Consider the following 115,343-nt stretch of genomic DNA (forward strand, 5'->3'; position numbering starts at 1 on the left):
CGAGCATTTTCAAGTAATCCAATTTTTGGATTACCCCATTGATGTCACCGCGCCCATCGCCGTCACTATCTTTAAACACCCCGATTTCCAGGTTGTAAATAATGCTGTTTTTATACCAGAAATTTTCCTTGATTTTCCTCGGTGCAACTTTGTCCTGGCCAACTGCCACGTAGGGAAGGAAGACAAAGAGGAGGTGGATAACGGTCTTGTTCATCGATTGTATGCATTTAAATGGTTATTCCATGGCATGGACCCGCTCATTGCTGCCGCAGTTAGCGCAGGTTGATTCCGTGTTCGGGAGCTCCTGCCCGCAGCGATTGCACACGAGGATGTCACTTTGGCGGCAGATTTGCGCGATAAATTCGGTATCGATCCCGGGGAGAATGCCCAATCCAGGGTGGACATCGGTATTGCGGATCAGCGTGAACGAGCCGTCCGCTTCGAAATACAGCCTCTTTACCTCACCTAAATGCCGGATACCATTGCTCCTGAGTTGGGAGAATGCCTTTTCCTGAGTAATGCCGTTCACCTGCATGGTATGAAGGGCCAGCTTGCTGTCGACGACGATGATGGACAGGTTGCCTTGTGTAATCGATTCGAGTCGCTGGTTGCGGGTCGCGAGTGTTGCCATGATTTGTTGGATTAAAATGACAACGGCTGCAATCACTACTGCGGCGAGTATACTACGATCGGGCGCCTGCAACGGTACCCCGATAGCGGCGGCAAGCGATACCATGGCGATCATTTCATTCCTGCTCAGCTGGGAAGCCATTCGTTTACCCATGAACCGCATCGAAACCATCAGAATAATGTAAATAACCGCGATCCGGAGCACCGCTTCCCAGTAAAATCCGCCGGGGACGTCACCGATAAACATACGCTGCCAGTCGCCGAAGTAAATGTCTTCCTTTTTCATGAGGCAGTGTCGACGGGTTGGTTGGATCTGGTTATACTGGCGGAACCCCATTGCCTGGCACCGCATGCGGAACATTGCTGCGCACGGTCGTGGTCGTCGGGGACATGGCCGCAGTTGGCACATGCAATGCTGTTTTCCAGCGGAATTTGCTGGAAATCGGATATCGATTCGTCATCGGGGGGGAATAGTATCAGGCCCGGCCTGGGCTCCGCCGCCTCAAAAATACTGAACAACCCACAGGCTTCGAGATAAACGCGGTCGACATCGCCCAGGTTGAAAATGTGCTCATTGCGGATGGCCGCAAAGAGCTGCTGGCGTGAAACCTTTGTTTTTTCCAGCTCGTCCATCTGCATGACGCCGTTTTTGACCAGGATGCTCATTTTACCCTGGGTTACTTGCTCAAAGCGCTTGCTTTTATATTCGAAGAAATAGATGGCTCGCTGGAACAGCAGTGCGCATATCAGGATCATCGTACAAAGTAGTAGGCCGCTTTGGGGCGTTTGCATTCCCGGCGACACAATCGCACCGAGCGTAATCATCACGGCCAGCTCCGATATTGTCAGCTGGGCGCCCATTCGTTTGCCCATCAACCTTACGACAATAAGTAGCGCAACGTACATTATAAATGTTCGGAGGAGAACTTCGACCTGGAAAATTACCGGGGTTTCCCCAAAAAGGATCCGGTACCAGTCACCGGGGATAAGATCCTGCTTTTTCATCGCAAGGTCAGATAGGTGTGGGGATGGCTTGAAAAATTACTGATAGGAGACCCGGTAAACGACGCCGTTGGTATCATCGGAAAACAGCAGCGATCCGTCCTTATGCACGGTAAGCCCCACAAGCCGTCCGAAATGTGCCCGGTTGTTATCGACGATGAATCCGCTGACAAAATCCTCAAAACGCACCGGTTTGCCATTTTCAAAATGCATGCGTACGATCTGATAACCCACCGGTGAACTGCGGTTCCAGGATCCGCGCATGGCTATGAATGCGTCGTTGCGGTAGTCTTGCGGGAATTGGGTTCCAGTGTAGAAAGTCATCGCCATTGGTGCCGAATGCGCCTGATAAGTGAGCGTGGGCAATGTGGTTTTTTGCAGATATTGCTGGTAGGTGGTATCACCTTTTGGCCGGTCGCCGGGGTTGTATTTGCCTTCGCCGTAAATGTAGGGCCAGCCGTAATCTGCGCCTTGTTTTATCTGGTTAACTTCCTCCTTCTGCTCATCGTCGCCAAGCCAGTCGATGCCGTGGTCCAGTCCCCAGAGCTCGCTTGTTTCGGGATGCCAGCCAAATCCAATCGTGTTGCGCAGGCCTTTGGCGAATACTTTCCGGTTTGAGCCGTCCTCTTCGGCCCTGAGCAACGTGGCATTTTCGGGATTGGGTTCGGGGCAGGAGTTGCACGTGCTGCCTACGCTGATATACATCTTCTTGTCGGGCCCGAATGCGAGCGTGCGGTTGGGATGCTGTCCGCCGTCGGGCAGGTCGCTGATGAGCATACGCGGCTGGCCTAGGGTTCCGTCGCCATTAATGTCGGCTACAAATACTTCTCTCACAGCTGCCAGGTACATTTTACCGTTGTAAATGTAAAGCCCATGCACTTGCTTGATATTCGCTACCGTCTTTTTATCGTCGGCAATGCCGTCGCTATCCGTGTCTGTGAGCATCATTACAATGCCCGCTTCCCGGTCCGAGGCGTAAACGTGGCCGTTTTCACCGGTAACGAGGATGCGGGGTTTTCCCAGGCCTTCGGCAAATTTATTTACCTTAAAACCGGACGGTACCTTAAGTTGGGCCACATTCGCGTCCGAGGCTGGTTGTAATGCAGGGTAAAACACAAAACCTTCGATCTGAGCAGAAGTAGCTTCTTTGTCTGTTTCCGGAATGAATGCATCCCAGAAGTCGTTGTCATCGTCGCAACCGGCGGTCACGCCCGCGAAAAGCACACAAAGTAGTGCCGGTTTTCGGAAGTAATGAGGTATTTTCATATTGAGTATGTAGTTTTCAGTTTGTTGATTCGATTTAGACGGAGCCTGGGAGCATTATTCCGATTGACTCTCCGGTTCGTATTCCCAATTTGCTACGTCGCCTTCGGAATAGAAGTACTGTCCTTCCCGGGGCATTTCCATTTCTGTAATTTCCTGAAAACCCTTGTCTTTGTTGTAAATACCCCTGCGCCGGATGCCTTGCAGGTCGGTGAAAATGACTTGTGACGCGTCGGGTGGGTAGGCATTAGTACCACTGTCTTTGTTTTCCATGATTTTCTCGATTTTTAGACCGGGCCGCCTATACAAATACTGTTCCGCAGGTAGCGCACTCCACGTAGCGGATGACGTTACGGGGACTGCTTGTGTTAACACGTGCCCATTCGCGGGCATCACTAGGATGGTTTATGTAAAATTTTCAGCAACCATCATCGCGGAAACTTATGGCACGGTTTTGGGGCCCACTGCGCCTGACTTTTTAAAACCCGGCTCAAATGGAACGCTTACCGCCTAAGGCAGGACGATCGGGCATGATTAAATCCAAGTTTTACATATCTCAAAATCAGATTATTATGAAAATCGATTTTCACAGAAGACAGTTTTTGCAGCAGGCGGCGTTGACAATGCCGGCGCTCGGATTGATCGGCCTCGACGAGCTGGCAGCGCAAGTCGCTGGTAATCCAGAGGGCGGCGCTCCGTTCCCACAGGACAAGAAACTGGGTGTTGCATTGCTGGGCTTGGGAAAATACAGCGAAGAGCAACTGGCTCCAGCATTGGAAAAAACACAGCGGTGCCGCCTCGCCGGGATCATTACGGGCACTCCGGAGAAAGTCGGGAAGTGGAAGGAGAAGTATAAGATTCCCGATAAGAACATCTACAACTATCAGAATATGGATTCGATCAGGGATAATCCTGATATCGACATTATTTACGTAGTAACACCTAACTCGCTGCATGCTACCTACACCATTCGCGCTGCAAAAGCCGGCAAGCATGTGATCTGCGAAAAACCGATGGCCACCAATGTCAAGGATTGTGAGGCAATGATCTCGGCGTGCAAGGCGGCCGGCAAAATGCTGTCCATCGGCTATCGCCTTCATTTCGAACCACATCACCGCACTTTTATGGAGTTTGGGAAAAAGCAGATGTACGGCCCGGTGCAAAAGATCGTCGCCGAGAACAGTCAGGAAATGGAAAAAGGCGTATGGCGCCTGGACCGGGAGAGGTCCGGTGGCGGGCCGTTGATGGATCTTGGCATTTATTGTGTACAAGGTGCCGTCTATTCTGCCGGTGCCAATCCGATCCGGGTATCGGCGAAGGAGGGTCCGAAAACCGACGTCGATAAGTTTGCCGAAGTAGAGCAATCGATCGATTTCCAGCTCGACTTCCCGGGCGGTGCAATGGCTAATTGCAGGACGGCTTATGTCGGCAAGGGAAACCGGCTGCGTGTTGAGGGGAAGACTGGCTGGTACGAACTGGAACCGGCATACGAATATGCGGGGATCAAAGGAAAGACCTCGCAAGGACCCATGGGAATCGAGAATGTCAACCAGCAGGCATTGCAGATGGACGATTTTGCCGACTGCGTATTGAATAAAAAGCCGACACGCGTGCCCGGAGAAATGGGGCTCAGGGACGTGAAAATACTGATGGCTGTTTACGAAGCCGCCCGCACGGCCAAGCCTGTGGACCTGAAATTATAATTGCGGCAAGCCCGGATGTTGTTTCCGAATAGAAAGCAGTTAACAAAGTCTTGGGGCGGAATATCGCACTTCCGCCCCATTGCATCTAAGTGTTTTCCTTGATTATTCCCAGGTTCGTCAGCATTTTGAGGTCGCAGTGAATTCGAATGACGGCCCGATGGTGTATCCCGCCTTCCCGGGGAACGGCGTTGCGCATAGTTTTTCGGCGGTCAGTTTCAGGTCGTACATGACACCGATGGTGTTATCGAGCCATGTCGGCTGGCCGTTGAATGTATCATGCAAGCCCGACAACAGCGAATAATAACTTGCATTGAACTGGTTCATGCGGTTCAATACTTCACTGCCTGCCGGTAACATACTCGTTTTGGTATTTGGAAAAAGAGGATAGACGTCGTCTGGTGTAAAAGGAATGTCCGGCCCGGAGAATGAGTAGCCCTTGGGTGCCGACGGGTCTTTCAGCAATCTTTTCCCTTTATACAATTCTTCAAAACGATAGTAATGCGCCAGCTCATCCTGCTGGTCGAGGGGGGAGGTGGAGGTGCCTTCCCCTTGCTCGATGATGATGTTGATCGCGTCGATCGCGTGCTGTTTGGTATAGATAGGGAATAGCTCTTGGGCGGGAAAAAAGGCCGACGTTACCTGGTAATCTTTATGACCGGGCAGATCATTCGGAGCAAGTTCGTCGATCTTTTGCTGTATGGCCTGGTAAAACTGGCCGATCGTACTGAATGTCGGCAACTTTTTGATATCGAGCGATTTAAAAACGATTGCATTCTCGGGCTCCTCGATTTCCATGAACACATTTTTGACTACCCCTTGCGAATACTTTTCCAATCCGACGATCAGCCCGTTGCCGATGCCCATAGGGAGCGGTCCGGGGTATTCGGGTACAAATTGGCTGTTGTTGATGTCGGGCGTTCCGCCGAGTGCATTCAGGATGTTCGCGGCGATCGTCATATGGAGCATTTCCTCGATCACGATCGAATGGATGATCTGCCGCTGTACCAGGTTGGTGCCCGGTTTGAGCGAGAACATCGCGGTGAGATACGGCGGAATGGTGGAATGTTCCAGTTCGATGGCTTTTTGAAGCAATGGATAAAGCTCTTCCAGCACATTGGCTGTCAACGCCTTTTCGATATATTTTGGATCTATCTTTAACATTGTGAGGATATTTTAACCGTAAATCACAGATTTTCAAACAAATTCTCGGTGGCCCGAAATCCCGGAAACGACCCGTTCTTCGCCTTCACGGCTTCGCGGTATTTCACCTGCTTGTCGGTAAGCTCGGTGCCCGGCTCTACCGGGTTAGCGGAGGTAACCTCCCGCGCCTGGGTTTTCAAGATGGTCCTTTGGGCGATTTGCGGATTGTTAAGCCAGTTCAGTATCGTTTGGCGTTTGGTCTTCGACAGGTCGCGCGTCACGGGCATATGCATGGTGTCATTGATATCCCGCGAGAATGCAAAAATCAGGATGTTCTTTTTCTCAGCCAGCGCTTCCGGATCGGCGAGGTTCACGACATATCTGCTCATGATGGGGTACAAATTGCTGTATTGGATCATTATATCCGAAATATCATCCCAAACCGGATCGGTTATCTCCTGGAAATAATCACGCAGGTGAACCACCACGCTTTCCGTTCCAAAGGCTGCGTCGACGGTACTAGTCTGATAAGTCAGCGAATAAATTTGCCCATCGATATAAACCCGCGGACTATCAATGGCATTACCAGTCAGCCGCATTTGTGCTTTCCCGTCGTTTCCTGTCTTGATCTGCCCGTTGAAAGTGAGGCCATTGACCGGGAAATTGTTTCCATATACTTCCGAAATCGGATTCTTTGGGCCGACCGGCGTATCGGGAGTGGGAGGGTCGAGGGTAACGGATATGGCAGTGTTGGGCAGCGGTTTCCCCCATTGATAAGCATAATAATCGATGTCCACCGATTGCCCGTCGTCCAGGCGTTGTACAAAATTGTCGGCCCGTGTCACCAACCCGTCGATAGCCTCGCGTGCGATGATGGCATATTGTCCCGGTTTCGTTGTTGATGGGGTGATTAATAGGAGTTGACTGTTGCTGAGGGCGGTCATCGTGTCGTCGGGCAAATTGCTGAACGAAACAATGCCCGCAGTCTTGTTAAGCCAGCCCGGATCGGACTGATAGTTCAATGCCCCGATTTCAATCAGATCATTTGGAGCGATATAAGAAACGGGAGTTTGAGCTGTCGCCACGCCGGTCTGCGGGACTTTGCTCACTGCAAGGCGCAGATCTTGCTTGTAATGGATAGTCCCGATTGAATCCGACACCGGAAAGCTTGCGCCAAAATCGACGCTCACGCGCCTGTTATCCTGTTCTACCAAAAAGTTGGAAACGCCGAAATACGTTCCCGGAATGTTGGGCGTATAATTGATGCCGTACAGGCGACGGGTAGCTGCAAACGTCGTCGGCTCACCTTCAAAATAAGGCCCGATCGAACCCATGATCCTGCCAAGCGAAAACCGGCCGTCGTTGTGCGCGTAATAGTATCCGAATGGGTTCATGTTAATAGTCAGCGTGTTGTTCTGAGTCGTTGCCCGCAACGTTTTCAGGAAAGTCGATTTTTCAGCCAGGTCGCCCCATACCACATCCGTGATCACCGACGTCCAGGTCGCGCCCAGCGGTTGGCCATTGCTTTTCCCGCCGTCGAGCTGGCGCATTTGTATGTCACGGAAACTGGTTGTGGCCACATTGCCTTTGAATAGCAGGTCGCCGTTGCCATTACAGATACGCAACTGAACGCACCACAGGGCAGAGTACGTCTGGGCATCGGGATCGAGGTCGACCATCTTACCGGTCGGTCTTCCCTCGGCACCCTGAATGGCCTGTCCGATGATGATGTCGTTGGCAGGGTCGCTCTGCGTGGTGCCGTCCGGAAGAAAGATCTGTGTGACGGAACAATTCTGAAAATCGAAAACGGCACCGCCTTCCGGGTTCCACCAGCCATTGTTAGTGCCTTTGCCGGGTTCCTGGAAGTTGGGTTTGAAAGTGGTGTTGTTGTAATGGGCCGGGTCGTTGTTCACCGTGCTGACGTCGGACAGGAAATCGCCGGTAAAGACGAGTCTGGGAGCATGTAAATAAGACATAAATGCTTGAAGTTATTGTGAGGATAAGATTTCTTAGGCGGCTGTATTCCAGATGATGAAATGTTGCAGCCATACTTCATTGTACTTCTTGTAAATCCACAGCATTCTGCCCGTCTCCGACGCCTTTTCGCCCGTCGTCTTGTTGGTGGTGTTCTGATGGTAAATAGCCCATTCGTAGGCCAGGTCGTCTCTGATCTCGATTTCCTGGGATTCGTAGGAGATCTGGATGATGAAGGTATCGAACCAGGAGCGCAGGAATTCGACGCCGCCTGCTTTGGTGGTAATAACCGGTGAACCGGGAGCGATGACCGTGATGTCATCGGCGAGGATCGCGGCCATCATATCCAGGTTACCGGTGTTCTCCGCTTCCTGGACAATGAGCCGTAGCTTTTCGATCAGCTCTTTGTCGTTTGTTGGGTCCATGGTGATAAAGGTTGTTTGACGGAGGAAGTAACCGAACCCTTATCTTTACTTACTTATTTGCGTTGCCTGTCGAATTAGTTATTAAGTGGTAACGATTTTACCCTCACGCCGCAGGAACAGGTCGGGCACGTTTAGCAGAAATCATGAATGAAAGTGGTTCAGCGCCGGTGACCACGCTGAGAATTACAACAGTTCTGGATGTGCCCGACCAGGGCTGTGGCGATGGTACAACCGCTATTCCCGCCGCGAAGCTGGGTGCGTATGGTCCTGGGCGGATATTTTTTGCATTACGTTTACTAACAACCGGACATATTTGATGCGCCTGCAATTGATTCCGGTTAATTTTATATCATGCACTCTGCCTTTATATAATCTTTGTTCTTTGTGTGCAAATAAAACATTATCATGGGGATTGCCCGTAAACTTTTTCGTAGTAAAAAATAAACCTGAAAGACTTTTTTAGGAGCCAATTCAAAATTGGACCTGCGTAACCCTTTTAAAATCATCATGTAATGAAATCAACTATTGCGATCGTTGACGACCATACATTAATGGCCACAGCATTATCCGGCCTTGTGCGGCAGTACCAGGACTACGAAGTGCTTTACGATGTTCAGAGCGGTAGGGATTTGATGCATCGTTTGCGACAAAACATGATTCCGGAAATTATTCTTCTGGATGTTAATATGCCAGAAATGACAGGCTTTGAAGTGGCCTTGTGGTTGAAGGATAATCATCCCGGTATCAGAGTAATCGCTTTGTCAATGAATGACAAGGAAGAGGCTATCGTGAAAATGTTGAGAAACGGTGCCTGTGGTTATCTTTTAAAAGGTTGCAAAGCCCACGAGCTCAAAACCGCGCTCGATATGGTAGTAAGTAAGGGATTTTATTACAGCGAATTCATGACGAGCCAGCTGATCAGGAGTTTAAGTATGCCGGTCACAGAGGATGTCGCCACCAGATTGGGACTGACACAACGCGAAAAAGATTTTATTCAGCTCGCCTGCGGTGATCTGACCTATATCGAAATCGCTGATAAGTTATGCGTCAGTCCACGCACGGTGGATGGTTACCGGGAGGCTGTTTTTCAGAAGATGGAGGTGAAAAGCAGAACGGGGATGGTCATTGCGGCTATCAGGCTAAAGATCATCAGTATATGAGGTATTGCCACAATGCTTCACGGGTGTTTTTACGGTACATCAAACGGGAGAATGCTCATAGTTTGAAAAGACATCGCAGTATAGTTTTGTCCCAGTAAGCCACTTAAACTTTTATCAATTATGCCATTTTTAGTTACTTCCTCCATCGAGAAAGCTGGTAACGTGGTAGTGCCGTCGGCACTGCTCCGGTCGCCCGACCTCCAATATTTAGTCCAAGCCGCGGCGGATCCGGCTGTGGCGGTTGCATTGGCGCCTGGCCCGGGCATTAAATGGGAAGATGTTCAGCGATATCGCAAGAACTTCGAAGACCGGGTTGCGGATGTCTTTAAGACTAATGGGCTCGATCACTCTGGCGATCTGCGACCGATCGAACTTGATCCGGACGTTTTGGATACATTGGTTGACAGTGCAACTGACGGTCATTACCTGGTTGCCCATTATTATTGCGATGGGCCCCCACTTTACGAGAACCTGAATGTTGCATTGTGTATCAAAAGAAGAAGGGCCGGCAGTGAGCCGGATGATGATATAATCAACAGCCATGTGATAGATACGCATGGCAACCCTCTCGCCAATTTTCCGAAAAAAATAGAAAACTATAAAAACAGGCGCGATGAAATAATTAATAGTGGTAAAACCCATGCATTTGATTTTGATAAAGAAGGTCGGGGGCATCTTATCAATACAGATCTGCGGTTTGTAATCACTCTTTTGAAACAGTCAAGAGATAAACTATACCTGTATTTTATCCTGGATAACCAGGCGCCTGGTGAGAATTCCACATTAAGCGTGGTGCTTGCCGACCAGCTACTCGACTTTTCAAATCCGAATCCGGTTGATGTTATCGTATACGATCACGGTACCCAATGCTGTCCACTGAAATAGTATTTACTGTACAAAAATTGTATTTGTTTTTTCTATTCGTTTGCCTTGTGATCGGTCTCTATTCATATAGACATCTGTCGCAAGGCTTGCGTTATATAGTATTTCTGGTTGGAGTAAGTCTGATTGCAGAGAGTATCGGACTCTATATGTTATATCAGAGGACAGACAATAAAATTGTTTTTGTCGTATATCAGATATTTGAATACATATTACTGTCAGCTTATTTTATGTCCATTATTTCGAATGGGCTCGTAAAAAAAGTCATTATAATCAGTTGCGTATTCATCACATCTCTTAATTTGATACTTGAATATTTGTTCCTTGTTTTTAAGCTATTGTTTCCTATTTATAAGTATGATTTAGCGCCAACTAACAATCGCATGTTCTTATTGGCAGCTTTGATGTTGATAGCATGGAGTAGCACCTATCTTTTACAGTTATTCCGAGACATTTCTAATGACAGTGTAGGACACAATGCGCACTTCTGGATCTGCGCAGGAATTGTCTTTTTTTATGCCGGAGTATTCTTTCACATGGGGCTTATCCAGTTGATCGCGGAAAATAATAAGCCAGCGGCTAGGGTGCTGACAATTTTAATGATTCTCCTAAATTGCATGCTATATGGACTGATGACTTTCGGACTAACATGCAACCTGAGAAAACGGAAATTATTGTAGTTGCTGTGGCCGGAACAGTTCTGGTACTGCTGCTTATCGGTTTTCTGTCGGGGTTGTTCTTTATTTTTCAACGACGCATCCTTCATCATAATCAGGAAAAAGCCGCTTTGCATGCAAAGTATGCTCAGGAAATTCTTCAAACGCAGCTCGAAATCCAGAATGCGACCCTGCAACAGATATCCCAGGAACTTCATGATAACATTGGCCAACTGCTTTCGGTGGCTAGGATTAATCTGAATATATTGGAAAACTTCCAGAATCTGGGAGAAGCAGAGCCCTACATTGTTCAGACCAATGAACTTGTCGCGCAACTGATCCAGGATGTAAGGGCACTTACCCGAAGCTTCGATGGGGACTTTGTGAAGACTTTCGGGCTCGTCGAAAATATCACACATGAACTGGCACGCGTAGGCAAAACCAAAAGATTTTTAACGGAATTCGACGTTACAGGCCATTCGGGCACACTGAGATATGAAGACGAGCTGGTTGTCTTCAGAATTTTTCAGGAAGTGTTGAACAATTGCATAAAACACTCCCGGGCATCAAAAATTCAGGTAGTTGCTGCGTATGCGTCTGATATTTTTGAGCTCAGTGTTTCCGATGACGGGCAGGGATTCGATATCAATAGGGTCGGGACGTCCTTTGGGCAATCGGGTGCGGGTTTGCGGAATATCAGGCGACGTGCCGAACTGATCGGAGGGGAGCTGGTAGTTCAGTCGTCCTTCGGATCAGGAACAAATGTGCACCTGACCGTTCCCAACCGCGTTGGTTCGGAGATGACTGATTTAAGTAAAAAGAGCTAAAAATCCGCTTCGATTATAATGGACAACTGGAAAGCGATTGTGTATCTTCTGGCTTTCGGGCAAGGGTTTATTCTCAGCCTTTCGCTGATGGTGAGAGGCGGCCGTCGTGAGAGCTTATTCCTGGGCCTGATCCTGCTGGTACTTTGTCAGGAACTGCTGAATGCCTGGGGTATGCAGGTACATTACCACAGTCGGCCGGATGCTATCCCTTTCTGGAATGCGCAGAGCTATCTGCTGCTTCCGCTTTCGCTATGGTTTTTTGTCAGGTTTACCACAGAGCCGGGTTATGTTTTTAAATGGAAATACAGTCTGTTCTTCTTGCCGATCCCGGTGGAGGTGGCTGTGCGCTGTGTCTGGCAAGCGTATCGGCATATCTCCCACGAGCCGATCCCTTCCTTGCTTGATAATCCGGTATGGTTCTTTTTGACAGAAATATTACCGATAATAGGCATGGTGGGTGTATTGGGCATGTATGGGTATAAGTTACACGGCTTTCATTTGCTTTGGAAAAGGCATCGCGTGAGCTTTGATATCCGGGCTTGCTTTCGGCTTTACGGGCTGTTTTCGTTCCTCGTTTTACTGACAATCCTCTGGATAGCAGGCGTCATATTCGCATGGCCGGTTTTTTCGGGTATCGAGGTGCTGCTCACAATATGTCTGTTTGGGTTGGGCTACATCGGATATATCGATCCCGAGTTTTTTACGTTGCCCGCATTGCCCAGGGAAAAGCCAATAGAGAAACCCGATTTTGCGCGTTACGACGATGATGCCGAGTGGCAGCGGTTGCAGGATGTTTTCGCGAAAGAACAACTGTATATTCAGTCAGGACTGACGCTGGATGATGTGACGACCCGGTTGCAGTTACCGCCACGGTACATTTCATATCTGATCAATACCTATTCGGATACCAATTTCAATGGCTTCGTAAATGGCTTCAGAGTGGAGGAAGTCATACGAAAACTGGCTGATCCTCAGGAGCAGCACAAAACCATCCTCGCGCTTGCATTCGAAGCGGGGTTCAGCTCCAAATCTACTTTTAACCAGGTGTTCAGACAGCACAAGGGTAAGTCGCCGTCGCAGTTTATACTGGTGCATAAATAGCGGCTTTCCGGGGCAAGCGAGGATGAAAAGCAAAAATGCAAGTCCGGAAACATGATTCTGGACGTCCGGAAATGTGTTCCGGGGCGATCGGTATGCCTGCGGCGGCTTGTTTTGCTGCATAACCATTCAATGCATTTCAAGTTATGCTTAAACCGATCTTGTTTCTGTTAGCCATGTTATGGGCGCCCTGCGCATTTTGTAAAACTCCCAAAGACCAGGAAGGGCGTGGCCCCGGCCGTCCTTTCAATGTAAAAATCAATACCAATGTAGAGCTCCTTGGCTTCATCTATTTCGTGGGCTACGAGGGCGCTCAATCTGAAACTGCTTCTTATTCCGAGAAGGACCGCAAGCGCTATGCGTATGGGATCGACCTTTACCATCGGTACAAATCCTTTGAGGGTAGCAAGCATCTCGCGGTTGCAGTCGGTTTCGCCCAGGATATCTGGCTCGACTATTTTATCAATCTGCTGGTACAGCTGGAAGACGTTCCAAATGCAAAATTGCGGGATCAGATCGACCCGGCCTATTACCTTCGTTTTTCGCCCAAAGGCGAAGTAGTGGAGGCAAAAAGGAATGCTTCCGCATTTATCGCAGCCATGAATGGGCTTTATAACGAGGTCGATTTTGGTTCTTATCTGAGTCAAAGTAAGGATCTCTATGCAAATGCAATACATCAGGTCACGGCAGGGCTACCCGACGACCGTTTCCTGCCTGCCATGGAAGCATTTTACCAGCAGCATTTTGATAGTTATAATCTGGTACCCAGCCTCACGATCCCAGCCGGCATGGGTTTTGGCGCAAAGCACACCTCGCTCGGGCAGACACACGCCTATCATATTTTCGGCACATTCGGCATTCAGCAATGGACCGATACTGCCCGACTCGACATGGGATTTGCCGATCAAAAGCATCTATTGGAACTAAGCACGCACGAATTCGGGCATTCTTTTGCCAATCCCTGCGTGGACCGCCTGCCCAAAGAATTGATGCACGAAACGCAGCCGCTCTACGAACCTGTCAGGGAGGAGATGACGCGCCAGGCTTATACCAGTTGGAAAAGTTGTCTGTATGAGCATTTCGTAAGAGCAGGGGAAGTGATTATCGCGCGTAACCTGGGGCATGATGAGGACGCCGAACGGATCCGCGAATACTATATTTCTGGTCGTAAGTTCATTTATCTGGACATTTTGATTGACGAACTCAGTAAGTACAACTTGTCGGGAAAAGGGAGCTATCAACAGGCCGTTAAGGAGGCTATGCTGCGCTTGCGGGAGCGCATAAAGCCCTGAGGAGCATGTTTATTGACTGCGATACAGCGGCTTGAAAAATAATATCACAAAAGCAAACAAAAGTAGCGGAACCCGGATTTGCTAGAAGGTAATTTTGTCAGATACTCATGTTGCAAAACCTTCTAAGCTAATAATTATGCAAAAGAAAATTTTATTAAATCTTTCTATTTGTAAGTGCGCTCTTTGGTTGCTGTTACTGGTGTGTCTGGGACAGACAGATGCTTTTGCCCAGCAATCCAGGAAAATCTCCGGAAAAGTGACGGACGAGAAAAACGAGCCGCTGCCGGGGGTGAATGTACAGCTGAAAGGCACTACCACAGGTTCCAGTACGGATGTCGACGGAAGTTACTCGATCAATGTCGGCGGCGAGGACACCCGGCTGATCTTCTCTTTTATCGGGTACAAAAGCCAGGAAGTGACGATCGGGAATGGCTCGGTGGTGGACGTGAAACTGGTGGCCGATATTTCGGTTTTGAACGAAGTAGTGGTGGTGGGTTACGGTACGCAATCGCGGGAGACGGTGACGACTTCGATTGCGAAACTCGACACGCGTGTAATGCAGAACGTTACCTATGCCAACCCGGCGTCGGCATTGCAGGGGACAATTCCAGGCCTGCGCGTGCAGAGCACATCCGGGCAGCCCGGCGACCGCCCGCGTGTGATCCTTCGCGGGGGAACGTCGATCAACAACCCGAATGGCTCCTCGCCGTTATATGTCGTCGACGGCGTGATCCGGAGCGATATGGACCATATTAACCCGGCGGATATCGAGTCGGTGCAGGTTTTGAAGGATGCGGCTTCTACGTCCATTTACGGTGCCAGGGCCTCCAATGGAGTTATTATTGTGGAGACCAAATCGGGCAAATCGGGTCGGATGCAGGTTTCCTACAACTATAACCTCACTACCTCCAAAGTAGCAAAGTTGTATGAACTGGCTGACGCAAAGGATTTTATCAAATTCATGCGTCTGGGTATCGCGGCCAGTGGGGTGAAAGCGCCCAGTACGCTGGCATTTCTGACGCAGGCCAATGCAGGCGGTACAGGTAACGATCTCACCAACAAGACCGCCTTCACAACCATGTACCTCAATGGCGATAACGAGCACCTGCTCGACCTTCCTGCCGACCAATGGGGTGCCAGATGGGAAACCACTCCCGACCCGCTCGATCCGGGTAAGACGTTGATTTTCAAAGGCACCGATTTTCAGAAAACGATTTTCAGAAGGGCTTATACGCACGATCACAATCTCTCGGTATCCGGCGGTTCCGAAAAAGTCCGGTACAGCATGGGCCTGGGTTACCTGAATGCACAGGGTATATCCATTAATACAGATTATCAACGTGTAACGCTGAATATGAACGGCGATATGCAGGTGACCAAGAACCTGAATTTTTTCAGCCGGATTAATTATGCGAATGTCGAGGATAATCAGGTGCCGGATGTGGGCATTGTTTTCAAAAACAATATCAACACCGCACAAACTTCGAAATATCAGTTTGAGGACGGCTCGCTCGCTCCGGGAAGGCTTTTTACAAATGGTAACCCGGCCTATTACATTAGTCGCTACGACGCCAAGCGCCGCCGCGACAATTATATGTTTGTGGTGGGAGGGAAATGGGAGATCGTGCCGGGGCTGACGTTCCGCCCGCAGGTGTCGCTCATTAATAACAACTTTGCGCGCCGGAGCTTCCTGAAATCTTACCTGGATGGTCCGTTGGTGCTCAACCAGAACCGAGAGGCGACATTTGGTGAAACCAATCTCGTGCAGCGGCAGGCCGATGCGGTTTTCAACTATGTTAAATCGATCGGTAACCAGCATCATTTCGAAGGGACAATAGGTTATTCCTATTTCAAGACCCTGAACCGCGACGTGACGGCCGTGGGACGCAATTCCGCCACCGACATTATCCCTACCCTGAATGCTTCGGCTACACCCTGGAGTGTGACAGGCTCAGAATCGGAGCAGTTGTTGTACGGCTATTTCGGACGGATCAACTATAATTTTGATCAGAAATACCTTTTGAGCATCAACGCGCGCTACGACGGCGCTTCCAACCTCGGTGCGGAATACAAATGGGGCTTTTTCCCCGGCGTGTCGCTGGGCTGGAACCTGCACCGCGAGAATTTCTGGAAGGGCATGCCAGCGGCGGTCAATAGCCTGAAACTACGTGGAAGTTATGGGGTGAATGGAAATATCAGCGGCCTTGGTAATTACCAGGCGCAGGGCGCTTACGATGTCGGTAGCCGGTATTTTGGAGATGCGGCGATCTACAACTCGGCCCTCGCCAACCCGGCGTTGCAGTGGGAACGCTCCAAAACGCTCAACTTCGGATTTGACCTCGGCTTGCTCAACAACCGTATTTCCGGCGTCTTTGACATTTACCGCCGTGTGACGGACAACCTGCTCACCGATCTCGCACTACCCCGTACGACCGGCTTTACCAGCATTCTCACCAATCTGGGGAGTTTGGAAAACAAAGGCTTGGAGTTTGAACTGAATGCTTCGATCCTTTCCGCGCAATCAGAATTTCAGTGGACGGCATCGTTGAATGCGAGTTATGTCAAAATTAAAATCCTGGAACTGCCCGACAATGGCATCGAAAACAACCGCATCGGTGGGGTGAATATATGGGATCCCGAAACCGGCGCATATGCATGGAAAGGCGGCTTGCAGGAAAAGGGCCAGATAGGAGATATGTTTGCCTACAAACAACTGGGCATTTACGCCACGGATGAGGCCGCAGCCGCTGGTCCGAAAGACATGCTTGTGGTGGGCACCGACAAAACCAAGCACGGTGGCGACGTGAACTGGCTCGATTCGGACGGCAACGGCATCATCGACGACAAGGACCGCATTTACATGGGTAATCCTTATCCGACCTGGACAGGTGGTTTTACCAATCGATTGAATTACAAAGGTTTCGGGTTGACGATCCGGATGGATTACACTACCGGCCATATGATCTACAACGAAACCAAAGCACGCGTGCTCGGCAACTTCTCCGGCCAGAATGCCATTTCAAAGGCTGTCACGCGTTCGTGGCAGAAACAGGGCGATGTTACCGACATTCCGCGCTATTACTGGGCGGACCAGAACCAGCAGTCGAACCTGTACCGCGGGAACTCGCATTACTACGAAAAGGGCGATTTCCTTTGTCTGCGCGAGATTTCGCTCGGCTATAATTTCCCGCAATCGCCCCTAAGTAAAGCGAAAATCGCTGCGTTGCGGGTCCACGTAACGGCCAATAACTTGAAATACTTCACCAAATTCACCGGGCTCAACCCCGAGGAGGGCGGTACCGACAATGGCCGTTACCCGAACCCGCGCAATTTCATTTTCGGTGTGCAGATCACCCCGGCATTTTAAGAAAAACCAACCTTCAAACCGGCATTCTATATGAAACCCATCACGCGAAAACTGATAGGCACCCTGATGGCCATAGCCATGTTTTCGGCCTGTACGGACGATCTGACCCTGAAACCGATCAGCCAGATCACCAATACTTCTTTCTGGACATCGCCCGAAGAGGCGCGCGGCGCGCTCAACGGTATGTATGTACGTATGCGGACGCAGGCGGCGACCAATTTCTTCATCTGGGGCGAGGCCCGGAGCGAAATCTGGGTGCAAAACTTCGGTTTCGATCCATCTATCAACTTTTACCCATTCACCAATGCCCTGAGCCGTGTGAACCCCGGTCCCGACTGGACGGCCATGTACTCGGTGGTGCACGACGCGAACCTCATACTCAAATACGTGCCGACGATCGCCTTTACCGCCGAAGCCGAAAAGAACGAAATTCTGGCTCAGGCTTATGCCATGCGCGCATTCACCTATTTTATGATGACCAAAACCTGGGGTGACCTCATTCTGATCGATCAGCCGACAGAAGGCTTCGACCCAGCGACCATCTACAAGGAGCGCAGTCCGCAAACAGAAGTGTTTGCCATGATTAAAAAGGACATTGAAAGTGCATTAGCGCTTTTCCCGACCAACACCATCCCGACCGGCCGGGTAAGATGGTCTAAGCCCGCACTGAATGCATTCAAAGCAGATGTGTTTCTATGGACAGCCAAAAAGCTCAATGGCGGTGCTGCCGATTTCAATACTGCATTGACTGCCATTGCGGAAGTGGAGAAAAGTGATGTCCAATTGCTGAGTGATTTCAGTCAGGTTTTTGCTTTTGGAAATAAGGGAAACAAAGAGGTGATCCTCGCCGTGCGTTTCGCAGAGGGCGAATCTACCGGACGCTCGGTATTCGGAGGGGTAACCGCGCTGGCAGCACCGACGGCACCTTTTACGCCCCAAAGCGTGATTGACAAGCTTTTGCCGTATTCGGGCAAGGATGGCTACTGGCAAATGTCGCGGGAGGTAACGAAGCAGTTCAATGACGATGATATCCGCAAGAATGCGACGTTCATTGAGGTGAATCAAACCAAAGATGGTGTGACCAGTTTCCTGTACAACATCGACCAGAAATGGCCCGGCCTCATTACCGGCGGCGTGCGCGTGATGTATGACGACCTGATCCTTTACCGCTACGCCGATGTAATCCTCATGAAAGCCGAAGCGCAGAATGGGCTCGGACAAGACCCGTCGGAGGCTATGAATTTGATCCGCAAACGTGCTTATGGTACCAAATTCGCCGCACACACCTTTGTAAACGGCACTAAGGCGGCCAATGACGAGGCCATTTTGCAAGAGCGGTTATTTGAACTGACGCAGGAAGGGAAGCGCTGGTGGGATTTGGTACGATTTGGAAAAGCATTGGAAAAAGTGCCTTTGCTGAAAGGCAAGACCGAAAACGATTTGCTATTCCCGCTGGGTGAGACGATATTAAGTCTTGAACCTTTGGTTAAACAAAATCCGGGTTATTGATGCTGAAAAATAGCTGTAAAATGATCGCCTGTATGGCCGCAGCAGCGCTAATAAGCGGCTTCGACGGCCCGGGCGACAAGCCAACCATTGCCCTGGGCGACCGACGGGAGATCTTCGCCGACCAATTTCTGATCCGCGAAATGAAAGGCGCGCGCCTCGTGATGCACCCGCCAAGAGACGAAGGCGCCGTCATGCATTTCGACCAGCCCTGGGAAAGCAATGCGCCTGCTTACATCACGATTCTCCATGACGGTGATATTTACCGCGCCTATTACCGCGGGGGCCACCAGCGAGCCGAAGGCAAAAAGGAAGACAACACCTGCTACGCCGAATCAAAGGATGGTATCCATTGGGAAAAGCCTAAGCTAGGCCTCATAGAGGCTAACAACTCCAAAGAAAACAACATCATCCTGGAAGAGGCCCCCTTAACCCACAATTTCAGCCCCTTCATAGACAAAAACCCGCAGGCGAAGCCTAACGAAAGGCTAAAAGCCTTCGGAGGCACCAACAAAAGCGGTCTGGTGCCGTTCGCTTCAGCGGATGGAAAGCATTGGAGAAAGATGCAGGAAAAAAGTGTAATTAATGATGGGCTGCTGGATTCTCAGAATGTGTCCTTCTGGTCTGAAAGCGAGCAGCTGTATGTTTGCTACTTCCGGTCCTGGACGGGCGGGAACGATCGGGGTTACCGCTCGGTGAGCCGCTCCACTTCCCCGGATTTTATCCATTGGTCCAAACCCGTCGAAATGACTTACGGCAGCCGGCCTTATGAGCACATTTACACGCAGCAAACGAGCCCGTATTTTCGTGCGCCGCATATTTATGTGGCTATCGGCTCGCGGTTTGTGCCGCACCGCCAGATTGCCACGCTCGATCAGTTGAATGAATTGAAAGTCGATCCGGGCCAGCACAAGGGCCTTTCGGAACCTTTCATCATGACCTCGCGCGGTGGTAATGTGTACGACCGTACGTTCATGGAGGCATTTATCCGCCCGGCTATGGGGCTCAACCATTGGTCGGCACGGACAAACTATCCTTCGCTGAACATTGTGCCGGTGGGCAATAGTGAAATGTCGCTGTATGTCAACCAGGATTATGCGCAACCAACCGGTCATTTGCGGCGGTATTCGATGCGCGTCGATGGTTTCAGCAGTATTAATGCACCCTATAAAGGAGGGTCGGTGAGAACAAAGACATTTACGTTCACCGGCAAAGCACTGGAAATCAATTATTCCACGTCGGCCATCGGGGAAATACGCATAGCATTGACGGACGAAAATGGCGAAGACCTGCCAGGCTACTCACTTCTTGATTCGGAGGAACTGGTCGGCAATGAAATAGCCCGCACCGTTACCTGGAATGGACGTACCGACCTTTCCGCAATGGCGGGGAAGCCGGTGCAGCTGCACATTTACCTCAAAGACGCCGATTTGTATTCCATTCGGTTTAAGTAATGGATGTATTTAATTGATTTTGACATGAATAGATTTCTTCAAATAGGTTTCATGCTCACGTTGCCCTTACTTGTCGCGGCGGTTGGAAAGCTTGAAATGCAATACAGACCTGCATCGGTAAAGATTGGGAGTCAGGAATGGTCGGCCGAAAATCTGGACGTGACTAAATTCCGGAACGGTGAGTCCGTCATGGAAGCGAATACTGCCGGAGCGTGGGAAAAAGCTTGTATAGAAGGCAAACCTGCCTGGTGCTATTATGGGCAGGATGCTGTGAAAGCGAAGGGTTTAGGTAAATTATACAACTTCTGGGCTGTCGTCGACAAGCGCAAGCTCGCACCCGAGGGCTGGCACGTGCCCACCGATGCTGAATGGCAGAAGCTGGCCGATGAACTCGGTGGTTCGGACCTTGCGGGCAAGACTCTAAAAGCAACCAAAGGCTGGAAAAATAATGGCAATGGCGATAATCAAGCCCGGTTTTCGGCGCTTCCAGGTGGCTACCGCAGCCACGAAGGTCCGGCTTATTATGGCGGGCCATTCTTCGAAGCGGGCGCGGCCGGTTACTGGTGGAGCACCACGCGTTACCTGGTTGACAACAGCTACTGCCGTATGCTTTCTTTTAGAAATAACCGGTTGGAAAAGAAGAGTTTTGTCATGACCTCCGGCCTTTCGGTGCGGCTGGTGAAGGATTGATTTGTATTAAACAGACCCTTATGAGACGTAAGCCGCAATTAATCGTATTCGTCATTGGTTTCATGATCCATTCCCTCAGCCAGGCGCAACAGCCATTGGAACTGGGCGATCGAAGGGAGGTTTTTGTCGACCATTACCTGATCGACCGCTTGCAGAACGTAAACCTGCAACTCCATCATCCGCATAACGAAGGACCCGTCCTCCAATTCGATAAACCATGGGAAGGTAATTTCAGCGGGTATTGCACCATTATCCGGGACAGCGACTTGCTGAGGGCTTATTACCGCGGTGTCCGGAATGCCGGTACCGATGGTAATGATACCGAAGTAACCTGCTATGCGGAGTCGAAAGACGGGACACATTGGACGAAGCCCGATTTGGGCATTAACACCGTCGACGGTTCTAAAAACAACAATACGATTCTGGCGCACGAGCCGCCGGTGACGCATAATTTCAGCCCGTTTCTGGACAAGAACCCGAAAGTGAAACCCGTCGAACGCTTCAAGGCACTGGGCGGCACGAAAAAGAGCGGGTTAATGGCCTATGCATCGTCGGATGGTATTCATTGGAAGAAAATGGCCGCCGAGAGCGTCTTCACAAAAGGCTTGTTCGACTCACAGAATGTATCGTTCTGGTCGGAAAGCGAAGGGAAATATGTCTGCTATTTCCGCACCTGGACAGGCGACGGTTTCAATGGATACCGGTCGGTAAGCCGCACAACTTCGGATGATTTCATCCATTGGTCGGAGCCGGTACCGATGACTTTCGGGGATACGCCGATGGAACATTTGTACACCCAGCAAACCAGCCCATATTACCGTGCGCCGCACATTTACCTTGCGATCGGCGCCCGTTTTATGCCAAACCGGCAAGTCGTGTCCGATGACGATGCCAAACGTTTGAATGTCAATCCGAAATATTACAACGACTGCTCCGATGCCATACTGATGTCGAGTCGCGGCGGGAGCGTTTACGACCGTACTTTTATGGATTCGTTTATCCGGCCGGGGATAGGGCTGGCCAACTGGGTTTCGCGCTCCAATTACCCGGCATTAAATGTGGTGCAGACGAGCGATACTGAAATGTCGGTCTTCGTGAACGAGGAGTATGCGCAGTCTACGGCGCATTTGAAACGCTATTCAATGCGGATCGACGGATTTGCTTCGCTCACAGCACCTTACAAGGGCGGTGAGATGATAACCAAGCCATTTACATTCACGGGTAAGGAATTGGAAATCAACTATTCCACCTCCGCGGCGGGCGAGTTGAAAGTCGAATTGCAGGATGCAACGGGCAAGGCGATTCCGGGTTTTACGCTGGGCGAATGCCCCGCTATTATCGGCAACGAAATCCGCCGCATGGTAACGTGGAAAGGCGGTAGCGATGTGTCGAAATGGGCGTCGAAACCCGTCCGGTTACGGATCACGATCAAAGACGGAGATCTGTATTCGCTGAAATTCAATTGATTTAGTTTTATCTTTATTCTGAAAGATTGTATTAGTTAATCCCAAGAAAGTAGAGGATCGGGTGTCTGGCAAAATATAATTTTGTAAAAGCCTCATTTTACTAAACCCATCAATGACTGCATGCTAGCAAATGCGACTGATCCTAAACCCAAACTTTTTTCCTACGCCTGGCTGGTTGTAATGATGCTATGCGTAGTCGGCGGGCTCAACTACCTCGACCGCATGATGATCACCACCATGCGGTCGTCCATTATCGAAGCCATTCCGATGAGTGAGGCGCAGTTTGGGCTGCTGACGTCGATATTTCTATGGATCTACGGTCTGCTGAGCCCGATCGCCGGTTACCTGGCCGACCGTTTCAATCGGAGCCGCGTTATTATCGGAAGCCTTTTCGTGTGGTCGATAGTGACCTGGCTTACCTCCCAGGCGACGACTTTCGAAGAGCTGCTCATCACCCGGGCATTAATGGGCATCAGCGAAGCTTGTTACATTCCTGCTGCATTGGCGTTGATCGTCGACTATCACCGCGGCCCGACACGCTCCAAGGCTGTGGGTATTCATATGGCTGGTGTGTATATTGGTCAGAGTCTGGGCTTTATCGGGGGCTGGCTGGCCGAGAGCCGCACCTGGAATTTCGCGTTCGTTGTTTTTGGCATGATCGGCGTTGTGTATGCACTCGTTCTCTCATTTTCGCTCAGGGATGCGCCTGCACAGCCACGCGAGGCAGATAATCGGGAGGTAATCGGTTTTGGCGATGCGATCAGAAATCTGTTCCGTCAGCCGGCCTATCTGATGGCGCTGGCCGCCTGGGGACTTTTGGGGGTGGTGAGTTGGATGATCAACGGCTGGCTGCCAACCTACTATAAGGAGCATTTCAATCTGAGCCAGACACAGGCAGGCGTTTATGCGACAACTTACTTTTTTATACCGATGCTCCTCGGAGTGCTTTCCGGAGGCGCCATGGCAGACCTTTGGAATAAAACCAACAAACGCGCCCGCATTTTGCTGCCTGCGTTGGGCCTCGTGATCGCCACACCGGCCATTTTTGTGGCCAGCAACACCGATGTCTTGTGGGTAGCTGTGGCGGCGTTCATGATCTTCGCGTTTGCCCGTCCCTTTCTCGACGCCAACATGATGCCGATCCTCTGCATGGTCGCCGACCAGCGTTACCTGGCTACGGGTTACGGTATCCTGAATTTGTTCAGTTGCATGGTCGGTGGGATCGGTATTTACGCGGGGGGCGCACTGCGCGATGCGAACGTGGACCTGAATGCGATGTTCCAGGTGGCGGCTGTCACGATGCTTTTCTGCGCCTGGCTACTCTACCGAATCAGACCTAAAACCGAAGCGGAGCCGGTGAGTACACTGGAATCCGCTGATCAGCCATAGATGCCTTAATTTTTCCTGAACCTCTCTTATTCATTTTGTTATGAAGAAAATTTGCATGGCTATTTTCTCCGTGATAGTGAGCGCCTCCGTGCAGGCAAATGCAGCAGATGAGCTGAAAGCCGCGGGCCAGACTTTCGCAATTATGCCCAAAGCAGGCACACCGGCGGGGCATACCAAAACCGGTAACAAGATCGAAGTCGTACACGGGGATTTGAAAACAACGGTTATCCTGCTGGAAGAAGGTAATAACAGGCTTTGCTTTCTTACTTCGGCATTAAGTGTTGAAGCCGGGCCGTTGCGTAATGCCTGTGTTAATATTCTTTCCCAGACTCTGAAAATCGCTCCTGAGGCAGTGGTGACGTCGTCGTCCCACAACCATACCATACCCTGGTTGCATGTAGATAGCACCAAAATCCCCGAAGCGGGCAGTCCGCAAGTGCTCAATTGGGAACTGGGGCAGGATTTTATGAAAAAACTGCGGAAAGCTGCGGCGCAAATCGCCGGAAGCATGGAGCCGGTGACCGTGGAATGGGGCGTTGCCGAAGAAAATCGCATTACCTACAATCGCCGCGGCCGCAGGCTGAATGGTAAAACCTATTTCATGCGTGAGGAAGACCGGATGCTGGTTGGAGAAGGTTACCGCGGTCTGATCGACCCCGAAGCGATGGTGGTAGTTTTTAAAAGCAAGACCGACAAGCCGGTCGCTGCATTTTCTTTCTTTACGGGTCATCCCGTGGCGGCTTACAATCCTGAGAAAATGATGAGCTACGGCCAGTTCCCGCAGGTTGCTTCCGACAAATTGTCCCAGTATCTCGGTGGCTCGCCGGTGGCCTTTGTACAGGGCTGCGGCGGGGATATCAATGCCAAACATATGCTTACGGGTACCTTCGAGCAAGCTAAGGTGCTTGGCGAACAGCTCGGTGAGACCTTTATCATCGCTGCGAAATCGCTCCGTAAGTCCAAACGCATCGGGCTGGAATGGAGCCGTGAGCCCGTCGGGGTTCCATTGGCACCGCTTCCGGGTCAGGCGAGTCTGCAAAAGGACCTGGATTCCATCGATGACTTTGTAAAAAGAGGGGATGCCGGGGATGAAAATACGTACGAATGCGTGGGCATGAACTTCCCGAAAGCCCTCACACCGCCTTACCGGGCCCGGCTCGTGCAATCGGTGCGGCCCTGGTATGTGTGGGCGCTCGACCAGCATCAGACCAACAACCTCAGAAACGTGCCCACCGAGCTGCCGATCAGCATCGTGGTGGCCCGTTTCGGCGACGTTGGTTTTGTGGGACTGCCGTATGAGCCTTTTGTGAAAACGGGCCTCAAAATCAAGCAGGAAGCTGCGTTGCCCTGCGTGCTCACCGGCGGTTACACCGACGGCGCCTACGGCTATATCCCCGACGCCACCGCCTGCGACGACCGTGAATACCAAGCCGGCTACTTCCGCTACCGGGGTAACGTACCGCCCTATAAAGCGCCAGGCGGCGACGCCTGCTCGGTGGTCGCGATTAATAAATTGGCCCAATTTGCAAAGTGAATGCTGGCAACGAGACCGATAACGTTGGACGCAACATCACATCACGGATCCCTTTTGTTGGCTGAAGCCAACGGGAATAGATCAAAATTTCCCCGCGATTTTAACCAGGCGGACGGCAAAACGTAACCAACCCCAGCTCCGCCAGGAGCGGTCATCCTTAACCCCGGGTTTCAACCCTGGGCACCCCAAAAACGGTACAGATATGCACAACGCTCCCGAAATGAGAAACTGCCAGCTTGGCCCCGACGCCGAGATCGAGCCAAACGTGATGCTGGGCTACCAGTACCCGGGCTGGCGCAAGCCTTTGGTACTGGGCAACCGCGCGCGCATCCACACCGGCACGGTCATCTATGCCGACACCGTCATCGGCGATCGTTTCACCTGCGGGCATAATGTGCTCGTACGCGCAGAATGCGAGATCGGCGACCGTGTGGTGATTCTCCACGGCACGACGCTCGAAGGGCGGTTGACAATCGGTAAGGGCGTCAAGATTATGGCCCACGTGTACCTCCCCAGCCGTACTGTGATCGGTAGCATGGTCTTCATCGGTCCGGGTGTCACCTTCCTGAATGCCATGCTGCCCATGCGAGAAGCTGGTGTTGCCGGCGTAACCATCGGCAACCATGTCGTGATCGGCGGCGGTGTAACGATCGGGCCGGGAGTGACGATCAGCGATAATGTGTTTGTCGGCGCAGGAGCGGTGGTCATGCAGGATATTCCGGCTAATTCGCTTGCTTATGGCGTCCCTGCGCAGTTTCGCCCGCTTCCCGAAAAGTTTGAAAAAGGAAACGATCCGAAACAGATTTTCGAGGGGCTGGATCTTTGGGATAACCGGCCGGGCGACGGCTCGTGGAAGGCGGAGTACTACGGAGATGACGTTCTGTTATAAGCATTTATTTGAAATTCAATAGATTACAAATCATGAGTAAATTAAAATCAAGGCTGCTGGCTGCTATTGTTTTCTTGTCGAGCGCGGCTTCGGCGAGTGCTGAGATGCCGGGTGATAGTGTTCCGGGTGTTAAAAAAGTCCGGGATGTCATTATTTACGAAGACAAGCAGTACTACGCCACATTCCCTTCGGTCGTCAAAAAGAAGGATGGTGAGATCCTCGTCGCATTCCGGCGGGCTCCCGAGCGCCGGGGTTTTGGCGAAAAAGCCAGCAGCCATGTCGATCCAAATAGTTACCTGGTTATGGTTAAGTCCAAAGATGGTGTCAATTGGACAAAAGAACCGGACCTCTTGTACGCTCATTCGCTCGGTGGATCGCAGGACCCGTGCATGCTGCAATTGCGCGACGGTACGTTGCTTTGCGCAAGTTACGGATGGGCGTTTCTAAGGCCCGACGGATTGGAGAAACTGAAACAGCCTTACTTCATGATTGGTGAAGCCGTATTCCTCGGCGGCTACATGATGCGCTCGACCGATGGGGCCAAAACCTGGAAAGGCCCCATTTATCCACCTCATATCCAGCCGGAAATCAACCTCGATGTGTATGGAAAACCGGTTCCCGCCTACAACCGCGGAGCGATGTACGAGGGCAAGGACGGACGCGTTTTCTGGGTCGTGGCGGCCAGTGAATCGAACAAACCTAAAAAGACGACCAATCACCTGCTCATTTCGGAGGATAAAGGCGTTACCTGGAAATACGCCAGCGTTGTCGCCAGCGATGAAAAAGCGTCGTTCAACGAAACCTCCATTTACGAAACTCCAAAAGGCGACCTGGTTGCATTTCTTCGCAGCGCGGAGTTGGACGATCAGGCATGCATGGCCCGCTCCACCGACGGCGGCAAAAGTTTTGGGAAATGGGAGAAAATGGGTTTTCAAGGTCATCCGCTGCAAGCCATGCGCCTGCTCGACAAGCGGGTACTGCTCGTTTACGGCTACCGGCATAAGCTATTCGGTATCCGCGCGCGAATTCTCAATGCCGAATGCACCGATTTCGCCACTGCGAAGGAGATTGTCCTGCGGGAGGATGGCGGTGGCTATGACATAGGCTACCCCTGGGCCGTTCAGTTGAGCGACAAACAGGTGCTGGTGACCTATTATTTCAATATAGATAATGGCACAAGACACATCGCCGGGACCATTCTTGAAATAGGTAAGTAACTGATATTTAAATAATTAGCATGAAGAATCTGTTTAGTCTCGAAGGTAAGCAAATCTGGGTTTTTGGTGGCGCAGGATACTTGGGGCAATCGGTTGTGATGGCTTTGTATGACTTGGGTGCTCAGGTGCTATGTGTTGACCTGGGTGAAAGGGCGGCGGAATTTGTGGCAGAGGCGGGACTGGAAGGGAAAGTGACACCGGCCAGCGCGGATATAGCCGATATTCCGGCGTGCGAGCAGCAGGTTAATCAATGGATTGATCAACAGGGCGTTCCTGACGGACTGGTTAACCTCACCGCATTCACCACCGCTAAAACGATGGATGGATTGGATGAGGTGGATTTCGACCGGATCAACCATGGAAACCTCACTGCCACCTGGGCGCTTGCCCGTCAGGTGGGCAATGCGATGGTTGCGCAGGGCCGGGGTAGTATTGTGCTGTTTTCCAGCATGTACGGCTCGGTAGCGCCGGATCCGAAGGTTTATGAAGCGCCGATGAACAAGAATCCTATCGAATATGGCGTCGGTAAGGCGGGAATCATTCAGATGACCCGCTACCTGGCTGTGCATTATGGGCAGGCGCAGGTTCGTTGCAACTGCATTTCGCCGGGGCCGTTTCCCAATCCTCAGGTTCAGCAAAATTATCCCGACTTCATCGCCCGTCTTTCCGCGAAATCGCCGCTTGGCCGCATTGGCCGGTCGCCGGAAATTGCCGGAGCGGTCGCGTTCCTGTTGTCTGATGCTTCCAGTTACGTTACCGGGCATAACCTGGCCGTCGATGGTGGCTGGACGAGCTGGTAAGTTTAATGTCTATGCGACTCATTTTCATTTTATTAGTCATGTTTAGTTCAATTGAATGTCCTGCGCAGCAAGCGGCGCAGGCGGAGCCTTATCTTGCCTTGCTGCGTAAAGTCCTGCACGAGCAAGAGGAATGGGTAAAAGTGCACGCGGCTGAATACCTGATTTGGGCAGGCCACGCGGAAGGTGTAAAAGCCGAATTTCTCAATGAAGAAGAGCATCATGGAAACAAGCCGCAATACCGCGTCGGAATCTGGCGGGTCTTGGCTCAATTGGCTGAGAATGAATCTGAAAAGTTAGTTTGGTTAAACAAAATGAAAGCCGCTTTTCTCGATCCGAATGGTCCCGATCGCATCCATGCCGCCGAAACGCTGGCCAAATTGCGGATTTCACCCTTAGCGGAAGCGCCGGACGTTACCAGCGAGGCGCTCAAAAGTGACGTTCCCGCATTGGCATTATACACGCTTTGGGCAACGGCCTTTGATTCACCCAACCAGTTGGAGAAGGTAAAAATGGAATTGATAAAAAATTTAACACCGTTATCAGACTCGGAAGCGCCGATTAAATCCATTTCCGCCTATGCGCTCCGTCAACTTGGCGGCTTGAATAACCGGCAGTGGCAACAGCTTGCCGCCGCCGCATTGCATGAGCAGGAAAGCTTATCCGCGAAAGTGTTTATGCTAAGTGCCGCCTGGCTAACAGCAGCAGATTCGAGCGACATCAAGTTGGTGCCTATCAAATCGGGATTGTTGAAATATCATTCGGCCAAAACCAAAGGGGAACGCTCGGAAATGGCGATGGCGCTTGCCGGGAAAGGCGGTACAGAGGATTTGCAGGTTTTAACGGATTTGTTTGAAAATAAACAACCATTAGCGGATGCGGCGGCTGATTATGATGTAATGGCTGCCGCGGCATTTGCGATATTGGAGATCAACAAGCGAGCCAATTAGTATTCAATGCGCTCTGCTTCAATCAATGTTTGGAGGTTCAAAATGATAGGTTCGGGAGCATGCTGCATGACAATAACGTCGCGGTTCCAATCGAAAATGACCGAATCTTCGTTTTTCCGGATCACCATCACTTTTTTGTGTTTTGTCATAACCCAAACGACCGTGTCTGTCCCATGATCGATCAATACCGATGACTTGGAAAAAATATAGTCAAGGTCGTGATCCGTGTCGATCCTAACGTCGACTTCGATGGCTACTTCCGGTGCTGCCGTGAAATATTGATTGTTGAGACTAACCTCCTCTTTGCGGAAAATACCCAGGTCGATTGACAGGTTATTTTGAGGCCCGAGGTGCAGACCGGCTTCATTCGTAGCCAGCCAGTAACGCGCATTATCCAGCTTCGACTTGATGAAAAAGCCGAGAGCCATGATCAACACGGATTGCAAGGCGCTGCTGCCCATTATTTCTTCTGCTTTTATAGTGCCGGCTATCACGTCTTTATAGCCTTTATAGTAATATGCTTCTCCCGCGATCACTTCACGAATGAGGCTGCCAGGAACATTTTCCTCCGTTTTTTTCGACAAACCTGCTAACAAAACAGTCATAACGTTCGCTTTGATGCTCTTCTAAATTAACAGATTTCCAGCCGCATTCCCAAATCTGAAAGATAGTATCGGAATCACCCATAAAAGTAATAGCAGACCAATTGGGGAGCCGCTACTTTTGGGTTACATTACATTCAGGTTTTACACTTAATCGTGGATATACATTGAGCATGCGAAAGAGCCGGGTGCTGCGCAAATTGCGGGCGGGCGAAATTGTCAGTTGTTTCAAAATGAATCTTTCAGAGCCGCGCGTGGCCGAGATTGCCGGTATAGGCGGCTTTGACTGCGTTTGGGCCGATCAGGAGCATATCGGGCTCGATTGGTCGGTGCTGGCCGGATGTGTCTGGGCCTCTAAATCGCAGGATACCGACTTGCTCGTGCGTGTGCCTCGCGGCAGTTACAGCGATTATGTTCGGCCGTTGGAAATGGATGCGACAGGCATTATGGTACCGCATATCATGGGACTGGATGATGCCCGGCAGGTCATTGAAATGACCCGCTTTCATCCCATTGGCCGCCGACCGATAGATGGCGGCAATGCCGATGGTGCCTACACGGCCATGGATTTCAATGCTTATCTCGAAGAAGCCAATCGCGAGCGGTTTGTCATTTTACAAATCGAAGACCCGGAGCCGCTGGACGACCTGGAAGCGATTGCCGCATTAGATGGCTATGATATGCTTTTCTTTGGTCCCGGTGATTTCAGTCAGGGTATAGGTGCGCCGGGGCAGTGGGATCATCCCAAATTGCTCGAAACACGGATACGGGTGGTCGAGGTCGCGCGAAAGCATGGGAAGTTTGCAGGAACGGTGGGGGGGCCGGGTAATTTGTCGGACCTGGTTTCGATGGGTTATCAGTTCGTGAGCGTAGGGGCTGATGTGGTGGGGCTTACCAAATATTGCCGGGAACTGGTCAGCGCATTTGGCGCATCTACTGCCGGGAACTCCACTTCCTATCTCGAAAATCAGACTACGTCGGCGAAATGAGGCAGAAAGCGTTGGGACGTACCGGTTTACAGGTGTCTGAAATTGCTTTTGGGGGCGTGGAGATCGGGGTGCCTTATGGCATCGGCGTCCAGGGCCGCGAGGATATGCTTTCCGAGCATGAGGCGATTAGTTTGCTGCATGAGGCATTGGAAAAAGACATCAATTTCTTCGATACTGCGCGGCTTTACGGCGAAAGCGAGTCGATCATGGGCAAAGCTTTTGCCTCGAAACGCAAGGACATTGTGCTGGCGACCAAATGCAGGCACCTCCGCAATTCAAGTGGCGCCCTTCCGCCGGATTCCGCACTAAAATTTTTTATCCAAACCTCACTGGAAGAAAGCCTGAAAGAGCTGCAAACCGATTATATCGACGTTTACATGCTGCATTACGCCGACCTCGAAATTCTGGAAAATGAGGTGATCGCAGAGACTTTTCAGGAGTTAAAAAAACAGGGAGTGATCCGTGCCACCGGGGTGTCGACATACCTGGCTACGGAAACCGCATTAGCCATTTCAAAAGGTCATTGGGATGTGATCCAGCTTCCGTTTAATCTGATGGATCAGCGGCATGCGGCCTGTTTTGAGGATGCCAAGGCAAATGGCGTAGGCATTGTGGCGCGATCGGTGCTGATGAAGGGTTTGCTAAGCGATCGTGGCAAGAACCTGCACCCGGAACTCGCTGATGTGGAGCGACATATCCATAATTACCACACGTTACTGAGCCAGGATTTTCCCAACCTGCCTACATTGGCAACCCGTTTTGCCTTGTCGTTTGACAGCATTGCCTCCGTGCTCGTCGGTATCGACAAGCCCGAATACCTTGATCAGGCGCTGGCGACCGCGGGTGGCCATGATATGGATCCGAAAACATTACAAATCGCCACCCAAATGGCCTATCCCGAGCCGGAGTTTCTGAACCTGCCGCATTGGGACCGGATGGGCTGGCTGAGATAAACCTGAACCGCATGCAAAGAATTGGAATCATCGGCATGAGCCCCGGCAATGCGCATCCTTATTCGTGGTCGGCCATTATCAATGGCGTTTTCGACGGGGACGAGATCAGCCGGGTCGGTTACCCGGCCGTAACCGCTTACCTCGAAGCCAACCGCGACACGCTGGGCATTCCCGGCGCGCGGGTCACGCATGTGTGGGCGCAGGAGGTCGAAATTGCCGCAAGTATCGCAAAAGGTGCTGGTATTGAGCATGTTTGTGCAAGTCTGGAATCGATGATCGGTGAGGTGGATGCCGTGATCCTGGCCCGTGACGATCCCGAACACCACCGAGAAATGGCCCGGCCGTTTATAGAGGCGGGCGTACCGATTTTTATCGATAAACCATTGACTTACTCGCGCGAAGATCTGGCTTGGTTCGCCGAGCAGTACCGGGCCGGAAAGTTCCTGATGTCGTGCTCCTCCATGCGTTATGCCAACGAATGCCGCATTGCCCGGCAGGAGATCAAATCCTTTGGAAAGCTGGAACTGGTGACGGCCGTGGGGAAGAAGGATTGGAAAAAATATGGCGTGCATTTGCTCGAAGGCATTTTCGCAATCCTGGGTGATCCAATACCGCATGCTGTGCGGCATATCGGTCGTGCAGATAAGGAAATTATTCAACTCCGCATGGAGGATGGCCTCGACATTATGCTTCATCTGTTTATGGACATTTCCGGCACATTTCAAATATCGATTTTTGGTCAAAACGGCTGGAAGCTGATTGATATCCGCAATTCCTATTCCATGTTCCGGGACAACATCATCGAATTCGTGCGCTCGCTGGAAGAAGGCAAGCCGCGACTGGCATTTGAAAAAACCGAGCGGATTATGCAGGTGATTATCAGCGCGAAGGAGAGCTTTGAGCGGGGGGGAGTGGAGGTGGTGGTTTGAGTGGCGTGCCTGCGGCGAACGAGGGGCCTGCGGCCGACCATAGACCATGGACCATGCGCGATGTAGGGGCGGGACGGGCAAATTTAGAATTTATTGAGTATCAATTTTAACGAGATCGGCGGTCAACAATCGAGGCATTCGATGGTCGATGGTCCATCGTCGATGGTCAAAAACGCCTCACCAAACACCAACTCCTATGCACGTCAAACAACTACTAAGCCTGAAAAACAAAGTTATCCTCGTTACCGGTGGGTCGGGGAATTATGGGAAATGCATTGTGGAGGGGCTCGGGGAGGCCGATGCGACGGTGATTACAACGTCGCGGGAGCTTGCTTCGGCGGAGCGTACGGCGGCATTCTTCCGTGAGCGTGGGCTGGATGTGCATGCGATGGAGGCGGATCAGGGTGTGCATGAGTCGGTGATGGCGCTGAAGGCCGGCGTGCTGGAAAAGTTCGGGCGGCTGGATGGCTTCGTAAACAATGCGGTGTCGCGACCTATGAAAGGTTATAATGCCCCGCTGAGCCAATTCGAGGAATCAATGCAGGTGAATGCGACCGGAATGGTGGATTTGGTGCGTGAAATGACCGATTTGATCGTGCAGAGCGGAGGTGGAAGTGTAATCAATATTGCTTCAATGATGGGCATGTTTGGCCCGGATTCGTCCAATTATGAGGGTGCCGTGGGGATGGGCGATCTGCCGCCGGACTATTTCTTTCACAACGCCGGTCTGATCAACCTTACGCGCTACATGGCGCAGATGAATGCGGGCAAAAATGTCCGGTTTAATTGCATTAGTCCGGGCGGATTGTTCAACAATCAGCCCGAGGTTTTTTTGAACAATTACTGCAAAAAAGTGCCCCTTCGCCGGATGGCTAATCAGGATGATATCAAAGGCCTGGTGGTACTGCTGGCTTCGGATGCGGGAGCCTATATCAATGGCGAAAACATCCTGATGGATGGTGGGCTGAATGCCTGAAAAGCGGGATAAAAAATAGTATCAGTAATCCAGTTAAAAGTAGGAGAACGGGAGGATAGGTGATAAGTACTTTTGTGAAGATGGTATTTTTTAGAATTATATTTTGTTTTCATGAAAAAAATAGTACATCCCGATCGTGATCCTGATTTTGCCACCGGCGCGTACTCCGACGGCGTGGCTGTGGACGGCCTCCTGTTTGTAAGTGGCCAGGCGTCGGTCGATTTCAAAACGTCGCAGTTCGTGCTCGGTACGATCGAAGAGGAAACGGCGCGGACGCTGGACAATATCGCGGCGATCATCCGCGCGGCGGGCGGTACAATGGAAAATGTCGTTAAATGCACTGCGCACCTGGCGGATATCAACGACTTCGACCGGTACAATGCCGTTTACGCTTCCTATTTCCCCGGCATCAAGCCTGCCCGCACGACAGTCCAGTCGGTGCTGGCTGAAAATATCAAAGTCGAGATAGACTGCATTGTCAAACTGCCCGCCTGATGAACGAACCTTCGACATTGGCGCCGGTGGGCGTGGTGGGGCTTGGCCTGATGGGCAGCAGCATTGTTGCCGCCTTGCTGGTCGCCGGGCATCCGGTGCGGGCCATCGCGCCCATTGCGCCGGAAGCTGGCGAAGCCCCGGAACGCATCGCGGGCCAGTTGCGCCAATGCCACGACGCAGGACTGATCGTTTCGACCGAACCGTACCTGGATGCCCTGAGCATTTCGCAAGATTACGGAATGCTGGCAGGTTGCGTGCTGGTAATCGAATGCGTAATCGAAAAGCCGGAAATCAAATCGGCAGTATATGCCAAAATCACGGCTGCCGTCGAGGCCGAGTGCATTATCGGCAGTAATACCTCGGCGATCCCTATCAGCGAATTGCAAAAGTTTGTCGATAACCCGGCGCGGTTTCTGGGCATCCATTGGGCTGAGCCGGCATTTATGACCCGCTTCCTCGAAATCACCTGTGGCGAGCAAACCGACCCGCTTTTTGCCGACAGCGTTTTTGAAATGGCAAATCGATGGGGTAAGGAACCGACTTTGCTGAAAAAGGATATTCGCGGCTTTATTACCAACCGGCTGATGTATGCCGTTTACCGCGAAATATTCCACCAGATCGAAAGCGGACAGGCGACCCGCGAGGACGTGGATAAGGCATTTCGTTACGACGCAGGCTCGTGGATGACGCTCATGGGCATTTTCCGGCGAATGGATTATGTTGGGCTCAAAGATTTTGAAACCATGCTCACCCGCATTTTCCCCCAACTTAGCAGCAGCGCCGAAGTGCCCGCGGTGATGCAGCAAATGGTCCGGGAAGGTGCGAGGGGTGTTCATAACGATCGTGGCCTATTTTCCTACGAACCTGGCGAAGGCCGCCAATGGGACGAAGCATTTGCCCGGTTCAATCACGAAATACATCGGTTGGCTGCCGAATATTCAGCCGAAAAAGTAAAAGCCTATCTGCAATGAAAACTTACCAGAAATCCGCCGAACTGCTCGAAAGGGCCAAAAAAGTGCTCGCCAGCGGCGTTTCTTCCGAATTCAGGAAATACAACCACCCGCATGCGCTCTTTTACACCCACGGACGCGGGAGCCGCATTTATGATGTGGATGGCAACGAATATCTTGATTTTACCCTCAGTCAGGGGCCGCTTATCCTCGGCCATTCGCACCCGGAAGTACTGCGGGCCGTGGCCGAATATTCACAGGATGGTCAGCTCTTTGCAGGGCAGCACATCCGGGAGATCGAGTTGGCTGAAAAGCTGAACCAGTTGATCCCCTCCGCCGAAATGATGCGGTTTTGTCTGGATGGCTCCGAGGCGGTGCAAACGGCCTTCCGCGTGGCACGTGCCAGAACGGGTAAAAACAAATTCCTGCGTTTTGAAGGACATTACCATGGCTGGATGGACAATGTTTGCTGGGCGATCAGCACGCCGTCCGAAGAAGCACTGGGCAGCCGCGAGCATCCGAATGTGTTCCCATGGACGCAAGGTTTGCCAGAGGGTGTTGAAAATGAATTTATTGTCCTGCCCTGGAACGACCTGGAATTGGTACGGAAGACCATCAGCGAACGCGGTCACGAAATTGCCGCGATCATTACCGAGCCTGTAATGTGCAATAATGGCTGCATTGAGCCGCAGCCCGGCTTTTTACAGGGTTTAAGGGATTTGTGCAGCGCCAATAACATCGCACTGATTTTCGATGAAGTGATTACCGGCTTTCGCCTCTCGCTGGGCGGGGCGCAACAGTATTTTGGCATCACTCCCGACCTTTCCATTTTTGCGAAGGCAATTGCCAGCGGCTATGCGATCAGCGCCATCGTAGGCAAATACGAATGGATGCAGCTGATCGAACAGGCCAAAGTGATCCATGCCGGCACGATGAATGCGGGTAACCCGACCGTCGCGGCGGCATTGGCTACGATTGCTGTTTTGGAGAAAGAGCAACCACACGAACGGCTGTTCCGGCTGGGAAGCAAGCTAATGGCCGGTTTGCAGCAAGCGGCTGCTAACAGCGGACATGCATTGCTGGTTGAAGGGCCGGGGCCGATGTTTGCCATTAGTTTTACGAAAATTGAAAAGACAAATGATTACCGGGATACCCTGGCTGCTGACAAGGCAAAACTAGGCAAATTCGTCGCCGCGATGCACGACGAAGGAGTGCGGGTGATTGGCCGCGGATTGTGGTATATCAGCGCGGTACACACCGACGAGGACATTGAAATCGCCATTGCCACCGCCGAAAAGGTATTGAAACAAATCTGAAACGAGGCTCAGCCGATGAAAGAAAGCGGACAAAGCAGTGAACCGGCGCTGGTGCTGGGGGCACATCCTATTGCGGACAGTATACAAGGCTGCCTAAGTCAGGCAGGGCAAACCGTCCTGACGGATTTGAATGCGGATCAGGCCGCGGATGTACGGCTGGCTATATTGGTAACGGAAGAGGATGCGGACCTGAAAAGGCAGTGGATCAGGGAAATAGAGGCTAAGGTTTCTGGCGAGACGTTGATTGCCGTCAATACCGAAACCATTGGGCTGGATGTTTTGCAGGCAAATGCATTATACCCCGAACGTATCATCGGCCTGAACTGGACGGAGCCTGCGGACACGACCTTGTTCCTGGAAATCATCGCGAACGACATGACGGACGCAACCCATGTAGCCTATCTCGAAGAAATCGCCCAAACCAGTTGGAACAAAGATCCTTACGTGATCCACGGAAATACGGGCATACGCATGCGGCTGTTGGCTGCGCTCATACGCGAGGCGTTTTACCTGGTGCAAAATGGTTATGCCAATGTCGAAGACATCGACAGGGCCTGCCGGAACGATGCCGGTTATTATCTTCCCTTTGCCGGAAATCTCCGGTATATGGATCTGATGGGCACTTATGCATATGGAATGGTGATGAAAGATCTCAACAGCGAGCTCGCTACTGATACGAAGTTGCCTGGCTTTTTTACAGAAATGGTTAGAAGGGGAGAATGGGGGATGGAGGAAGGAGGAAAGGGGTTTTACCAGTATGACGATGGCGAAGTGGAACGGTGGCGTGAGTTAATGGGCAAATTCAGCCTTGAAATCCGGGAGCTGATCGGGAAATACAACTTTGGGAACAGCGCTGAGGAAGTGATTTTGCAATTTAAAAACGGATCGGGCCTGCTATGAGATTGATATTTGATGCGCACCTGGACCTGGCGATGAATGCCATTGAATGGAACCGGGACCTCACGCGCCCGCTGGACGAAATCCGGCAGCGCGAGATGCATATGAAGGACAAAAACGATCGCGGAAAGGGTATAGTATGCCTGCCGGAGCTGAGAAAGGGCAACATAGGCATTGTGGTGGCGACGCAACTGGCCCGGTACACGCCATTCGGCAGTGCACTGACAGGCTGGAATTCACCGCAGCAAGCCTGGGCGATGACGCAGGCGCAGCTCGCCTGGTATCGCGAAATGGAAGCATTGGGCGAGATGGTGCAAATTGTCGATTTGCAGGGCTTGGAAGCGCATTTGAGACTTTGGAATAATCCTTTGCAAGAAGGCGAAAAACTTCCGGTTGGCTACATTCTGAGCCTGGAAGGTGCCGATTCGCTGGTGGATGTGCCGTATCTGCACCACGCCTACGATTACGGTCTGCGGGCGGTAGGGCTTTCGCATTTTGGGCCGGGGCGGTATGCGCCAGGTACCAAAATGGAAGGGCCGCTGATGCCATCGGGTTTTGAGCTGATGCGGGAAATGTCGAAGCTCGGCATGATCCTGGATACCACGCATCTGACGGATGAAGGTTTCGATCAGGTGATGGATTTTTATGATGGGCCTATCTGGTCGAGCCACCATAATGTGCGCAAGATCGTGCCTAACCAGCGGCAATTAACTGATGAACAGATCAAAAGGCTTATCGATCGTGGCGCGGTGATCGGCGGGATGCTCGATTGCTGGGCCATGGATATACGATTTATCGACATGGTTTCGGATCCCTGGCAGTTGGATATCCGCCTGGCGCACCTGGTGGATCATTGGGACCACATTTGTCAGATTGCCGGGAACAGTCGACACATTGCTATCGGTAGCGATTTGGACGGCATTTTCGGCACCGAGCAGTCGCCCTGGGACCTCAATTCCATTGCCGACCTGCAAAAGTTCGAAGCCATCCTGACCGATCGTGGTTATAAAGACGAGGATATCGACAACATTTTCAGCCAAAACTGGCTCCGTTTCCTGCGCAATACCTGGAAATGAGTTTAGTATATTGTTTTAATTAAAGTAAATGTCAACTTTAAAGACCTCGTTTCTGGCTGGTGCAGCCCGCGTCAAAACCACGCCGCCGCTGGGCACGCGTATCAACGGCGATTTTATCACGCATTACGCGACCTACATTCATGATGATCTATATGCCAAAGCATTGGCGCTCCGTAGCGGCGAAACGACGGTCGTGTTGGTGATGGTGGATATTTGCGTGATGCCCAAGGAGTTTGTTGATGGTGCGAAAGCGCTCATTACCTCACGCACAGGCATTCCTCACACGCACCTGCTTGTAGCGAGCACGCATACGCACGCGGCGGGATCGGTGGCGGATGTGCATTTGGGCAGTATTGATCCGGCTTATGAAAAAATGTTACCGGGACGGATTGCGGCGGCGGTGGATGCTGCTTTGGAAAACCTCCGTCCTGCGCGCATTGCATTCGGCTCTTTGATGGCACCGGAGCATGTACTATGCCGGCGGTATGCGATGAAACCGGGTTACACACCATTGAATCCGGTGACGGGCGGTGTCGACAAGGTGAAAACCAACCCCTTTGGTGGCGAAGCGTATATTGACGACGGCATAGCAACCACCGACCCCGAGCTGGGCTATCTGGCCGTTCAGGGGGTGGATGGTCGCTGGATCAGCATGCTGGGTAATTATTCACTGCATTATGTGGGAGATTGGGAAAACGGAACTATTTCCGCCGATTATTTCGGTTACTTCTCCGAAAGGCTGCGCGAACAACTCGGAGCGGGCGATGATTTTGTAGGTATGATGAGCAACGGCACGAGCGGGGATGTTAATATCTGGGATTTTCTGGATAGTGAACGATATCCGAAGGCGCATTTTGAAAAAAGCCAATTCATCGGCCACGACTTGGCCGATCGGCTGGTCGACAGCCTGAAAGTGTTGGAATGGCAGTCGGAACCGGCGTTGGAGGCGGTTTTTGAGCTTTTGTCCTGTGAGGTTGTGAAACCTTCGCAAGAGGAGTTGGATGCGGCGGCAAAAGTAATTGCGACCGCCCGTTTTGAAACGATCGAATACCATGCGGAGGGATTAAAACAGATTTACGCCCGCGAGCAATTGTTGCTCCATGAAATGCCCGCTACCCGCGAATGCCCGGCGCAAGCGATCCGTATCGGAAATGGCGTTATTGGCGGGCTGGGTGGGGAGTTTTTTTCGGAGACCGGTCTTTATTTGAAGTCGCAAGCACGTATTGACAACTATTTTACCATCACCATGGCCAATGGCAATGCCGGTTATGTGCCACCCGCGCATGAAGTGGAACTGGGCGGCTATGAGAGCTGGCGCTGCCGGTACAGTTGCCTCGCTGCCGGATCGGAAGCGGTGATCCGTGAGGCGTTGCTGCAAATGGTGATGCGTTTAGCTTACTAATACTATATTTCAAGAAACCGCCCGGCGGTTACCGGATGATGAGCGTCTTCCGGTAATCGCTGGGCGTCATGTTTTTGAGCTTTTTGAACTGCCGGTTAAAATTTGCAAGATTATTAAATCCGCATTCGTAGGCTACTTCCACTACATTGCGATCGTGCAGGGAAAGCAGCTTGCAGGCGTGGCCAATGCGCACAGTGGTGAGGTATTCCACGAACGTTACCCTGAACTGCTCCTTGAAAAAGTTACAAAACGCCGTAACGCCCATATTCCCCACCGACGCGATCTCGGCAAGGCTGATGTCCTTGTCGAAATTCTGCATAATATAGCCGGTAACCTTTTTGAAGCGATCCGAAGAGTCGTAATGGAAGTTCTGCACGAAACGCGGACTGGCCAAAAGGTCGAATTCCGTGGTGTTGGACATGATATCGAATATCAGCATCAGCGACGATAGGCGTTGGAGGCCATTCTGGGCGGGCATTTGCCGGATGAGCGCATTGATCCTGTCCCTCGTTTCTCCGCGTAAGGCCATACCTCTGTCGGCGAGTTTGAGAATTTTTTTAAAGTCGTCTATTTCCGGAATAGTCATAAAATCCTCCCCCAGGAAATCGTCCGTGAAATGGACCACCAGGGCGTCGGCCTTTTCGGGCGCACGGCGTTCCAGATAGATCGGATCGTTGACCCACACATGAGGCAGCAGCGAGCCCATAAACACCAGGTCATCTTCCTCGAAGTAGCCGATATGATCGCCTACCATGCGTCTGCCGGTGCTTTTGTTTATCATAACAAATTCGTAATGAGCATGATAATGCCATGGTGCGGGGAAGAAGTCGCCCCTCTCGCGAAACACAATGAAGGACTTGTCGACGTCCTGTGGCAGGTGAAATTCAACAGCTTTCATAATGGTGGGTTTTGGAATGTATTTGTAAACTAATACAATTTTTCAAAACCCACTACTTTGTGAAAGATAGTATCAGTATTGAGCAAAAAAGTAGCATTGTGCTACTGGTAAACAGAAAAATGACGGAATGAAAATTCAATCCGCCATTAAAAACTACAATGAAATTATTATGAAAGCAATTCGTCCCGATTAATCAGGAAGTGATGTAAGCGCTCTCTTTTATGCAGGGACAAGCCGGGTGCTTATACCAATTCTGTTCCAGACATTGATCGTGATGATCGCGAGGATCAACTGCGCCAGATACTCGGGCTCGAAAAATCGCTCAGCTTGCGCGTATGTTTCATCTTTTACGTGGTTGCCGATCAGCGTTACTTCTTCGGTCAGCGCCAGAATGGCCCGTTCTTCGTTCGAAAAGAAAGGGGCATCGCGCCAGGCATTGAGTGCGTAGATGCGCTGCTCACTTTCCCCGGCCTTGCGCGCTTCCTTGGTGTGCATGTCGATACAGAATGCGCAGCCGTTGATCTGGGACGCCAGGATCTTGATCAAATCCTTGTGCGTTCGGGTCAGCGGGGTGCTTTCAATGAATTTTTTTAGTCCTAGCACTGCTTTGTATCCGGCTGGTTCGGCCTTGTCGATGTGGATTCTCGTTTGCATGCGATTGTATTTAAATTGATTAGTAATTGATTATGGAATGAATACTGTGGTCGCGTTCCAGATGCCGGTCGATAAACGTCCTGATTTCTCTTTTCGAATTGTCAATGGCGCTTGTCAGTTCGTCGGACGGTGTGGACGCGCCGTTGATGGAGATGACGTGTATGTCTTTAATTCCCATGATGTTGAACACGGTTTTTAAATAAGTGCTCTGGAAATTCATATGCTCGTTGTATTCGCCCGGCTCGTAACCGGCAGCTCCCCTGGCAAGCAGCAGGACCAGCGTTTTGTTTTGCAATAGGCCGGTATAGGGATGCGTTTTGTCGGCCGGGTTGGGCTTCCAGGTTTCGTGGATTCGCATCACCTGGTCGATATAGGCTTTCAGCGGGCTCGGGATCGACCAGTTGTACATCGGGGCTCCGATCACGATCACGTCGGCTTCTTTTAATTCGGATACGAAAATATCGCTGGTTCCGAGTGCGAGAACATCTGCTTCCGTCCTCGACGCCGCGGGTTTGAAGGCGGCCGAAATCCATTCGCCTGTCATATGGGGCACGTTGATCGTTCCTAGTTCCCTGAATGCGATGACGGAGTCGGGCTGGCGTTCTTTCCAGTTTTCGACAAACGTGGCAGTCATTTCCCGGCTGTGGGAGCGCTGCATTCTGGCACTGGCGTTGATGACTAATAACTTCTTCATTTTCCTTCTTTTTTCTTCAAAATTACGCCTCGCTTGGGCTATATTTGAGGCCCAGTTTTGACAAAACAGATAGCCCAGATGTTGCCTTACAAAACACTCATCCAGATTGACCGACATGCGTCCGTCGCACTGTACGTTCAGTTATGTAATGCATTTATTATATTGATTACCAAAGGTGTATTGCAGCCGGAGGACATGCTTCCTAGCTCGCGCGTTCTTGCCGGTCTGATCGGCGTTAACCGGAACACCATTAAACTGGCCTATGAAGAACTGGTAAGCCAGGGCTGGGCCGAGGCCGTTGAGCGCAAGGGGATATTTGTGAATTCAAAACTCCCGATCTCGTCGAAAAAGGTGCTTGCGGGCGTGCCTCAGGACGGAGGCACGCGTAATGCGTTCATATGGACCAACAGGTTCCGGAACGCCATGCCCAGTAAAGACCTTCAAAAAGCAGGACTGGCGATCGACGACGGTTTTCCGGATGTGCGCCTGGCGCCGATTGACCAGTTGATGCGGGAATACAGAAGCATGTCCCGGAAATTTTATGGTAAAAACTTCCTACGATACGGAAGCTCGGCCGGATCGGAACGGCTTCGGATTGCCATTGCCAATTACCTATCGATTACAAGAGGGTTGACGGTATCCCCTGAAAATATCCTTATAACAAAAGGAAGCCAGATGGGCATTTATCTCGCAGCGCATTTGCTGCTGAGCCCCGGCGATCCCATTGCAGCCGGGATGTCCAATTATGCACTGGCGGACGAAACTTTCCGGCATGCCGGCGCAAACATTCTCAGGGTGCCGGTGGATGCATTGGGAATGGATATCGACTTTTTGGAAAAAAACCTTGAAAAGACAAAGATCAGGGCAGTTTATACCATTCCGCACCATCACCTGCCCACCACGGTCACGCTTAGCAGCGAGCGCCGGTTGAAATTGCTGAACCTTGCCAAAACACACCGTTTCGCCATTATTGAGGACGATTATGATTTTGACTTTCATTACGAAAACAAACCTTACCTGCCCCTGGCGAGCATCGATCACAACCAGAATGTGATCTACATCGGGTCTATTTCCAAAACCTTCGCGCCTGCGTTGCGTATAGGGTTTATGGTGGGGCCTCCCGAATTTATGAAAGCCGCTTCGTCGCTGAGGGAGCTGATCGACCGTCAGGGCGATACGCTGATGGAGGAGGCGTTTTCGGTACTGTTCGACAACGGGGAGGTAGACAGGCATTTCCGGAAATCGCTTAAAATCTACAAAGACCGCCGGGACTTGTTCTGTGAAATACTGGCCTCCGATTTTAGGGATAAAATTACTTTCGATGTGCCCGAAGGAGGGTTGGGCATCTGGGCAAATTTTGCTCCGGATATCGATTTGCACAAAGTGTCTTTTCAGGCCCGCAAAAAGGGATTATATATCGATGATGGTGATTTTTACAAAAACGAAAGCTTTTCGACCAATGCATTGAGAATGGGCTTTGCATCGCTGAACGAAACGGAAATGAGGCAGGCATTGAAAATTTTGGAGGGTGTTTTGTCAAATGCCGGTTAAAATTCCTGCGAATCCCGGCTTGAAATCTGTGCCGGACTTTGGGCCATTGATTATCTCATTCCTGGTACATTCCGGGTCTTTTCCGACCATCTACTTTTGTGGGAAAACAAAGTATATGAAAGAGCTATTTGAAATCAGGATTGTAAAAACGGAGCTTGAAATTGCCCAATGCTGGGATGTGGCTCTTTTGCTGAGGCCGCATCTGGAAAAAGAAAAGTGGGTGCCGATGATCATGGAAATGATGCAGAATGAAAAATTCTTTATCGCAGGTGTATTCGATCATGGCCGGTTTGTAGCCTTTGCAGGTTGCCGGTTTATGACGTCGTTGCATACCGGAAACATTATTTACGTCGATGACCTTTGCACGCTGGACGAGTACCGCGGAAAAGGGCTGGCATCCAGGTTGCTGGAACACGTCAGGGAAATTGCGAAACTGAATAACCAGGACGCGCTGGTGCTCGACACGGATTTTACGAATAACACGGCCCAGAAAGTGTATCTGAAAAGCGGCTTTAAGCTGGCTGCGCTGCATTTGGCAAGTGCACTGAAATGAGCCGCTGACAATGCCGGTGGCTGGTGTTGAAAGATTGTATCAGAAACCGCTATAATAGTAATTGCACTTGGGTGTTACGGACTTGTATTTTTGGAATACCAAAATTTAACAGGTTTACATTCATGGCAACAATTATAAAACCGGGCAAAAGCGCCGCCGAACAGCAGGAGGCCGACGAAAAAGTAAAGGCCGTTGTGAGCGAAGTCATCAAGGACATTGAATTGAATGGCGACGAGGCTGTCCGGAAATACTCCGAAAAATTCGACAACTGGTCGCCCGAATCGTTCCGGTTAAGCGCGGAACAGATCGGGGAGATCATCGCTGGCGTTCCGCAACAAGTCATCGACGACATCGCTTTTGCCCAAAAGCAAATCCGCTTTTTTGCGCAAAAGCAGCGCGAGTCGATCCGGGACATCGAAGTGGAAACCATTCCGGGCGTGATTTTAGGACACAAGAATATCCCGGTCAACAGCGCGGGTTGTTACATTCCCGGCGGGCGGTATCCGATGGTGGCGTCGGCGCATATGAGCATTCTGACGGCCAAAGTGGCCGGTGTGAAGCGCGTGATCGGATGTACGCCGCCGATCAAAGGCCAAATGCCCGCTGCTACCATTGCAGCGATGCATATGGCCGGGGCAGATGAAATTTATCTGCTCGGGGGAATGCAGGCGATGGTGGCCATGGCATTGGGTACCGAAACGATCGAACCGGTGGATATGATCGTCGGCCCCGGTAATGCCTATGTGGCCGAGGCAAAACGGCAATTGTACGGCAGGGTCGGCATCGACCTGTTTGCAGGACCCACGGAAATCCTGGTCATCGCCGACGAGACCGCCGATGCCGAAATGGTGGCTTGCGACCTGCTGGGCCAGGCCGAACACGGGCCAACTTCGCCGGGCGCATTGATCACGACATCTGAAAAGCTGGCTTATGAAACGCTGGTGGAAATCGAAAGGCAGCTCGAAACACTGCCTACCGCCGACATTGCCGGCATTGCCTGGCGGGATAATGGTTCGATCATCCTGGTAGAGGACGAGGAAGAGGCCCTTGTGGAGGCAGACAAGCTCGCATACGAGCACGTGGAGGTGCTTACGCGCGATCCCGATTATTTTCTCCAGAACATGACCAACTACGGGGCATTATTTCTCGGCCCTGAAACCAATGTGGCATATGGTGACAAGGTGATCGGTACCAACCATACGCTTCCGACCCACGGAGCTGCACGGTATACCGGCGGCTTGTGGGTCGGGAAGTTTCTGAAAAACTGTACTTATCAGCGCTGCACGCCGGAAGCGAGCGTCATTATCGGTGAATACGGCATGCGTTTGTGCGAAATAGAGGGATTTATGGGGCACAAAGAGCAGGCGGCGTTGCGGGTAAGACGCTACAAGAACGCCGCTACTCCGCAAGTTTGACGTTTTTGATCTTCATCGGCAGCCAAACCTGCATCGGGCTCCGTTCGCGGTTCGCCCAGGTGTAATAGGGGATAGCCGTGACCGTCTGTGGTTCTGTTCTAACATTCAGCCCATCCGGCGCGGCTTTCACCACTTGCAGGTTGGCCTGAATAGCTACTACTTGCTCGCTCAGCACCTGGCTTGTTTTGGTTGTGAACGAAGCATTCGCGGGAACGAGCAGGTTCCATACCTCACCCGCATTATCGGTGCCTTCTACACAATAGACAATAGGCCCGCGTTGCAACGCAATGCGATCTTCATCCGCCTTGACTTGCTTACGGGCCTTGATCTGACGTATTTCCATGGGTAGTTTCACTTCAATTTCATCGCCATTCTGCCAGGTGCGATCGATGACGGCGTAACCTTTATCAGTCTGATAGGTAACCGGTTTGCCGTTTAGTAGTATTTCAATTTTCGCACTGGCATTGGCCGCGAAGTTGTACAACCCTCCCGGGACAGGCGTATCGGTCACCCAGCCGGGAATACGGACATTCAAAGCGTATTTTACCTTTTGCGCTGGCGTTACTTTAATTTTTACATTCCCGTCCCAGGGATAATTGGTCTCCATTTTCAGCGGCACCGCGGTTTTCCCCATCTGGAAACGGGTATTGCTGCTTACAAAAAGGTTAACCCAGACCTTATTCTCCGATTTTCCATAAATGTAATCCCCGACCGACGCTACCAGCCTCGCAATATTGGAAGGGCAACAAGCCGTCCCGAACCATGCGCTGCGGGCATTGTTACCGGTTGATGAAAGCGGGTTTCCGTAGAAAAACCGGTCGCCGCTGAGGCTTAGGCCGTCGAGCGCACCGTTGTAAAGGCTGCGTTCGAGGACATCGATATACTTGGCGTCTCCGGTGAGCGCATTCATCCGCTGGTTCCAGAATACCATACCTACCGAGGCGCAGGTTTCGCTGTATGCATTGCCATTGGGCAGGTCGTAATCATCGGTGAAGCCTTCATTATGGCCTGATGAACCGATTCCGCCGGTGAGATACATATTTCGGTACACCACATCTTCCCAAACGGCCGTCATCGCATTCAGGTACCCGGGGTCCTGCGTCACGGAGGCGACGTCCGCCGCGCCGGTGTACTGGTACATCGCCCGCACGGCGTGGCCGGTGATTTCTTTCTGCTGTTTCACGGGTACATCGTCCTGGCAGTATTTGGGATCCTTCCATTCGTCCCAGATCTTGCCTTTGCCGTAACCGTGGCCTCGTTGTTCGAGGAACCAGTCGGCCAGTTTCAGATAGCGGTCCTCTTTGGTTTGGTGATACAATTTCATCAAAGCCAGCTCGATTTCCTGGTGGCCCGATACCCACGGACGGTTCGCGACGCGGAAAGTGGAATCGATGTGATCGGCGAGGCGAATGGCCACATCCAGGAATTTACGTTTGCCGGTGGTGTTGTAATAGGCAACCGCCGCTTCGATCAAATGTCCGGCGCAGTAATCCTCGTGCCTTTCCATGTCGGTCCAGCGCTGGTTGAGGTCAGTCAAAGTGTAATAGGTGTTCAAATATCCGTCCGGAAGCTGCGCGGCGGCGATCTTGTCTATCCATTCGTCGGCTTTCTTTTCCAATGCGGCATCGGGGCGGTTTTTGAGCGAGTAGGCCATGGCTTCAATGGCTTTATACACGTCACTGTCGTCGTAGTAAATGCCCTCGTGTTTTTCACCCTGCTTGCGGGCTACCTTCTCGAAATTCCGGATGCGGCCCGATTTTTCTTCCGTTTGGATAATGCACGCATTGAGCGTCGCCGTAGCGACCTTTTCCTGTTTGGGTTTCCAGAAATGATCGGTAATGGTCACTTCCGAAAATCGGACGGGCTGAATGCGCTGCTGGGCTTGCGTCGGCATTCCCTGAAAACACCACGCTAGCGCGGCGATCACATATATTTTGGCGGTTAGCTGCATGTTAAGTTCTGTTTTAATCTAAAATCTTACTTCTTCTTATGGATAACCGGGAATTGAGAAATGCGCAGATTGGTGCATCCGTAAGGGATCAGCACAATATCTTCTTCCTTGTCTTCGGTTTCAAGCTGGTAGGTCAGGCTGTATGGGATCGGGCCGGCCATTTCATTATACAATCCCCAGGAAGGAATGCGCCGGGCTTTGGTTTTGATCTGTAACGGCGAGTTCTCAGGATTCCAGGGATAATTCGAGACCGGTTTTACTGCTTCCCATTTGTATTGCTCTTCCAGTTTGTTATCCGGTGTTTGTATCAAACCATAATTCCATGGTGTGGTCGGGCGTAATTCGGTGTAGGACGAGCCATAGTCGATCGGATCTTTCTCGTTTTTAACGAGTTTGGAAGTCTCACCCACTTTCAATGCATAGGTAATTGGCCCGCGCTCAACAGAAATCGAGTTTTCGACCCAGGTGTTTTTGAAAATATGCATGGGCAATGCAAGTTCCACCACATCTCCCTTTTCCCATTCCCGAGTCAGTTTCACGATCTGGTCGCCTTCCGGTTCCAGCCAAAGTTTACCGTTCACCTTAACAGTGCCTTTTTTACACCAGGCCGGTATTCTCAAATGGAATGGGAATACTGTTTTCGCAGATGGGATTATGGTGAATTTGATGGTTTCTTCAAAGGGATAGGAGGTTTCTTCTTTTACGGCCACATTCACTCCGCCAGCGAGTTTGATATTGGCTTCGCTGGCTGAATAGGTTAATGCGGCGATGCCCTTATCGGCAGTGGCGTACCAGAGGTTTTGTACAAACTTCGGCCAGCCCTGGTGCATATTGGAAGTACAGCAGGGATAGCCGGTGAGCAAGCCCATACAAACGTCCGTGCCGCCGTGGTTTACGTCGAAGTTGCGGTGGTGGCGGGTCATCATCACCTGGTTGGCCTGCTGGAAATACTGGCGGGTCATGAAATCGTCGGAAGCTTGTGTCGGCAATGCATTGAACGTGATTTTTTCGAGCATATCGGCATAGCTTACATCGCCGGTGATTTCGAGAATGCTTTCGAGAGAGAACATCATTTCAACAGCCGAACAGAGCTCTGAGCCCTGGGTAGGATCGTTGCCGTGCAGCGCTTCGTCACCGCCGTAGAGCCCATGTGCCATGCCATTGAATTTACGGATGTCGGCGAAGCCTTTTTTGGTGGCGTCGAGGTATTTCTGCTCGGGATGGTGCTGAAAGTAGATCAGCGGGGCCTTAATGCCCTGCGCGAGGTTCACGCAGTGAATGCTGCCGCGGGTCGAGAGCAGGTCGGTATTGAGGAATGCATTGGTATAATCGAATGTCTGCAAGTGGATGAGGTTGCCCAGGTCGAGCAGGAATTTGTCGCCGGTGATATTGTAGAGCCAGTACACGACGGCCAGGTTATCGGCACCGCGGTACCTTGCCCAGAAAGTCCAGTTATCGAGCGGTTTCGACGGGAGTTCTTTCAGCTGGTATTTGAAGTAATTGGTCATTAACGTCACAACCCGCTGGTCGCCGGTGGCCGAGTAATATTGTTTTAATATTTTGAGCATCACCATTTTAGGCCACCAGTCGCGGCTGTTGTCGCGTTGGACACCCGGTTCGCGGCCGTAGTCTTTCGAAGGGCCGAAATAGCCGTCGGGTTGCTGGCTGCTGAGGGCCCATTCCACCCAGGGTTTGGTTTTAGCGATGAGCTCCTTGTCGTCGAGGATATAAGCAAGTGGGAGCAGGCCGTCGATCCAGTAGGGGCCGCGTTCCCATTGGTCGCCGTCGCCGCCCAGCCAGCCATTACGTTTGCCCATTACGAGCGGGTATAGCTCGTCGAGCTTGCCGGTGGAGCCGTTTTTCTGGCGAACGAGCATTTCTTTGAGCCATCCCTGCGGTTTGATGGCGCCTAACGGGAGCTCGCTGTACGGGTTGGAGCGGAGTGGGGCTTTGCTGGGGGTGTAGGTTGCTTCCTTGCCGGGTTGCGCATTGGCCTGGAAGCAAAGGGTTAGGGAAAGGGAGAATAGGAGTTTTTTCATCTAACGGTTTTAGTTTTTTTTTAGCTACGAAGGCACCGCGGCGGCGGGCCGCTAATTAACACGAATTATTAAATGGAGATAGTTAGTTTCCGGATCTCAGCCGAAGAGGCCCGCTCGATACCGTCAACCAATATGCGTAATCCAACACCTTTGCCGTATTTTTTGCCGGTTTTATCGTAAAGGACGGTGATGGTTTTGCCGTGGTAGGATACGTTGTCGAGGCAGAAGTAGTCCCAGGTGTTATCGGGGATTAGGGGGTTGATCACCAGTTGATTGCTATTCTGGGGTCTGATACCGATCAGACCGGAAATGATATGGTCGGCAAAGGCGGAGTGGTTGTAGTCTTTGCCGCGCTCGCGACCGCCTTTGCTTTTGGACCAGGTGCCGTTTTCCATGGTCGAGAGGCGGGTCCTGGATATCCAGTCACCGGTGTAGGGATTGAGGTTTTCGTCGATCCAGGGTACGAGCCGGCCGTCTTCGCGGATGCGCTGTTGCGAACGGCTGTAAGTGGTCAGTAGATTCCAGAAGTCAGTTTTGGTCATAATTTGCTGTTTATAGTTGTTGAGCAGGTTGGCCAGGGATGTCAGGGTAATTGTGGTGGAAAACGGCCAACTCGGGCCGTTCCATTGGCATTCGTGCCCTTCGTAGGCAATGCGGAAGCCGGAATGCCGCTGCTCGGTGGTGGTAGGGCCATAGGGAGCCCGGAAGCCCTGCGGGTCGGTGAGCTGGGCCCAGGCGATGGCGTGCTTTTCGTCGGGAATGGAAAAATACCAGGGTGTGAAACCGTGCAGCTCGCGGACGTCGGCTTTCCTAAGTTTCGGCAAGCCGCGGGGTATTACCTTGAAAAACTTCGCCTCATTGTCCCAAAGCCGCGTGAGGATCTGGTTCCTGATGTAAGCTGCTTTTTTGTTGAATTCGGTTTCGATACCGGCGCTCTTCGCCATTCGGCCCATGTCGGCGATGGCTTTCGCATTGCCGTACATATAGCTGTTGATGGTGGCGCGGTAGCCCTCGTCTTTCTGCCCATAGGCACCGGACACCGAAATTTCCATGCCGTCGCGGTTGTCGGTTTGCCAAAACATACCGGTCGAATCCAACCGCATTTTTTCCCATTCGCGGTAGTCGTTCACGAGGTCGGGGAGGAGGTTTACCAGGAATGCGGTGTCGGGATGCACCTGCGTGAATGCGCGGATGGCGTCTGCCGCCCAGGACGAATAGGCGCGCGGACTGGCGCCACCCCGGAACCAGAACCGGGCATATTGTTTCAAATAGCTGGTATCGCGCAGCCAGCGGCCTTCGTAAAAATGGTGGCCCGCCGGGCAGTTGATCGAGTTGTATTTACCCGCCCAGGAAACATCCGGCAAAAACTCGGTAACAATGTAGCCCGCCGGAGTCTGTTTCAAATGTTTCCGGTAAGTCCACCAGCGGAAATAGTAGGTCTGTTCAAGCTGTTTGTCGGGACATTCGAAGAGCGGGATGTTTTTGGATAAAAAATTCCAGGCTTTTTCATTTGGAATGAGTTGTTTGTAAATCTCCTCATCCGCTTCGTTGAATGCCACGATATAAGGTTTGAACTGGTCGGGTTGCAGTATCGACCTTTGCCCGCTGGCATTGCCTGCGCAAAAGCCTGTTGCGACTACCAGCATGCAGATTATTCTTGCTATCATATTTAAAACTAACCTATTTGCCTGGCTTTTTTGCCCGCAGGTCTTTTGAAGTGGCTACGGCGATGACGCGGCCCTGGTCGCCCACCGCATTGTAGAAATGGTAGACCACGCCGTTCCATTTGATCACCCAGGGCTTATGGGCGTAGGTTTTGTCGTAGGGTTCGCTGGGGGCAATCAGGTCGGCACCGTCCCAGTCGGTCCAGTTGAGCAAGTCGTAGGAGCAGGCGAATCGCTCGAAAGCACCCGGTTTCCAGAATGCACCGAAATAGAACATCACATACACGTCCCCGATTTTAGCGATCTGCGCGTCGCCGCAAATGCCCGTGTTGCGGGTGATCAGCGGCCTGTCGCCTTGCCGCTTCCAGTGCTCCATATCGTCGGAAACGGCCATAGCAATGCTTTCAAAACCGTTGCCTTTCGCGTCCTTCTTTTCACCTTTAGCATTGTAATACATCACAAACGGATGCCCGGTTTTGTGGGCTTGGTCACGGATGATCAGGCTTTTGTAGATCGTTTGGTCGTCGTACCAGCGCGCATCTTTGTCTACGGCAGAAAGCACCGGCGCGGGTAACCGGTTCGCTTCCGTCGATTTTGTCAGATCGCCGCTGTTGGCGATGCCGATCCCCAGCCGCCCGGCTTCGTAGCCTTTTTCGGAGCCGCCGAGGTAGGAGAGCCAGTATTTGTTCCCGAACTTCTCTGCCTCGTAAGAGCCGCCCCATTCCGTATCGATCAATGCCCCATAACCCGCTTTTTGGGTGGCATCCCAGGTATTTTCGGTGAATGACATGATCTTGCCCAGATGCGTCCATTGGAGTAGGTTGTCGCTTTTGGCCAGCCAGGTTTCGTAGCCCTTGCCGTCGAAGATGATGTAAGTCATGTACCAAGCGCCGTTTTGACGGAACACCGTCGGGCTATCGACCATCCGGCCGCTGTCGGGCTGGGGAATGACCACGCCGTATTTATAGGGTGTTTTGACTTCTTCGAATAGGTCTTGCATGACCTATTGCGGGACTTTGGCCGGAACCTTACCGGCGGGCTGCGCAAAGCCCAGGCCCGCGGTCATTAACCAAACATAACCAATCAGCAATTGCTTCATATTCCTAGTTGTAATCCGGGTTTTGCAAGAGTTTTGGGTTTGAATTTATGGCGATTTGCGGGATCGGGAACACCGCCCTGAAAGCGCCGGCGGGTTTGTGCGATAGCCAGCTTTTGGAAGTATAAACCCCGAACCGGATCATATCCCGGCGACGGAACCCTTCCCAGGCAAATTCCCAGCCCAACTCGTCGAGCATGCGGCCGTATTGGATCGCCGTTGAATTGCCGGGATCAACAACCTTGTAATTTTCGACATAACCATATTGGTAACTGCTGCCTTTTTGCAGGTCCGCACCGGTAACGGTCGCTTTGGCGGGTTTGGCTGCGAAAGCCCTGGCGCGAACCTGTGACACCACCGTGGCGGCATCGTTGGCTTTGCCGGTGCGCAGGAGACATTCCGCTTTCATCATCAACACCTGCGAATAACGGAATACTGGGAAATCGTTGCCCAGGCTGCCCTGTGCCTGTGTTTTTACTTCAAATTTATTCATCCGGTATCCCTCGGCCTCGCCGGTATACAGGCCATCGGGGAGCTCGTTGTTGAGCACCACATTCTTGCCGGCCTGGTCGTAAGAGCCTTTGAGCGGCGTTACGCCATCGGCTGCGAACTGCGGGCCGATCATCCAGGTCGCTTTCAGGCGCTGGTCATCGGCGTCGTAGGTATTGATAAACTGCGGCACACCCTTCGCCGAGCCCGCGCCCCAGGGCGTTGCCAGCATATTGACCTTGTTTTTCAGCGAAGCATGCCACGAAAACATATGCGCGCTGAACCCGCCGGCCAGGTTTTCTTCAAAAGGGATTGCGAACACGATCTCGGATGAATTTTGGTTCTCGGTCACAAAAGGCGCTGAGAGGCTGGTTTCTAACTGGTATTTGCCGGAAGCAATCACATCATTGCATTGTGCCAGGCATTCTTCCCATTTGGTCTCTCCGGCATAAACGCCGGCATTGAGGTACACATTCGCGAGGAGCGTTTTGGCAGCCCATTTGTTGAATCGTGCGTACAAGAGGGTGTTTTTTTCTTCGCTCAGGCTGGGAATAGATTCGGTCAATTCCTTGACAATGAACTGGTAAATTTCCTTCCGACCGGTTTTGGCAAGCAGCTCGTCGGAGCGGTCGGTGATGAGCGGCACCTCGCCGAAATTGTCGCATAGCATCCAGTAAAAAAATGCCCGGACCGCCCGCATTTCGGAGATCAGTGATTCTTTGGTGACACCTGCCGGAATGGTGATTTTGTCGTTCGACAACTGGTCGATGAGCCGGTTGGCATTGATCACACCGGAATAGAACGTGTTCCACATGCTGTTGATCTGCGGGTTTTCCGAGTTCCAGGTATGCAAGTGCATGCGTTTGTAAATGCCGCCATCGTCCCATCCCGAAGCGTTCGCGGGCATTACAATGCCGTCGGCGGTGGATTCCTGCGCCATGTACCAGTGCGTGTGTGAGATGAGGTTGCGCATGTTGGCATAGGCTACGCTCATCGCCTGGTAGGCATTCGAATAGTTGTAGGTATCCTCCGTTACTTCGGAGTAGATTTTCTCGGTCAGATCGTTGTTGCAGGAACTCGCGGCTGCCAGCAAAAGCATTGTGCCGATATAGGATTTCAAGGTTTTCATCGTATTTGGGCCTTTTGAAATAATCATAACTGGTTAAAAAAATCAGAATGTCAGCATGGCTCCGGCGGTGAAGCTGGTGGTGGCGGGGTAGCGGTTCTTGTCGTCGACCCCGGGCGCCAGGCCTCCAATGCCTACTTCCGGGTCAATGCCTTTGTAGCCGGTAATGGTGTAGAGGTTGGCCACTGAGAGGTAAATGCGCGCATGTTTGAAGTTTTTGTTTTTCATGCGGAGATTATAGCCCGCCGTAATGTTGTCGATCTTCCAGTAATTGCCGTTTTCGATATAGTAGCTCACATAGTTCAGCGACTGGTCGTCGGCCAGCGGGCGTTTGCCGTAGATCGGGTCGTAGGCATTTGCGCGCAGGTTACCGCGGGTAAGCATTACCGGCGCACTCCAGAACATTTCGGTCATGTTGAGGATCTGGAAGCCGAATGCGCCGCGCATGGTGACGTTCAGGTCAAAGTTCTTGTAGGTCAATGTGTTGTTCCAGTTCAGATAACGTTTCGGTAAACCGTTTCCGATGATCTGCTTGTCGTCGGCCTGCTGCTGGGCGATAGGCTTGGGTTCGCCATTTTTGCCCTCGATAATCCAGTGGCCGGTTTCATCGATATCGATGGTTTTGAAACCCCAGAAATTCCCGATCGGTTGGCCTACCTGCACGCGGTGGGTGGTTTGCTGGATGGGCTCGCCGGTATTGCCGGTATCGAAGTAGCCGCTGGCTAATGCAAACTTGTCGTTCGACAATGTAAGGATCTTGTTCGCATTGGTCGAGAAATTGACGGAAGTGGTCCATCTGAAAGCGGCAGTTTGCAGCGGGATCGCATTCACCTGAATTTCTATTCCCTTATTTTCCATCGAGGCCGCATTGGCCGTAATGGTGCTGTACAAATAGGGCGGGGTAGGGACCGGGAAGTTCGCGATCAGGTCGCGGGTGGTGCGACGGTAGAGGTCGATCGAACCGGAGAGGCGCTCATTGAGGAAGCCATAATCTATACCCAGGTTGACCTCTTCCTTGCGTTCCCAGCGGAGATCGGGGTTGGCATTGTTGGAAGGGTTAATAGCCTGCACCCACTGCCCATTGATGAGCACATTGGTGTTAAAATTGATTTTATTCAAAGAAATATAAGAGCTGCCCGGCTCGGTACCGGTTACGCCATAGCCTGCCCTTAGTTTCATGTTTGAAACAACATTGGAATTATCTAAAAAAGCCTCCCTTTTCAAATTCCAGCCTACCGAGAATGCCGGAAAACTACCCCATTTGTGGTTAGCCCCGAAGCGTGAAGATCCTTCATGCCGCAGACTCGCCGAGAGCAGGTATTTGTTCATAAAGCTGTAATTGACCCTGAAAAAATAGCTGATCAGCTTGTTCTCTGACTGGACCGATGATTCGGGCGCCTGGCCGCGGCGGAGCGCCAGACCAGCCCCAATGTTGTTGTACGAGAAATTGTCGGTCGGGAAATCCCAGTTTTGCATCCAGTATTCCTCGGTATTGTATTTCCGCCAGGTGTGGCCGGCCAGGAGCACGAAGTTGTGATCCTGGATAGATTTGTTGTAGTTGGCGGTAAATTCGAAGAGGTCGTCCTGTGAGCGTGTCGCACCGCGTGAGGCAAATCCGTTGCGGCCATTGCGGCTGGTCGAGTAATGGTTTTTGGTTTCATAATAACCCCTCGTGCTGTTGAACATATCCCGCGCGAACAATGCCTTGATTTCCAATCCTTCCACCGGCGCAAGCGAAATGGTGCCGTAGGTCCGGAGGTTGTTGTTACGGTTCTGTCCTTGCGATTCTTCGATGAGCGCTAACGGGTTCATATAGTCGGTTTTATCGGTGCGCTCTGTCCATTTGCCGTTTTCGTCTTTTAAAGGTTCTGTCGGGTTAAATGTAAGGGCGTTCCGGTAAACCAGGCCTGAGTAGGGACCGCCGTCGACCGAGAAGTATTTTTGCTGATAACCGCTCAGGTTTGCATTGAATTTTAACAATCCATTGAACATCGTGTGATTGACCTCAATACGCGGGAATACCGTCGTGTTATCGGATTTCTTCATGATCCCGTTCAGCCGGCGGTATTCCATGCTGACGATGTAATTGGTACTGCGGGACCCGCCGCGAAGGCTGACATTATGCACTTGCGACAATGGTTTCTGGGTTACCTGGCTCAGCCAGTCGGTATTGTGGCCGTAATCGATGGCACCGGGTTTTCCCTGGGCCGCCAGCGCACGATACTGGTCCACATTCATGAAATCCAGCTTGCGGGTTTGTCTTTGGGTGGTAAAATAGGAGTTCACTTCCAGCGTAGCAGGTGTTTCTCCTTTTACTTTCCGCGTCGTGATCAGGATTACGCCGTTCGTTCCGCGTGTTCCGTAAATGGCGGCGGCCGAGCCGTCTTTCAACACATCAATAGACTCGATATCTTCCGGTGCGACGGTATTCAGGCCACCGGGTACGCCGTCGATCAGCACGAGGGGTTCCGAGCTGGCATTAATGGTTGCATTACCTCTCAGCGAGATCTGCGCAATGGCGGTAGGATCGCCGCTGGGCGTGATCACGCTCAACCCGGCTACTTTACCGCGAATAAGCTGCGCAGCGTCCTGCACGGGCCCTTTCACGAAATCCTCCGACTTGACACTCGCAATGGCACTCGTAATTTGCTCCCGTTTTTGGGTTCCATAACCCACTACCACCACTTCTTCGAGGCTTTTCAGGTCGGGCGCCAGGGCAATGTCGATGGTCGACTGGTTGCCGATGGTTACCTCTTTATTCTGATAACCCACGTAGGAAAAAACCAGTATGGCATCCGATTTCAGGTCGTCGCCGATGGTAATGCTGTATTTGCCGTCGACGTCGGTGGTGCTTCCGCGGGTCGTCCCTTTGATAAGCACGCTCACGCCGGGCAGGAGCTCGCCGCCATCGCCTTTCACGACGCCTGCCACCGTTCGGTCGGCCGTTCTGCTGATCAGTTGCACGCTCGCATTGGGCTGTTGGATCGTGGTTATCAACGCCTGCTGGGCAGCCGGAAGCGCTTCCTCTGCTTTGATCTGAATGTCTTGCAGAACACCTGTTTTGGATTCGTCGGACGTTGTCAGGATGAGGTAAGTCTGTTTGCTGACTTTTTTATACCGAAGCCCGGACGGTGTGAGGATATTGTTGAGCTTGTTTTCGATCGTCTGTCCCGACTGGATCTGCGCAGGAGCGACAAAAATGCCTTCCAGTAACTTCTCTTCGAACAAAATGTCCACTTTGTATTGTCTTTTTACCTGCATGAGCGCATCGCGCAGGGCTATCCTGCTTCCCGGAATAGAGGTGGGTGTGACACTGCTTTTGGCGCGGTTTTGGGCCATCAACTGGGCTTTCAGCGGCGACACATCCAACAGGCATCCCACCATTAAGGTTACCAGCACTTTAATGTGTAATAGTTTCGGCATGATTATGAACGGTTTTAGATAAAATACTAGGGATTGGAATTGAGGATAAACGTTTCCGGCCCTTCGCCGGTGGGTGCCGAATGGCTTACCCGTGCATTGAGGACATCGGAAAGGACTTTCAGCACATGGGCCGGGTCGCTGGCATTGAAGGTGCCTCCAATGGTGCGTTTGGCGAGCATCGAGTCGGTGACGACAACGTTGACGCCGAAATGCTCGCTGATTTGATAGGCGATTTCGGAAACCGGTGTGTTTTCGAACATAAACAGGCGCTGTTTCCACGCCTGGTGCGCCGACAAACTCTCGCTATGGCTCAGAGTGAGGCGTCCGTGGGTTGACATCGTGGCAATGTCACCCGGCTTCATCAACACCGGCTTCGGGTTGGTTTCTTTGAGCGACCGCAGCTGGACGCTTCCCTGGCTTAATACCACTTTGGAACCACGGTCGCGGCTGTACACGATGAATTCTGTTCCTAAAACCCTGACTTCCAGCTTGTCTGGTGTACGTACGATAAACTTGCTGTGATCGACGGTATGTTTCACCGCAAACTCGGCCTCACCTGTCAGAAGCACTTCCCGCGTGCCGCTTCCAAACCCGAAACGTGGAATACTGAGCAGCGAATTGGCATTCAACGTCACCCGGCTGCTGTCGGGCAATACCAGCGTGCGGATCTCTCCGTAACCTGTTTCATACTGTTTATAAAGCCAGAAATCCGACAGCAGCCAGGCGCTCAGGACCAGCACCACGGACGCGGCGGCTACCCATTTAGCGATCAAAGATCGCCTTCCCAACCACTCGGAAGCAATTCCACCCGGCGATGCAATAGGCTGGTTCATGCCTGTATTATTCTGAACGGTATACAATGAACGTCGAAAGGCCTGTTCCACATCCGGTGTGAACTGCGGGTTTTCGGTTTCCCATTCTTCCAGCCATTGGAAATACAGCTCGCGGTTGGCAAGGTTTTCCAGCCATTCCTGGATTAAAATATTCTGCATCTGGGTGGTTTTTCCTTCGAAGAAGTTTTGAACCACCTGTTTAGAAAGAAATGATTTCTTCATGTTTGTTCGATTCATAGCAGGTTCTGACGGCTGGGACCATCAAATGAATAGGAGTAGAATTTGAACCAGGGAAAGCAAGCCGTGATCTTGTAATGCCTTTCGAAGAATAGCTAAACCTTTGGTGATATGTCCTTCCACGGTTTTAATAGAAATGCCTAACTCTTCGGCAATGGCGGCATTCCGTTTTCCTTCGAACCGGCTCATCAGGAACACCTTTTGGTTTTGAGGCGAGAGCGACCGGATCACCTGTTCAATTTTCAGGACCAGCTCCTGGAATTGCAACTCCTGCTGGGGCGAACTGGCAGCCGCGGCCACGGACAGCTCGCTTAGTTCTTCGGTCACCGTCTCTTTGCCAAAATTCTTGCGCATATAATGAAACGCCGCGTGCCTGACCGTCGTGAACAGGTATGACCGGTACGAGGTGTTGACAGCCGTATGCAATTGTTTGGACCAAAACTGGCTGAATACCTCTACTACTATATCCTCCGCTACATCCCTCGCATACACAAACCGTACGGCATGACTACATAATTGCTTGTAATACCGTTTAAAAAGCAACTCATAACCACGCGTTGGGTCCGTTTCGAACGCCTGTCTGATAAACAATTCCGAATCGACGAAGTCTGTGGGCATCTTTTTGATATCCGGGAAGCCGGAAACCAGGCCGGCCGGTTCGTTTATACCCGTTTTGCTGTCTACGGAGTGCTTTTGATTCATACAGATAATGTAAGTAGGTTATTCATAAGAGTATTTCCGGCCAGCCTTACCCTCGCTCGTTTTGTGAAATTTTTATTTTTTTTTGGTTTTTGGGAAGGTGGGGTGTTGGGGAGGGCTGACCGCCGATCGCTGACCGCTGACCGCCGAAGGGGGGCGACCATGGACGATGGACCATAGACCATGGAAAGGAGTTGACCTTTGACGGCCGAAGGGGGAGCGACTATGGACTATGGACCATAGACCATGGCACGGGAGTTGACCGTCGACCGCTAACCGATTCGATACGGTCCCGGTGGGCTACCTATTGCAAAAGCTATTTCAAACATATTGTGGCGGCGTTCGGGGATGTGGACCCGGTGAACCGTGCAATGAGGCTCAATAACAAGCTGGATGGAATGGTTACCGGCGTGTATGAGGACCTTCCGCAAAATACGCAGTTTGCCCCCGTCAATTCCTGGCACCTTTTGCGATTTGGGAGATCGATCCGGTGGTGTCGCTGAGGTCGGAATAACGCATTAGTTTCAGTCAAAAATCTTGTCGAGCTCAATAATGTGCAACCCCGGCGAGAGCGTTTTGGGGGCTTGTGCCAGTTTTTCCGCAAGCAGGGACGTGGGTAATGGCCGGTGTTTTCTCAAAATCCCGATTCCATTCAGGACACGGAGCACACCCGCGATGACTCGTTCACTCGACCGGTCGGTGTCTTTGCGCAGCAGCATTCCGGGCTTGAAAATGATGTATTGGTCAAATGCCAGGCTGGCTATATGTTCTTCCAGTTGGCCTTTCATTTTGGAATAAAAAATATTGCTCGTAGCGGAAGCGCCGTAGGCCGATACCAATACGGCCCGCGGTATGCCGTTCTTTTTGGCGATCTCAGCGAATTGTGCCGGAATCTCGTAATCGATATGCCATTGCTTTTTCTTAGAACCGGCTGCTTTCAGCGTCGTGCCCAGGCAGGAGAACCACACATCGCCCCGGATGGAGCCGGATACACTTTCGAGATTGTCGAAATCGACGATCAGTTCGGTCAGCTTGGGATGGACAATGCCACCCGTTCGCCGCACCAGCACAACCACTTCCGTATAGTCGGGGTCTTGTAGCAACAGCTGTACAAGGTCTTTTCCAGTGGCCCCGGTGGCTCCGATGATCAGCGCTTTCATTGGTGTCGTTGTTTTTTGTTTACAAATTATACAAACAGAACGTGTAAACAACACTGTTAACACCACGAATCGGGGCCGCCGGGTGGATTTCTATGAAGAAAAGCGATAAGTGGCATCAAACGCCTTTAAAAAGCAAAGAGGAACCCGATACTCAGTGCCTGGGCAAACTGCACGCGACTGCTCTGGTCTTGATCGTAGACGATGATCGCACCCAGGTTTACATTCACGTACTTGTTGATTTTCGCAGTAAGCTGGGCGTCGAGGCGGTTGTCAATCTCGAGCGGATGCCGGATGCTTGAAAACATCAGGTAACGGAATTTCAGGTTTACATCTCTGGCAATATCCTTATCAAAGTTCGCCACGAGCTGGAAAAGGGCCGCTTCGGTGCGTACGCGTTTTCCGATTGGGACGCCGTAGTTTTTCTGGTCGGGCGTGTTCAGGTAAAGGTCGCGGTCGGCTACAATGGTCTGGCGCAATGCGCCGGGCGCGAGGTCGACAAAGAAATAGGGCGCGGGGCGGTACTCGATACCGATCGCCTCGGTGAGATAGGCAGGTGAGAAAAGGCCCGAAACCTTTTTCTTAGCACCGACCGAGTCCGGATTGCTATTGTAGTCATAACCCGCCGCAAACTGCGACAGGAAGTTGAAGTTGGCAAAGAAGCTCCATTTCGATGAAACCTCCCTGTTGTATTTGGTATCAAAAAAAATGCGGTCGACATTCTTGCGGCTTTGCTGCCCCTTGTTGCGCACGATACCGTATTGCGACTGGAAGTCGTTGCGCCAGGAATCTTTCCCGATTTTCTTTTCATTTAATGCATTAAAAAATACGCCTAATGCAACAGAATTAACTCCTCCGCCCGTCCAGTTGTTGCTGAAAGAGCCTTGGTTGAGGTTCGCGCCGAATTCGATTTTATGCCAGGCTGTGTCTTTGGATGTTTTCAGGCGAATGGCATTAATGGCATTGGTGAGGTCGACTTTGTTTTGGGAAAATACCGCAGAAATTGATAATAAGGCTGAGAAAAAACTGGCAGGGATTACCTTCCACATAGGCATACTATTCAAAAAAATGGTTTTCAAAATTGCGCGAATATATTCCCGCCGTTTTTTTTAAACCAAGTTTTTGCGTCTTACTGTATAAAAAAGATTGTCGATTTTCTCCGACAATCAGAAACTCCACCCGGCATTTTTGCGAAGTATTTGATAGTTAGTCTAATTGCAATTATCTTTGTAACTAAGATATTTATCAAATAAGATAACAACATGAACCAGGAACTGCTCGATCGTGTAAGGCGCCTAAGTCAGGCGTATGCTTATACTTCCATTCAAATGCATGAAGCGGTGGGCCGCAGGGCCGGGCTTTCGGGGACGGACCACAAATACCTCGGATTTCTGTTGCAGAAAGGCGCCATGACGGCCGGCGAACTTTCGACGCTGACGGGCCTGACAACCGGCGCGGTTACCGGGCTTATTGATCGTTTCGAAAAGAAAGAGCTCGTAAAAAGGCGCTTTGCCGAAAACGACCGGCGCAAAGTGCTGGTGGAGCCGGATACCGACAAGATCATGGGGGTGCTGCAACCACTTTACAAAGACTACCGGAACCGTTCGCAGGCGTTGCTCGCATCATTTTCAGAAGAGGATATCAAGGTCATTGAAACTTACTTTTCGAGAGCGATAGAAATCATGAAAAGCGAAACCGATCAACTCAACGAAAAATAGCTGTGAGATGAAAAAGAGGGGTGGTTATGTAAATTATTTTGAGGAAATAACCGGCTCGATGGTTGGGGCGGTCGGAGGCAAGGGAGCGAACCTCGGCGAGCTCTCCGGAATGGAAGGGGTACGAGTCCCGGACTGGGAGGTCCCGGACTGGCGAGTCCCGGACTGGTTTTGCGTTAATACGGAGGCTTTCAAAAGAATTCTCGCAGAATCACCAGTCACCACCAAGTTACTGGATCAGCTATCGCATTTAACGATCAATGATCGCGAAGAAATTGTAAAGATCGGTGCTGAAATTCGCCGGGCGATCGAAGCGGTCGTCATTCCTGACGAAATCCGTGAAGAAATCGCAGGGGCTATTGCCAAATCAGGAGAAGCAAATGCTTATGCGATCCGATCGAGCGCCACTGCCGAGGATCTGCCGACCGCCTCTTTTGCGGGCCAGCAGGATACTCATTTGAATATCATCGGGAAGGAGGCCATTATGGCGCACATCCGGCAATGCTGGGCGTCGCTCTTTACCGACCGGGCGATCATTTACCGTATTCAGAATGGTGTCGATCATCGGAAAGTCTACCTGGCTGTCGTCGTTCAGCAGATGGTTTTGTCGCAGGCGTCGGGCATTTTGTTTACCGCCGATCCGATCACCGGCAACAGGAAGGTGACCTCGATCGATGCCGGTTTTGGCCTCGGCGAGGCTTTGGTGTCCGGCCTGGTGAACGCCGATAATTATAAAGTCCAGCAGGGCAGGATCACGGATCGGAGGATATCCGCGAAAAAACTGGTTATCAAGGTTGTGAGAAATGGCGGTACGGCACAACACCATGTCGATCCCGACCGGCAAAACGACCCGGTGCTGACGGATGGGCAGATTTTGGTACTCGAACGGATCGGACGAAAGATCGAGGCGCATTTCGGCACACCTCAGGATATCGAATGGTGCCTGGCAGACGATATATTCTACATCGTGCAAAGCCGGCCCATTACGACGCTGTTTCCCATTCCCGAATCTCCCGAGCCGGGGAACCGCGTTTATATATCCGTTGGCCATCAGCAAATGATGACCGACGCGATGAGGCCCTTGGGTTTGTCTTTTTACCTGATGATCACACCTGCGCCCATGCGCATAGCGGGCGGGCGGCTCTTTGTGGATGTCACCCCGCATTTGAGTTCGGCGACGGGGGCGAAGGCATTTATGGAAACGGTGGGGAAATCCGATCCGCTCATTAAAGACGCATTACTCACGCTGATCGGGCGAGGGGATTTTATCCAACCATCACCCGATGACGGCAACGCCCCAAACACGCTGCCAGCCTCCATGAGGCCACAGGTGAAAATCGAGGAGGATCCTTCTGTCGCGGCAGACCTTGTAAATGCCAGCCGGTTTTCGCTACAAGTATTAAAACAAAACATCCGTTCGAAATCGGGCGCAGAGCTATTTGAATTTATCCTCGAAGACGTCAAAGAGCTGAAAAGGCTATTGTTCGAACCAAGAAATCTGGCCGCCATCATGGCCGGAATGAACGCGTCGGCGTGGATTAATGAGAAAATGAACGAATGGCTCGGCGAAAAGAATGTGGCGGATTCGCTTTCTCAATCGGTGCCGAATAATGTCACTTCGGAAATGGGACTGGCACTGCTGGATGTGGCGGATGCGATACGGCCTTATCCGGAGGTCGTTGCGTATTTGCAAGCACTGGAAACGGAGCATTTTGCGGATGGTTTGGAACAGTTGAAAGGAGGTAGAGAAGCGAGCGCGGCAATTAATGGTTATCTCGGCAAATATGGGATGCGCTGTGCGGGAGAAATCGATATTACGAGAACGCGCTGGAGCGAAAAGCCTGCCATGCTGGTACCGACTATCCTTGGCAACGTCAGGAACTTCGAACCTGGTGAAGGCAAGCGCAAATTTGACCTTGGCCTACGCGAAGCTTCGGAGAAGGAATGGGAGATATTAAGCCGTTTGCGACAATTGCCCGACGGCGAGGCAAAAGCATTGGAGACTAAGCGGATGATCGACTTGGTCCGGAACTTTGCCGGTTACCGGGAGTATCCGAAGTATGGCATCGTGAGCCGCTATTTCGAGTATAAAAAGGCCATCATGGAAGAGGCAGCACGGCTGGTGAATGCGGGAGTGATTCACGAGAAGGAAGATATTTACTACCTCTTTTTCGAAGAACTCCATGAACTGCTAAAAACCGGAAAGCCCGATTACCGTATCATCGAGGGGCGGAGGAACGATTACAACGTCTTTGAAAAACTCACCCCACCGCGCATCCTGACTTCCGATGGCGAGTCGATTACAGGGAAGTACCCGATGGAGAATGTTCCGGAAGGTGCGATCGTCGGGCTGCCGGTCTCTACCGGAGTTGTCGAAGGCCGGGCCAGGGTAGTCCTGAAAATGGAGGATGCAGATCTGGAAGAAGGAGATATTCTGGTCACCGCGTTCACCGATCCGAGCTGGACGCCGCTGTTCGTGTCTATTAAAGGGCTTGTTACAGAGGTAGGCGGACTTATGACGCACGGGGCCGTTATCGCGCGTGAATACGGCTTGCCGGCCATTGTGGGCGTGGATAATGCCACCAGGCTGATAAGCGACAAGCAGCGCATTCGGGTGCACGGCACAGAGGGGTATATTGAAATCCAATAAAGCATGTAGAAAACTCCGATATGGGAAGTAAATCTGACTTCTGCCGATTTCCCGGCAGGGTTATACATCATTAAAATCAAATCCGGTGATGTCGAAAGGCAGGTTAAGGTTATGAAGGAATAGGAATGTAATAATAGCCCGATCTGCTTACTTTTGCCGATTGACTAACATTCCTCAAACCTGAAAATGAAATACCTTTTTATACTTTTAAACCTTATCAGTGTGCTGGCAAGGGGCCAGTCGGCAAATGCGGTTTCCAAGGATTGGCTGATCAGCCCGCAGTCGGCCAAAGCAACCGTTACCTACTCGCAGGACAAGCGTGACATTATCCTTTCCAATGGACTCGTAAGGCGTGTATTCCGCTTGAAGCCCGATCTGGCCTGCATTGAATATAAGAATCTTACGACCGGCCAGCAATTGCTCCGGGCCGTGAAGCCGGAAGCCAGGATCGTGCTGAACGGTGTTCCGTATCCGGTAGGAGGTCTTTACGGCCAAAGTGAAAATGCCTATTTGTTGCCCCAATGGATCGATGGCCTGAGCGTGTCAGACAGTGCCTTCCATTATGTGGATGTAAAAATCGCGCCTTTACAGCCCTATTTGAAGTGGAAAACAACCATGTGGACCGGCAATAAGAAGAATGCCACGGGAAATGAGGTGACTTTCCGGTTCCGTTCATCGCTGCCTGCGCTGGCGGGCGTGGAAGTGAGCGTGCATTACGCGATATTCGACGGCATCCCGTTGATTTCGAAATGGGTAACGATCCAAAACGGCAGCAAAGCGGATTGGACCGTTAATCAGGTCGTGAACGAAATCCTGGCAGTAGTAGAGGAAGAGAGCGCGGTGGTAGGGAAACCCGAAGATATGGCAAAGCCGAATGGCCTGTATGTGGAGAACAATTTTGCGTTCAACAATGCGATGCGCTACGGCCTGAGCGACCAGGCGACGCATTGGAAGGTTGATAAAAAATATACGTCGCAGGTCAATTACGATTTCCAGACGCCCTGCTTGCTGGAAGTTCATCCGAAAATCGATATGGGTGTGCGGGTGAAAGCAGGTGAAAATCTGGAATCGATCCGGACTTATGAACTCCTTATCGATAGTTATGACCGTGAGCGGAAGGGTCTGGCGGTCCGGAAAATGTACCGGACGATAGCGCCTTGGACAACTATCAATCCCATTTTCATGCATTTAGTGAGCCAAAACGACGAGCAGGTCCGCACCGCGATTGACCAATGCGCGGCCACCGGCTACGAGGCGCTGATCCTAAGCTTTGGCAGCCATTGCAATATGGAAGACACCGCCGCTGCCAATCTTAAGAAATGGAAAGAATTAGCCGATTACGCCCACGGAAAAAATGTCCTGATCGGCAGCTATTCGCTGTTCAGTTCCCGCAAAATAAGCGATGAAGACGATGTGATCAACCCCAAAACCGGCAAACCAGGCGGTGCGTTTTTCGGCAATGCGCCTTGTATGGGGAGTAAATGGGGGCTGGCCTATCTGGCAAAGCTGAAAAAATTCATGTCCTACACCGGCTTTAATATTTTCGAAAATGACGGGCCGTATCCCGGCGATGTTTGTGCGTCCACGTCGCATCCTGGCCACGAAGGCCTGGCCGACTCCCAATGGAAACAGATGGCGTTGCAGAAGCAGCTGTATCAATGGTGCAATGCGAATGGGGTGTATGTGAATGCGCCAGACTGGTACTTTCTCGATGGCACCAACAAGATAGCGCTGGGTTACCGGGAGGTGAACTTTTCGTTGCCCAGAGAACAACAAAAGATCCTCAACAGACAAAATATTTACGATGCGACCTGGAATGAAACGCCTTCGATGGTGTGGGGTTTTGTGCCGCTGACGAAGTACCAGGGCGGTGGCCCTGAGGCAGTGCTCGAACCGCTTTCGGAACACCTGGATGCGTATGAGCAACTCATGATGCAATATTACGGGGCCGGCGTACAGGCATGTTACCGCGGGCCGAGGCTTTACGATACGGATGACACCAAACGAACGGTAACCAACGTGGTCAGTTGGTACAAAAAATACCGCGATATTCTCAATGCCGACATTATTCACCTCCGACGCGCCGATGGCCGCGATTGGGACGGCATTATGCACTTCAATCCCGACCTGCGCGAAAAAGGGCTGGTGATGCTTTATAACCCGACAAAAGAACGGATCACGAGGAATATCCAACTGCCCGTTTATTACACGGGAAAGCACGATTCTGTCAAAATCCGCGTCAAGGAAGGTGCTGCTCAGGCATTTACAGTGAACCGGGACTATGAGGTCGATTATGAGGTCGAGATTCCGGCGGAGGGATACACCTGGCTGGTCATAGAGTAAGGTGGGCGAAACAGCACTTATCAGGCCGGAGCCGACGATCTGATCGTCGGCTCCGGCCTGAATATAGCCGAGTGATTTCAGAGAAAACGTCGGTTTCCCGTAAGGTCTTGGTAAACGATTCGCCCCGGTTGAAGAAGCCGTGGGGTTCGTCGGTATACAGGACCAGTTCGCAGCGACTGCCGGCTTCTTTCATTTTAGTCTGATAGGCCTGGGCAGTTGCTACGGATACCAGTTTATCTTTTATTTGCCTTGCTGCTGCTGCGGTGCTGGTTGAGGCAGGCGGCGTTTCAGCACATCGTCCCAGGTGATGTAAGGATAAATGTTGTACTTTTTAGCCTGTTCTTCAAACAATGCTTTCAGTTCTTCCAGCTTTTTAGGGTTCTTTTTGGCCAGATCAATTCGCTCGTTGAAATCCTCATTGAGGTTATAAAGCTGCCAGTCATTGTTTTCAGGATTAGCCACGCTGATCGCGCTGACGAGGTTTCCTGCGGGGCCCGAAACCGGTTTGTAGGCAAATCCGGCCTTCCAGCCATCATGATAAATCGAGCGGGAGCCGAAAATGTAGTAATACTGTGTTTTATGGCGGGACGCGACCTTGGCATCGTCCAGCGAGTAACCCAGCGAAATTCCCTGGATCGAATCCTGTTTGATGCCACGGATCGCTTCCGGCGCTTTAATGCCGGTGATTTCCAACGTAGTAGGCAACAGGTCGATCACATGGCCATATTGGGTGCGGATTCCGCCTTTATCCTTAATGCCTTTGGGATAAAAAGCGATCAGCGGATTACGCGTGCCGCCTTCTGAATGTGCATCCTGTTTCCAGTATTTAAACGGTGTATTGGCCGCTTGTGCCCAGCCGAGCGGGTAGTTGGCATTGGTGCCTTCCGGCGCACCGATAAGGTCGATCTGTGCGAGGTTGTTCTTAACCTGCTCGGCCTCCGACAGCGGTGCCGATGTGAGCGCCGCTTGCGACGACCGGGCAATAACTCCTCCCAAAGCGCCTTCCTTGCTCGCGCCATTGTCGCCGATCACGACGAGAATGAGGGTGTTATCAAGCTGATTGATCTTTTTCAAATGATTCACGAGCCGGCCGATTTCATGGTCGGTGTAGGTGAGGTAGCCGGCGTAAACTTCCATAAATCGTGCGTACAACTTCTTTTCATCTGCCGAAAGGCTTGCCCAGGCGCGGATGTTGGGGTTGCGTTCGGGCAGGATCACGTTGGCCGGGATAATACCTTGCTTTTTCTGTTGCGCAAACACCTGCTCGCGGAAAACATCCCATCCGCCATCGAATTTACCCTTGTATTGGTCGCTCCATTCTTTGGCCACCTGATGCGGTGCATGCGTAGCACCGGGTGCATAATACAGGAAGAACGGCTTTTCAGGTGCCGCTTTCTTCTGGCGATCGATGAAGCTGATGGCCTTATCCGTGATTTGCTCGTTCAGGTGACGGCCGTCCGGGGTAACGTGGGCATTGTCCTCGACGAGATCGGGCTTATATTGATCGGTTTGTGAGCCCAGGAAACCGAAGAAATGCTCAAACCCTTTGCCCGAAGGCCAGCGGTCGAACGGACCTGCATCGGTAGCGTCCTGATCGGGCGTAAGACCGTATTTACCTACGGCAAAAGTGTTGTATCCGCTCTCGCGCAGGATTTCGGCGATGGTACCTTTGTCCGAAGGAATGCGACCGTCCCAGCCCGGGAATCCCCATGATGCCCAGGTGTGCGAAAAACCGCCCTCATGCACAGAATGGTGATTCCGTCCGGTAAGCAACGCCGCGCGGGTAGGGGCGCAGATGGCGGCGGTGTGGAAATTGGTATAACGCAAACCGTTATTGGCCAGACTGTCGAAAGTAGGCGTAGGGATTACCCCTCCAAATGTGCTGGTAGCGCCGAAGCCCACGTCGTCCAGCAGGACCCACACCACATTGGGCGCACCAGCAGGGGCTTTGAGCGGGTTAGTCCATACTTCCTTAGAATCGGAAGATGATTTGCCAACCGTTCCGGTAAATGGTTGCTGTTGCTGCGTGATGTTCTGGGCGTGCGACGTCATAAGGCCTGCCGATAGCAGCGCCGCGAGTAGTAGTTTTTGGGAATGCATACAACTATTGTTTGGTGAAAACATGTGCATCGACCATTTTCGAAAAGCGATTGGTGGCAGGCTGGTATTGGGCTTTCCGAAGCTGGAACGAAGATTTTTAGCAAAGAAAAATTAAAAATCTATTAAATCCATAGATTTTATCTGATTTAAAAATTATTCTGTGAATCCCTCTCCATGGGTAGCCCCAGCCACGGCTGCTCATTCAATCCTCCTGGTGGTATAATACCAGATTTTCGGGATCAGAATCACATCCCAATGAACCCGCGAGTACCTTCTTTACCTAGTTTTGTATATTAAATCTATCTAAATTATAGATTATCACTACAATGAAAAAGCGCTCATTTCTGATCCTGCTATTTTTTGCGTCCGTCCTGGCCGTTCAAGCGCAGCAACCTGCACCGAAAAACATCGTTAAAGCCGACGATCAGGCCCTGGCCAAGATCAAAGCCGGCAAGGCTTACCTCGTTGACGTCCGTACGCCCGAGGAGTTTGACGGTGGCCATTTGCAATATGCGACAAATATCAATTACAACAGTCCCGAATTTAAGGCGCAGATCGCGAAACTCGACAAACACAAGCCGGTGTACCTCTATTGCCGTTCGGGCAATCGTAGTGGGAAGGCTGCCGACACATTACAAACACTCGGTTTTCATTCGTTTTATAACATCGGGGGTTTCGAGCAACTGAAAGCCGATGGTTTTCCTGCTGAGCAACTTCAAAACAGCGCTTCGAGGAAATGATCAGAAAGTTGCTTGCAGTTTTGTTCCTGGCGACGTCGTTGGGGAACCATGTAGCGGGTCAGTCGGTTCGCTTTCAACGTTTTGAGGCCAACCCGATCATCCGCCCCGAACTGTTGCCGGGCTCCGACGGGAAGAATATCAATGGCCCGTCGCTCATTAAGGTGCCAGATTGGCTGCCCAACAAGCTGGGCAAGTACTATTTGTATTTCGCCGACCATAATGGCACTTACATTCGCCTGAGTTACGCCGACGATCTCAAAGGTCCATGGAAAATTTACAAACCTGGCACCCTGCAAATGAACGATTGCGCCTGCAAAGGCGAAGCGGACGAACTGAAAGCCGGCAGGCACATTGCCTCGCCCGACCTGCATATCGACAATGCGAACAAGCAACTCGTCATGTATTTCCATTGCCCGCTATACGTCAGCGGCGACAAGGCCGATAAAAGCAATTATAAGCAGCTCACGCTCCGTGCTACTTCTATTGACGGCATCCATTTCAAGCCCGAAACGACGCAATTAGGTGAGTCCTATTTCCGCGTATTCCAATGGAGCGGCCAGCATTACGCTGTTTCGCGCCTCGGAATTCTGTGGCGCTCGCCGGATGGCATCAAGACATTCGAGCGCGGCCCTAACCCGTTCGACAAGATCCAGCAACCCGCTTCCACGCTCCGTCACGCGGCAGTAAAGCTGACCGGCGATACATTATGGATTTTCCATTCCCGCATCGGCGACAGCCCGGAACGCATTTATTTGTCCAAAATCGCATTAAAGGGCGACTGGAATACCTGGAAGCCTACGGAGCCGCAAGTAGTGGCATTGCCCGAAAAACCATTCGAAGGCAGTGACCTGCCGCTCACGGTTTCCAAAGAAGGGGCAGCGCGTCAGCGTTTCCGCGAGCTCCGAGACCCGGCCTTTTTTGAAGAGAATGGCAAATGGTACCTGCTGTATTCGGTGGCTGCCGAGAGTGGGATCGCGATCGGGGAGTTGGTGAAGTAAGGTTTTAAAGACCTTTCCAGCCTCCACCATGGCCAGCAGGCATCGCTTAACATAAGGGCACACCATCCAATACCCCGACGGCGTAGGGGGGCAAATCGGGCCGGGGGATCTGGATTTCGTTAGTACTTCAGGCCTTCCGATCCCCCGGCGGACGGGAGGGATCCAAATGGAACAATGTTTGTACAAAACAAGCAAAACCATTTTGACCTGATTTTGAATGAAGAATTTACTACTATTTTTTTGTTTAGGATTGATCTTTTCCTCATGCCAGGCTTTGCGTGACAGTCCAAAGTACAAATTCAATGACGGCGTGTACAAAACGCGCGACAATGGACGGAAGGAATGGGCTTATATCGAAAATAAAGATGATTCCATCTTTGTTTACCGGTTAGCGAAAGGGTTCCGCCGTGCCGCCGTGCCTGTGAAACGGCCCAAGCCCAAAGTTTATCCCGGTACGTCCTCCGAAAAGGTCATTGAAGCCAGCAGATACTGGAAGCAAAGCCTCGATGTGGATGTGCTGACCATGCCTTTCAAATTTCGTCCGGCCAGAAGTTCATTTCCCCGGCAATTAAGCAATCACCTCAACGGAGCGTTGTACCTCGGCTACCGGAATGACGTATATGAGCTGGCCTACAAGCAAAATCCCATCGGACAAGTGAGCCAACAGATCACACACCTGGGGTTTTCGGTCGGGTTGGCAACCGGGGTGGGGGTGACTCCAATGAATCCCTGGGTGACCAAAGATAGTATCAGTGTTGAGTACGACGGCTTTATCTGGACAAAAGCAGTCAGCATTATATTTGCCGTCGACAAGCTCAATTTCGGACTTGCGCTGGGAGTGGACCATCTTTTTGACTCGAATCGCAAGTACTGGATTTATCAGGGGAAACCGTATTTGGGGCTAACGGTCGGGTTGAATTTGAATTAATCGGTCGGGACTAGCTTCTGCCCCAGTTGTTTATGCATCGACGAGAAGTCGTAACTGTTCCAGGCCGGAACGATTGGATCCTTTGTTTTTTGATCATAATATGCCCGGACAACGACACTTCTCCCGGTCGCGGTGTGGGTGGCTGCAATAACAAGTCCTGGCAGAATGATCAAAGCTCTATTAGGCCCAGCAGTTCTTCCCGCGTAGGCAGGGAAGTTGTTACCATGCGGTGGGTAAATGCGATCAGCAAGGTGGTCCCGCCTTCGCTTTGGAGGGTAAAGGTGCCTTCCAGATCTTCGGTAAGGCCCTGGATCAGTTTGAGGCCGAAAGTTCCTATCTCGTTGACATTGAAATTCAGAGGAAGTCCTATGCCGTCGTCGGCAATGGAAAGCACCAGTTTATCCTGATCCACCTTTTTAAAAGACACGATAATCTCTCCTTCCCGGTCATCGGGAAAGGCATATTTGAGCGAATTGGTAATGGCTTCATTTAATATCAAACCGATCGGCACTGCCTGCGACAGATCGAGCTCGATTGTCTCCACACTCACGCTAAAAATGATCCGTTTGCCGAGATTGAAACTGTTGTCCAGGTAATAGACCAATTCATGGATATAGCTTACCATCGCAATGCCAACCATGTTTTCGGATTGATAGATCCGGTGGTGCAGCATTGAAATCGCCTGGATCCTGTGGCGGCTTTCGACAATGGCGCTAACGGCCACTTCCTCTTTCAGGTGGGCCGACTGGGAATTCAAAAGGCTGATCACGATCTGTAAATTGTTTTTTACACGATGATGTACCTCTTTCAAGAGCCATTCTTTTTCATCGACCAGGCGTAGAAGCGACGAATTCTTGGTATTGATCGTTTTTTGCTGTTCTTCCAACTGCAGGTTCTTGTTTTTCTTGACGCGGTAGCCGTTATACAACACCATAAGAAGCCCAAAAAGGGCAACGATCCCGGCGTAGGTAAACTTTTCTGTCCGTGTTTTCAGCTCCAACTGCCGTTTTCTGAGCAACGCTTCATTTTTCAGTAGCTTGATATCCTTTTCCTTTTGGGCTGTCTTGAAATTGGCCTTCATGACCGCGACCTGCTCGTCCTTCGTAATCCGCTGGATCGAATCCCTGAGAAATATGTAACGCTGGTAATTCCGCATTGAGGCGAGATGGTTACCAGCTACAGAATCTGTTTTGTATATTAAATACCGGCCATCCATTTCGAATGCCGGGGTTAGGTTTGCATAGGCCATGGCGGTCTTCACATAACGGCCCGCCTGTTCAAATTTCCCTTGTTCGGTGTAAAATCTGCCAATCGTCAGATAGGCGGCAGGGCCCGATACCGAATTGGCATTCCTCCACCAGAATTTCTCCGTCGGTTCGACCTCTTTATTCAGTCGTATCATTTCGAGATAATACTTTTCGGCGGTCTTGAAATCGTTTATCGCGGCATAACAATTCCCGAACAAAAATGCTACCAGCTGTTTGTTAAGGGTGGTTTCAGGATTTCCCTTGGCCCTTAAAAATGATTTGAGAAAGTCGAGCCCCGCCGTTGCATTGCCTGTTCTGATTTCGGCGTCTACCACTCTCCTTACGAGCGTATACGTTCTGACGATATGCCATACGCTCGTCGAAAGGGCCAGCTTGTAGTATTTGATGCTTGTCGGATGATCGCCCAGGCTGTTGTAAATGTCGCCAGTGGTCCAGTACATGGAATTCAACTGGCTGCTATCCTTGATCGATTTGAGGTTTTCGAGCCCCATTAAGGCGTACCGCAATGCCTGATCGAGATTGTTCTGTTTTTGATAGAATGAGGAAAGCCTTTGGTAACTCGCAAATAGCTTGGTCTTCATGCCGGTCGAGTCTACGAGCTTCAATTCTGCGAGGTAAAACTTTTCGGTCAGGTCGAGTCGGGCGTGGCGCGAATGAATGGTACCTTCCTCGTGCAGGCAATCCGCCAATTCTTCGGTGTTTTTGAGTTCTTTAAAAAGTGCCCGTGCTTTGCCGTAGCTGTAAATTTGCAAATCATAGGTCCCCATTTCAGGAAGGTAGCGTGCCAGGTCCAGCCACCAATGTGCCTGCCCGGCTTTGTCGCCGATCTGCTCGTAGTATTGGATTACCTTATAAAAGCAATCCCTTCCCTGATTGATTTCTCCAAAACGAAAATGATATTTCGCCTCGGCAATGCAGCTTTCGGTGATCCAGTGCCGCGACCGCCCCTGGTTGCTCATGCGGCTCGCCATTTGCAGGAATGGATATGCCTTGCGCAGCTCTTCGGGTTTGGCATCTTTGCTATTGATATAATATTCACTCAGAACCAGGAGCAGCCGGATATACTGCTCACCGTACACTTCGCGAAGAATCCGTTCCGCAGCTTTGAAGTCCTTCTTTTGCGTCAGCGATTTGCAAATGAGGAATGTCGCTTCGTTGTGCCCTTCCGTATATTTCAGATTCTTGCTGAGCTCAGCCGCCGAACGTGCAAATAATGTGGCGCTATCCGCAGAGCCGATAGACTCGTTCCAGTGATAAATGCTGGCGATTTTTAACAGCAGGCTTACTTTGGCCGTATCCTCTTTCGCATTTTTGAGTTGGCTTAAAAAAGAAGGCAGGGAGGAAAGGGGGTAATGTTCCACCGCAAGATGCCTGCTCGTGGGCTGGGCCTTGGCAAAATGGAATAGGAGGAAGAGCGTGCCGAGCAATAGGATTCCTTTGAAAGCCATAATCCGATGAAACGTCTTGAATATTTAGCTTCGTAAGCGACTCATAATCTCCAAATTAAGATTTTTTTTGACAGGCTTCGCAATTCGTCAGACTATATTTTCTCTTCATGAATCCATTTTCAAGAAATGGCGATATATCGTTCCTGAAATTTCATCACGTAGAGGTTAATTCTCTGTAATTTAGATACTTATACAATGCTTGTGATCTTTGATCACAGTCATCTTGCGAGCAGTACTCTTTTATGTTAAAAGGCTCGTTGAAAGCTGCGATAGGGGCTTGAATGTTACCAGCTCGTTATGCGTTTGTAACCCGGGCCTGGCACCGACAAATAGTTGGGTTATTTATAACCGGTGAGGGGAAAGTGTTTTTTGAGTGGATCGTGGCACAATTATTATCAAGCCACGCCACTCAAACAAAAAGCACTTTTATGAAGATGAATTTTAACAAATTTTGCCGGAAGCCGGGGGGACTGCTATTTTGCGGGATGCTGTTTTTCATGGCCGCATGTAGCCTGGAAGATCATAATCTGCCGGCTGGCGCTTCTATTGAGCCGAAAGGCCCCAAACCCGCATTCGCACCCGACATGCATGACCAGATGTGGGCTGTGATCGAAAAACTGCTTAGCTACGGCGATCCGCCGATCCCGACGCTTACACCTCAGCAAGCACGTATGAACCACACCGTGAAAGATGCCGTGATGGACCTCCTTGCCGAAAACAATGTGATGCCGCCGGTTCCGCAAGTGGATACTTCCGGTGCCACAATACCGGTAACCGATGGCTCGATCCACGCGCGGATTTATACCCCCAAAACCGGAACAGGGCCATTTCCGGTTATCGTGTATTTTCATGGTGGTGGCTGGGTGATCGCAAATATCGACGTGTATGACGCCTCGGCGGCGGCGCTGTCCGAAAAAGTGGGTGCGGTGGTAGTGTCGGTGGGATACCGTAAAGGCCCGGAACATAAATTTCCAACCGCGCACAACGATGCGAACCAGTCTTATGAATGGGTCTTGCAAAACCTGGCGATGCTGAAAGGCGATTCAACTAAAATCGGTGTTGCCGGTGAAAGCGCGGGAGGAAACCTGGCGGCCAATGTCAGTATTACGGCCCGCGACAAAGGCTGGATTTTGCCTAAACATCAGTTGCTGGTTTACCCGGTGGCAAACCCGGACACTACACAGCCATCTTACATAAAGTATCATGACGCCAAGCCTTTGGATGTCCCATCGCTAAAATGGTTCCTCGGGCATTATCTCAATGATATGTCCGAAGCAAAAGACCCGCGCATTACGCTCGTGGCAGCCGATCTGAAAGGATTGCCATCCACGATGATCATTTCGGCCGAGATCGATCCGCTTGCTTCCGACGGAGTTGCGCTTCGGAATAAGCTCAGTGATGCCGGCGTGAAGGTAGCCTACGAGTTTTATGATGGTACCACACACGAATTCTTCGGCACCGCCGCCATTGTACCCGAAGCTAAACAAGCGCAGGACAAAGCGGCCGATGCTTTTAAGGAAGCGTTTAAGTAATTATTTGTCAATCGTGAAGGGCAACAGATGGCTTAGGCTGTTTGTTGCCTTTCCCAATTGTAGTATGTGAGCTTAAAGATCGCCCCCGATCACAAACATATCCATAGCGCTGGCAGCGGTCTTAGAGGTTGCGCCGAAGGTGATTGTTCCTTTATAAAATCCTGTAATATAGAGCTTTCCGCTTTTAGTGGCTGCAATTCCCCAGCCGCTCACGTAGTCGGTGCTGCGGGGGAATTGTGCCCGCTGAAGCACGCCGTCGGAATTGTATTTTGATATCGCTGAATCGAAACCTAATACATAGGCATTGCCATGATCGTCGGTGGACACACCGCTGCCCTGGGAATTGAACTTGAGGGATTGTCCCCATTGCAGACCGCCGTCGCGGGTGTATTTAGTGAGGAACCCTTCCGACGATCCGGATTGCCCGGTCACATATATATTTCCAAGACCGTCTATGGCAACATCCCTTCCTACGTCGGCATCGCTTTCACCAGCCGATTGCATCCACTGAAGCGCCCCATCAGAACTGTATTTAGCAAAAAACACATCAGCATCACCTGCGGAAGTTTTGTTGATATTACCAAAAGTGGTGGTTCCGAAGTAAGCGCCGGTTACATACACATCACCGCTGATGGCGTCCGCGGCAATCCCATAGCCGGTTTCCCGTTGGCTCCCCCCGGCCGTTTGCACCCACTGAAACAGGCCGTCAGTGTTGTATTTGAGCACGAATACGTCAAATTCCCCAGCAGCTTGTTTAATGGTCGTTTCGAATTTACCTGTGCCTTGGAATTCGCCTGTTACATACACATTACCGTTAGCATCCAGCGCCAGATCGTGCCCGCGCTCGCCACCGGCACTTCCGACGGAACGTATCCATTGTGCTTCCCCGTTTGTGTTGTATTTGGCGACGAACACATCCGCATCGCCAACAGAGGTGACGGACATGTTGCCTGCCGAAACAGTCCCATAATAATCACCAGCCACATAAACGTCACCGCTGCTGTCGACAGCGATGCCTCTTCCTTCGTCGTAGCCGGTATTTCCAATCGACCTTATCCATTGGAAAACACCTTCGGCATTGTATTTCGCAATGAATACATCAATGTTTCCTGTGGAAGTTTGGGGAGTCTCGCCGAACGCCGTCGTGCCATAAAAAGAGCCTGTCACATAAATGTTACTATCGCTATCCAATGCTACATCCCAGCCGATTGCATTTCCGGCGGTAATAATGAACGGAGCGGCTTTGGATATAGAGTCCCCATTCTTATCTATGCCTCCGGGAACAGGCGGAATATCATGGTTATCCGGATTGCGGCATTGCCATAAACCTAAACAAAGCAGGAAAAGATAAAGCGGTTTCATATTTTGGTTGGAAGTCTGATTTTTGATCCGCAGCCGCACCAGTGGAAGGGATTATGCATGTATAGACAGGAAGCGCTATCAAAACAGTTGCATGTTGACATGATTATTTACAGGGAAGTCTATAAATCAGGCAAATTGCATAGAGGGAATTGCTGCTGCATTTGAATTAGCAGGATAAGTGTTTAGATTAGAGTCCCGAATCTGCCCGGTTACAAAAGCTATCATTATGAAAAGGATTTTTTCAGTCACTGTTTTACTGTTCAGCATACTCAACTGTCGTGCCCAGGGAATTAATTTCGTGACAGCCTCATGGGACGAAACCGTCCAAAATGCGGGAAAGACGGGGAAGCAGATTTTCCTTTACGCCCAAACCAAATCCTGCCGGTATTGCCGGCAGATGGAGAAAGAGGTATTTACAGATCCGAAGGTGATTGAATTTTACAATACCCGTTTTATCAGTTATAAAATCGATATTGAAGACAAAAGCGTGGGTGAAGCATTGTCGAAACAATACGGGATCATGGGCTTTCCAACATATCTGTACTTCGATGAAAACGGTCGTAAACTTCATCAGAGCTCCGCATTTAAACCCGCTGATGCCTTTATTCAGGATGGCCTGAATGCCTCCGATCCCAATACCGCATTGTTTTCCATGTTGGCTAAATACGATAAGGGCGAGAAATCACCGGAGTTGCTTTTCAATCTGAGTAACGCGCTGTCGTATTATATGGTCAATGACAGTCCCAAAGAGAAAATAACCGAAGAATACCTGGGCACGCAGTCCGCTGAGGAATTGGAATCTGAGAAGAACCTGAAATTCATTTTTGACAACTATCTCGACTTTAAATCACCGGCTACCCGCTACCTTTTATCAAATCAGGAGAAATTTGTTCCGCTGTTCGGAAAAGTGAATGTGGACAAAAGGGCGCAAAGAATTGTTACTCAAACGGCCGGTAACGCGGGGAGAGCGAATGATCCCGCATTGATGGCGGATTTGAATAAGATGGTCGCCACGAGCTTTGCGGATACCGGCAAAGTGTTATCAGTCGCCCGGATTTACTTCTACGGCGGTCGGCAAGATTGGCTGAACTACGCCCGGTCGACCTGGCAATATGCCAACACAGTCGGCACGAAGGACTGGCAAACCATGTATGAAACCGGAGCGTACTTGAAATATTTCGCCAAAGATCCGGAAACGCTGAAAATTGGCGTAAAAATCATGGATAAGGTTTTGAAGCTGCATAAAAACTACGAGCATCTGTGCATTTATTCCCGGCTTCAGAGCAAGCTGGGTAACAACGGCCTGGCGCTGGCGGCTGCGAAAGAAGCAGTGAAAATCTCGAAAACCGAAGGAGAAGACAGCACCGAAGCCCGCGAACTCATTGCGGAGCTGGGGGCGGCCAAGAGATAGCTGATTGCTACGCTTATTGTGACAGCTAAATGGTCCACTGGATGTAACCGTTTGGTGATCCGGATTTAATTTGCTTTGTTTTTGAGGCGGAAAGATTTCTAATTACGCCCTCTTAACTCGACTTCCTTCCTTTTACATATTGCGACGAGTAGCTGATCGTGGTCAGGCTACTGACGTCTCCCAGGCAATCAGTCTTTTATGATTTCAGCCAGTATCTCCTTTGTCAATGGTCGATATTTCGGCACCTTTGGTCAGTTATGCGGATATTTGCCGGGATTACATGCGTCAGATGAAGCCAATCCCTCAATACAATGTCAAGTGGCTGTAACCGGATGTTCCGACGGGATGAAGTGCAGCAGGATTACTTTTTTGTGAGTCGGTCAGGTTTTAGATTTTCTGGTTTATAATGTAGCCATTCCGCCATCGATGATAAGCTCGGTTCCTAGCAGGAAGCGGGACTCATCAGAAGCGAAATACACCGCGGCTTTTGCAATTTCTTCGGGTGTGCCAAATCGGCCGACGGGAACCTGGGCAGCTATGCCTTGCCCGATCTGTTTCACTTCATCTTCGGAAATGCCCAGCTTGTGAGGCGTGTAAAGTGGCGTCGCAACTGGTCCCGGGCTAATAGCATTTACCCTAATTTTTCTGGGAAGAAGCTCGGCCGAGAGATTTTTGGCCAGCGTAAGCAACGCAGCTTTGGAAGCAGCATAGAGGCTTGCACCCGGCATACCAATGTGTGCATTAATGGACGTGTTTAGGACGATCGAACCACCTTCGTTGATGATGGGAAGCAATGCCTGGATTGTAAAGTAGGCGCCTTTGAAGTTGATGTCGAACATCTCGTCGTAAAACGCTTCGGTGGCCTGGTCAATGGCTGAGAATTTTGCAATGCCGGCGTTAATGAACAGAATGTCGATTTTGCCCGCATGTTTTTCAACCTCGGCGCGGAGGGATTGGATATCCTCCCGTTTTGCCGTGTCGGAAACAATGCCGTGTGCGTGCTGGCCAAGTTGCTGTTCCACTTCCTGGTTCGTTTTAGCATTGCGGCCGGTGAAAATCACCTCGGCGCCTTCGTTGATATACTCGTGAACGGTGGCCAAGCCGATGCCGCTGTTTCCGCCTGTTACTACCGCTGTTTTATGTGCTAATCTTGACATGATTGTAATCGTTTGGATTTATTTTGTAATGATCGATACAAAACTACGCATGATTTTGTAGTAATCAATACAAAACTTAAAAAATATTTTTAGAGACTTGAAATAATCATTTCCAGCGTAGCGCCCAGCTGTTTTTTGTCACTGTTTGTCGCTGCTACCACCCTGATGCCCATGAAGTTGACAAACAGGAAAGTGGCTAGTATGTCAGCATCTTTTTCGGGAGAGATCTCACCCGTTTCCTGCCCTTTCCGGATAAGCGAAGCCAGGATTGAATGCACTTCATTTTCATTTTCGGTTGCCAGTGAGAGTACCTGGTTGTCCTGATTGGCCATTTCCGTAACGGTATTGACCATGAAACACCCGCGGCGCTCCGGATCGTCCAACGTTTCGTCGACCATCGATGTAAGCAACAGTCTGATGATCTCTTTCACGGGTTTTTTCTCGGCCACCGCCCCGCGCATCCAGTCATGGTGGGAGCGCATATACGATTGCAGGGCGCTTAAAAAGAGCTTGCGTTTGTCGCCATAAGTATCATAAAGGCTCGGTGCATTGATCTCCATGCCTTTGGTGAGGTCGGACATGGAGGTACCGGCGTAACCTTTTTTCCAGAAAACGTTCAATGCCTTTTGCAGGACGGTAGCTTCGTCAAATTTTTTGGGGCGGGCCATGGCGTTGTTTTGTATCGTTTGTTACAATAACAAAGGTGGCTATTTTTTTATTCATGAGGCCGCTTTTGAGCGCCATTTTGCGTGGCAGGAAAGCGGGATTTCGTTAACGAAATATCGTTTGAGTCGACATCATACAACGAAATATCGTATAATTTAATGAGATAAAATTTTTTAAATAGTTGATTAATAAGATATTAAATCACTGGCCGGCTTTTTGTAAATCATACACCGTTTTCCTTCCCCAACTAACTTCCGAAAACGATGAAATGCAAAAGAATACCTCGCACGACAAACACAGATCTGATTGATGCGCGCCTGCTGACAGGCCGCCCCGCCGCTGTGCCAGATATCAAACCACGCACCTATCGTGTTGTTTTGGGCCGCCACCATGCTGCCGACAGCCGATACTTTCTCTATTTGCTTCCTCCCGGAGTTAGACCTTGCACGAAGCCGGATTACCTGCTGTCCGATGATTTTTCGGGTTACCATGTTTCGTTTCGCGAGGAGGTGGTGCTGATGCTGCAATGCGAGCACCTTGTACCGTTCGGGCCGCTGGCTGCCGGGAAACGCATTGCGGTTACAGACCCGACGGCCCAGGAGCGGTTGATAAAGACTATTCAAAAGATCATTCTTGCAGGTCATCAGACCGATGCAGAACGCGTAGCCAGACTCTCCGGACTGCTAAAAATTCTCCTGGTTTATGTTTCCAGGCAATATGCGGCCCGCCATACCGAAACTGATAATCCGGCTAGTGACAGGATTTTGTACAGGTTCAAAGAGCTCCTCAGCTACGAGCCCTCCGGTCATAAAGTGCTCAGCGATTTTGCATCGGAGCTTTCTGTCAGCCAGAACTATCTCAATGTGATGATCCGGAAAAGTTGGGGATATACTGCGAGCCAGCTTATTCAGCAAAACAAAATATACAGGGCCAAGCAGGCGGCTATCTCCACCCACGCGAGCATGAAAGAGGTGGCGTGGAGCCTGGGTTTTCACGATATGGCGCATTTCAGTAAGTTTTTCCGAAATGGAGCAGGTATGACGTTCACCGATTTCAAAAAAGCATTTCAAACCTATTAACAATGAACAGCACCCCCACGAAACCCGGGCCGACCTTTCAAGTGTACAGTTTAGAGGGCTATTTTTCCGGAAGCGGCCGTCGACATCACTACGATCAGCAGGAGGTTTTTGAGTTGTACTGGATACATCGGGGTTCTGCGCTGCTAAGCCTTGATCTGGAAAAACGGCGGATCCAGGATAACACGATGTATTGCGTGTTTCCCGGGCAGATCTGCCGGATTGAACCGGAGGGGAAACTGACAGGTTACAAAGTCCTTTTTTCCAGGGACTTTTTATGCTGTGGAAGCAGCTTGTCACTCCTGCCCGGTTCGCTCGACTATACCGGCCTGGACAAAAAGATACCCATCATGACGCTTGGAGACCAGGTACGGAACGAGATCGAAGAGATTTTCAGAACGATACTTTGGGAATACGGAAACGATTACGAAAACAAAACGGACATCCTGCATGGGCTCTTGACGCTTCTGATCTCTTATTTTTCCCATTCCGACGTGCTGGTGGAGCCTGATCACATAGTTACAAACCAGAAAATCGTTTTCAACAAGTTTCTTGGCAAAATCGAAAACTGCTATCGAACCGAAAAGCAAGTCTCATTCTATGCATCGGAACTCGCCCTGACGCCCAGTTATCTGACCGAGCTGGTCAAAAAAGTTTCGGGCTCTTCTGCGCGCTATCACATTCAGCAACGCGTTTTGCTCGAAGCAAAACGCAAGGCCTTGCTGACGAATATGCAAGTAAAGGACATCGCGTTCGAACTAGGGTTCGACGATCCGTCGACATTCAGCAAATTCTTCAAAGTGCTGACAGGGAGCAGTTTTTCAGAATTTCGCAATGCTGATATTGAAATACTGCAATGACTTTCAATTTTCAGCTCACCGTCGATATGGGCATTGGTCAAAGGATGTCCATCCATCAGTAATTCAATGGCTTTATCGGCCGTAAGATGAACTCGATGTTGTCGTGTCATTTGTAATAAATAATTGAACGAAACCTATATAGGTGGCCAGGAGTACAATGCAATTGGACGTAATGAAGATAAGAAGAAAATGATAGCCATTGCAGTAGAACGCAAGCGGAAACTTGTTTCTCGCATGTATGGCCGCGTATTTTCAACAGCTGACGAGACTAAAAAAATAACTTGCAACTTGGATCCGGACAATATTTCGTTTAGGGCAATGACCATTGCCGATGCGGATGACATTTTAGATATTATCAACTATTATGTTGCTAATTCAACTTCCTACTTTTCTGAGACGCCATTAAAAAAAAGCAATATTACAGATATGCTAAATGGGGACAGTATGCTTCCCAGATACGTGATCCAAAGGGGAGGGGAAGTAATAGGATTTGGATACGCCTATCATTTCAGGCCGGAAAGTACCTTTTCGCAAACGGTCAAACTAACGTATTGGTTAAAAGATGGTTTTACCAGGAAGGGGTTAGGGAGCAAACTTTACAATATTCTGGAAAGCGAGCTTAGGGGGCTAAGAATATCCAGCATTCTGGTAAATATTTCATCTGAAAACATAGCCAGCTTAAACTTTCACAGGGCATTGGGATACAAAGATTGCGGGAATTTTGAGAAGATTGGATACAAAAATGGCAGGCATTTTGACCTGATCTGGCTTCAAAAATTGCTGGATTAAATTTTCACGCATCGACTGCGAATGCCGGTAAGGAAACATTCCGGGAAGGCAAAGCACTCACCAGATTTAAGCAGCCGATGCCGTTATAAGCTCATTCCCCCGGTAACTTCAATCCGTTGCCCATTCACCCATTTGGCGTCTTCACTGCACAAAAATGCCACTACGCCGCCGACATCGTCTGGCAAACCAACGCGTCCGAGGGCGGTCATGCTTTGCACCCATGCGCGGATTTCAGGTGAATCCTGCATGGTGCTGCCACCGAAAACAGCGCCCGGGGCCACTACATTCGCGGATATCCTTCTGGCTCCCAATTCCAGGGCTAGGTAGCGCGTGTAGACATCGATGCCGCCTTTCATAATCGCATAGGCAGATACCCCCGGAAACGAATAGCGAGACACAGCAGATGATATATTCACAATGCGCCCACCGTCGTGAATATAGTTTACCGCTTTTTGTGTGAGGAAGTAAACGCCTTTAAGATGAATGTTCAGCATTTCGTCGAACTGGGCCTCGGTAGTCTCTGTAACCGGGGCTGTAAGGCTGGTGCCTGCATTATTGATCAAAAAATCGAAACGTTCCGCATCGAATGTATCCCGCAATGCCAGATTTACCTGGTTAAAAAATGTATCGAAGCCCGGGGTTTCGGCTGCATTCAGCGGCAGGGCTACGGCTTTGCGTCCAACGGATTCAATGGCAGCAACTGTCGCTTCCGCTTCGGTGCGGTTGCTTAGATAGGTAAGGATTATGTCGGTACCTTTTTGCGCCAGGTTCAATGCGATGTCTTTACCTATTCCACGGCTTCCGCCAGTAATTAATGCGATTTTGTGAGAGCTCATTTGACTTTCGTATTGGTTTAAAAACAATACAAAAGTCTGCCAAATGCCGGAAGGTTGGTTTGTTAGGGTCAATCAACTTTATGTAAAAATCACACTTTTTGCTTGTGAGCGAAATGCGCCGGGTGACAGGGAAGTGCCGCTCTTGAAAAACTTGGCAAAATGTGCAAAATCGGAAAATCCCAGGCTGTCGGCAATTTCGGCGATCGTCCAGTCGGTGTGGAGCAGCAATGCCTTGCTTTCCTGCACGATCCTGCCTGCGATGAGTTCCGTTGTGGTCAAGCCCGTCGTTTCTTTGAGTATTTTATTCAAATGATTGACATGAACAGAAAGTTGGTCGGCAAACTGCTTTGCGGTGCGCAGCGCGATCCGTTGCTGTGGATTTTCGAGCGGAAACTGTCTTTCGAGCAGCTCAATAAACAATGACGTTACCCGGGCCGATGCACTATGGTTAGGATGAAGCACCGCGGTCGACTGTAATTTTTGCCCAACATGGATCAATTCCAGTGCATAGGCGCGCAAGAGGTCATATTTGTAGGTGTAATTGGACCTGATTTCGGCCTCCATATCATCGAAAATACCTTGAACCCGCGCGGTGTCACTCTCCGAAAGCGTATAAACCGGATGTTCCGGCGACTTGAAAACAGGCAGTTCGTCCAGGATCACACCGCTTCGGTTAGGATGAAGGAAATCTGCCGTAAATACACAGAACTGCCCCGTTTGCCGGCCTTCGGGCGACCATAGAAACGGTTTTTTGGGCGTCGAAAAAATCAGTGATGGCTTCGAAATTTCTACCGCCTTATCCGGATATTGCGCCACCGAACGCGCGGTTAAGAAGCTGATTTTGTAGAATGCGCGGCAAGGGTAGGGGATCGCCGGCTTCTCTCGCGCAGTTTGGCTGATTTGGGTCAGGTTAAACACATTAAAATGCCCCGCCTCATGCTGAACACCGTCGGGCAGCAGCGCGCTCAGGTCGGTCGATAAGCCGCTGGAAAGCCGGTAGCAGATATCCTCGAAGGAGTTTGATTTCACGGTATGAATATTTGTAAAAATCAAAGTTAAGGGAAATCTCATGCGAAATTAATCTTTAAAGTCACGTTCCCGATTTTCCTGCCAAATTCAAAACATTTGTCGAGGCATTGGAGGAGAATGGCTATGAAACGGGTTTTACGGGCAAAGGTGGGTGCCCGGCAATCATGGGGAGGCCAACGGCAAAGTTCGGCTACTGACGGGCAGGGCTTTAATGATAAAAAGCTCAGCAGGTCTACGACGGCTATTTCGGCAGTCGACTATGCGGGTAACCTGGAACAATTTTTAAAACAAAAACAGGTCGGTAAACCTATCTGTTTCTGGTACGGGGGCCATGAGCCGCACCGGGCTTATATTGTAACCGTTTCAAAAAAGGGGAGAAGATAAAAGCGGGCTGGATCAATGAAAGTGATTATGAAAATTGACTTTTCTCATGCGTAAAATTGCACTGATTACCGGGCCGACATCGGGCATCGGCCGCCAAACTGCCCTGGGCCTTGCCCGAAAGGGATATGATTTGATCCTCGTTGCACGTGATGAAGCCAAAGCGAGGGAGCTACAAATGGAAATAGGTGACACCGCCGAAATAGGCTTCATCCAATGCGACCTTTCCAGCATGGAGTCCGTGCGCCGCGCCGTAGAGAAGATTAAAGCTAACTATCGGCGAATCGACGTGCTCATTAACAATGCCGGGATTATCGTACAACACCGCGAAAATACCGGCGAAGGCATCGAGCGCACCTTTGCCACCAATCATTTGGGGCCGTTCCTGCTTACTACCGGGCTGATCGACCTGCTGAAAGCCGCCGGCCCGGCACGGGTGGTGAACCTGGCTTCGGGGGCGCATTACATGGCTTTCCGGTACAAAACTGCCAAGCTTGCTAACCCGCCGCATTACCACGACCTGCTGGTCTATGCACGTTCCAAGCTGGCCAATATCCTCTTTTCGAATGAGCTGTCGGAGCGGCTGGCGTTACACGGCATTACGTCCAACGCCGTGCATCCCGGCACAGTTTCCAGCAGTTTTGCAAGCGATGGGAATGGTGCGACGGCCTGGTTCATGAACGCGTTCAAATCCTTTTTTCGCACACCTGAGCAAGCGGCAGCGGACATTGTACAGGTCGCCACCGCTCCGGAACTGGCCGATGTCACAGGCCGCTATTTCGTTAATGCCAAGCCGGCCAGAACGTCTGGAAAGGCCAAAAGCAGGGCGTTAGCAAGGGAATTGTGGATATTTTCGGAGACTTTGACAGAGGTTGTAATGCATTAAATCGGAAAAGTCCTTTAAGCGTAATGTCAGTTGAGGCGCTCCCGGATCCGTGTCTTTCTAACATTCAGCAACCTGGGTGCGAAGGAGATCATCAGGTAGCTCCAAACTGGAATTTTGCCTGAATCTTCCACTTTCCCAAGCAGTTCCATGCGCTTGTTGGCGGCGGTAAATGAGAAACCATAAATGATTTCCAGCGCCTTGACGGGTTTGTAATTCAACGACAAATCGCTTTCAAAACCCAGGTATTTGCCGTCGATCTCGCGGCCTTCCCGCAGCAACGGATATTGGGAATAAAACAAATGGGCATCCGCCCGCAATGAAAGCCTTTTCCCGGCCTGATGAATGATGAAAAGGTAAGGATTTACGAGTCCTTTTTCCTGAACATCCGCCGGGAACCGTGTAAACAGGTTCATGTTTCCCATAAACTTCCAGGCCACACCATAGAGCGGCACAAAAGACGAGGAAAGCTCTTTGGACGCCGTATTTTTATCTCCGCTCAGGATTTCCGCACCCAGCCGGATCAGCGTCCTGCCTGTGTTCGCGCTTACTTCTGGCTGGATGTAATAGGCGCGGATTTTTTCCCTGCCTGCATTTTTTCCATATTGGTAATAGGCGTTCACGGTACCGTAAAGCCCGTTTTGGTTGTATTCGAGCCGTCCGCCATTGGTGATGCGCTGATAATAGGTCTCGTCGGCAGGCCTTCGGAAAATGTCGATCGAATTGATCGTCGTCAGCGTCATTCGGTTGCTGAGCCTGGTTTTTAAATGATGGACGACCAGGTATTTATAGTTATGCGCGCTGACGGGCGAATAGGCAGCTTCGAAATGCTTTGAGTAGGGCCTTGTGAACGCAAACGTCAGGTCGGTTTCCAGTTTCTTTTTGAACAAAATACGAACGCCCTCATGTGCACGACTCTGCTGGCCCCAGGGCGCGGCGGAGAAAATCCTGCCATTGTCCAGTGAAATGGCTTGTCTGCCAACCCTTACGGAGAGATATTTAGTAATGGCCGGCTCGGCATAAGCTTCAAAAAAATTGACACTTCCCACCCGCGAAAAGCGCCCCGTTTCCCCCCAGACATGGATTTCCTGAGGTGAGGCGTGCAGACGTAGCCGATTGGTGCGGTAGGTAATGCTGAGGCGGTTGCGCTGCGTTACGTACAGCTTGGGCATTACGGAGTCGGCGGGCGTCCAGGTGAAATTGTCGCGGTACTCGGCGCGCGGTCGCAGTTCGAGGTCAATCGTTAGTTCACGGCGCAATGTATCAGTGGATTGGGAAACCGATATTTGACTGCAAAACATAACCAGGAAGATGACTTTCAAAAGCCGGATCTTCCGCAAAGCAAAGTCGTAGGTGGTAGAGGTTCTGAGCAGGGTAGCAAGCGTATTATAGTTATTAGATAGACAAAGTAAATTTATAAAATCCATCCAGCCAAATTGTTGTGAATCTTAGAATTGTTTTGGACTGTTTCAACAGAGATATTTTGCAGTAGCTGGTTCGTTCAAACAGTGGTATAAGTGTAATGGTGACGTGGGGGGGCAAACTTATTTTTACTGCCTAGCGGCATTTTGACGTTTTGATTTCATTTAACTCGCTGGGTTAAAATGTAATCTTTATCGACGGTGGCAACTTAATCTTTAAAGCATAACTTATTGCTGGACGAGCACTCTGGAAGTACTCGATTTGCCGTTTTCGAACTGGACGATGTTTGTGCCTTTGATCAGGTTGGACAGCGGTACTTTATTCATGCCTTTTTGCAAGATCCGGCTCTCGGTCTTGATCACTCTTCCGCTGGTATCAAATACCCGAATCTGCCAGGTTTCGGAAGCGTACGCATAAACATCCACAAATACCGGTCCGTTGGATGGGTTTGGATAGAAGCTGCCAACAATGCTATGCTCAACAGAATTGAGAACAGATACGATTTTGGAGAATTCGTAGCTCCCATCATAGTCGACCATTTTGAGGCGGTAGTAGTTCATGCCCAGGGAATAGCTGTCTATAAATTGATAGGACTTCAAAGCGCTGCTTTCCTGAGATGCATGGATTGAGCCAATCGCTTCAAAGGAGCGGGCGTCGGAAGAACGCTGGATTTCGAAATAAGCAAAGTCCTTTTCTTCCGAAGTAAGCCAGGTAAGTTCGTTTTGGTTATTACCGGTATTTTTTCCTGTGAAGCTGGCAAGTGTGACCGGCAGGGCTGGTGCTACATAAACAAATGGAACAATATATTCACAGGCATTTCCGGAGGTGGCTATTTTCGCAAAAAGGGTAATATCGCCAGGGTTCAGACCTGAAGGTGAAAACCCATCAGGTGCCGTGAATGTCCCCGCGGGCGTAGTGACGTTTTGGTCGGTATAAATACCTTTTATCGAAGCACTGTTGGAGGTGCCCACCTTGACAATGGGCTCCGTTTTGTCCTCAATGATAATACCATTGTTCGTCAGTGTCGAACCAACCGCTAGCCTCAGTCTTTGATATTTAAGTACTCCATTATTAGTAATATTTCCGTAATTAAGCAACCGCGTCAAAACCACCATTAACCCATCGTTCACTATAATACCATCATTTCTCATCTCGCGGATAACGGGATTTTCATAGATTATCCTGCCACAGGGGAGATTGTTTAGCGTTGCATCCGGACTTAAATTTATACCATCTCCATTGATGAGTTTGATAGTTCCACTGTTCGTGAACGTTCCTTGCGCAAGACTCAGTGTGTAGAGGTTTTCGCATGACACATTTATCACACCACCATTGAAAATGTTTGTGATGCTGGTAATATCTCGGTTTTGATGTACTCCTCGAAGCTGACCGTTAGCATTAATGATCCCGGTCGCCAGATTGGTGAGTTGATTCACGCCAGAAAATTGAATTCCGTCATCGCCATTCGCGTTGATAATTCCCGAGTTTGTAAGGGCCCCCCCCTCAAACATGATACCATAGGCTCCACCATCGGCGAGCTCGGGCAAGTAAACTGTAATTGTTCCATTGTTGGTTAGCTGAGATTCTCTTATTGTAATCCCATTAAAATTGCTCACTAGTCTTTCAGCATTCGTTACTGTCAACGAGGCTCCGCTTTCAATAGTCAAGGTAGCATTTGATCTTAAAAATACGCGCAATGCGTGCGCATCGGTGCCATCGGCTATGACGGGCGCAATGTTAGGATTGTCAATAGTAAGCACATCATCGCTATCCGGAATTCCACTGGGCGACCAGTTGGTAGCCGTGGCCCAGTTGTTGGTATTCCCAACCCAGATCCGGTCGACTGATAATGCATTGTGGCTGATTAAAATCGAGAGCAAAAAGTAAAGGTATTTTTTCATTGGAAGCTGAGTTAATTTCAGTACCAAAAATGAAAAAACAGGTGTGAAATTTGTTAGCCCGAAAACGACATTCTTTGGCTCATTTTGGACAAAGCGACGCTTTTTGCATGTATTGATGGATTTAAGTCCATTCAGAAGGCTTCTTTCCAAACTTTTCCTGAAAGACTTTTGAGAAATAGGAAAGACTTTCGAAGCCCACCAGATAGGCGATTTCAGACACAGACCCTGCTTTATTTTTGAGTAGCAAGGCGGCCTTTTCGAGACGATAGTTGCGCTGGTATTCAATACCCGTCTGACCAGTCAATGCTTTCAGTTTCCTGCGAAGCTGAACTGCGGTAATGTCCATCTCCGCCGCAAATTGTTCAACAGTAAAGCTGCTTTCTGAAAGATACTCGTCCAGTACGGCATTCGCCTTTTGTAAGAATTGATCTTGTGCAAGAATTGCCTTTCGGGTTTCTGACTGTACGTCATTAGAAGTAGTACCCAGGCTATATTTTTGTCGAAGGAGCTGTCGCTGTTTCAGTAAATTCCTGACCCTGACTTTCAGCTCATCGGTTTCAAAGGGTTTGGCAATGTAATCGTCGGCGCCAAATTCCAAGCCTTCCAACCGGTCTTCCAGGGCCGCTTTTGCGGTGAGCAGGATCACGGGGATGTGGTCGGTACGAAGATCTGTTTTGACTGCTTTACAAAATTCCAGGCCATCCATACGCGGCATCATTAAATCGCTGATAATCACGTCGGGTACTTGGTTAATTGCCAGTTCAAGTCCCTGCTGCCCGTCCTGTGCTTCTTCAATATAATAGGTATCTTCAAAAATACTCCGTACAAATTTTCGAAGATCCGCGTTGTCTTCCACAATAAGAAGAACCGGAAGGTCGCCGGTGTTTTCTGTGGCAGGCTGTTCCGTTAGCGCGTCGCCTGCTTCCTGTGCAAATGTATGGGAGGTATTTTCGCGTTCTTCCACAGCTACATAGTCTGCCCAGGTGGCGAGGTCACAAGGGAGGGTCACTGTGAATGTACTACCGCTGCCGGGAGTACTTTTTACATCAATAGTTCCATGGAGTGCATTCACCAGCTCCTTCACCAGCGCAAGACCAATTCCCGTTCCTTCATAGTCGCGTTTACGTCCATCATCTACCTGATAAAAGCGGTCGAAAATCTTGGGCAGGCGAGCCGGATCAATTCCAATTCCGTCATCGGTAATGGCAATACTTACTGACTTGGGAGCAGCATCCGAAGGCTGGCTCAGGTAGCTGACATCGACCCTGATCCGGCCATTTCCAGGCGTGAATTTGAATGCATTGGAAAGCAGGTTAGTCACAATCTTTTCCATTTTGTCGCTATCGAAATAGGCCATTTGGGTAGTGTGGCTTTGCGACTTCTCAAATATGATCTGCTTGCTTTGGGCCAGCGACTCAAAAGAAGCAAACAGATGGTTCAGAAAACCGGACAGGTCGTCATACTGGATCTTAGGCTGCATTTTTCCGGCTTCGAGCTTGGACAGGTCCAGTAGCTGGTTGATCAACGTCTGCAACCTGAACAGATTCCGTTGCATGGTTGGGATCAATTCCTCTGTCGGATACTTTTTTTGGAACAGGTTCAAAGGGCCCGTCAACAATGTTAGCGGTGTGCGGAATTCATGCGAAATGTTGGTGAAAAAATTGTTTTTGATCGTGTCCAGCTCGGCCAGTCGTGCGGCTTCTTTGTCTTTGTACAGTAGCTGCGCCTGCAAGCGTACCCGTTTTAGCTGGCTTCGATTCCAGCGGTAACTTAAATAGACCAGCAAAATGCAGTACATCAGATACGCCCACCAGGTTTTGTAAAAGGGAGGATGGATCCGGATCCTGAGTTCAACAGGTTTGCTCCAAACTTCTCCATTAGTTGTACCTGTCACCTTGAAGGTATAGTTTCCATACGGCAGCTGGGCATAGTTTGCGAAGTGGTGCGTACCTGCCTCTACCCAGTCGCCGTCAATACCTTCGAGCCGATAGCGGAACCGATTTTTAACCGGGTTGGTAAAATCCATCAAGGCAAATTCCAAGGCAAGCTGATTCTGATCGTGCGAAAGATGCAGTTCGTTAATATATCCCAAAGCTTGCGGAAGCAAATTGGTTTTGTCGCCTGCTTCGATTTCCTGATTGTTAATTTGTAGGCCAATCAATCTGGTGACTGCTGGCGTTCTGTTGCTGGTAACGGCCGATGGACGAAATATGTTAATCCCATCGATACCCCCAAAAAGAAGTTCTCCATTAGCCGCCTTAAAGTAGGAATTGGTATTGAACTCATCGTCCTGAAGTCCATCCGATTTATTGAAGTTGGTAAAAATCAGCGATTTGGGATTCAGTGAAGAAAGTCCCCGATTTGTACTCATCCACAGATTGTTATCATTACCTAACAGGATGCCGTAAATAACTTTGTTGGGCAGGCCCTGGCTTTCTGTGAAGTGTTCGAATTTCCCGGTCTGTTTGTCGAGTCGTTCCAATCCACCTCCTTTGGTACTTACCCATAGATATTTATCTGGCTGGGCGGGATCGTTAATTGCCCCAGACACAAAATCGTTACTGAGACTTTGCCTGTCGTTTGGGCTATTTTTGTAAATGGAAAAGCTTGGATTCGCCTGAAAATTTTCAGCACGGATCAACCCTTTTTGCGTGCCTATCCACATCGTTTTACTATCCTGGTACATGCAAAAATTTTCTACAACCGACCCGCTCAAAGGAAGAAGCGAGCGGTAGCTATAAGCCGTAAATTTTTCGGCAATGGGATCAAATCTCGAATAAGCACCATTGGAGAGCCCCAGCCAGAGAAACCCTTTTTCATCTTCATGTATTTTCCAGGTAAAGTTTTTCTCGTCAACTAGGGGAAGCGGATACTTCTTGACTATTTTCCACTCCTGTGTTAGCTTGACAAGCGCCGTCTCAGGTTTTGTATTGTTATGAATGATCATCCAGATATGATGCTGACGATCCTGATAGATGGCATGGTGGTAAATATCCTGATCGCCAATGCCCGAGGGTAAACTTTGAATGGAATTATCAGACTTATTGAGTTTATAGATCTGGTAGGAGGGGTTGTAATTTGCATGTATATAGACATTTCCTTTGAAATCCTGAAAAAGAGCTGCCGGTGACTTCGATGGCAGAAACGTTTGAAATTGCTTTACCCGCGGGTTGAATTTCAGCAACCCGTACCCTTTTGTAGAAGCCCATAGATTACCTCTTCGATCTTTGAAAATTTGATTCACCGTATTCATCGTCTGCGGCATTGCCATATAGGCATTCCGGGCAGTGAGGCTATCCAGCTTCAGGAGTTCATCGGGTTTGAACAGCCATGTAAATTGTTGATTGCAAATAGCGATTGTCCCGTCTGAAAACTGGTTCGCGACACTCATTCCACCTTTGGGAAAGATGATCGTTTTGATAGGTCCATTTTTCCAGCAAATGATGCTGTCTTGTCCAATGCACCAAAAACGTTTATCGGCGTCTTCCAGGATTGTAGAAGTAAACGAGTAAGGTATATCGGACACCTTTGGGTGCCTGTCACCGGATAGATATAGATTTATAGAAAAACTAAATCCCATTGCGTGGTGGTCAAAGTTGAAGCGGTAGTCCTTGTGACTTTTTTGGTTGGATGATACTGGACTGATATGTTCCGAGAAATCAGATTGGATGGGATATAATTCTAATGAAGAGATTTTGTAAATCTTCCCTGGCTTATCCGCTACGAGCCATATAGTACCATTAACATCCTCTTTAATGAATATGATACCGTAATTTCCTGCATTGCTGTGATCTTTATCGCTGACAGCCGCATGGTAAAATCGCTGAGATTTAGGATCAAAAAGATTCAATCCATCCTTTTCTGTACCGATCCATATTCTTCCTTTGCTATCCTGCAACAGGGCTGTGCAGGTATTGCCAGAGATACTCCTGTCATCGTAAGGATCGTGGGTAAAGACCTTAAAATTGTAGCCGTCATAGCGGTTTAGCCCGTCTTTTGTGGCAAACCAAAGGAACCCTTCCTTGTCTTCCAAAAGGTCATAGACCATACCCTGCGAAAGTCCGTCCGAAATAGTAACAGGCTGCCAGGGACTTTCCTGTGCAGCGCAGATAATTGTGACGAACTGTAAAAAACTAAGGAATCTTACTATCATTGAACTTCCATTTCACCGGACTGGCGCCCACCCTTCATGTCTTGCATCAGGTCATCAGGGTTTACACTGTTTTCGAATTCATTTGACATCAACATAAAGAACAAACTGTACATAGCTTGAATTTTACTCGATTTTATTACTTACCGGATACTAAATTGCTGGCTACACATTAGGCGGTTCTGTAAAAAAACGGAGAGGCTCAGAAATCTTGAAATACTCTTCAACCAGTCAAAGGACTTGCTTTTGCATTGCAGGGACAGACGGATTTTTCAAAAAAGTAAATCCTGCATTTGCTATCGTACTTGGCTGGGAGACAGGAATATTATTGTTCCAAAAGAGACTGTGTTATATGAACGTACTTATATACGTTTTGTCGCAAATATTTACTATATGTCCACCGAAACGTATGTTTGGAAAACGTATTTTAAGTATTGATGATCAAATACTTGAAACTATAAGGAGTTCCGCAGGGGGGCGTGAACTTCACCGAAGATTTTTTGAACGTCGCCGACGTCAAAATTGTGTCAAAAGCATTGGAGCGGTTAGTGCTGTCTAGAGAGTTGTATCGGGTGGCGAACGGAACGTATGAGCGGCCGGTGAACGACAGATTTTTGGGGGTGTTACTGCCGGGTATCGAAGAGATCGCGGAACGATGGTCACGTTTAAAAAGTCTGGTGCAAGAAATGTTTCAGCAATCGGTAAAATTAGCAGGTTAGTCATTCCGGCTTTGGTTCCATTGGGAAGGACAATATGACCGAAGAAGAAATGCGCATCATCGCAAAGCGGTTGAAAGACGAAAAACCTTAATTGCCTTCGCCAACTAACAGCCCTCACAGATTCCGTTAAAATGGCCACTGCGTCACGGAATTCCGAATTAGCTTTTGTCAAACGGGAAAATGAGTACCTCAAAAACAATCTGAAAGTTATTAGGGAAGAATCAGCAGCAAAAAGTAAAGTAATTCCCGATCAATCGAAGCCTGCAGTTAAGCTTAACGCGGCCAAAACCACCAGATATTCATTGTATGACGATGACGAAAACACCTTTCGGCAACCGGAGCGTCGGAGATACATTACCAGGCCGCGAGGCGGATGCTGTTATATTAATGGCAATGGTAATAAAACCTATGTCGACCGTAGCCTGTGTCATTGATACCTATTTCCTACGTTGCATCCCTAAGGGCTTTCGAAATTGGATGGCGGCCGTATTGCTACCAATGTCACGTGCCTAGCGGCACCATATGGGGAGGATGAATCGCGTTAGCGATCTAATATCGGTAGAAAGGGTAGCTAACCAGAACCTTGCAAATGCCGTAGGCATGTAACTCCATTGAGGCGCTTCGATTTCACAACCCTTTTATCAAAACCCCAACCACTGCCGCAATCAAAATTACATAAGGTTCCTGTAACTTCCTGATGTAAATCAGTGCCACGCCGGTCGCTAGCGCAATCAAAGCCGAGGGGAAGTCGACAATCGACCGGCTGCCTATCACAAACACAGAGCCAACGAGCGCCCCGACCACGGAGGCGGTAATGCCGTCGACAAAGGACTTAATGCTTTCGTTTTTCGAAATCTTTTTGAAATAGGGCGCGGGGAGGACGGTAAAGATGAAACAGGGAAGGAACACGCCCAAAGCGGCGACGGAGGCACCGGCAAAGCCAGAGACAAGGAAACCGATGAAGCCGACCGTGATGACGACGGGCCCCGGGGTGATCATGGCCACGGCGACGGAATCGAGGAATTGCTGTTCATTAAGCCAGCCCATTTCGTTGACTACTCCGGCGTGCAGGAAAGGGATAATAGCCAGGCCGCTGCCAAAGACGAACGCACCGGCCTCGGTGAAAAATAGGCCTATCTGGATCAGTTCAGCATTGTCGATGTGCCAGAAGCCGGTACCTGTGAGCAGGACGAGTGATAGCGATGTATTGTTCCGTCGTAACCACCGGGGCGGGGCCTTGATGACCATGTAAACGAGGCCAAGCACGATGAAAAGCCACACTTCTTCGCGTTCAGTAATGGCGGTGACGATGGCCATTAGCAGGAAGAATGCCCACAAAAGCCACCGGCTGCGAATAGCTTGCGGTTCGAGTTTGCTGACGGACTTGATGGTGAGCTTGTAGCAGCTCAGCGTGATGATGCCGATCACCGCCGCGCCGACACCGTAGAAAACGGATTGCATCCAGGGCAGCCCGCCGTAAAGCTGGTAGGCCATACCGAGGAGCAGTACCATGATAAATGAGGGCAGCACGAAGGTCAGGCCGGTGAGGGTTGCACCCCAAATGCCGTAATGCACGTAGCCGAGGTAGATGCCGAGTTGCGCGGCTAGCGGGCCGGGGGCTAGCTGGGCAAGGGCGAGGCCTTCGCGGTATTCATCCTCGGTGATCCACCCGCGCTGCTCCACGAGATCGCGGTGCATGTAGCCTATGAGTGCCACAGGTCCGCCGAAACCCAGCATACCTAGTTTGAGGAAATAGAGGGCGATGTCGCCGAGGCGGTACCGAGGCGTTTCGTTCGCGGTGAGTGGTGTGGTAATATCGGGATTATCCATTTTGGGAGCGATGTCGGCATTGATAGTGCAATGTTAGACGGCTAGTTTCTCAAAAAATAGAACGTAAATGATGGATTTGTACGGATTTTACCTCTGAAGTAAATTTTAATCTGCCATCCTTCCTTTGATAGCCCCACCCTGAGACGCCTTTGCAGCAACCTCCTTCGATTGATATGCCTTCATATATTTCTTTACCTTTTCATCATCCTTGTTATCCTACCGGCCACGATCAGGTTTACGTAGGGCTGTTCGGAGTGGCCGCCGCTGGTAGGGTTGTTGGGGATCACGACGGTGCCGGCGGGTTTCAGGTCTTTGAGATCCTTAATTTTCCTGGAATAACCGGCAATGGGGCTACGTAAGATCTGTCCAGTGATGGACGGCAGACTGTTCGTTTACGGACATAGCAAAGGCCTTTAATGTGCATCAGGGCGCATTAAAGGCCTTTTTTAACTCAGGCATAACATTTGATTTAAAATATTGTATCTAATCGGCATTTAGCAAAAAATGAAAAAAACGGTACTCGGTGAGTTGGAAGAGTTGGTACTGCTGGTGGTAGCGGCCAGTGCGGATAAGGTGTACGGGTTGCCGGTATTGGAACAGTTGCAGATCAATACCGGCCGTGACTTTACCATCAGCGCGGTACACACCACCCTTTACCGATTGGAAGAGAAGGGTTTTCTTTCTTCCTCGGTGGGAGGTGCTACGGCCGAAAGAGGAGGACGGCGCAAGCGCCTTTTTGCACTGACCGCAGCCGGTGGCCGTGCTTTGCAGGAAGTCCAGCAAATGCGAAATAGTCTCTGGGAGGCCATTCCGGAGGGAAAACTGAAATTGTTGGGTTTGTAAACTAGCGCGTTGTGAAGCAAAAGCATTTGAATACTGAAACTGAACCGCGGCCGCCGCGCTGGGCCGACCGGCTGCTGGAACGTTTCGTTGCCCCGCATTTACTGGAATATTTACAGGGAGACCTGCACGAAGCTTTTGACAGGCATGTGGTGCAGTTTGGCCTAGCCCGTGCGCGACGTAAATATATCCGTGAGGTGATCCATTGTCTTACCCCATTTTTTTATAAGCGTAAATCAATTACCCCATTTCCCAAACCCGCTCTTAGCGATATGATTCAGTCCTATTTAACCTCCGCACGACGTAATTTGGTCAAACACAGATTGTACAGTGGTATCAACATTTGTGGCCTTGCCCTCGGTATTGCCTGTGCTTTACTGATCGGTCTTTGGGTGCAAAACGAATTAAGCTACGACAGCTACCTGCCCGATGCAAAAGACATCTATTTTGTACGTCTCAACTCTACTAATCCCAACACGGGGGAAATCGGCACGGGCGGGACTACGCCGGGGCCTTTGCAGGAGGCCATAGCCAAAGATGTTCCCGAAGTAGCGGCGGTCACCAAAGTTAATCCGTGGATGGAATACCTGATCAAGGTGGGAGAGAAGGCTGCGAAGGAAAAAGGGTATTACGCTTCCGATGACTTTTTTAATGTCTTTAACCTGCCGGTGATCAACGGCAACCCCCGCAAAGCACTAGCCCAAACCAACCAGATCGTGATCACCCGGGCGATAGCTGAAAAATATTTTTCCAACGGGGATGCGCTTGGCAAGACGCTTCAACTCAATAATGAGAAATTCTATGTAGTCGGGGCGACTATTGAGAACCTGCCTTCGAATTCAACCTTGAAGTTTGGCTGGGTTGTCAATTGGAAGGAGCAGGAACAACCCTGGCAAAAAACCTGGGGCAACAGCGGTTTTCTTACTTATCTGAGGCTAAAACCGAATACGACAGCAGCGCAAGCCGATAGAAACCTCAAAGGGATTTATCCCCGCTATACCGGTGAGAAAAGCTATACCCAGCCAATCCTTCAACCCATTACCGACGTTTACCTCTACGATGACTATAAAATGGGGAAGCCGGTCGGAGGGAAAATAGAATATGTGCGTGTGTTCTCCATCGTTGCCGCGTTTATCCTGCTGATCGCCTGTATCAATTTCATGAACCTGGCTACCGCTCGCGCATCGACACGCGCCAAAGAGGTAGGGGTACGGAAGGCTGTCGGGGCGTTCCGTTCTGCGTTGATCGGGCAATTTCTGGCCGAGTCTATGCTGACCACCTTGTTGGCCGGTACCATGGCGATCGGTCTCGTCTGGCTGGTGCTGCCTTTGTTCAATGACGTTTTCGGTAAACATCTGACATTGCATTTCACAGATCCGGCTCTTTGGATAGGTGTCGCGAGCCTGTTGCTTTTTACAGGATTTTTGGCAGGGAGTTATCCGGCCCTGATCCTCTCCGCATTAAAGCCGATGCAGGTTCTCAAAGGCCAGCTCCAGTCTTCGGGACGGCCGGTTTTTTTCCGTCAGGCATTGGTCGTGGTTCAGTTTTCACTCTCCGTTTTTTTGATTGTAGGCATGCTTACGGTGGGGAAACAGATGGACTACCTGCGCACCAAGCACCTGGGCCTCGACCGCGACAATGTCGTTTATATTCCTTTGGAAGGCAATGTGACGCAAGCCGAAAAAATGGAGTCGTTCCGTCAGCAGATCATGCGGCAGCCTTCGGTGATATCCGCTACCGTAACCAGCATGCTCCCCGTGAACATCCAGGGTACGTCGGGAGACCTGAAATGGCCGGGTAAAGATCCCGCTTTGCAAACAACGGTTACGGCCATGTCGGTAGGGCCGGATTTCATTAAGACCATGAATATGCAGCTGGTCGATGGCCGGGATTTCCGTATCGGAAGCGCGGCAGACAGCTCATCCTATCTGATTAATGAAGCTACGGCCGAGTTAATGGGGGAGAAAGATCCGGTCGGGAAGGAAATTACCTTTTGGATGGGCAAAGGGCGCGTCATCGGGTTGATCAAAAATTTTCACATGAACTCACTGCATCAGGCTATTACGCCTTTGGTACTGACCTATTTGCCTGTCAATTCAAGCTATATGCTGGTCAAAACCCGGGCGGGACAGACTGAAAATGCGCTGGCTCAGCTGCAAAAAGTTTCCCGGGAGTTTAATCCCAACTACCCATTCAACTATCACTTTCTGGACGAAGAATACGAAAACCTGCACCGCAGCGAACAGCAGGTGAATACGCTGGTAAACTATTTTGGCTTTCTGGCTATCCTGATTTCCTGCCTGGGACTGTTCGGGCTGGCAGCTTTCACCGCTCAGCAGCGAAGCAAGGAAATCGGGGTCCGAAAAGTGCTGGGTGCGAGTGTCTCAAACATTGTAGGGTTACTTTCTTCCGATTTTTTAAAACCGGTACTTATTGCGCTGGTACTGGCGTCGCCGCTGGCCTGGTGGGCATTGAGCAGTTGGCTGGGAACCTTCGCTTACAGCACAAACCTGACCTGGTGGATTTTCGCCGTATCGGGTGTGGCAGCCACATCCATAGCTTTGTTTACCGTCAGCTTTCAGGCGGTTAAAGCTGCCATGCAAAATCCGGTCACGAGTTTGCGTAGTGAGTGAGACCGGCCGCGATCTCGCAGAAGAGGTAAAAGCTGGCAGGTTCAGAAGAGGCTATCATACTTAAACGTCCCAACACCACGTTCAACGTTTATAGCTCAATGGTTACAAATCGCTCAGCATGAAGAAAATATGTTCTCTCCTGATCCTAGCTCTGTTCTGTAATCCATTGCTGGCTCAAAAGCAGGCGCTTCACTGGAACTTCGGCGCATTCGCCGGATTTGATTTTTCACTTAACTGTCAACCCACAGCCGTTGCGGACAGTAAGATAGATACGCATGAAGGCACTGCTTCCATTTCCGATTCGGTAACAGGGCAATTACTCTTCTATTCAGACGCCATTGAAGTTTGGAACCGCGAAAATGAACCAATGCCAAATAGTGGTGACGGTGACCCGACTCCGGGAATCAATCGTGGGTTTTCACCGCTTTCCCAGGGTGCGCTGATTGTACCATCCCCGGATAGGCCTTCGATTTATTACCTTTTCAGCCTGATCGATACAGATCCTGAAAATACAAGTTACAATCCGCCAGGTAAGCTCAGCTATTCCCGTATTGACATGCGGCTGGATGCAGGCAAAGGAGATGTAATTGTGGCTGATAAGCACACCTTTATTGCCGACGGACTATTAGGCCGGCTGACCGCCGTGCGCCACGCAAATGGCAAAGATTACTGGCTTATCACACATCAGTCCGGCACAAATGCATTCCTGGTTTTTCCTATAACGGCTGCGGGTATTGGTGAAGCCGATACGATTCGGATCGGGACAGTTTCAGATGCAAAATATGGCTATTTAAGAGCCTCACCTGATGGCCGTAAGCTTGCCTGTTCATCCCGCACTTTAACAGCGCATCCTTTCGATCTTTTTGACTTTAATCCCGCAACCGGAATCATTAGCAACTATGTGAATCTGGGGAATATCCGGGTTGGCTATGGCATTTCGTTTTCGCCGGACAATAGCAAATTGTATGTGAGCAACATGACAATCGCAGGTAAGGATGGCCCGAATGTCGATACGGAGGTCATTCGTCAATATGATTTATCGGCTGGCGATGTGAATGCTGTTATCGCATCCGGTCAAAGCATTATTTATGGGAACAATACCCTCAATTTCAACCAGCGCGACTATGTGATCTCGGATTTTTATGCACCGGCGCTTCAACTGGGCCCCGATGGAAAATTGTATGCAGCATCCAACGCAAATGCGTTACTATGCACCAACTGCGGCTACCGTTTTTTCGTCATTAACAAACCCAATGAACCGGGATTTGCCGCGGATATCAAATTACAGGCAGCGGAGCTTGCGGGGGGAGTTGCCGGCAATGCGACCGATTTTCCAAACTTTATGCAGCATTATTTCAATGGTTTAGAATCGCGCGAATGTTACTTCGATGACAATGAACTTTGCAGTGAAGAAAATATCCTGCTTTGGCCCAATCCCTCGAACAAGATGCTGCAAATCGTAATTACCGATATTTGTTTTACGCCATATACATTAAGTATCATCAATGTGTCGGGACAAGCTTTGGGCGAACATGAGGTCGCATTGCCCAGATCTCAGACGATTGATATTGGACTACTCTCCGCGGGAATGTACCTGGCCAAGCTGCGATTTAAAGACAGGACAATCGTCAAAAGATTTGTAAAGTATTGAAACCCTCGTTGCATATGGGATTTAGGGATTTAAAGCCGATGGAGTGCTAGGATCTGCTATTTTTTTTAAAATAAAATATGTGATTAACTGTTTCAATATCAGAAATATATAGTTAGTGCCGGCGAGAGTGAGCGTCACTATTTTCTCAGCGGGCTTTTTATTTTGAAAATATTATTTTAGATTTGTACAATAATTAAAATAATGTTATGAATAAGGGAACAGTTAAGTTTTTTAACGACGCAAAGGGTTTTGGTTTTATCACTCCTGAAAATGGTGGAGCTGACATTTTTGTCCATGTGTCTGGTCTGAATGATGATATCCGCGAGAACGATAGCGTATCGTACGAAGTTGAAAATGGAAGAAAAGGGCTGAATGCAGTGAATGTAACAGTCATCTAATCAATCATACCACGTAATGCAGCTTAAATTCCTCCCCAATAGGGAGGAATTTTTGTTTATAGTGCCCCCTAAGTTGCTACAATTTAATTAGATTCAATACCGGAAGCGGGCGTTCGGGGATATAACCCTGTTCATCTTTCAGCCAATTCAAGCGGACAGATCCTGGCAGGCGCCAAGTCACTCGGCCTACGGATTTCTGTTAAAACCATTCAGAAAGAAGGATTTGCTCATTACTCAAAATGCTCGAAACTTGCTCTTGGTCCGGAAACTTTCGTGGGCTATACCTCACAGGGCGGGTGTGCTAGTGGGCCAGGGAGACGAGTTGATCGATGATGCCCTGCTTTCCAGGCATATGAAGCGTCCATACCCGGCTGGCCCGATTTGAAGATACCGTCATCGACGCTAATTCAAAAATGAAGAAATTGGATATCAAGCGTGTTTTTGAAAGATGATTGAGCATTATGATTGCTGTTTTTAAAAAGTACATTACCGAAAAAGTTACCCTGACCGAGCAGGAGTGGACTCTGATCCAGTCGGTTTGCATTGAGCGGAAGCTGCGAAAGCAACAATATCTCTTACAGGAAGGAGATGTCTGGCATTACAATGCATTCATTACAAAAGGATGCCTGCGCCGCTATCGCATTGACGATAAGGGTGTCGAGCATATTTTGCAGTTCTCCGTGGAAAACTGGTGGGCCGGTGACCGCGACAGTCTTATCAACGGTACGCCGTCCAAATACAGCATCGATGCCATCGAGGATTCGGTTGTGATACTGATCCGGAAAGAGGATTTTGACATGCTTGTGAACCGCATTCCGGAGTTCAGGAATCTCGTCAACATTATTTTGGAAAAGAGTCTCATCGCATCGCAGGAGCGTATTCACGATGCTATAAGTCTCACAGCGGAAGAGAAGTACCTGGGTTTCGTGGAGCGATATCCCGGCCTGTCCAACCGGGTTCCGAGGCGAATGCTTGCTTCTTACCTGGGCGTGACGCCCGAGACCCTGAGCCGGGTCAGGCAGGTGGTCATGAAAAAATAGCCTTGATATTTGTCAAGAATCATTGTATTAAATGTCAATGGAGCCAGGGGTGGTACCAGGCTAATTTTGTATCAGAAATTTAAATCGATACAAAATGTCAAAGATCATTTTAATCACAGGAACAAGCACAGGTTTTGGGAAATTGATGACTATTACCTTGTCGAAAGCAGGCCATACTGTCGTCGCAGGGATGCGTGGCATTAATGATAAAAATGCTGGTGTTGCCGGCGAACTCGCGGCACTTCCCAATGTGGAAGTCGTGGAATTGGACGTAACCAGCGACGATTCCGTCACTCAGGCGGTAGCGTCAGTTTTGGAAAAACATGGCAGGATCGATGTGTTGGTCAACAACGCGGGAATTGCCGGTTTTGGTTTGCTGGAGGCTTATAGCATTGACCAGATCAAAAGGTTGTTTGAGGTCAATTTCTATGGTGTGATCCGTACCTACCAGGCGGTGTTGCCATCGATGCGCCAAAACAGAAGTGGCCTGATCATCAACCTGACTTCCGGCGCGAGCGGGCACACATTGCCGTTTATGGTCCCATACCTTGCTTCAAAATTTGGGGTCGAGAGCATTACCGAAGGTGTGCAGGACGAGCTGGCTGAATACGGGATCGAAAACGTAAGCATTCAGCCAGGCGTTTATCCCACCGAAATGAACAACGGTTCCAAAGCCGGTTTGCATGCGGACAAGCCCGAGGTGGTTGCCGAATATGGTGATGCGGCTACCGACAAATTTAACGCCATTGGTACAGCGCTGTTTAGCAAGATGGCCGCGTATAATATGGATCCGCAAACGATCGCCGACGGCGTTCTGACCCTTATAAATCTCGAAAAAGGCACTGTTCCGCTGCGGTTCCCACTCGACGCAGTGGCCGAGGGTACCGACCTGGAATTCATTCACGCCAGGGCCGAGACCAAAGCCAAGTGGCTCGCGAAATACAACTAGTCCATTGCAAGACCTCCTGACGAAATCGGGAGGTCCTTTTATATCCCATTCAATATGAATTTAATAGATGCAATGCATTGGCGGTATGCGGCCAAAAGGATGACCGGTCAGGCAATCCCCCAGCATTTGGTGGATCAAATCATCGAGGCTGCCCATTATGCCCCTTCCGGTATTGTTTAAAGTCGTGGATCCAGGGCGTTACAGATTGGAAGTATCTGATGATAGGAACCGTCGAATTTGAAATCGATAAAAGACGTAAAAATTTTATAGACAGACTTGTCTATTTAAAATAACTTTCCTACCTTTGAAGTATGACAAAGAAACTTGGACCGAGGGAGCGGATCCTGGAAACAGCTTCAAGATTATTTCACAGCCAGGGGTACAACAATACCGGGATTAATCAAATCCTTGCGGAGGCTAATGTGGCGAAGGCGAGTCTGTATCAGCACTTCGGGTCAAAGGATGACTTAGGGGTGATTTACCTGAAACAGGGTAGGGAAGAATGGTTTGCGGGAATAGAACAATGGACCGGCAGTAAGAAAGCGCCTGGCCAGAAGCTCAGTGCTTGCTTCGACTTCCTCGAATATGCGTTGCAAAAGGATAATTACCTGGGTTGCAAGTTTATTAATATGCTTTCGGAGATAGGCAGCAGCAGTCCGTTGATGTCTAAGGAGATTATTGAACATAAAGGAAAGCTCAGGCAATACATGAAAGGTTTTGTAGAAAAGGCATTGGAAGGTAATGGCGACCTGGATATTGATTTTGTTGGTGACTCGATCTATCTTTTGTACGAAGGGGCCATTATCGAGTCCAAAATATACCGAGACACCTGGCCGGTAAAAAAGGCGAGGAAGATGGCAGAGATGTTATTGAAAAGAGTTTAAATTTTGCCTTAAAATAGACAGACTGTTCTGTGTTTAGCTTAAATAAAACAACGATGAAAAGGATAGCAATTAACGGATTCGGAAGAATAGGCCGGGCGGCCCTGAAAGTGATCACCGAAACAGAAGGCCTTGAGGTGGTCGGTATCAACGATATGATGAGCATCGAGAATGCTGTTTACCTGTTGAAGTATGATAGTGTTTATGGGAGATATGACCGCAAAGTGAGCTTCGAAGGTGACCATATCCTGATCGATGGCAAGCAAATAAAATATACTACAACCAAGTCCATTGACGACCTGCCCTGGAAGGAGCTGAATGTGGATGTGGTGATCGAGAGTACCGGCGTGTTTACAAACTATGCCGATGCCGAAAAGCATATCAAAGCGGGTGCGCGCTTTGTGGTCATTTCCGGGCCGACCAAGGATACACCCACCATTGTTCACGGTGTGAATACCGAAGAGGGGAAAACGTCGATCTTCTCCTGCGCGAGCTGTACCACCAACAATATCAGTCCGATTATCGAGATCCTGGGTCGCAGGATTGGTATCAAAAAAGCTATTTTAAATACCACACACGCTTACACGGCGTCACAGGCGCTGGTAGACGCGCCGTCAAAAAAAGAGCCGAGAATGGGTAGAGCGGCGGGTATTAACCTTGCTCCCGCAGCAACCGGTGCAGCCATTGCTACCACGAAGGCATTGCCGCAGTATGCAGGCAAGTTCGACGGCGTGGCTGTCCGGGTCCCTGTACCGGTGGGTTCTATTTCAGACATTACATTCATCGCCGAGCGGCCTACGAGCGCAGCGGAGATCAATGCAATTCTAATCGAGGAAGCAGCCACAGCAAGGTACGAAAAGGTTGTATCGGTTACGGATGAACCGCTCGTTTCGACAGACATCAAACAAAGCCCGTATGCAGCCGTCGTCGACCTGGAAATGACCCGCGTAGTGGATGGTGACCTGGTGAAAGTAATGGCCTGGTATGACAACGAATGGGGTTTTACGAACCAAATGATACGTCAGATCGAGGAACTGGGTTAAGGAATGCTGCTATGCCTGATTCAGTTTTTCATACCGGCGAGCTGTATGTGCAGCGCAATGCGGGCGAGGAGCATTTCGCAATGCAGAATGGATCGATCGTTAGAAATGTCATCGCGGGAGGCGCAGCGAACTTCGTTTCCGAACAGCAGTTCTTCTTTGCGGCCAGCCAGGATACGGAAGGCAACGTCTGGGCGTCGGTACTTTCCGGCGCTCCTGGTTTTGTCCAGCTAACGGATATGCATAGCCTGCTTTTCGATCCCGACCTGCGCAATTCCAATGCAGACGATATTTTCTGGAAAAATATTCATGAGGATGCGACGATCGGCTTGCTGTTCATAGAACTGACAACCCGTAGGCGGTTTCGGGTCAATGGCCGCATCTATCCGCAGGGCAGCCTCTGGAGGTTGGAGGTTGAGCAGGCATATCCTAATTGTCCGAAATATATCCAACGAAGGGAACTGGTTCACGAAGATGTTGTTGGGCCATCGATCGGTCAGGATCTCAGGAAATGGATCGACCAGGCCGATACTTTTTTCGTAGCCAGTTCCGACAGTGAAGGTAATCTGGACGCGTCTCATCGCGGAGGAAATCCAGGGTTTGTCAAATGGGTAAGAACGGACGTTGTGCGTGTGCCCGACTACCAGGGTAATTCGATGTTTAACACATTGGGCAATTTTTATGAAAATCCGAAGGCGGGCCTGCTGTTTGTGGATTTCAGCAATGGAGAAACCCTGAAAATGTCGGGTAAGGTACAGCTGCATCTGCACGAAGAAAGCGCGGCAGACTTCACAGGAGGCACGGACCGTTTCTGGGATTTTAAGATTGAGAAAGTCGTTTTCGAAAAATCACTAGAAAATTTCACAATGCGTTTGATTGATTTTTCGAGGTTTAACCCATGAAACTCGGTGACGTTTATGGATTGCTGCATCTTGTTGCGGGTTAATTTTTAGCGAAAAACTCGCCGAAATGCCACAGCACGCCGGAGGGGTCGTGAACAAAGCATTCGCGGCCCCAATAGTCGGTGCGGATGGGTACGAGCCGCACATTTTTGTATTTGGATGAAAGATCGACCGTAAGCAACCGGTCCCAGAAGGCCTGCACATCTTCCACTTCCAGGAAGACCATGGTGTTGTCGATCCAATCCTTGACAAATGCATCTTGCAGGTAAAAACCATAAGTTCCTGTTTTGAAAAGAGACATGTCGGGCGACAATACTACTTCCTGAAAGCCCAGGTCGCGGTAGAATGCGCGGGATACTTCGAAATCGGTAGCGCCGATGAACGGGCGGATGGATACTGCGTTAATTTCCATATGGTATGTATTTTACTTTCCTCCAAAAATAGAATATTGGCACGATCATCCATCTTGATCGAAATCAAAAAATACCTCGGCCTGCAACGGTGTTTGTAACCCTGCTGAGTGTTTCGGGGGGCGTCATCAGGGTAATTCCCGGTTGTTCTTAAAACCTCTGAGCGCATGGTCTGGGTTAATGGGTTGGCATTACCCGAAAATACGAAGTTTGCTGTGTCCTTCGGGCTAGCTGCATCAACAGCAACCGGGCGCTTATTGCATATCAGAGCGTAATCCGTTTAACACAAATTTGGGAAAGGTGCACGGGATGTGCCTAAATTGATACTTGTTCGATGGTAGAATGGCTTTTGTAGACATAACACCTGGCACTTATCAAAACGTAACGTCGCAGTTCATCTGGAAATTGACCCGAAAATAAAAACTGAGTTTTTCAATTTCGGCCAGATAGAAAGGTTTTTCCTTCGGGCTGATTCAAGGAATTCATTTCAGGTGATCTCGGACAGGACTTTCCGGGATTTGGATCTCGAAGATGTATTCAGATTTATCGATCGCACGCTGTCGCGCCCCGGTCAACAGTATCTGTACTATTTACTTCGATGTATTCCGGCAACGAGTGAACGTGCGGCGAGATTGGAAAACCGGATCGACACGTTGCAGGAAAGTCCATCGCTGAGGGCGACCGTTTCCAAAGAACTTTCGAAACTACACGAGCGCGATGCCTATTACATTTCTTCGCTTTTTCAGGGGGAGCATATTCAAAAGCCGAAGTGGCTGTGGGCCATTCAACTTCTCGCGGCACTTGCCGTGATCTCAGTTATCCTGTCATTCTTCGTTCCAAAGATTTCAGTCTTGCTGATCATCCTTTTCCCAATCAACATGGGTATCCATTATTGGAACAAGAGCAATGTTTACCAGTACAGCAGCTCCATTCCGCAGCTGCTCATCATGCACAAAGCGGCGCGTAGAATACTTGCAAGTGATGCGTTTCAGGAATATGGCGATGTTTCTGCGTCCATAACTTCACTCGCAAAAATACTCCCGCAAATGTTGATTTTCAAGATTGAAGCCAGGTTGCAGAGCGAAATAGGACAACTGGTTGACTATCTTTTTGAATTGATCAAAGCATTGTTTTTACTGGAACCCATTGTGCTATTTTCGAGCCTGCAAAAGCTTGAAACCAGAAAAGAAGAAATAGGAACCATTTTCCGATTCATTGGTGAAACGGATGCTGCATTATCGATACTGGCCATGCGTGAAAGCGTCCCATATTTTTGTAACATCACGCATGACCCCTCAGGTAAAGGGCTGATCGCCCAAAGTGTGTATCATCCATTATTATTCAATGGTGTCTCTAATGATATTTTGTTGAAAGGCAGGTCGGCGCTTCTGACAGGTTCAAACATGTCCGGAAAAACCACTTTTATCAGGACAGTCGGAATCAGCGCAATTCTGGGGCAGACATTAAATACGTGTTTCGCAAAAGAGTTTGCAATGCCATTTATGCGTGTCGAATCGTCTATCCGAATTGCGGATGACCTGCTCGATGAGAAGAGTTACTATATGGAGGAAGTTTTGGTTTTAAAGGAATTAATTGGCAAAAGTGATAACGGTAAGCCGGCACTGATTTTATTGGATGAGATCTTTAAAGGCACTAACTCCATTGAACGCATCGCCATTAGTAAGTCAGTACTCAATTATTTGCATGATAACGGTAATCTGGTATTTGTTTCAACACACGATAGGGAATTGACTGAACTTCTGTCTGAAAACTACGAACTCTATCACTTTACTGAAATCATTGACGGTGATCAGATTGCTTTTGACTACAAAATTAAGCCGGGAGTGCTGAACACGACCAACGCGATCAGGATTCTTGCCATTAATAATTTTCCGCCCCAGATTATCCAGGAGGCGAATGCGTTGTCATTGAAATTGCGCCAAATGTGACAGATAACTTATGTTCACCGTAAATTTTCTATATTTGAGAAAATGCATTCAGGTGCTGATCTGAATAAGAAAAAGTTAGGTTGGTCATGAAGGCGACGGTCACAGGAGAACGCGGGCAAATTCGGAATTGGTTATTTTTGATAACCATGTTTTGTGGTCTTCTGGCTTCACTTGGCGCTGTGTATTCGGCTTCGCCACGTTTTTCTGTCCAGAGAGTTGAAATGCCTGTTGTTGCAAAAACAATAACTGAACTAGCAACGTATAGGGCTTTACGACGAGCAAAGGTAAGGGCAATAATCTATTTTTCTGGTCGCGTTCAATCGGCAATTTTAAACACCCTTTCCAGATTACTGGAACAAAAGATCAAGATATTTCCCCCGACCTATATTTGTTTAATTGTCTTCCTTCGATTTAGTAATCTAAAAATTATCTCTCCCAGCTCAGATGATTCAGAGCTAATTTGACCCAGCTGCATACAGCTGGTCACAATCGTCATGGTTTCTTCCTATTGCTTTTTACGTGCTGGGCTTTGTTTTCCAGGCAATTGGCTTCGCCTATCCTGCAAATAGCTCGCCGGAGAAGCTGTGGTTTCCATGCTGTGCGTTAGCCCAGCTTCCTTTCCTTTGTCTTATTAATCCAGATAATCACGACACAATATGTTTAAGAACATATCCGCAATTGCATTTCGCAGTTATTATCGAAACAGGCTTTTTGTATTTATCAATATCCTTGGACTTGGAATATCAATTTCTTGTTGCATAGCGGGGTATTTCAATTGGAAATTCAAACATGATTGGGATAAAAATCATTTGAACTCCGAAAAAATATACCGGATCCAATTCCGCTCCACTGCACTTGGTGACACTGTTGACTACGGCGTCGCGCCTATGGCCCTCGCAAAGGAAATACGGACATCGGTGGGAGGAGTGGGAGAAGTGGTGAGATATTTTCCAGTTTCTAAGGAAGTCAAGGTCGGAGAAAGCATATTCAAATCCAATCTTGCGTATGTTGACCCGGGTTTTTTTGATCTTTTCACTTTTCCGCTATTGTCGGGTGTAGCATCAGATTTGCATGATAAAAACAAAATATTCATATCCGAGGAAGCTGCTGTTAAATATTTTAGCACAGCCGATGTTGTCGGCAGGAAGGTATTGCTGTCCGGTGACGGATCGGCTAGGTTTCTTTCCATCGCAGGCGTATTTGCCAATCAACCTTTTAATTCCAGCTTTTCAAACGATGTAATTCTGCTTTACAGTAACTTGGAGGATTCATCGGCTGGCGGGCTTATCAATACTTCCAGCTGGGAGCAATGGAACACTACCTTTCTGAGGATAGACAATCCACAATTGGTGTCGTACGTAGAAAAAGAGTTGCAAAGATTTGTTTCAATTCAGAACGATGTTCGTCACGGGCCTAAGGTGTCGGGTTTCTATCTTCAAAAATTTGCCGATATGGCTAACAAGTCAGTTGGCAGACCCGAGGTGCGCTGGCAGCAGACGAGATATGGCATTCCAAACGAGGCGGTTTTAGTACCTAATATCACCGCGTTCCTCCTGCTGCTACTGGCATGTTTTAACTTTACAAACACGTCGATTTCACTCGCGGGCACCCGTCTCAAGGAAATCGGGGTCAGAAAGACACTCGGTGCCAGCAAATGGCAGATAGCTTGCCAATTTTTTTTGGAAAACCTGGGGTTGTGCATGGTGGCCCTATTGGTGGGATTGGCAGCTGCGGAGTTAATAGTTCCGGTATATAATAGTTTGTGGCCATTTTTGAAGTTGGAGATTCGGTATTTTGATGATTTTTACTTCTCAATATTCCTAATCACATTGCTTCTTTCCACGGCAGTGATGGCTGGCAGTTATCCGGCACTTTATATTAGCTCCTTTAAACCGATTTTAATCTTGAAAGGGAAAGCGAGCCTACGCACTGGCGGATGGTTTAATCGCTTACTTCTCGGGTCAACGTTTATGTTATCCGTGCTCGGTGTTGTCTTCGCATTTGCCTTTTATGGGAATTCTAAATTTCAAGCAGACTACAACCTGGGCTATTCTACTTCTGGTGTTCTTAGTATTACGTTGGATAAGCCAGGTGACTATGCAGTATTTAAGAATTCTATGATTAGTAATGAGGATATTGAGTTCATCGCCGGAACAAAAGATCATATTTCAAAAGGTGCCTATGCACAGACTGCGAGATTCGGTGATGTGGAGAAATCGGTGGAGGAAATTGATGTAGGTGAGAATTACATCGAAGCATTAGGCATGAAGGTGATGGAAGGAAGAAGCTTTAAAATAGGTTCCGAAACCGACCGTGAAGGGTCTGTTTTGGTGACGGAGGAATTCGTCAGGCAGTTTGGTTGGCGGGATGGTGCCCTAGGTAAGAGAATTGTATTGGGCGACAGCATTGGGTTGATGGTCATCGGAGTTTTGGATGATATCTATACCCATTCCGTTTTTGAAGCCGTAAGTCCTTTGGTTGTGCGATTTACATCCCCGGCCACATATAGATATGCAATACTGGGCAGTGATCCATCGAAAATGTCAAGTGTAGAGAGGTGGGCGAAGGCGCAGTGGAAAAGAAACTATCCTGAAAAGTTATATGAGTTTGAATTCATTGATGTCGTAAGGGAATCGGCAAACAGGGTCAATTTGAATGGGGTTAAGATTGTGGGATGTCTTGCTGTGTTTTCGCTGCTCATTTCTTTAACAGGTTTGTATACGATGGCGTCGCTTAATATCGCAAGGCGGACTAAGGAAATCGGCATTCGGAGGGTACTTGGCGCAACGACAGGAAATATCATTACGATAGTGAATTATGAATACTTTTCTCTATTAACCATCGCCGGATTAGTGGGTGGGGTTGTCGGGTACTTTTTGATTGATTTGGTAATGAAGACAATGTGGAAGTATTATCTCAACATTTCCTTTGCAGCAATGGCACTCTGGCTATTTTTTCTACTCGCCGTTGGTTTTATGATTTTGATATTAAAAACACTTTTCGTAACCTCCATTAACCCGGTTCAATCCCTTCGTTCAGAATGATTTGACGGGAAGCGGAGTTTCACCCGCTTCCCGTTTTGTGCCAATGCGGTCTTGTAATTAACCCACCGGTTCTTATTGTGCCCGGTGGGGGAGGGTGGACCATCTCCGTTTATTTGATCATAGCTCTGGCTTTATCGGCGCGCTCTTTGGCACCGGGGAGCCCCATTGCGGCCGCCTTGTCATAATACTCGGCAGATTTTGCATAATCTTTATTCTCCAGGTAGAACTCGGCCATGCTGTCGTACGTGTTGGGCTCTTTGGGTGCCAGGCTAATGTACTTTTCGAAAGCTGCTTTTGCTTTGTCCATTTCCTTTTTCTCCATATACAGGTAGCCCAGAATGTTGTAATTCGGGGCATATTTCGGGCTCATTTTCGCAAGTTTCTCGGAGTAATCCAATGCGCCGTCCAGGTTTTTATCGGTATAAAAAGAATGCAGCGAAGCCCATTCCAGTGCCTGAGGCGTTTCCGGATAGGCGGCTATCAATGCGTTCATCGTTTCAGCAGCTTTCGCAGTAGAATCCTCATGCCACTTCACGATCAGTCCGCGCATTATCTTCTCAGCCTCATTAAGGTTCGTCGCATCGAGGGCCAGCGTTTTGTCGATCAGCGCTGGCTTTTCGGCTTTGGATGCGTACTGCACGGCATATATGTGGGCCATGAAGAAATTCGGGTCTTCGGCCATGGCTTTGTCGAGCTCTACTTTTCCTTCCTTGAAATGGATATTTGAATACAACTCCGAAGCGCGGTGCAACGACGCAATGGCCGTTTTGGATTTAGACGATACAGGCAGGTAAAAATCCTGAGCTGATACAATGGTGATGCAGCCCCATAGGAGCGCGATTCCTGCAAATAATGTTTTCATAGGATAGATCGGGGTTTACTGCTGATAATTCTAATTTACGCTTAATGCGCACCAATACCAAATGCGCCGGGACTGACACGCTCTGCCTCTCAAATCTCCACCTCCGCAATAAATTCCGTCACCTTTCCACCCAGCTTGGCCACCACCGATTCGCGGATTTTTGCGTAAATACCCTCGTTCAATGTGCCGGTACGTGAGCAGTAATCGAGACTGGTTTTGTCTTTGGTCGTTTTGAAGAAAAGTATCCTTTTGATTTCATTGGAAGAGGTGATCAGGAAAGTCCCGATCTGCAAGGAGACTGCTTCGTTTTCTTGTTTAGCGAGGCCGATCTGGAAGGCGCCTTTTGAAAGGGAATGGGTATTTTTCTCAAAGACGGTTATTTTGCCGCTGCTGTCCGCCAGGCCTTTTATGGCATTCAATGTTTTGGTGATTACATTGATAAACGTGCCTCCAAACGCGGTCAGCAAGATGTCGATAATCACGTTTTCGACCTCGAATACATCATCCTTGGATTCGAAATGAGTAAATTCAGCTCCCTGGATATTCCAACCAATGTTATTCAGGACTTTGACGAATTCTTCATACCATTCGAGGCTCTGGTCATCGCCGGGGAATTGTTTGTTTGCTGCCAGTTGTGCCAATAAAACTGAATTAAGTACATCGTCCCGTCGCTGGCCATCTATTTCGGATACGAATGAAACGATGCTTTTGGCGTTCATGAACGATTGCTCTATTCCTTCGGTTGTCGGCAGGTCTTTGGCTTCAAGGTCTTTCGGTGCGGGAAATGTGTCGTTTAAGTCACCGATTTCCAGATCTTTAAGGTATTTTAAGTGGTCAATGTTTTGCATATTATGTGTTAGTTTAATTATGAGTTTGAAGTTAAATGAGGTGCAGCATCCCGAATAAATGCTGCACCTGTTTTTTTAGAAATCGTTAGGCCGGCACCGGATTTTCAATCCTGTTTATTTCCGAAATAAACTTAGCGGCTACGAGTTCGAAGCCTTCATTCACCGGATGGATCTCGTCAAACCATTTATCCCGTTTCACCAGCTTACGCGTGTCTATAAACGTCACATTATTCTTGAATTCCGTTTTTTCTACCAAAGCCTTCAATCTTGTCGCAAATTCATCCAGAATGTAAACGATTAGATTTTCCCGTTCGAGCTGGGGTGCAATGCCCTTTTTAATCATGTATTTGCCGCTCCAACTTGACTTTTTCTTGTTTTCAGGCAAGGCGGTGTCAACAGGCAACACGTAGTCATAGCAGTGAACCAGAATATGCAGATCCGGATATTTGGCGATCAATTCTTTAAACATTTCCGTATACAACGCATCCAGGTTGTCAAGCTGTTTGAAGAAATTCTGATTCAAATATTTCTTGGACGTTGTGTCGGTTGTATCGGGGCTGTCTCTCAAAAAGGTTTGAAATTCTTCACCCAATACATCATTTCCCCCGCCACTTACCAGGAAATACCTTGCGCTTTCTGCGCCGATCACATTCAGATATTCTTTTTTCTTGAGATAATTAGAAAGCGTATCTCCTGCTTCTGCAAAGCTCTTAATCGCATATCTTTTGTAAAGCTGGTCGAGGGTATCCTGTAATAGGATCGGGTATTGAAACCAGGAATCCCCCTCTGCTACTATGCGTATGCGCGTCGGGTCTTTTTTCAGGTTGTCGTAACGCTTATTGCGCTGCGCGGTTTCGATCTTGTTGCCAAGGAATAACTTTATGTCGTCTAAAATGCCTTTTTCATCCTCCGGCACAACAATCCCTTCCTTTAATTTCCAAATCGTTGGCTGTCCGAATTCGTCTGTTTCAATGTCGCAGTAAAGTCCCGATGCGAAGAATGCCGTTTCTTCCCATTCCAGTAGGGTCTTCAAAACATCTGTCGGGATAACATTATAAACAGGATTTTTGAAAACGAGATTTAAGGTTTGGGTAGTCCAGCCAGTGAATTGCACCGATTTCTTCGTTGCTAATCCTTTTGTGACGAAGCCTCTTGTCTTATCGGACGTCCGTGGCGCTGGTAGCTCTTCAAGCGTAAGTGCTTCTGCTACAAATTCTGTCGTACTGATAATGAATTTGATAGCCTCCACCGTTTCCTTCCAATTATATTCCCTCTCGACGGTCCCGAGTTCCAAATCAATCTGATCGGAGCCATCAGGGCCTAAAAA

The 115,343-nt window shown here is 49.9% G+C and carries 96 protein-coding genes (2 of these 96 running past the window's edge); 57 read left to right on the forward strand and 39 right to left on the reverse strand.

Annotation, left to right across the window (positions count from 1 at the left end; genetic code table 11):
• The 5 genes in view from LZD49_RS03315 to LZD49_RS03335 are tightly spaced (at most 54 nt apart) and all read right to left on the reverse strand, a layout consistent with a single transcriptional unit that may run on beyond the window.
• A protein-coding gene (locus LZD49_RS03315; RefSeq protein ID WP_234665894.1) for an alpha-amylase family protein crosses the window boundary here: on the reverse strand, positions 1-214 show its start. It extends 1,499 nt beyond the left edge of the window; the window shows 214 of its 1,713 coding nt (coding positions 1-214); the start codon lies at positions 212-214; the stop codon falls past the left edge of the window.
• Between the two features lie 21 nt (positions 215-235).
• A complete protein-coding gene (locus LZD49_RS03320) occupies positions 236-916 on the reverse strand; it encodes a DUF421 domain-containing protein (RefSeq protein ID WP_234665895.1) in 681 nt (226 codons plus the stop codon).
• Entirely contained in the window at positions 913-1,635 is a 723-nt protein-coding gene (locus tag LZD49_RS03325; protein ID WP_234665896.1) for a DUF421 domain-containing protein, read from the reverse strand. The genes LZD49_RS03320 and LZD49_RS03325 overlap by 4 nt, the downstream gene beginning before the upstream one ends.
• Before the next feature lie 36 nt (positions 1,636-1,671).
• Complete coding sequence (locus LZD49_RS03330; protein ID WP_234665897.1) at positions 1,672-2,898, reverse strand: sorbosone dehydrogenase family protein; 1,227 nt, start codon at positions 2,896-2,898, stop codon at positions 1,672-1,674.
• 54 nt (positions 2,899-2,952) lie between these two features.
• Complete coding sequence (locus LZD49_RS03335) at positions 2,953-3,168, reverse strand: hypothetical protein (protein ID WP_234665898.1); 216 nt, start codon at positions 3,166-3,168, stop codon at positions 2,953-2,955.
• Positions 3,169-3,467: 299 nt separating this feature from the next.
• Here LZD49_RS03335 and LZD49_RS03340 point away from each other — a divergent pair, with 299 nt between their 5' ends.
• On the forward strand, positions 3,468-4,598 hold the full coding sequence (locus LZD49_RS03340; protein ID WP_234665899.1) for a Gfo/Idh/MocA family protein: 1,131 nt from the start codon (positions 3,468-3,470) through the stop codon (positions 4,596-4,598).
• 117 nt (positions 4,599-4,715) lie between these two features.
• Here LZD49_RS03340 and LZD49_RS03345 read toward each other — a convergent pair whose 3' ends face one another.
• From LZD49_RS03345 to LZD49_RS03355, 3 genes are read right to left on the reverse strand one after another with little or no spacing between them, the layout of a single operon-like run.
• Positions 4,716-5,759, reverse strand: coding sequence for a ferritin-like protein (locus LZD49_RS03345; protein ID WP_234665900.1), 1,044 nt, complete (start codon positions 5,757-5,759; stop codon positions 4,716-4,718).
• 23 nt (positions 5,760-5,782) lie between these two features.
• Positions 5,783-7,714 carry a hypothetical protein gene (locus LZD49_RS03350; RefSeq protein WP_234665901.1) on the reverse strand — a complete coding sequence of 644 codons (1,932 nt, stop codon included), beginning with the start codon at positions 7,712-7,714 and terminating at the stop codon, positions 5,783-5,785.
• Positions 7,715-7,747: 33 nt separating this feature from the next.
• On the reverse strand, positions 7,748-8,137 hold the full coding sequence (locus LZD49_RS03355) for a DUF4440 domain-containing protein (protein WP_234665902.1): 390 nt from the start codon (positions 8,135-8,137) through the stop codon (positions 7,748-7,750).
• Between the two features lie 143 nt (positions 8,138-8,280).
• On the opposite strand from LZD49_RS03355, the gene LZD49_RS03360 reads away from it, so the two are divergent.
• The 13 genes from LZD49_RS03360 (at position 8,281) to LZD49_RS03420 (ending at position 25,458) form a co-directional block, all read left to right on the forward strand.
• On the forward strand, positions 8,281-8,454 hold the full coding sequence (locus tag LZD49_RS03360; RefSeq protein ID WP_234665903.1) for a hypothetical protein: 174 nt from the start codon (positions 8,281-8,283) through the stop codon (positions 8,452-8,454).
• Positions 8,455-8,649: 195 nt separating this feature from the next.
• Positions 8,650-9,297: a response regulator transcription factor gene (locus LZD49_RS03365; RefSeq protein ID WP_234665904.1), complete on the forward strand. Its 648-nt coding sequence runs from the start codon at positions 8,650-8,652 to the stop codon at positions 9,295-9,297.
• 120 nt (positions 9,298-9,417) lie between these two features.
• Positions 9,418-10,182 (forward strand): hypothetical protein, encoded by a 765-nt coding sequence (locus LZD49_RS03370; protein ID WP_234665905.1) that lies wholly within the window; start codon positions 9,418-9,420, stop codon positions 10,180-10,182.
• Positions 10,183-10,828: 646 nt separating this feature from the next.
• Positions 10,829-11,662, forward strand: a complete 834-nt coding sequence (locus LZD49_RS03375) for a sensor histidine kinase (protein ID WP_234665906.1) — start codon at positions 10,829-10,831, stop codon at positions 11,660-11,662.
• Positions 11,663-11,680: 18 nt separating this feature from the next.
• Positions 11,681-12,763, forward strand: a complete 1,083-nt coding sequence (locus LZD49_RS03380) for an AraC family transcriptional regulator (RefSeq protein ID WP_234665907.1) — start codon at positions 11,681-11,683, stop codon at positions 12,761-12,763.
• Between the two features lie 143 nt (positions 12,764-12,906).
• Positions 12,907-14,052 (forward strand): DUF4932 domain-containing protein, encoded by a 1,146-nt coding sequence (locus tag LZD49_RS03385; protein WP_234665908.1) that lies wholly within the window; start codon positions 12,907-12,909, stop codon positions 14,050-14,052.
• Between the two features lie 136 nt (positions 14,053-14,188).
• A complete protein-coding gene (locus tag LZD49_RS03390) occupies positions 14,189-17,419 on the forward strand; it encodes a TonB-dependent receptor (RefSeq protein ID WP_234665909.1) in 3,231 nt (1,076 codons plus the stop codon).
• Between the two features lie 30 nt (positions 17,420-17,449).
• Entirely contained in the window at positions 17,450-18,928 is a 1,479-nt protein-coding gene (locus tag LZD49_RS03395) for a RagB/SusD family nutrient uptake outer membrane protein (RefSeq protein ID WP_234665910.1), read from the forward strand.
• A 20-nt stretch (positions 18,929-18,948) separates the two neighbouring features.
• Positions 18,949-20,379 (forward strand): hypothetical protein, encoded by a 1,431-nt coding sequence (locus LZD49_RS03400; protein WP_234665911.1) that lies wholly within the window; start codon positions 18,949-18,951, stop codon positions 20,377-20,379.
• A gap of 24 nt (positions 20,380-20,403) precedes the next feature.
• Complete coding sequence (locus tag LZD49_RS03405; RefSeq protein WP_234665912.1) at positions 20,404-21,069, forward strand: fibrobacter succinogenes major paralogous domain-containing protein; 666 nt, start codon at positions 20,404-20,406, stop codon at positions 21,067-21,069.
• A gap of 20 nt (positions 21,070-21,089) precedes the next feature.
• On the forward strand, positions 21,090-22,535 hold the full coding sequence (locus LZD49_RS03410; RefSeq protein WP_234665913.1) for a hypothetical protein: 1,446 nt from the start codon (positions 21,090-21,092) through the stop codon (positions 22,533-22,535).
• Between the two features lie 120 nt (positions 22,536-22,655).
• Positions 22,656-23,924: an MFS transporter gene (locus tag LZD49_RS03415; RefSeq protein ID WP_234665914.1), complete on the forward strand. Its 1,269-nt coding sequence runs from the start codon at positions 22,656-22,658 to the stop codon at positions 23,922-23,924.
• Between the two features lie 40 nt (positions 23,925-23,964).
• Positions 23,965-25,458 carry a hypothetical protein gene (locus tag LZD49_RS03420; RefSeq protein ID WP_234665915.1) on the forward strand — a complete coding sequence of 498 codons (1,494 nt, stop codon included), beginning with the start codon at positions 23,965-23,967 and terminating at the stop codon, positions 25,456-25,458.
• Between the two features lie 157 nt (positions 25,459-25,615).
• Here LZD49_RS03420 and LZD49_RS35770 read toward each other — a convergent pair whose 3' ends face one another.
• Complete coding sequence (locus tag LZD49_RS35770; RefSeq protein WP_234665916.1) at positions 25,616-25,903, reverse strand: hypothetical protein; 288 nt, start codon at positions 25,901-25,903, stop codon at positions 25,616-25,618.
• Between LZD49_RS35770 and LZD49_RS03430 the strand changes: the two genes are divergently transcribed.
• The 4 genes from LZD49_RS03430 to LZD49_RS03445 are packed head-to-tail and all read left to right on the forward strand — an operon-like array spanning position 25,889 to position 29,311.
• Positions 25,889-26,347 carry a hypothetical protein gene (locus LZD49_RS03430; RefSeq protein ID WP_234665917.1) on the forward strand — a complete coding sequence of 153 codons (459 nt, stop codon included), beginning with the start codon at positions 25,889-25,891 and terminating at the stop codon, positions 26,345-26,347. The two genes, LZD49_RS35770 and LZD49_RS03430, sit on opposite strands and share 15 nt — an antisense overlap.
• Positions 26,348-26,379: 32 nt before the next feature.
• A complete protein-coding gene (locus LZD49_RS03435; protein ID WP_234665918.1) occupies positions 26,380-27,564 on the forward strand; it encodes a sialidase family protein in 1,185 nt (394 codons plus the stop codon).
• A 20-nt stretch (positions 27,565-27,584) separates the two neighbouring features.
• Complete coding sequence (locus LZD49_RS03440) at positions 27,585-28,364, forward strand: SDR family oxidoreductase (protein WP_234665919.1); 780 nt, start codon at positions 27,585-27,587, stop codon at positions 28,362-28,364.
• Between the two features lie 38 nt (positions 28,365-28,402).
• Positions 28,403-29,311: a hypothetical protein gene (locus LZD49_RS03445; RefSeq protein ID WP_234665920.1), complete on the forward strand. Its 909-nt coding sequence runs from the start codon at positions 28,403-28,405 to the stop codon at positions 29,309-29,311.
• On the opposite strand, the gene LZD49_RS03450 is transcribed toward LZD49_RS03445, so the two are convergent.
• Positions 29,308-29,916: a Uma2 family endonuclease gene (locus LZD49_RS03450; protein ID WP_234665921.1), complete on the reverse strand. Its 609-nt coding sequence runs from the start codon at positions 29,914-29,916 to the stop codon at positions 29,308-29,310. The genes LZD49_RS03445 and LZD49_RS03450 overlap by 4 nt on opposite strands.
• A gap of 230 nt (positions 29,917-30,146) precedes the next feature.
• On the opposite strand from LZD49_RS03450, the gene LZD49_RS03455 reads away from it, so the two are divergent.
• The 10 genes from LZD49_RS03455 (at position 30,147) to LZD49_RS03500 (ending at position 39,896) form a co-directional block, all read left to right on the forward strand.
• Entirely contained in the window at positions 30,147-30,902 is a 756-nt protein-coding gene (locus LZD49_RS03455) for an HpcH/HpaI aldolase/citrate lyase family protein (protein WP_234665922.1), read from the forward strand.
• Positions 30,899-31,855 carry an aldo/keto reductase gene (locus tag LZD49_RS03460; RefSeq protein WP_234665923.1) on the forward strand — a complete coding sequence of 319 codons (957 nt, stop codon included), beginning with the start codon at positions 30,899-30,901 and terminating at the stop codon, positions 31,853-31,855. The genes LZD49_RS03455 and LZD49_RS03460 overlap by 4 nt, the downstream gene beginning before the upstream one ends.
• 11 nt (positions 31,856-31,866) lie before the next feature.
• Positions 31,867-32,784 carry a Gfo/Idh/MocA family protein gene (locus LZD49_RS03465; RefSeq protein WP_234665924.1) on the forward strand — a complete coding sequence of 306 codons (918 nt, stop codon included), beginning with the start codon at positions 31,867-31,869 and terminating at the stop codon, positions 32,782-32,784.
• Positions 32,785-32,980: 196 nt separating this feature from the next.
• Positions 32,981-33,760, forward strand: a complete 780-nt coding sequence (locus LZD49_RS03470; RefSeq protein ID WP_234665925.1) for an SDR family oxidoreductase — start codon at positions 32,981-32,983, stop codon at positions 33,758-33,760.
• A gap of 111 nt (positions 33,761-33,871) precedes the next feature.
• The gene (locus tag LZD49_RS03475) at positions 33,872-34,255 is read left to right on the forward strand and encodes a RidA family protein (protein ID WP_234665926.1); all 384 of its coding nucleotides are present in this window, start codon (positions 33,872-33,874) and stop codon (positions 34,253-34,255) included.
• The gene (locus tag LZD49_RS03480) at positions 34,255-35,226 is read left to right on the forward strand and encodes a 3-hydroxyacyl-CoA dehydrogenase family protein (RefSeq protein WP_234665927.1); all 972 of its coding nucleotides are present in this window, start codon (positions 34,255-34,257) and stop codon (positions 35,224-35,226) included. Before LZD49_RS03475 ends, LZD49_RS03480 begins: the two co-directional genes overlap by 1 nt.
• Positions 35,223-36,521, forward strand: coding sequence for an aspartate aminotransferase family protein (locus LZD49_RS03485; protein ID WP_234665928.1), 1,299 nt, complete (start codon positions 35,223-35,225; stop codon positions 36,519-36,521). Before LZD49_RS03480 ends, LZD49_RS03485 begins: the two co-directional genes overlap by 4 nt.
• A gap of 15 nt (positions 36,522-36,536) precedes the next feature.
• The gene (locus LZD49_RS03490) at positions 36,537-37,421 is read left to right on the forward strand and encodes a 3-hydroxyacyl-CoA dehydrogenase family protein (protein WP_234665929.1); all 885 of its coding nucleotides are present in this window, start codon (positions 36,537-36,539) and stop codon (positions 37,419-37,421) included.
• Positions 37,418-38,494 (forward strand): dipeptidase, encoded by a 1,077-nt coding sequence (locus tag LZD49_RS03495; protein WP_234665930.1) that lies wholly within the window; start codon positions 37,418-37,420, stop codon positions 38,492-38,494. The genes LZD49_RS03490 and LZD49_RS03495 overlap by 4 nt, the downstream gene beginning before the upstream one ends.
• Positions 38,495-38,522: 28 nt before the next feature.
• Positions 38,523-39,896: a hypothetical protein gene (locus LZD49_RS03500; RefSeq protein WP_234665931.1), complete on the forward strand. Its 1,374-nt coding sequence runs from the start codon at positions 38,523-38,525 to the stop codon at positions 39,894-39,896.
• A gap of 28 nt (positions 39,897-39,924) precedes the next feature.
• Here the strand turns inward: LZD49_RS03500 and LZD49_RS03505 are convergent, their stop codons facing one another.
• From LZD49_RS03505 to LZD49_RS03515, 3 genes are all read right to left on the reverse strand, one after another.
• Entirely contained in the window at positions 39,925-40,794 is an 870-nt protein-coding gene (locus LZD49_RS03505) for an AraC family transcriptional regulator (protein ID WP_234665932.1), read from the reverse strand.
• Positions 40,795-41,013: 219 nt separating this feature from the next.
• Complete coding sequence (locus LZD49_RS03510; protein ID WP_234665933.1) at positions 41,014-41,448, reverse strand: carboxymuconolactone decarboxylase family protein; 435 nt, start codon at positions 41,446-41,448, stop codon at positions 41,014-41,016.
• Positions 41,449-41,467: 19 nt separating this feature from the next.
• A complete protein-coding gene (locus LZD49_RS03515; protein ID WP_234665934.1) occupies positions 41,468-42,142 on the reverse strand; it encodes an FMN-dependent NADH-azoreductase in 675 nt (224 codons plus the stop codon).
• Between the two features lie 78 nt (positions 42,143-42,220).
• Between LZD49_RS03515 and LZD49_RS03520 the strand changes: the two genes are divergently transcribed.
• The 3 genes from LZD49_RS03520 to hisD all read left to right on the forward strand — a co-directional run bounded on the left by LZD49_RS03520 (position 42,221) and on the right by hisD (position 45,661).
• Entirely contained in the window at positions 42,221-43,693 is a 1,473-nt protein-coding gene (locus LZD49_RS03520; protein ID WP_234665935.1) for a PLP-dependent aminotransferase family protein, read from the forward strand.
• A gap of 115 nt (positions 43,694-43,808) precedes the next feature.
• Entirely contained in the window at positions 43,809-44,246 is a 438-nt protein-coding gene (locus tag LZD49_RS03525; RefSeq protein ID WP_234665936.1) for a GNAT family N-acetyltransferase, read from the forward strand.
• A 122-nt stretch (positions 44,247-44,368) separates the two neighbouring features.
• Positions 44,369-45,661, forward strand: coding sequence for a histidinol dehydrogenase (gene hisD, locus LZD49_RS03530; protein WP_234665937.1), 1,293 nt, complete (start codon positions 44,369-44,371; stop codon positions 45,659-45,661).
• Here hisD and LZD49_RS03535 read toward each other — a convergent pair.
• From LZD49_RS03535 to LZD49_RS03580, 10 genes are all read right to left on the reverse strand, one after another.
• Complete coding sequence (locus tag LZD49_RS03535; protein WP_234665938.1) at positions 45,645-47,612, reverse strand: glycoside hydrolase family 127 protein; 1,968 nt, start codon at positions 47,610-47,612, stop codon at positions 45,645-45,647. The two genes, hisD and LZD49_RS03535, sit on opposite strands and share 17 nt — an antisense overlap.
• Before the next feature lie 26 nt (positions 47,613-47,638).
• A complete protein-coding gene (locus LZD49_RS03540; RefSeq protein WP_234665939.1) occupies positions 47,639-49,651 on the reverse strand; it encodes a beta-L-arabinofuranosidase domain-containing protein in 2,013 nt (670 codons plus the stop codon).
• Positions 49,652-49,719: 68 nt separating this feature from the next.
• On the reverse strand, positions 49,720-51,318 hold the full coding sequence (locus LZD49_RS03545) for an MGH1-like glycoside hydrolase domain-containing protein (RefSeq protein ID WP_234665940.1): 1,599 nt from the start codon (positions 51,316-51,318) through the stop codon (positions 49,720-49,722).
• Between the two features lie 13 nt (positions 51,319-51,331).
• Entirely contained in the window at positions 51,332-52,315 is a 984-nt protein-coding gene (locus LZD49_RS03550; RefSeq protein WP_234665941.1) for a glycosylase, read from the reverse strand.
• Positions 52,316-52,418: 103 nt separating this feature from the next.
• Positions 52,419-54,029, reverse strand: coding sequence for a RagB/SusD family nutrient uptake outer membrane protein (locus LZD49_RS03555; RefSeq protein WP_234665942.1), 1,611 nt, complete (start codon positions 54,027-54,029; stop codon positions 52,419-52,421).
• Between the two features lie 42 nt (positions 54,030-54,071).
• The gene (locus LZD49_RS03560) at positions 54,072-57,449 is read right to left on the reverse strand and encodes a TonB-dependent receptor (RefSeq protein WP_234665943.1); all 3,378 of its coding nucleotides are present in this window, start codon (positions 57,447-57,449) and stop codon (positions 54,072-54,074) included.
• Between the two features lie 26 nt (positions 57,450-57,475).
• Positions 57,476-58,504 carry a FecR family protein gene (locus tag LZD49_RS03565; RefSeq protein WP_234665944.1) on the reverse strand — a complete coding sequence of 343 codons (1,029 nt, stop codon included), beginning with the start codon at positions 58,502-58,504 and terminating at the stop codon, positions 57,476-57,478.
• A gap of 39 nt (positions 58,505-58,543) precedes the next feature.
• A complete protein-coding gene (locus LZD49_RS03570; protein ID WP_234665945.1) occupies positions 58,544-59,221 on the reverse strand; it encodes an RNA polymerase sigma-70 factor in 678 nt (225 codons plus the stop codon).
• Between the two features lie 521 nt (positions 59,222-59,742).
• On the reverse strand, positions 59,743-60,378 hold the full coding sequence (locus tag LZD49_RS03575) for an NAD(P)H-binding protein (RefSeq protein WP_234665946.1): 636 nt from the start codon (positions 60,376-60,378) through the stop codon (positions 59,743-59,745).
• A gap of 125 nt (positions 60,379-60,503) precedes the next feature.
• On the reverse strand, positions 60,504-61,424 hold the full coding sequence (locus LZD49_RS03580; protein ID WP_234665947.1) for a DUF3078 domain-containing protein: 921 nt from the start codon (positions 61,422-61,424) through the stop codon (positions 60,504-60,506).
• Positions 61,425-61,637: 213 nt separating this feature from the next.
• Between LZD49_RS03580 and LZD49_RS03585 the strand changes: the two genes are divergently transcribed.
• The 3 genes from LZD49_RS03585 to LZD49_RS03595 all read left to right on the forward strand — a co-directional run bounded on the left by LZD49_RS03585 (position 61,638) and on the right by LZD49_RS03595 (position 67,083).
• A complete protein-coding gene (locus LZD49_RS03585; RefSeq protein ID WP_234665948.1) occupies positions 61,638-62,093 on the forward strand; it encodes a MarR family winged helix-turn-helix transcriptional regulator in 456 nt (151 codons plus the stop codon).
• A 7-nt stretch (positions 62,094-62,100) separates the two neighbouring features.
• Positions 62,101-64,740 (forward strand): rifamycin-inactivating phosphotransferase, encoded by a 2,640-nt coding sequence (gene rph, locus LZD49_RS03590; protein ID WP_234665949.1) that lies wholly within the window; start codon positions 62,101-62,103, stop codon positions 64,738-64,740.
• Between the two features lie 186 nt (positions 64,741-64,926).
• Entirely contained in the window at positions 64,927-67,083 is a 2,157-nt protein-coding gene (locus tag LZD49_RS03595; protein ID WP_234665950.1) for an alpha-galactosidase, read from the forward strand.
• Between the two features lie 240 nt (positions 67,084-67,323).
• Here the strand turns inward: LZD49_RS03595 and LZD49_RS03600 are convergent, their stop codons facing one another.
• Positions 67,324-69,183, reverse strand: coding sequence for an arylsulfatase (locus LZD49_RS03600; RefSeq protein ID WP_234665951.1), 1,860 nt, complete (start codon positions 69,181-69,183; stop codon positions 67,324-67,326).
• 326 nt (positions 69,184-69,509) lie between these two features.
• Between LZD49_RS03600 and LZD49_RS03605 the strand changes: the two genes are divergently transcribed.
• The 3 genes from LZD49_RS03605 to LZD49_RS03615 all read left to right on the forward strand — a co-directional run bounded on the left by LZD49_RS03605 (position 69,510) and on the right by LZD49_RS03615 (position 71,849).
• Complete coding sequence (locus LZD49_RS03605; protein WP_234665952.1) at positions 69,510-69,923, forward strand: rhodanese-like domain-containing protein; 414 nt, start codon at positions 69,510-69,512, stop codon at positions 69,921-69,923.
• Complete coding sequence (locus LZD49_RS03610; protein WP_234665953.1) at positions 69,920-70,921, forward strand: hypothetical protein; 1,002 nt, start codon at positions 69,920-69,922, stop codon at positions 70,919-70,921. The genes LZD49_RS03605 and LZD49_RS03610 overlap by 4 nt, the downstream gene beginning before the upstream one ends.
• Positions 70,922-71,138: 217 nt before the next feature.
• Complete coding sequence (locus LZD49_RS03615; protein ID WP_234665954.1) at positions 71,139-71,849, forward strand: hypothetical protein; 711 nt, start codon at positions 71,139-71,141, stop codon at positions 71,847-71,849.
• Positions 71,850-72,018: 169 nt separating this feature from the next.
• On the opposite strand, the gene LZD49_RS03620 is transcribed toward LZD49_RS03615, so the two are convergent.
• Positions 72,019-74,565, reverse strand: coding sequence for a histidine kinase dimerization/phosphoacceptor domain -containing protein (locus LZD49_RS03620; protein WP_234665955.1), 2,547 nt, complete (start codon positions 74,563-74,565; stop codon positions 72,019-72,021).
• A 428-nt stretch (positions 74,566-74,993) separates the two neighbouring features.
• Between LZD49_RS03620 and LZD49_RS03625 the strand changes: the two genes are divergently transcribed.
• Positions 74,994-76,097 carry an alpha/beta hydrolase gene (locus LZD49_RS03625; RefSeq protein ID WP_234665956.1) on the forward strand — a complete coding sequence of 368 codons (1,104 nt, stop codon included), beginning with the start codon at positions 74,994-74,996 and terminating at the stop codon, positions 76,095-76,097.
• A gap of 72 nt (positions 76,098-76,169) precedes the next feature.
• Here LZD49_RS03625 and LZD49_RS03630 read toward each other — a convergent pair whose 3' ends face one another.
• The gene (locus tag LZD49_RS03630) at positions 76,170-77,459 is read right to left on the reverse strand and encodes an SBBP repeat-containing protein (RefSeq protein ID WP_234665957.1); all 1,290 of its coding nucleotides are present in this window, start codon (positions 77,457-77,459) and stop codon (positions 76,170-76,172) included.
• A gap of 226 nt (positions 77,460-77,685) precedes the next feature.
• Between LZD49_RS03630 and LZD49_RS03635 the strand changes: the two genes are divergently transcribed.
• Positions 77,686-78,870, forward strand: coding sequence for a thioredoxin fold domain-containing protein (locus LZD49_RS03635; protein WP_234665958.1), 1,185 nt, complete (start codon positions 77,686-77,688; stop codon positions 78,868-78,870).
• Positions 78,871-79,271: 401 nt separating this feature from the next.
• Here the strand turns inward: LZD49_RS03635 and LZD49_RS03640 are convergent, their stop codons facing one another.
• Both LZD49_RS03640 and LZD49_RS03645 read right to left on the reverse strand, forming a co-directional pair.
• Positions 79,272-80,027 carry an SDR family oxidoreductase gene (locus LZD49_RS03640; RefSeq protein ID WP_234665959.1) on the reverse strand — a complete coding sequence of 252 codons (756 nt, stop codon included), beginning with the start codon at positions 80,025-80,027 and terminating at the stop codon, positions 79,272-79,274.
• Positions 80,028-80,116: 89 nt separating this feature from the next.
• Complete coding sequence (locus tag LZD49_RS03645; RefSeq protein WP_234665960.1) at positions 80,117-80,695, reverse strand: TetR/AcrR family transcriptional regulator; 579 nt, start codon at positions 80,693-80,695, stop codon at positions 80,117-80,119.
• A gap of 261 nt (positions 80,696-80,956) precedes the next feature.
• Between LZD49_RS03645 and LZD49_RS03650 the strand changes: the two genes are divergently transcribed.
• The 3 genes from LZD49_RS03650 to LZD49_RS03660 all read left to right on the forward strand — a co-directional run bounded on the left by LZD49_RS03650 (position 80,957) and on the right by LZD49_RS03660 (position 83,418).
• Entirely contained in the window at positions 80,957-81,772 is an 816-nt protein-coding gene (locus LZD49_RS03650) for an AraC family transcriptional regulator (RefSeq protein ID WP_234665961.1), read from the forward strand.
• A 2-nt stretch (positions 81,773-81,774) separates the two neighbouring features.
• On the forward strand, positions 81,775-82,629 hold the full coding sequence (locus LZD49_RS03655; protein ID WP_234665962.1) for a helix-turn-helix domain-containing protein: 855 nt from the start codon (positions 81,775-81,777) through the stop codon (positions 82,627-82,629).
• A gap of 123 nt (positions 82,630-82,752) precedes the next feature.
• Entirely contained in the window at positions 82,753-83,418 is a 666-nt protein-coding gene (locus LZD49_RS03660; RefSeq protein WP_234665963.1) for a GNAT family N-acetyltransferase, read from the forward strand.
• Positions 83,419-83,501: 83 nt separating this feature from the next.
• Here LZD49_RS03660 and LZD49_RS03665 read toward each other — a convergent pair whose 3' ends face one another.
• Together LZD49_RS03665 and LZD49_RS03670 are read right to left on the reverse strand one after the other, a co-directional pair.
• A complete protein-coding gene (locus LZD49_RS03665) occupies positions 83,502-84,254 on the reverse strand; it encodes an SDR family NAD(P)-dependent oxidoreductase (protein ID WP_234665964.1) in 753 nt (250 codons plus the stop codon).
• Positions 84,255-84,332: 78 nt separating this feature from the next.
• Positions 84,333-85,283: an AraC family transcriptional regulator gene (locus tag LZD49_RS03670; RefSeq protein WP_234665965.1), complete on the reverse strand. Its 951-nt coding sequence runs from the start codon at positions 85,281-85,283 to the stop codon at positions 84,333-84,335.
• 123 nt (positions 85,284-85,406) lie between these two features.
• On the opposite strand from LZD49_RS03670, the gene LZD49_RS03675 reads away from it, so the two are divergent.
• Both LZD49_RS03675 and LZD49_RS03680 read left to right on the forward strand, forming a co-directional pair.
• Positions 85,407-85,667 (forward strand): hypothetical protein, encoded by a 261-nt coding sequence (locus LZD49_RS03675; RefSeq protein WP_234665966.1) that lies wholly within the window; start codon positions 85,407-85,409, stop codon positions 85,665-85,667.
• A gap of 46 nt (positions 85,668-85,713) precedes the next feature.
• The gene (locus LZD49_RS03680; protein WP_234665967.1) at positions 85,714-86,550 is read left to right on the forward strand and encodes an SDR family oxidoreductase; all 837 of its coding nucleotides are present in this window, start codon (positions 85,714-85,716) and stop codon (positions 86,548-86,550) included.
• Positions 86,551-86,576: 26 nt separating this feature from the next.
• Here the strand turns inward: LZD49_RS03680 and LZD49_RS03685 are convergent, their stop codons facing one another.
• The 3 genes from LZD49_RS03685 to LZD49_RS03695 form a co-directional block, all read right to left on the reverse strand.
• A complete protein-coding gene (locus LZD49_RS03685) occupies positions 86,577-87,974 on the reverse strand; it encodes an alginate export family protein (RefSeq protein WP_234665968.1) in 1,398 nt (465 codons plus the stop codon).
• Between the two features lie 222 nt (positions 87,975-88,196).
• The gene (locus LZD49_RS03690; protein ID WP_234665969.1) at positions 88,197-89,870 is read right to left on the reverse strand and encodes a T9SS type A sorting domain-containing protein; all 1,674 of its coding nucleotides are present in this window, start codon (positions 89,868-89,870) and stop codon (positions 88,197-88,199) included.
• A 121-nt stretch (positions 89,871-89,991) separates the two neighbouring features.
• The gene (locus LZD49_RS03695) at positions 89,992-94,023 is read right to left on the reverse strand and encodes an ATP-binding protein (protein ID WP_234665970.1); all 4,032 of its coding nucleotides are present in this window, start codon (positions 94,021-94,023) and stop codon (positions 89,992-89,994) included.
• 476 nt (positions 94,024-94,499) lie between these two features.
• Between LZD49_RS03695 and LZD49_RS03700 the strand changes: the two genes are divergently transcribed.
• The gene (locus LZD49_RS03700; protein ID WP_234665971.1) at positions 94,500-94,739 is read left to right on the forward strand and encodes a DUF6088 family protein; all 240 of its coding nucleotides are present in this window, start codon (positions 94,500-94,502) and stop codon (positions 94,737-94,739) included.
• A 627-nt stretch (positions 94,740-95,366) separates the two neighbouring features.
• Here LZD49_RS03700 and LZD49_RS03705 read toward each other — a convergent pair.
• Positions 95,367-96,569, reverse strand: a complete 1,203-nt coding sequence (locus tag LZD49_RS03705) for a chromate transporter (RefSeq protein WP_234665972.1) — start codon at positions 96,567-96,569, stop codon at positions 95,367-95,369.
• 191 nt (positions 96,570-96,760) lie between these two features.
• Positions 96,761-96,952, reverse strand: coding sequence for a MetQ/NlpA family ABC transporter substrate-binding protein (locus tag LZD49_RS35970; protein ID WP_409021298.1), 192 nt, complete (start codon positions 96,950-96,952; stop codon positions 96,761-96,763).
• Positions 96,953-97,073: 121 nt separating this feature from the next.
• On the opposite strand from LZD49_RS35970, the gene LZD49_RS03715 reads away from it, so the two are divergent.
• The 10 genes from LZD49_RS03715 (at position 97,074) to LZD49_RS03755 (ending at position 106,903) form a co-directional block, all read left to right on the forward strand.
• A complete protein-coding gene (locus LZD49_RS03715) occupies positions 97,074-97,412 on the forward strand; it encodes a PadR family transcriptional regulator (RefSeq protein WP_234665973.1) in 339 nt (112 codons plus the stop codon).
• A gap of 11 nt (positions 97,413-97,423) precedes the next feature.
• Positions 97,424-100,042 (forward strand): ABC transporter permease, encoded by a 2,619-nt coding sequence (locus tag LZD49_RS03720; protein ID WP_234665974.1) that lies wholly within the window; start codon positions 97,424-97,426, stop codon positions 100,040-100,042.
• Between the two features lie 118 nt (positions 100,043-100,160).
• Positions 100,161-101,693, forward strand: a complete 1,533-nt coding sequence (locus LZD49_RS03725) for a T9SS type A sorting domain-containing protein (RefSeq protein WP_234665975.1) — start codon at positions 100,161-100,163, stop codon at positions 101,691-101,693.
• A 206-nt stretch (positions 101,694-101,899) separates the two neighbouring features.
• The gene (locus LZD49_RS03730) at positions 101,900-102,091 is read left to right on the forward strand and encodes a cold-shock protein (RefSeq protein ID WP_234665976.1); all 192 of its coding nucleotides are present in this window, start codon (positions 101,900-101,902) and stop codon (positions 102,089-102,091) included.
• Positions 102,092-102,552: 461 nt separating this feature from the next.
• On the forward strand, positions 102,553-103,131 hold the full coding sequence (locus LZD49_RS03735; protein ID WP_234665977.1) for a Crp/Fnr family transcriptional regulator: 579 nt from the start codon (positions 102,553-102,555) through the stop codon (positions 103,129-103,131).
• Between the two features lie 94 nt (positions 103,132-103,225).
• Positions 103,226-104,080: an SDR family oxidoreductase gene (locus LZD49_RS03740; protein WP_234665978.1), complete on the forward strand. Its 855-nt coding sequence runs from the start codon at positions 103,226-103,228 to the stop codon at positions 104,078-104,080.
• A 54-nt stretch (positions 104,081-104,134) separates the two neighbouring features.
• Entirely contained in the window at positions 104,135-104,260 is a 126-nt protein-coding gene (locus tag LZD49_RS35475) for a hypothetical protein (RefSeq protein ID WP_255720917.1), read from the forward strand.
• A 131-nt stretch (positions 104,261-104,391) separates the two neighbouring features.
• On the forward strand, positions 104,392-104,964 hold the full coding sequence (locus LZD49_RS03745; protein ID WP_234665979.1) for a TetR/AcrR family transcriptional regulator: 573 nt from the start codon (positions 104,392-104,394) through the stop codon (positions 104,962-104,964).
• Between the two features lie 53 nt (positions 104,965-105,017).
• Positions 105,018-106,004 carry a type I glyceraldehyde-3-phosphate dehydrogenase gene (locus tag LZD49_RS03750; RefSeq protein WP_234665980.1) on the forward strand — a complete coding sequence of 329 codons (987 nt, stop codon included), beginning with the start codon at positions 105,018-105,020 and terminating at the stop codon, positions 106,002-106,004.
• 11 nt (positions 106,005-106,015) lie between these two features.
• Entirely contained in the window at positions 106,016-106,903 is an 888-nt protein-coding gene (locus tag LZD49_RS03755) for a pyridoxamine 5'-phosphate oxidase family protein (protein ID WP_234665981.1), read from the forward strand.
• Between the two features lie 40 nt (positions 106,904-106,943).
• Here the strand turns inward: LZD49_RS03755 and LZD49_RS03760 are convergent, their stop codons facing one another.
• Positions 106,944-107,315, reverse strand: coding sequence for a VOC family protein (locus LZD49_RS03760; protein ID WP_234665982.1), 372 nt, complete (start codon positions 107,313-107,315; stop codon positions 106,944-106,946).
• 489 nt (positions 107,316-107,804) lie between these two features.
• Between LZD49_RS03760 and LZD49_RS03765 the strand changes: the two genes are divergently transcribed.
• Both LZD49_RS03765 and LZD49_RS03770 read left to right on the forward strand, forming a co-directional pair.
• On the forward strand, positions 107,805-109,262 hold the full coding sequence (locus LZD49_RS03765; protein ID WP_234665983.1) for a MutS-related protein: 1,458 nt from the start codon (positions 107,805-107,807) through the stop codon (positions 109,260-109,262).
• A 656-nt stretch (positions 109,263-109,918) separates the two neighbouring features.
• Complete coding sequence (locus tag LZD49_RS03770; protein ID WP_234665984.1) at positions 109,919-112,306, forward strand: ABC transporter permease; 2,388 nt, start codon at positions 109,919-109,921, stop codon at positions 112,304-112,306.
• A 109-nt stretch (positions 112,307-112,415) separates the two neighbouring features.
• Here the strand turns inward: LZD49_RS03770 and LZD49_RS03775 are convergent, their stop codons facing one another.
• The 3 genes from LZD49_RS03775 to LZD49_RS03785 all read right to left on the reverse strand — a co-directional run.
• Positions 112,416-113,168, reverse strand: a complete 753-nt coding sequence (locus LZD49_RS03775) for a lipopolysaccharide assembly protein LapB (protein WP_234665985.1) — start codon at positions 113,166-113,168, stop codon at positions 112,416-112,418.
• An 89-nt stretch (positions 113,169-113,257) separates the two neighbouring features.
• A complete protein-coding gene (locus tag LZD49_RS03780) occupies positions 113,258-114,016 on the reverse strand; it encodes a hypothetical protein (protein WP_234665986.1) in 759 nt (252 codons plus the stop codon).
• 85 nt (positions 114,017-114,101) lie between these two features.
• Positions 114,102-115,343: the end of a caspase family protein gene (locus LZD49_RS03785; protein WP_234665987.1), read on the reverse strand. It continues 2,688 nt past the right edge of the window; the window shows 1,242 of its 3,930 coding nt (coding positions 2,689-3,930); the start codon falls outside the window, past its right edge; the stop codon is at positions 114,102-114,104.

The sequence above is a fragment of the Dyadobacter sp. CY261 genome, assembly GCF_021440085.1.
Classification (GTDB): domain Bacteria; phylum Bacteroidota; class Bacteroidia; order Cytophagales; family Spirosomataceae; genus Dyadobacter.

Excerpts from the sequence above, each read along its gene's own strand:
- LZD49_RS03775 (WP_234665985.1), bottom strand. The coding sequence starts at position 113,168 with ATGAAAACATTATTTGCAGGAATCGCGCTCCTATGGGGCTGCATCACC.
- LZD49_RS03515 (WP_234665934.1), bottom strand. The coding sequence starts at position 42,142 with ATGAAGAAGTTATTAGTCATCAACGCCAGTGCCAGAATGCAGCGCTCC.
- LZD49_RS03620 (WP_234665955.1), bottom strand. The coding sequence starts at position 74,565 with ATGGCTTTCAAAGGAATCCTATTGCTCGGCACGCTCTTCCTCCTATTC.
- LZD49_RS03730 (WP_234665976.1), top strand. The coding sequence starts at position 101,900 with ATGAATAAGGGAACAGTTAAGTTTTTTAACGACGCAAAGGGTTTTGGT.
- LZD49_RS03680 (WP_234665967.1), top strand. The coding sequence starts at position 85,714 with ATGCGTAAAATTGCACTGATTACCGGGCCGACATCGGGCATCGGCCGC.
- LZD49_RS35475 (WP_255720917.1), top strand. The coding sequence starts at position 104,135 with ATGAATTTAATAGATGCAATGCATTGGCGGTATGCGGCCAAAAGGATG.
- LZD49_RS03440 (WP_234665919.1), top strand. The coding sequence starts at position 27,585 with ATGAAGAATCTGTTTAGTCTCGAAGGTAAGCAAATCTGGGTTTTTGGT.
- LZD49_RS03615 (WP_234665954.1), top strand. The coding sequence starts at position 71,139 with ATGAAGAATTTACTACTATTTTTTTGTTTAGGATTGATCTTTTCCTCA.
- LZD49_RS03630 (WP_234665957.1), bottom strand. The coding sequence starts at position 77,459 with ATGAAACCGCTTTATCTTTTCCTGCTTTGTTTAGGTTTATGGCAATGC.
- LZD49_RS03330 (WP_234665897.1), bottom strand. The coding sequence starts at position 2,898 with ATGAAAATACCTCATTACTTCCGAAAACCGGCACTACTTTGTGTGCTT.
- LZD49_RS03485 (WP_234665928.1), top strand. The coding sequence starts at position 35,223 with ATGAAAACTTACCAGAAATCCGCCGAACTGCTCGAAAGGGCCAAAAAA.
- LZD49_RS03505 (WP_234665932.1), bottom strand. The coding sequence starts at position 40,794 with ATGAAAGCTGTTGAATTTCACCTGCCACAGGACGTCGACAAGTCCTTC.
- LZD49_RS03575 (WP_234665946.1), bottom strand. The coding sequence starts at position 60,378 with ATGAAAGCGCTGATCATCGGAGCCACCGGGGCCACTGGAAAAGACCTT.
- LZD49_RS03500 (WP_234665931.1), top strand. The coding sequence starts at position 38,523 with ATGTCAACTTTAAAGACCTCGTTTCTGGCTGGTGCAGCCCGCGTCAAA.
- LZD49_RS03565 (WP_234665944.1), bottom strand. The coding sequence starts at position 58,504 with ATGAAGAAATCATTTCTTTCTAAACAGGTGGTTCAAAACTTCTTCGAA.
- LZD49_RS03725 (WP_234665975.1), top strand. The coding sequence starts at position 100,161 with ATGAAGAAAATATGTTCTCTCCTGATCCTAGCTCTGTTCTGTAATCCA.
- LZD49_RS03460 (WP_234665923.1), top strand. The coding sequence starts at position 30,899 with ATGAGGCAGAAAGCGTTGGGACGTACCGGTTTACAGGTGTCTGAAATT.
- LZD49_RS03560 (WP_234665943.1), bottom strand. The coding sequence starts at position 57,449 with ATGCCGAAACTATTACACATTAAAGTGCTGGTAACCTTAATGGTGGGA.
- LZD49_RS03600 (WP_234665951.1), bottom strand. The coding sequence starts at position 69,183 with ATGCATTCCCAAAAACTACTACTCGCGGCGCTGCTATCGGCAGGCCTT.
- LZD49_RS03755 (WP_234665981.1), top strand. The coding sequence starts at position 106,016 with ATGCCTGATTCAGTTTTTCATACCGGCGAGCTGTATGTGCAGCGCAAT.
- LZD49_RS03345 (WP_234665900.1), bottom strand. The coding sequence starts at position 5,759 with ATGTTAAAGATAGATCCAAAATATATCGAAAAGGCGTTGACAGCCAAT.
- LZD49_RS03745 (WP_234665979.1), top strand. The coding sequence starts at position 104,392 with ATGACAAAGAAACTTGGACCGAGGGAGCGGATCCTGGAAACAGCTTCA.
- LZD49_RS03550 (WP_234665941.1), bottom strand. The coding sequence starts at position 52,315 with ATGCAAGACCTATTCGAAGAAGTCAAAACACCCTATAAATACGGCGTG.
- LZD49_RS03740 (WP_234665978.1), top strand. The coding sequence starts at position 103,226 with ATGTCAAAGATCATTTTAATCACAGGAACAAGCACAGGTTTTGGGAAA.
- LZD49_RS03350 (WP_234665901.1), bottom strand. The coding sequence starts at position 7,714 with ATGTCTTATTTACATGCTCCCAGACTCGTCTTTACCGGCGATTTCCTG.
- LZD49_RS03455 (WP_234665922.1), top strand. The coding sequence starts at position 30,147 with ATGAATCTTTCAGAGCCGCGCGTGGCCGAGATTGCCGGTATAGGCGGC.
- LZD49_RS03510 (WP_234665933.1), bottom strand. The coding sequence starts at position 41,448 with ATGCAAACGAGAATCCACATCGACAAGGCCGAACCAGCCGGATACAAA.
- LZD49_RS03525 (WP_234665936.1), top strand. The coding sequence starts at position 43,809 with ATGAAAGAGCTATTTGAAATCAGGATTGTAAAAACGGAGCTTGAAATT.
- LZD49_RS03370 (WP_234665905.1), top strand. The coding sequence starts at position 9,418 with ATGCCATTTTTAGTTACTTCCTCCATCGAGAAAGCTGGTAACGTGGTA.
- LZD49_RS03625 (WP_234665956.1), top strand. The coding sequence starts at position 74,994 with ATGAAGATGAATTTTAACAAATTTTGCCGGAAGCCGGGGGGACTGCTA.
- LZD49_RS03470 (WP_234665925.1), top strand. The coding sequence starts at position 32,981 with ATGCACGTCAAACAACTACTAAGCCTGAAAAACAAAGTTATCCTCGTT.
- LZD49_RS03675 (WP_234665966.1), top strand. The coding sequence starts at position 85,407 with ATGAAACGGGTTTTACGGGCAAAGGTGGGTGCCCGGCAATCATGGGGA.
- LZD49_RS03340 (WP_234665899.1), top strand. The coding sequence starts at position 3,468 with ATGAAAATCGATTTTCACAGAAGACAGTTTTTGCAGCAGGCGGCGTTG.
- LZD49_RS03520 (WP_234665935.1), top strand. The coding sequence starts at position 42,221 with ATGTTGCCTTACAAAACACTCATCCAGATTGACCGACATGCGTCCGTC.
- LZD49_RS03450 (WP_234665921.1), bottom strand. The coding sequence starts at position 29,916 with ATGACTGTTTTGTTAGCAGGTTTGTCGAAAAAAACGGAGGAAAATGTT.
- LZD49_RS03770 (WP_234665984.1), top strand. The coding sequence starts at position 109,919 with ATGTTTAAGAACATATCCGCAATTGCATTTCGCAGTTATTATCGAAAC.
- LZD49_RS03435 (WP_234665918.1), top strand. The coding sequence starts at position 26,380 with ATGAGTAAATTAAAATCAAGGCTGCTGGCTGCTATTGTTTTCTTGTCG.
- LZD49_RS03585 (WP_234665948.1), top strand. The coding sequence starts at position 61,638 with ATGAACCAGGAACTGCTCGATCGTGTAAGGCGCCTAAGTCAGGCGTAT.
- LZD49_RS03605 (WP_234665952.1), top strand. The coding sequence starts at position 69,510 with ATGAAAAAGCGCTCATTTCTGATCCTGCTATTTTTTGCGTCCGTCCTG.
- LZD49_RS03750 (WP_234665980.1), top strand. The coding sequence starts at position 105,018 with ATGAAAAGGATAGCAATTAACGGATTCGGAAGAATAGGCCGGGCGGCC.
- LZD49_RS03475 (WP_234665926.1), top strand. The coding sequence starts at position 33,872 with ATGAAAAAAATAGTACATCCCGATCGTGATCCTGATTTTGCCACCGGC.
- LZD49_RS03690 (WP_234665969.1), bottom strand. The coding sequence starts at position 89,870 with ATGAAAAAATACCTTTACTTTTTGCTCTCGATTTTAATCAGCCACAAT.
- LZD49_RS03555 (WP_234665942.1), bottom strand. The coding sequence starts at position 54,029 with ATGAAAACCTTGAAATCCTATATCGGCACAATGCTTTTGCTGGCAGCC.
- LZD49_RS03735 (WP_234665977.1), top strand. The coding sequence starts at position 102,553 with ATGATTGCTGTTTTTAAAAAGTACATTACCGAAAAAGTTACCCTGACC.
- LZD49_RS03380 (WP_234665907.1), top strand. The coding sequence starts at position 11,681 with ATGGACAACTGGAAAGCGATTGTGTATCTTCTGGCTTTCGGGCAAGGG.
- LZD49_RS03400 (WP_234665911.1), top strand. The coding sequence starts at position 18,949 with ATGATCGCCTGTATGGCCGCAGCAGCGCTAATAAGCGGCTTCGACGGC.
- LZD49_RS03320 (WP_234665895.1), bottom strand. The coding sequence starts at position 916 with ATGAAAAAGGAAGACATTTACTTCGGCGACTGGCAGCGTATGTTTATC.
- LZD49_RS03335 (WP_234665898.1), bottom strand. The coding sequence starts at position 3,168 with ATGGAAAACAAAGACAGTGGTACTAATGCCTACCCACCCGACGCGTCA.
- LZD49_RS03395 (WP_234665910.1), top strand. The coding sequence starts at position 17,450 with ATGAAACCCATCACGCGAAAACTGATAGGCACCCTGATGGCCATAGCC.
- LZD49_RS03420 (WP_234665915.1), top strand. The coding sequence starts at position 23,965 with ATGAAGAAAATTTGCATGGCTATTTTCTCCGTGATAGTGAGCGCCTCC.
- LZD49_RS03325 (WP_234665896.1), bottom strand. The coding sequence starts at position 1,635 with ATGAAAAAGCAGGATCTTATCCCCGGTGACTGGTACCGGATCCTTTTT.
- LZD49_RS03665 (WP_234665964.1), bottom strand. The coding sequence starts at position 84,254 with ATGAGCTCTCACAAAATCGCATTAATTACTGGCGGAAGCCGTGGAATA.
- LZD49_RS03480 (WP_234665927.1), top strand. The coding sequence starts at position 34,255 with ATGAACGAACCTTCGACATTGGCGCCGGTGGGCGTGGTGGGGCTTGGC.
- LZD49_RS03655 (WP_234665962.1), top strand. The coding sequence starts at position 81,775 with ATGAACAGCACCCCCACGAAACCCGGGCCGACCTTTCAAGTGTACAGT.
- LZD49_RS03650 (WP_234665961.1), top strand. The coding sequence starts at position 80,957 with ATGAAATGCAAAAGAATACCTCGCACGACAAACACAGATCTGATTGAT.
- LZD49_RS03695 (WP_234665970.1), bottom strand. The coding sequence starts at position 94,023 with ATGATAGTAAGATTCCTTAGTTTTTTACAGTTCGTCACAATTATCTGC.
- LZD49_RS03445 (WP_234665920.1), top strand. The coding sequence starts at position 28,403 with ATGTTTAGTTCAATTGAATGTCCTGCGCAGCAAGCGGCGCAGGCGGAG.
- LZD49_RS03780 (WP_234665986.1), bottom strand. The coding sequence starts at position 114,016 with ATGCAAAACATTGACCACTTAAAATACCTTAAAGATCTGGAAATCGGT.
- LZD49_RS03365 (WP_234665904.1), top strand. The coding sequence starts at position 8,650 with ATGAAATCAACTATTGCGATCGTTGACGACCATACATTAATGGCCACA.
- rph (WP_234665949.1), top strand. The coding sequence starts at position 62,101 with ATGAAAAAGAGGGGTGGTTATGTAAATTATTTTGAGGAAATAACCGGC.
- LZD49_RS03405 (WP_234665912.1), top strand. The coding sequence starts at position 20,404 with ATGAATAGATTTCTTCAAATAGGTTTCATGCTCACGTTGCCCTTACTT.
- LZD49_RS03390 (WP_234665909.1), top strand. The coding sequence starts at position 14,189 with ATGCAAAAGAAAATTTTATTAAATCTTTCTATTTGTAAGTGCGCTCTT.
- hisD (WP_234665937.1), top strand. The coding sequence starts at position 44,369 with ATGGCAACAATTATAAAACCGGGCAAAAGCGCCGCCGAACAGCAGGAG.
- LZD49_RS03580 (WP_234665947.1), bottom strand. The coding sequence starts at position 61,424 with ATGTGGAAGGTAATCCCTGCCAGTTTTTTCTCAGCCTTATTATCAATT.
- LZD49_RS03645 (WP_234665960.1), bottom strand. The coding sequence starts at position 80,695 with ATGGCCCGCCCCAAAAAATTTGACGAAGCTACCGTCCTGCAAAAGGCA.
- LZD49_RS03490 (WP_234665929.1), top strand. The coding sequence starts at position 36,537 with ATGAAAGAAAGCGGACAAAGCAGTGAACCGGCGCTGGTGCTGGGGGCA.
- LZD49_RS03415 (WP_234665914.1), top strand. The coding sequence starts at position 22,656 with ATGCTAGCAAATGCGACTGATCCTAAACCCAAACTTTTTTCCTACGCC.
- LZD49_RS03545 (WP_234665940.1), bottom strand. The coding sequence starts at position 51,318 with ATGATAGCAAGAATAATCTGCATGCTGGTAGTCGCAACAGGCTTTTGC.
- LZD49_RS03760 (WP_234665982.1), bottom strand. The coding sequence starts at position 107,315 with ATGGAAATTAACGCAGTATCCATCCGCCCGTTCATCGGCGCTACCGAT.
- LZD49_RS03375 (WP_234665906.1), top strand. The coding sequence starts at position 10,829 with ATGCAACCTGAGAAAACGGAAATTATTGTAGTTGCTGTGGCCGGAACA.
- LZD49_RS03705 (WP_234665972.1), bottom strand. The coding sequence starts at position 96,569 with ATGGATAATCCCGATATTACCACACCACTCACCGCGAACGAAACGCCT.
- LZD49_RS03570 (WP_234665945.1), bottom strand. The coding sequence starts at position 59,221 with ATGAATCAAAAGCACTCCGTAGACAGCAAAACGGGTATAAACGAACCG.
- LZD49_RS03610 (WP_234665953.1), top strand. The coding sequence starts at position 69,920 with ATGATCAGAAAGTTGCTTGCAGTTTTGTTCCTGGCGACGTCGTTGGGG.
- LZD49_RS03715 (WP_234665973.1), top strand. The coding sequence starts at position 97,074 with ATGAAAAAAACGGTACTCGGTGAGTTGGAAGAGTTGGTACTGCTGGTG.
- LZD49_RS03685 (WP_234665968.1), bottom strand. The coding sequence starts at position 87,974 with ATGGATTTTATAAATTTACTTTGTCTATCTAATAACTATAATACGCTT.
- LZD49_RS03640 (WP_234665959.1), bottom strand. The coding sequence starts at position 80,027 with ATGTCAAGATTAGCACATAAAACAGCGGTAGTAACAGGCGGAAACAGC.
- LZD49_RS03495 (WP_234665930.1), top strand. The coding sequence starts at position 37,418 with ATGAGATTGATATTTGATGCGCACCTGGACCTGGCGATGAATGCCATT.
- LZD49_RS03410 (WP_234665913.1), top strand. The coding sequence starts at position 21,090 with ATGAGACGTAAGCCGCAATTAATCGTATTCGTCATTGGTTTCATGATC.
- LZD49_RS03385 (WP_234665908.1), top strand. The coding sequence starts at position 12,907 with ATGCTTAAACCGATCTTGTTTCTGTTAGCCATGTTATGGGCGCCCTGC.
- LZD49_RS03635 (WP_234665958.1), top strand. The coding sequence starts at position 77,686 with ATGAAAAGGATTTTTTCAGTCACTGTTTTACTGTTCAGCATACTCAAC.
- LZD49_RS03535 (WP_234665938.1), bottom strand. The coding sequence starts at position 47,612 with ATGCAGCTAACCGCCAAAATATATGTGATCGCCGCGCTAGCGTGGTGT.
- LZD49_RS03355 (WP_234665902.1), bottom strand. The coding sequence starts at position 8,137 with ATGGACCCAACAAACGACAAAGAGCTGATCGAAAAGCTACGGCTCATT.
- LZD49_RS03540 (WP_234665939.1), bottom strand. The coding sequence starts at position 49,651 with ATGAAAAAACTCCTATTCTCCCTTTCCCTAACCCTTTGCTTCCAGGCC.
- LZD49_RS03465 (WP_234665924.1), top strand. The coding sequence starts at position 31,867 with ATGCAAAGAATTGGAATCATCGGCATGAGCCCCGGCAATGCGCATCCT.
- LZD49_RS03360 (WP_234665903.1), top strand. The coding sequence starts at position 8,281 with ATGAATGAAAGTGGTTCAGCGCCGGTGACCACGCTGAGAATTACAACA.
- LZD49_RS03595 (WP_234665950.1), top strand. The coding sequence starts at position 64,927 with ATGAAATACCTTTTTATACTTTTAAACCTTATCAGTGTGCTGGCAAGG.